This window comes from Bradyrhizobium sp. USDA 241, from assembly GCF_049739505.1.
Classification (GTDB): Bacteria; Pseudomonadota; Alphaproteobacteria; order Rhizobiales; family Xanthobacteraceae; genus Bradyrhizobium; species Bradyrhizobium liaoningense.
The window spans coordinates 1-112,371 of sequence record NZ_JBMGPZ010000001.1; the positions used below are offsets into that span (position 1 = coordinate 1).

Below are 112,371 nucleotides of genomic sequence, written 5' to 3' on the forward strand. Positions count from 1 at the left end.
ACATATGGCGCGTCGGCTTGCCGAAGCCGGACATAAGGTGCGGGCTTTCGATCCCAACGCGCCGGCCGTCGCCAAGCTTGCCCCGGCTGGCGTGGAAGCTGCCGCAAGCCCCAAGGCCGCTGCCGCTGGAGCCGATTTTATTCTGGCGAGCCTCCCTTCTCCAGTGGTCCTGACGGCGGCCGTAACCGGTGAGGACGGGATCCTCGCCGCTGCGAAGAAGGGCGCGACTGTGGTCGATTTCAGTACGGTAGACCCCGCAACCACCAAGGCGGTCGCTGCGATCTGCGACAAAGCCGGGATCAACTATCTCGATGCGCCCGTCAGCGGCGGCGTCGCCGGCGCAGAAAATGGCAAGCTCCTGATCATGATCGGGGGCGACCAGACCGTGCTGGATGCGACGCGCCCTGTGCTTGAGACGCTGGCTGGCAAGATCATTCATTGCGGCCCGGTCGGTTCCGGACAACTTATGAAGTTGAGCCACAACCTGTTGACCGCGATCAACACGGTAGCACTCGGCGAGGTGCTGGCAGCTAGCGTGAAGTCCGGCGCGAAGCTCGACGTGTTGCTCGAGGTTCTCGGCGGAGGTCTCGCCGGCAGCAAGATGCTGGATTGGCTCGGCAAGACGCTCTTTACGCAGGAGCGGCCAGCCTTCTTCGCGCTCGACCTGATGCACAAGGACATCTCGCTCGCACTCGACGAGTTCACGGCTTCACCGATGTATCTCGGGCAGCTCGTTCGCCAGATCTACAATACCGCCCGCGCGGACGGTCTGGGCGGAAAGGATTCCACTAGCGTCTCGGAGGTCTACGAGCGACTGCTCAAGGTCACTCTCCGTCAGCCCGCAGCATGATTTCGAAGAACAGGAACGAACAAATGAGAGCGCAACTCGCCACCACCAGCTACGATTCCGAACTGACGTTGCCCCGCTCCGGGCTGCTTGGCAACTTCATCGGTGGAAAGTGGATCAAGCCGGTCTCGGGCCGCACGATGGCAGTCGAGAATCCCTGCCGACGCGACACCATCGCCATGGTCGGGGCTGCGGACAAGCAAGACGTCGATGCCGCAGTCGCGGCGGCCAAGGCGGCCTTTCCGAACTGGCGCCGCATGGCGGCACGAGCCCGCGGCGCGCTTTTGACTGAACTCGGCAATCGCGTATCGGCGCATGCCGAAGAGATCGCCAAGGTCCTCGCGGCCGAAACGGGTAACGCGCTGCGCACGCAAAGCCGACCTGAGGTCGCGAGCACTGCCGAGGTCCTGCGCTACTACGGCGGCGTGGTATCCGAGCAGAAGGGCGAGACGTTGCCGCTCGGCCCGGGGATATTCAGCTACACTACGCGAGAGCCGCTTGGTGTCGTCGGCGCGATCATCCCCTGGAATTCGCCCCTCGTACTCGCAGCCGTGAAGATCGGCATGGCGCTCGCCACCGGTAACACGCTGGTTCTGAAGCCTGCCGAGGACGCGCCGCTAGCGGTCATCAAGGTCGCGGAACTTGCAGCCGACATGTTCCCGGCCGGCGTCTTCAATGTCGTCACGGGAACGGGCACCGAGGCCGGTGCGCCGCTTTCGAACCATCCCGACGTGTCGAAGATCTCGTTCACAGGCTCGGTCGAGGTGGGAAAGCTCGTGGCGCATGCCGCCGCCGACCGCATTGCGAAGGTCACCCTTGAGCTCGGCGGCAAGAGCCCCTGCGTCGTCTATCCAGATGCGGCGACGCCGGAGCAACTCGATACCTGCGCGACAAACGTCATCAATGCCATGCGCTTCGCGCGCCAAGGGCAGTCCTGCACGGCGGGCTCGCGGCTCTTCATCCACCGGGACGTGTTCGAGCCGGTGGTTGCAAAGGTTGTCGAGAAGCTGAAGGCCATGAAAGTCGGCGACGCGCTCGACGAGGCCTCCGACATCGGCGCGATCATCAACGCCGAGCGCTACGGAGAGGTTTGCGCTTTTATCCGCGAGGCCGTCGATCGTGGCGCGAAGGTGGAGATCGGTCAGGTCCCAGCTCCCGCTAACGACACCGACGGCTTCATGCCGGGCCCCGTCGTGCTGACGGGTGTCGACAATAGCTGGCGTGTTGTGCGCGAGGAGGTCTTCGGGCCTGTCCTGGTTGCGATCCCCTGGACGAACGAAGACGAGATGATCGGCTGGGCGAACGACACCCATTACGGTCTCGCTGCCTACATCTTCACGAACGACATCACCACTGCCCTGCGCGCAGCGGAGCGAATCGATGCTGGCTGGCTCCAGATCAACCGTGCCGGCGGTCAGATCCCAGGCATGTCCTACGGCGGTGCCAAACAGAGCGGCATCGGCGCCGAATATTCTATCGAAGGGGCCCTCGAGAGCTACACCTATCGCAAGAGCGTGACCGTCACGGTGTGAGCCGAGAGACAGGCCAAGAGGTCTCCATCGTTATGCTCTTAACGGAAGACTCCACAGGTCCGGACCCTCTTCTGGCCACGGCGGGCGAGCGGTTCGATCGCCTGATGACGATTGAATCCCGTCCTCTCGCGGGCGGGCTTCCACCGGGTCTCGTCGTTCCGATGTACGAGATCTGCCGTCGTCATCACGGCGAGCCGTTGTCTACGTTGGCAACCAGAGCCCTGATGTCGCGCGTCGCCTACGGCGACCACGTCATCGTGGCGACGGGCGCCGGCGTTCCGCCTAAACTCCCGCAGGGCGAGACCGACGGACCGCCAGGCGCCGCTGTCCTTGCACGGGCTATGGCCCTCGGTCTTGGCGCCCAGGTCACGATCGTCTCGGAAGAGGCTCATTCTAAGCCAGTGGAAGCTTGCGCTGCGCTCGTTGGATCCTTCAGGGCAAGGCCGATCAAGGTGGAGACTATCCCGCCTCATTCCAAGTATGGGCCCAAGGCCGTCGAGGCGCTGCTGGCACGACACCAGCCATCGGCAATCGTCTTCGTCGAGCTCGATGGCCCCAACCCGGATGGTTTTTTCCACGGCGTCCGCGGCGACCGTCGCCCTGCCGGCACGATGGCGCACCTCCATTTGCTCGCAGAGGCCGGACACGCGGCGAAGCGGTTGACGATAGGAATTGGCGACGGCGGTAACGAGGTCGGCTTCGGCGCGGTGCGGACGGCGCTTGCCGCTTTTCATCCAAATGGCTTCGTTGTCACGGCGGTCGAGACGGACGTGATCGTCAGCGCTGCAATATCGAACTGGGGCGCTTACGCCGTTTGCGCCGGACTTGCTGTCGGGCTTGGCAGTCCTGACCTGCTACACGACGAAACTCTCGAAGGGGAGCTGATCAGAGCCTGCGTTAAGGCCGGCGCTCGTGATGGCGCGACGGCAAGCACCGAACCCCTCGTTGATGGTGTCTCTGAGAGCGGTCATCGGGGTTTTGTCAGTCTGCTCCAAAGCATCGTTGCAAGTTCGTCAAGCGAGCTTGGTCCGGATTCGTCGTCGCGTCAGCGATCTCGCGAGGTGACCCAATGACGCCGAGCTACGACCCCGCTGTTGGGCCCGACTTCGTCGGTCTTGTACCGGGCTTGAAGCATCGAGAATGCCTCGCCTGGCGTATTCGCGCGGCAAGACGCTTTCGCCGAACGCTTCTGACAAGAACGCCCATTTCATCGCGCGTCGCTGGTCACCTTGGCTCCCTGGTTGTCCGCATCGCCAAGTCACACTGGTTCTAGGAGAAGATGATGACAGCCGTCGCCTCGGAGTCGAAAACGCAATCCCCGAAGCCCACAGATAGCTTCGGTAATCCCATCGATCCCATTGTCGGCTTTGCGCGTGGTACCATCATCCGATCCAGTGTCGACGAAGCGCGTCGCCTTCGTCAGGGGCAGGTCGTAGCGGCCAATCGTGTCCGCAGGCTCGGCCCGCATTCCATCGGCGTGTTCACAGGAAATCAGCGAGACTTTCCGCTCAAGGCGGAAGATCTCGCGACACTTTGCGAGGAATGGGTTGGCCCGGGCCTCTTCGCCGAAGACCTCCGAGAAGTCGCGATCAATCACCTTGGTGGTGAGGACGGGGATGGCGTCGCTGTATTCAACCGCACCAGCGCGGGAATCATTGCTACCATCGTCGCTCATGCCGGCGACAGCCCCGTGATTTCGATCGTCCCTCCGGGTGGGCGATCGCACGCTTCGGTGATCCGAGGCTGTTCCATCGCTCGGGTGGAACTCGTCGAAATCGGGGGCGATCGCGACTGGCAGGCAGCTCTGACCAAGGCGAAACCCAACCTCGTCGTCGTCACCACCGTAACGAGCGCCCTCGAGCTTCTGGACGACACCGTGACCTCGGCTGTCGTCAAAGCCACTCACGCGGTCGGCGCCATTGCGTTCGTGGACGACGCTTATGGCGCCCGTCTGCGTCCTGTGCTCCATGGCGGTAAGCCGGGCCTCGCCCTCGGCGCCGATCTCGCGATTACCAATTGCGACAAGGCGGGTCTCGCCGGACCGCGCGCAGGCGTCCTTGCCGGCCGCCCCAATCTTGTCACGGCGGCGTCAGCGAAGGGCGCTGAATTTGGGATGGAGGCACGCGCGCCGATCGCCGCTGGCGCCATGCGGTCTCTCCAGGCTTTTCGGCCTGAGGACCTGCGGGAGGAGGCTCGCTCCGGACAGGCGCTCGCTGTCGCACTCGCCGAGAAGCTGGGTCGCGACCTCGTGGTTGTCAGCGATCTCGGACCAATGGTCGACGAGCAAGATGTGCTCGCCGTTGTCCTGCGGCGCGCCGGCCGTTCCGCCGAAGGCCTCGGGCTCGTTCCTTGCGAGGTCTCCTCTGCGCTCGGTATGGTCCTCCTGCGCGACGCTGGAATCCTCACGGTCAACACCCACGGACAGCCTGGGGCGCGTGTGTCGCTGCGCCTGAAGCCGACACTCGACGCGATCGGGAGAGTTGGCGGCCAGGATGCCGTCGTCGCCGCCGTCGATACTGCACTCGATCATCTCGCCTCGCGCATCGACGATGTCTCCGCAATCTCACAGCTCGTTCTCGGAGACCAGACATGAGCAACGCCAACACTGCCTTTGCGGGCATGGATGACCGGCTCGACCGACTGGTCAATCTCGATCTCGGGGGCCGAGGCGTCGAACATCTTTACGAGGCGGCTCGCGCGCGGCAAGGCGGTGCCTTGTGCGGCGCGGCCGCCGAGGCGCTCGCCGCTATCCCGGTGGGGGCGACGGTCGTGGTGACGACGGGCTCCGTCTCGCGGGCCTGGATTTCGCCCACTATCGGCGAGAACGACGGGCCTGCCGGCGCCGCCGCGGTCGTGCGAGCGCTTGCCCTATCCAAGCGAGCGACCTGTGTCGTTGTCGCGGAGGAGACCCTGCTCGACGGCACCGCCAAGATCCTTACCAGCGCCGGCCTGTCGGTGCTCCCCTACGAGCAGGCGCGGATTGCGAGCGGCGACGGAAGCCTCGCGGTCGCCAGCACGCGCTCCTTTCCCGTGACGGACGCCGAGGCGAAGGCCGCCTCCGCCGCCTTGCTCGATGAATTCAAGCCTGCCTTGGTCTTCTCAACGGAGCGGGTCGGCCGTAACGCCGACGGCATCTATTGCTCGATGCGCGGTATCGACTACGGCATGGGGCGGGCCCGGATTGACTACTTGTTCGACGAGGCGCTCGCCCGCGGGATTCCTAGCGTCTGCGTGGGCGACGGGGGCAATGAGATAGGCATGGGGGTCGTCGCCGACGCCGTGCGGCGCCATGTGAAGTTCGGCGACGCGCGGCCGGAAGGCGGTGCCGGCATCGGAGCGGTGACTGGCACCGATGTCCTAGTCACCGCAGCCTGTTCGAACTGGGGTTGCTACGCCATCCTGGGGGCGCTTGCGGCCCGTCTGAAGAGGCCCGACCTCCTCCATGCGCCAAAAATGGAAGAACACCTGCTGCGTCGCGGTGTCGACATCGGCTTGATCAACTCGGTCGGTAACGTCGTCGATGCTGACGTCGATGGGATTCCTCTCCAGACGCATGTCGCGATGACCGACCTGATCTCCGCGGTCGTTCGACCAGCGTTGCGCTGAGAACAGAGAGGCGCCCAGTGTCAACCGAACCGATTGCACCCTTCCTCGATCTGCGTGGCATACGCGTTTCGTACGGATCAAACGAGGTTCTGAAGGGCGTCGATCTCTCGGTTCGTCAAGACGAGGTCGTCGTCATCATTGGCCCGAGCGGCAGCGGCAAGAGCTCGCTCCTGCGAACGGTTAACATGCTTCAGCCGGTCGTCGGCGGTGAGATCGTGCTGGAAGGCCAGGACTTGCTCTCCGGCAAGCAGGACGTGAATAAGGTCCGCCAGCGCGTGGGAATGGTGTTCCAGCACTACAACCTGTTTCCGCATCTCGCCGTTTTGAAGAATCTCACCTTGGTTCCGCGTCGCGTCTTGAAGGAGCCGACTGCGGAATCGGAAGCGCGCGCCCGAGAGTTGCTCGCGAAGGTCGGTTTGGCAGACAAGGAGAGCAGTTATCCCGACCAGCTTTCGGGAGGCCAGCAGCAGCGTGTCGCGATTGCCCGAGCCCTAATGATGCGCCCTCACGTGATGTTGTTCGATGAGGTCACATCGGCGCTCGATCCTCAGCTCGTACGCGAGGTCTTGAACGTCATGAAGGATCTCGCGCGCTCCGGCATGACTATGCTTGTCGTGACGCACGAAATGAGTTTCGCGCGAGAGGTCGGCGACACACTCGTATTTATGGCCGACGGTGTGGTCGTTGAGAAAGGGCATCCGGCCGACGTCCTCGATCGACCAGGTCACGACCGCACGCGCCAATTCCTGTCGCACACTGACGTCTGACCTACTTTTTTCGCCATACCAAGATCAACAGGAAAGCGGAGATTATGAACATGCTGAAATGCCTAGCCGCGATCGCGGCCCTGTCATTTTCGATAGTGGCGTTGCCGGCCATCGCGCAGTCGAAGGTGGACGTGCCGCTGCCCACGGACCTCGCCACGCCAAAGGTTCTGACGATCGGCATCAATTGCCAGTATCCGCCTGCAGGCTATGTCGGGCTCGATGGAAAGCCTGCCGACTTTGAGTATGGGCTCGTCAAGCGCATCGCCGAATTTGCCTTCGGCACCGAAGCCGGTCTCCAGACCCAATGTATGAACGACAGCAACCGTATCCCGTTCTTGCAGTCCAGCAAGGTCGACCTCGTGCTCGCCTCGCTTGCCAGAACTCCGGCGCGCGCCGAGCAAATCGACTTCTCGGATCCGATCTGGTTGAGCAATCTCCAGCTCGTTGTGAAGAAGGAATCTCCCATCAACAACTACGCCGACCTCGCCGGTCGCACGGTCGTGACGCCGACAGGGAGCACCTACCAGACCTGGTTACAGAAGTGTCATCCGAAGGCGAACCTGATCACGGCCCAAAGCCCGGCCGATTCCTCCACGATGCTGATCCAGGGGCGTGCTGACGCCTTCGCCTATATCGACGTCTACGACTACAACTTCGTGCAGAACAACAAAAACTTCAAAGTCGTTGGCGAACTCGCTTCACCTGCGATCCAGGGTATTGGCGTCAAGAAGGGCAATGCGGCCATGCTTGCCTGGATCAACGCAGTGATCGCCAAGATGCGCGAAGAAGATGCCTTCTACAAAGCCTTCGCCGAAGAAGTCAGGGATCCGACGATGGTCGCGAAGTATCGCAATGTCGTCCCGGGACCGAAGGTCAAGCTCGACTATGCCGGCGTCGATCCCATGGAGTGCAAATCTTGAGGGTCCCGGCAGCGCGATAGCGTCCCAATTCGGCTTGGGCGGAGGTGCGGATCGTGCAGAACGATCTCATGAAAGAGGTAACTGAGCTGCTAGCGGGCCTCGGCAACAGCCTCCTCATCAGCGCGATCGGCATCGCGCTCGGAATTGGGATCGGGCTCGTGCTCGGGGCAATACGCTATGCACGGATTCCCATCACCAACATTGCAATCGTTGGATTCGTAAATGCATTCCGCTGCACGCCGCTCCTCGTACAGATATTCCTTCTGTTCTACGCGCTACCCGACATAGGCATCCGTCTGACGCCGTTCGAGACTTCCTGGCTAGCGCTCGCATTGTGGGGCGGTGCTTATCAAACGGAGGTCTTCAGGGCCGCATTCGAAGCTGTGCCGAAAGGCGAAGTGACGGCAGCTCGCGCTCTCGGCTTGCCGGCGTTCCAGACCTTTCTTGACATCACACTCCCGATCGCGTTGCGCGTCGCGATCACCGGAACAACAACCACGGCGATAGAGCTGGCCCCGGTTGTTTGGACAGCGCCCCGCTGGATTTAAGTGGATTCCTGCCGGGTTATGCTGAACGCGGGGCTTTACGGTTTTGTCGTTGCGTCGGGAGGGCGTAGCCCGACCAGAGCGACGACAAAACCGTCGGCGACGGTCATGCGGCCATCACCATAGCTTGCGTGCCGAAGTAAGCCTCGTCGGGCGTGCGCCCGTCAAGGCTCGAGTGAGGGCGTCCCTGATTGTAGAAGGCCAGATACTTGGCAATTGACGCTCGCGCCTCGGACACGCTGTCGTAGGCGCGGAGATATACTTCTTCGTATTTGACCGTGCGCCAGAGCCGCTCGACAAACACGTTGTCGCGCCAGGCGCCCTTGCCGTCCATGCTGATGGCGATCTTCGCGTCCAGCAGCACATCGGTGAACTCGAGGCTGGTGAACTGGCTGCCCTGATCCGTGTTGAAAATCTCGGGCCTGCCGTGCTTCGCCAACGCCTCCTGGACCGCTTCGACGCAGAAGGCCGCCTCCATTGTGATCGAGACGCGATGGGCCAGGACCCGTCGGCTGAACACATCGACGACCGCCGCGAGATAGACGAAGCCACGCCGCATCGGAATGTAGGTGATGTCCATTGCCCACGCATGGTCGGGCCGCTCGATCTTCAATCCGCGCAACAGGTACGGGTAGATCTTGTGACCCGGAGCCGGCTTGCTCGTGTTCGGGCGACGATAGACCGCCTCGATCCCCATGCGCTTCATCAGCGTCGCGATGTGGCGGCGACCGGCGTATACGCCCTCCCGCCGCAGCAACGATCGCAGCATACGCGCTCCCGCGAAGGGATAATCGAGATGCAGCTCATCGAGCCGACGCATCAAGGCAAGGTCCTCGGCCGAAACTGGCCGAGGTTCATAGTAGACCGTGCTGCGAGCCAGCTTCAGGACCTTCGCCTGGCGCACGATAGAAAGATCATGATCGCGGTCGATCATCGCTTTGCGCTCAGCAGGCCCGCCTTGGTGAGCGCGCCGGACAAAAAATCGTTTTCCAACGCCAGCTCGCCGATCTTGGCATGTAACGCCTTCAAATCGACCGGCGTCTCGGCCGATGTCTTGTCATGCCCAAACACGCCGGCGGCGCCTTCCAGGAGCTGGTTTTTCCAGATCGTGATCTGGTTCGGATGAACATCAAACAGTTGCGCCAGCTCCGCCAGTGTCTTGTCGCCTTTGACCGCAGCCAAAGCAACCTTCGCCTTGAATGCCGGAGAATGCGTCCGGCGGCTCTTCTTCGTCATCTTCGCTCCTGATTCGCAGCAAGAATCCTCGCCGCTGTCAGGCAGAAAATCCACTCAAGCTACATAGAGCTGGCCCCGGTTGTTTGGACAGCGCCCCGCTGGATTTAAGTGGATTCCTGCCGGGTTATGCTGAACGCGGGGCTTTACGGTTTTGTCGTTGCGTCGGGAGGGCGTAGCCCGACCAGAGCGACGACAAAACCGTCGGCGACGGTCATGCGGCCATCACCATAGCTTGCGTGCCGAAGTAAGCCTCGTCGGGCGTGCGCCCGTCAAGGCTCGAGTGAGGGCGTCCCTGATTGTAGAAGGCCAGATACTTGGCAATTGACGCTCGCGCCTCGGACACGCTGTCGTAGGCGCGGAGATATACTTCTTCGTATTTGACCGTGCGCCAGAGCCGCTCGACAAACACGTTGTCGCGCCAGGCGCCCTTGCCGTCCATGCTGATGGCGATCTTCGCGTCCAGCAGCACATCGGTGAACTCGAGGCTGGTGAACTGGCTGCCCTGATCCGTGTTGAAAATCTCGGGCCTGCCGTGCTTCGCCAACGCCTCCTGGACCGCTTCGACGCAGAAGGCCGCCTCCATTGTGATCGAGACGCGATGGGCCAGGACCCGTCGGCTGAACACATCGACGACCGCCGCGAGATAGACGAAGCCACGCCGCATCGGAATGTAGGTGATGTCCATTGCCCACGCATGGTCGGGCCGCTCGATCTTCAATCCGCGCAACAGGTACGGGTAGATCTTGTGACCCGGAGCCGGCTTGCTCGTGTTCGGGCGACGATAGACCGCCTCGATCCCCATGCGCTTCATCAGCGTCGCGATGTGGCGGCGACCGGCGTATACGCCCTCCCGCCGCAGCAACGATCGCAGCATACGCGCTCCCGCGAAGGGATAATCGAGATGCAGCTCATCGAGCCGACGCATCAAGGCAAGGTCCTCGGCCGAAACTGGCCGAGGTTCATAGTAGACCGTGCTGCGAGCCAGCTTCAGGACCTTCGCCTGGCGCACGATAGAAAGATCATGATCGCGGTCGATCATCGCTTTGCGCTCAGCAGGCCCGCCTTGGTGAGCGCGCCGGACAAAAAATCGTTTTCCAACGCCAGCTCGCCGATCTTGGCATGTAACGCCTTCAAATCGACCGGCGTCTCGGCCGATGTCTTGTCATGCCCAAACACGCCGGCGGCGCCTTCCAGGAGCTGGTTTTTCCAGATCGTGATCTGGTTCGGATGAACATCAAACAGTTGCGCCAGCTCCGCCAGTGTCTTGTCGCCTTTGACCGCAGCCAAAGCAACCTTCGCCTTGAATGCCGGAGAATGCGTCCGGCGGCTCTTCTTCGTCATCTTCGCTCCTGATTCGCAGCAAGAATCCTCGCCGCTGTCAGGCAGAAAATCCACTCAAGCTACTGTCCGAATTTGCGGGGCCAGCTCTGATCACGCAGTTCAGGTCGTCCTCCTTCATGATCGTCGTCGGCTATCAGGAATTGACCTATGTCGCCAACCGGATCGTGTCAGATACGTTTAAAGTGTTTGAGACCTTCGGCATCGCTTGTCTCATGTACCTGCTGGTGTGCAGCATCCTAAGCGCTTTGTCTCGTACGTTCGAGCGCAGGCTCGCGATTCCGGGGCTGGGAGTAGTTAAATGAACAACTGGGTTTGGCCTGTCACCCTTTACCTTGGTAAGGGCCTTTTGGTTACTTTGTGGATCTCGCTGCTCACCGTCATTTTGGCGACAATGCTTGGTCTCCTGATCGCGGCGCTGTCGCAAAGCACGCTCACGTTCGCGCGCTTTGTCGGACGGCTTTACGTTGAGTTGTTCCGCGGCGTGCCGTCGCTTATGATACTCCTCTTCGTGTTCTTTGCCCTTCCGCAAATTGGTCTCCGCACGGGCCCACTCACGGCCGCAATAATCGGATTGGGGCTCTGGGGCGGGGCGAACATCGGTGAGGTCTTTCGAGGCGCCTTGGATTCAATTCCACATCGCCAAGAGCAGGGCGCCCGAGCGCTTGGCTTGAGCGCAACGGAAGCGCTTGTGTTCGTCATTTTGCCACAAGCATTTCGGCGTGCGTTGCCGCCCTACGTCGGGCAACTCACCGTTCTCGTCCAGGCGAGTGCACTGACGTCCGTTGTCGGCGTGTCGGATCTCTTGGGATCGGCGCGTCAAATGATAGAAAGACTAGCGTATGTCGGAACCGGAGACTCACACGCCATCGAGATCTATCTGGGCGTGCTGAGCATATTCTTTGTGATCTGCTACGCGTTGAGCGGGCTGGCCAGTATGATCGAACGCTGTCTTCGAGACTGAAAACAATTCCTAGTCGATCGAAACCTTCTAGGGAAAGGCAATTGCGCCGTTTGAGCGAACCCGCTCGACTCCATCGAGCGCTTTGCGCGGAGACATGTTCTAGGGTCCAGACTCAATTGAGCCAATATGCGACGAGAGCGGCGAGATGAACAGCGGCCAAAAAATTACGGGCGAGCTTGTCATATCGCGTGGCGATGCGCCGGAAGTCCTTGAGCCTGCAAAAGCAGCGTTCGATGACATTTCGTCCTTTGTAGGCGCGTTTGTTGAAGCGATGGATGACGACACGGTTAGATTTATTGGGGATTACGGGCTTGGCGCCACGACGAATGATTTCGCCGCGAAGCTTGTCGCCATCATACCCTTTGTCGGCGAGGAGCACGCTCATGGGTGGCGCGAGCGCCAGGACATCGGGAGCCGCAGCGATATCGGCATCCTGGCCTGGAGTCAGATGCAGGACGACCGGCCGGCAGAGCGGATCGCTCAGCGCATGGATTTTTGTCGTGCGGCCTCCGCGCGAGCGGCCGATTGCTTGATTGTGCTCCCCCCTTTTCCGCCGGAGGCACACCGGTGAGCTTTAATCGAGGTCGAGTCGAGCGACAGTACGACGCCGTCTTCGCCAGGCTTGGCCAGCGCTTCGAAGATTGCGCACCATCGTCCTCGCTTGGCCCAGCGATTGAAGCGATTGTAGATCGTCGTGTAAGGGCCGTATTCACGTGGACAATCACGCCATCGTGCACCCGATTGCAGCATGTGAATGATGCCGCTGACGATGCGTCGGTCGTCGTCCCGATCCGGCCCCGTCAGTCCCCTCGGCAGATGCGGTTCGATACGCGCCCATTGCCTGTCGTTCAGCCAAAACAAACCAGCGCGCATTCTCTCGCCTCCGAATCAACACGTAGGCAAGAGAATCACGTGGCGCTATTTAGGTACAGACCCTAGTTCAAGCAAAGCCCAAACTGCACCGAGAGCGCGCCCACGCCAGTCAGATCATCGCCTAAAAAGCGGCCGTGCGGACGGCCAGAGTCGAATCCTCTTGGTCTGGACTCGCATCATCATACCGGACGGCAACTCGATCGTGCTGGAGCGCCAGCCGGGCGCCGACAGTGGTGGTTATGCCGGACTCGAGGACGATGTCGACAACCACTGGGGCATGCTATTCAAGGCCGCCGTTCTCTCGACCATGCTCAGCGTCGGAGCGGAGGCGGCACGAGCCAAATGAGAACAACCTCGTTCAAGCGATCCGTAGCGGTGCGTCCATCAGCATCAGCCAGACCGGCCAATTGGTCGTGCAGCGTCAGCTCAACATCCAGCCGACGCTGACCATCCGGCCAGGTTTCCCGGTCCGCGTGATCGGCACGCGCGATTTGGTGCTGGCGCCCTACAGCAATGGAGGAACGCCATGACGAAGCTCAAGCTTGGGCCGCTTGAAGACGACAAGCCAGTCAAGCTCACGACCGAGCTGCCGGCGGCGGTCTTTAGGGATCTCAGAAGCGACGCCGAGATCCTGACGCATAGCGTAGGTCTGATGACGCGGACCGAGCCTGCTAAACTGATTGCGCCGATGATCGAGCGTCGCATGGCGACCGACCGCGCCTTCGCGAAAGCACGGCGAAATACACTCAGCTCGCACCTCGGTCATAGCGTTCACGACGCAGGTCAAGAAACGGACGCAACGATGGATTGCCGTTAGCTTGCCGCCAGTAAGCGCGAAAGCTGAGCACAGGGTTTGCCGGTTCGGGAAGGCAAGGCGTCCAGCCATAAGATGTATTGGCCGAACAATTCGGTCGTCAAATCGGCCGGCGCCTGAACCCTGCCGCTATCGGCGAGAAAGCGGGCAAAGAACTTCAGTGCTTTCCAGCATTGGTGACGCGTGCTAGGTGACGACGATGCATGATGCCCCCGGAACGCCTCGGCATAGGGAGCAACAAATTCGGCTGGAAGATTGGGTTGCCCGAGGTCGAACCGCTGCGCCGGTTCGCCCCACGCATCCCGGAACGGCATCGTCAAGTTAATCGACCGCCGAGCCGAAGGCGGCGATTCTCAGAGGTCGAGATTCGGCGATAGCGCTTGTCATGAAGATCTCGCGCCAAGTCGCAAAGGCTCGCTCGCGCGAAGCACGACGGAAGTCGGCGGTGGCGGCTCCGGCATAGGGGATGTGGAAAAGGTTCGCGACCTGATCGTGAACTGACAGAAAGCGTTGAGCCTGATGGGACGATTTGAAACGCTTCATGATCCGCTCGCGTCGCCGCGTCGGCTGATGAGAATTCTCGGCCCGATTGTTGAGAGCTTTGTGCTGGCGATGTTCGACGTGAAAGCCCATCTTCGCCCTCGCAGCGCCGTACGAACGCAGCTTATCCGTGATCATCACGCGCGGCGGCGTGCCGGCGGATTTCAAGAGCTTCTTCATGAGAAGCTGCGCAGGAGCTATGGCTGATTTTGGGTGACGCGGCCTGATCAGGCGGCGTGGCTTTCAGTGTTCGGAATGACTTCGATTCCGTCGATGAACTTTACACCGGCGATGACTTTCGGCAACTGGTTCGTGCTCTTCAATCGCCGCCAGGTCTTCGATGCGGCGTCGATGAGCTTGAACACCATCAGCTTCGCGGTTTGTTGCGACAGCGATCCCTTGGTCCGCACCGTTCGGTGGCGCACCGTGGCGAAGACGCTCTCGATCGGGTTCGAGCTGCGTAGGTGGATCCAGTGCTCAGCAGGGAAGTCGAAGAAGGCGAGCAGCGCATGGCGATCCTTGATCAGGCACTCCACCGCACGTCCGTATTTGACGTGGTATTTCTCGACGAAGACGTCGATCGCGGTTTCAGCTTCGGCCCGGTGTGGGGCCAGATAGATGTTCCGCAGGTCGTTCTTCATGGGGCCCTGCACGGATTTGGCGACCTTGTCGAGTACGTTGCTCACTTTATGGCACCAGCATCGTTGGTGCCGCGTGCCGGGAAAGGCCTCGTCCAGTGCCTTCCAGAAGCCGAGGGCGCCGTCGCCGATGGCGAGTTGCGGGGCAATCCGTAACCCGCGTTGCCGCAGGTCGATCAGGAGTTCGCGCCAGCTCTGCGCGCTCTCGCGCACGCCGACCTGGAAGCCGATCAGCTCCTTCTTGCCTTCCGGCGTGGTGCCAATCAGCACCAGCATGCATTCGCTGTGATCTTCCATGCGGGCCTGCAGGTACACGCCATCGGCCCAGATGTAGACATAGCGACGCGCCGACAGATCGCGTCTCTGCCAGCGTTCGTACTCGACCTGCCAATCGGCCTTCAGGCCGGCGATCACCGAAGGCGACAGGTTCGGCGCATCCTTGCCGAGCAGCGCCGAGAGCGCCTCCTGGAAGTCGCCGGTCGAGATGCCGCGCAAATAGAGGACCGGGATCAAGGCATCCAGGCTCTTCGTCCGCCGCGCCCATAGCGGCAGGATTGCCGAACTGAAGCGGAGGCGGTCGCCTGGCCCGCTCGCTCCGCGGTCGCGGACCTTGGGACGAGCGACCTCCACCGGACCGATGCCGGTCGCAATCTCGCGCACCGGACCGTGCCCATGTCGGACCAGGCGCGCTCGACCGTCGGGCAGCGTCAGATTGGCCGTGCTGGCCAGAAACGCGCCAACCTCGATCTCGATCGCCCTGGCAAGCAGGTCCCGCGCGCCGGCTCGAACGATATCGGTCAGTGGATCATCAACCGCGGACGGCTGACGGAAAGCAAGAACATTGGTAGTCTCGGTCATGGCGTATCGCTCTCCTCGAGAGGTTCTGGCAGGCTCGTCACCCGCCTCGATACGCCGCCTTCCTCACACCGTCATCACCCAGATTCCGCCATAGCTCGCTGCGCAGCGCGCGAGTCTCTTCGGCGCTGGATCAAGACGTCGAGAACGAAGCCATTCTGGTCGACAGCGCGCCAGAGCCAATGTTGTTCGCCCGCGATCGAGATAACGACCTCGTCCAGATGCCATTTGTCACCGCGGGCGGGGAGCTATGCGGGATTTTGGGTGACGAGGCGATCAGGCGGCGTGGTTTTCCGGCACTTGGATGACCTCGATGCCGTTTTCGAATCTGACACCTGCGACGACCTTCGGCAACTGATTTGTGCCTTTCAGCCGCCGCCAGGTCTTTGATGCGGCGCAGAGCAGCTTGAACACCATCAACTTGGCAGTCGTTGACGATAACGAACCTTTCGTGCGCACCGTTCTGTGCCGGACCGTCGCGAACACGCTTTCGATGGGATTCGTCGTCCGCAAGTGGTCCCAATGCTCGGCGGGGAATTCGTAGAACGCAAGCATTGCGTCGCGATCTTTCGTCAGGCACTCGACCGCCTTGTCGTACTTCGCTCCGTATTTCTCGGCAAAGACATCGATCGCCACTTCGGCCGAAGCTCGGTTGGACGCCAAATAGACCTCGCGCAGGTCCTTCTTCATGCTGGCCTGTACCGACACTGCGACTTTGTTCAAGATATTCGCGGTTTTGTGCACCCAGCACCGCTGATGTCGCGTGGCGGGAAAGACCTCGTCGAGCGCCTTCCAGAAGCCGAGCGCGCCGTCACCGACGGCGATTTCCGGGGCGATCTTCAGCCCTCGGGTTTTCGCCTCGACGAGCAGTTCGTGCCAGCTCTGCGTGCTCTCGCGCACGCCGACCTGGAAGCCGATGAGTTCCTTCTTGCCTTCCGGCGTCGCGCCGATCAGCACCAGCATGCATTCGCTGTGGTCTTCCATGCGAGCCTGCAGGAAGACGCCGTCCGCCCACACGTATACGTACCGGCGCGCCGACAGATCGCGCTTCTGCCAACGCTCGTACTCGAGCTGCCACTCCGTCGTCAGTCTGGAAACCACCGCCGGAGAAAGATTCGGCGCATCCTTGCCCAAGAGCGCCGCCAGCGCCTCCTGGAAGTCGCCCGTCGAGATGCCTCGCAGGTACAGAACCGGCAAAAGTGCATCCAAGCTCTTCGTGCGCCGTGCCCACAACGGCAGGATCGCCGAGGTGAAGCGGATCCGCTCGCCATCGCTGGTCACCGCGCGATCGCGAATCTTTACCCGGGCGACTTCGACGGCGCCGATCCCCGTCTGGATCGTCCGCACTGGACCATGGCCGTGTCGCACGAGGCGGTCGCGGCCATCGGGAAGCTTCAAGCCCTTCATCGCGGCGAGAAACGCCTCGGCTTCCATCTCGACAGCCTGCGCAAGCAGCTGCCGAGCTCCAGATCGCAAAATATTCGTCAGTGGATCGTCGATCTCATCGGGCTGACGCAGTGGGACAATGTTGCTATGCTCGTTCATGGCGTATCGCTCTCCTTGAGGTTCTGGCAGGCTCGACACCCGCCTCGATACGCCGCCTATCTCATTCCGTCATCACCCAGTTTCCCGCATAGCTCCGGGCGGGAGCGCGCTGGCGGATCCGATCGGAGAACAGCTTGCCGAATTTCCGTCCCCACTGGCGCACGGTTTCATAGGTCACGCCAATGCCACGCGCCGCCAGGATTTCCTCGACCATCCGCAAGCTTAAGGGAAACCGGAAATACAACCAAACGGCATAGCTGATCACTTCCGGTGGGAAGCGACGGCGGCGATAAAGAGGGGCCCGGGCGGTCGGCATGCCGGTCGTCTACCCCATCGGCCACCCCTATTCGTTAACTTGACGGTGCCGGTTGGGAGTGAGCCTACAAGCTTTGGCAGGCGACCAACTCAACGAGTTAAGGTATTCTGGGGCAAACTCGGTCGCAGATCACCGCGCAAAGCCGGGACACCGACCAGATCAAGGAGATCACTGATGGCCCACAAGAAACTGGTCAATCAGAGCGGGTTGTTGCTTACAGTGTTACTCATCACGCGTGTTGGCTCGGAGCCCAACCAGTCCGTGACGACGCGCGGCAGCAGCTGGGATAACGTGCTAAACACACATGACACGCTGGCCTTTAGCGGAGCGGACGGCCTGAACGTGGTGGGCTCGAATACGTAACCGCGGTCCACGGCGCTACGACCACCGACTCTCTACGGCCTGAACGCCGCCGGCAGTTTGATGGAAGCTCCCGTCGGCGACTAACGCGTCCCGGAAATCCGACGCTTTGTCGTGCTGAACATCGTCACCTTTCTGTGATCACTTCCAGACAGTGCGTCGCGCCGCCAGTTAAGCCTGTGGTCAGGCATAGGCAAAAGCGAATCCCTTTAAAGCGATCGTCAACGACGACTATCGCAAGGCCCAGAGAAGCCGGAAACGGACCGGCGCTTCCCCACATGATGCTCCGGTCCCTATCCAATTCTGAACCGATGATGTGACGCCGACCATGCTGCCCAGTTCTCAACAGGCCCGAGATGTGGCCTATCAGCTTCACGCCTATACCAACGCGCGGTCGCACCAACGGGCCGGGCCGCTCATAATTGAACGCGGCGAGGGCCCCTACGTCTTCGACACGGCAGGAAAACGCTACCTCGATGCGATGGCCGGTCTCTGGAGTGCGGGTCTTGGCTTCAGCGAAAAGCGGCTTATCGAAGCCGCGCATCGCCAGATGCAAATCCTGCCATTCTATCATACCTTCGCATCACGATCGAATGGGCCTTCCATCGCGCTTGCCGAGAAGCTGGTGAAGATGTCTCCGGTGCCAATGAGTAAGGTGTTCTTCACAAATTCCGGCTCGGAAGCGAACGATACGGTGTTGAAGCTGATCGCCTATCGATCGAATGCAGCGGGCCAGCCTCAGCGCAAGAAGGTCATCAGCCGGTTGCGCGGCTATCACGGCGTCACGATCGGTGCGGCAAGCCTGACCGGATTTCCAGACAACCACCGCTCTTTCGATCTGCCGCTCCCCAACATTATGCACACGGGCTCCCCCCATTTCTACAAAGACAGCCGTGCGGGCGAATCGGAGGAGACCTTTGCAACGCGTCGGGCCGAGGAGCTCGAGTCGCTGATTCAGCGCGAAGGTGCCGATACCATTGCAGCATTCTTCGGTGAGCCTGTCATGGGCGCGGGCGGCGTCATCGTTCCGCCGCCGACTTACTGGGACAAAATTCAAAGGGTGCTAAAAAAGCATAGCATCCTTTTGGTCGCTGATGAGGTGATTTGCGGCTTTGGCCGGACCGGAAAAATGTTCGGTTGCGAAACCTACAACATCGCGCCCGATGTAATCGTGGTGTCGAAGCAGCTCACGTCCAGTTATTTTCCGTTATCTGCGATCATAATGAATGACTACATGTTCGAACCAATCGCGGACGAGAGCAATAAGGTTGGACTGCTGGCTCATGGCTTCACGGGCGGTGGTCACCCGGTCGGAGCCGCCGTAGCGCTCGAAAACCTCAAACTCATCGAGGAGCGGGGTCTGATTGCGAACGTTGGCCGCATCGGGGCCTACATGCAGGAACGGCTGCGCACGCTCGTTGACCATCCACTCGTTGGGGAGGTCCGTGGCGTTGGCCTTATTGCGGCAATCGAGCTGGTGCTGGACAAGAAACGGAAAGTCGCCGCTACTACTCCGGGCGATGTTGGCAGCATTGCGAGCCGGTTGCTGCACGAGCGAGGGATCATCGTGCGGAATGTAGACGATGCATTGTCGATATGCCCACCTCTGATCGTCAACAAGGATCAAATCGACGAGCTCATCGACGGGATCACGGGCATGCTCCACGATCTTAAGGCGACTGTAGTTAATTGTCGCGAGCCTCACTAGCGTTCACTCAACTCCGCTTAGTGCGCCGCGAGTCCGATTGTCTGGACATCCATCAATGAGGGGCAAGGTGCTCGACGTCGCGGTCGACGTCCGCGTCCGGAGCCCGAATTTCGGACGCTACGTTGCCGTCGAATTAAGCGAGCATAACCGGCGGCAACTATGGGTTCCGCGCGGATTCGCGCACGGTTTCGTTGTGTGCTCTCAGAGACCGCGGACTTTTTCTACAAATGCGATGATTTCTATAATCCGGAGAACGAGGTTTCGATCCGCTGGGACGACCCGGTGATCGGTATAAACTGGGGTATCAAAAAGCCGTCGCTCTCGGCCAAGGACGCGGCCGCGCCGCTGCTTGCCGACATCCAAAACTTCCATTGTACGGGCGGATACTGGTGACGGGAACCCGCGGGCAGGTCGGAGGTGCATTGATGCCCGCAGGTAAAGGGGATCGAGGCTGAAGTATTGGAAGGTTGAGGAACACGAACCGGTTCACCCGCATCGGAGGGCTGAAATGTCGCCTCCGTCTACACGGCTTAACAGGTGGAATGCTGATGATGATGTCGCCGGACAGTCGGCGCATTCGCCGCTGCCTTTGGGCGTAGCCGACAGCTGGATGGTGGGCATTTCACGGACTCTTCCTGGCCGAATCGTGTCTCTCGCTGCAGACCGGTGCCGGCGGCGCGGGCCGGATCAGCGGGCGGTCGCGGCCGAACGAGGCCAGCTGGGGTCATCTCCCGCGCGTCGAGCGCGATAGACGCGTCTTGGATTCGCCAGTCGAGGCCGCCGCTACGAGTTCGTTCCACGAGTCCGGCGGGTTTCCGCGGTCCAGCATCTTCCTGAACACGGCGTAGGCGTCGTTCGCGCTCTCGTAGGCGCGCAGCGTCGAGTCGTCGTTCACCCAGGCGAGAACGATGATCTTGGCGTCCGCCGATTGCTGATAGCGGAAGAACAGGCGGAACTGCTGCAGCAATTTCGCGCGGAACCAGTGCTTGTACTCGTCGCCGAGAGTGCCGCCCTGCCGATAGACGTCACGCGTTGGGTCACTCGGAATGTCGTCGAACGCCACCTTCAAGACAGCCGACAGGAGCTTCGCGGCGCGCTTCTTCTTGTATCCCTTCGGATCCTTCTTGCGCGCCTTCTCGACCGCCGCGATCATAGTCTCGAACTGGTCGAGAAATAGCGGATGGGCGTAGACCGTCCAACCGTTAACCCCGAAGGTGTCGTCGCTCACGTATCGTCTTCCGGCAGCGCCGCGTCGAGATCGACCTTAACACCCTTGACCAAGCCCTTGCCGCGCGCGACCAGCGACTTCGGCACCGGCCGGATCCGGGCTGGCTCGCTCCCCATGTCGCGGGCCAGGAACGCGAGGAACGTGCCGATCACCGGATCGCCGTGGTCGGCGCTCAACTGCTTCTTCGCGATCACAACGGTGCCGTCAGCGAGCCCCCGAAACACGACCTGGTCGCGCTTTCCCAGGGCCAGCATTTTGCGGATGGCGGCGGGCACGGTCGTCTGGCCGCGGTCTGTGATGGTCGCGGGGATCTCGAGGATTTCGGCGGTCTTGGCCATAGCGGCTCCTTGCGTCGTCACGACATCCCAATGTAATGCATCTGCATTGTAAGTCAAGTCTGCCTGGGTGCCTCGAGATGGCCGCAAACTGGCGATTCCACCGTCTGGTGGAGTTGGCGCTGAAGCTCAACGAGAATGATGCACAATAGAGCTGGCCCCGCAAATTCGGACAGTAGCTTGAGTGGATTTTCTGCCTGACAGCGGCGAGGATTCTTGCTGCGAATCAGGAGCGAAGATGACGAAGAAGAGCCGCCGGACGCATTCTCCGGCATTCAAGGCGAAGGTTGCTTTGGCTGCGGTCAAAGGCGACAAGACACTGGCGGAGCTGGCGCAACTGTTTGATGTTCATCCGAACCAGATCACGATCTGGAAAAACCAGCTCCTGGAAGGCGCCGCCGGCGTGTTTGGGCATGACAAGACATCGGCCGAGACGCCGGTCGATTTGAAGGCGTTACATGCCAAGATCGGCGAGCTGGCGTTGGAAAACGATTTTTTGTCCGGCGCGCTCACCAAGGCGGGCCTGCTGAGCGCAAAGCGATGATCGACCGCGGTCATGATCTTTCTATCGTGCGCCAGGCGAAGGTCCTGAAGCTGGCTCGCAGCACGGTCTACTATGAACCTCGGCCAGTTTCGGCCGAGGACCTTGCCTTGATGCGTCGGCTCGATGAGCTGCATCTCGATTATCCCTTCGCGGGAGCGCGTATACTGCGATCGTTGCTGCGGCGGGAGGGCGTATACGCCGGTCGCCGCCACATCGCGACGCTGATGAAGCGCATGGGGATCGAGGCGGTCTATCGTCGCCCGAACACGAGCAAGCCGGCTCCGGGTCACAAGATCTACCCGTACCTGTTGCGCGGATTGAAGATCGAGCGGCCCGACCATGCGTGGGCAATGGACATCACCTACATTCCGATGCGGCGTGGCTTCGTCTATCTCGCGGCGGTCGTCGATGTGTTCAGCCGACGGGTCCTGGCCCATCGCGTCTCGATCACAATGGAGGCGGCCTTCTGCGTCGAAGCGGTCCAGGAGGCGTTGGCGAAGCACGGCAGGCCCGAGATTTTCAACACGGATCAGGGCAGCCAGTTCACCAGCCTCGAGTTCACCGATGTGCTGCTGGACGCGAAGATCGCCATCAGCATGGACGGCAAGGGCGCCTGGCGCGACAACGTGTTTGTCGAGCGGCTCTGGCGCACGGTCAAATACGAAGAAGTATATCTCCGCGCCTACGACAGCGTGTCCGAGGCGCGAGCGTCAATTGCCAAGTATCTGGCCTTCTACAATCAGGGACGCCCTCACTCGAGCCTTGACGGGCGCACGCCCGACGAGGCTTACTTCGGCACGCAAGCTATGGTGATGGCCGCATGACCGTCGCCGACGGTTTTGTCGTCGCTCTGGTCGGGCTACGCCCTCCCGACGCAACGACAAAACCGTAAAGCCCCGCGTTCAGCATAACCCGGCAGGAATCCACTTAAATCCAGCGGGGCGCTGTCCAAACAACCGGGGCCAGCTCTTTGAGACCATTCTGGTCGACAGCGCGCCAGAGCCAATGTTGTTCGCCCGCGATCAAGATAACGACCGCGTCCAGATGCCATTTGTCGCCGCGAGCGGGTGCGCGCTGGCGTATCCGATCGGAGAACGGCTTGCCGAAGTGCCGCCCCCACTGGCGCGCGGTTTCATAGGTCTGTTCTCGGCGATGAAATCGCCGTTGAAAACACAGACGCACTTCTCAAGGCCACTGAGTGCCTTAGGATAGGTAAATTTCGCCCCGCTGGACAACTCGATTTCGAATGTGCAGCCTTCGGGAAGTCGCTCCTGTTTTTTGCCGTGTTGAAGCGCCGCTAATATGCGGGAAAGCGTTGACTTTCCCGAGCCATTGAATTCGTAGAAAAGATTGTATCGCTTGAGATCAAGGCTTGGAGTGGTGGCTTTACGCTCCGCCAACACGGCTGCGCCCTTGAGCAGACGAATGTTCTCGATGATCGCCACGGCCGCCTCCGCCTCCCTTATGGCTAGAGAGGATTACTAGCACGCAAGTTGAGGTTGTAAAGAGGGGCAACCCTGCCAAAAGGCGGCATCTCCATTGCACCGCGGCCGGATCAGGTCGATCCATTGGTTCGTCATCCACCCTTCGCGCTTGGTCTCCGCCGACCTGCTGGCGGCTCTTCCTCGGTCGTGGCTTCGCGGAGGTGGTGTAGTACCGGGGCTTTGGAGCAGACGCTGGCAATGCGGCATCTCGTGCTGACCTGGATCGCGTGCTCGACTAGCCACGGTTCGTCTGCGTGACCGACCAAGCCTGGTAGGTGCCTGCCGGGTCTCTCCGAGGATACAATTCGACAGAGTATTAGAAATAATGCAGGACCAGATTCGAAAATCTTGATAGGCGCGTGCTCCTGTTTGCGCAGAAATCGGGGCCGACTAAGTAACACTTGAGACGAACGCGTCATGGCCGCCGATCCGAAAACCGCATCCCTCTACTCGCGAATGCAGAGCTACGGCACCCTGACCGAAGCGCCGCGCGACGTGCCAGACGCGCGCTTCGCGCTGCCGGCGACTGTCCACTGGATGCGCGCGCTCGCGATCCTAACTGTCGACCAAGAGCTCGACTTCGCTGCCGGTCGAAAGTTCTACGCGAATGTTCACGCGCGCGGGATGCCAGATCGCCAGCTCAACACCGTGTGTGAGCAGCTTTTGTTCGTCCTTAACCAGATAGCTGCGCTGCAGGCGCTGACGGCTACGACGAACAAGGCGGACGTGGCGCGAACGGCTATTGTTGCCTGGTACTACGGTGTCTACAGCGCAGCTTCCGCCATGACGGCAGCGATGGACGCTTCCTTCCAGGACAATCACGCGGAGACCGCCAGGAAGTGGCAGGAGCGCTTCCCTGCCAACAACCTGGCGATGCATCCCTTCGCGGATTGCCTGTGAGCGTCATTCCGGCAACTGTCGAGACCGAACTCGCGACAGTGAAGGTAAGGGGGCAGCACTCGTTGGTCAACAAACCCACGACTGCGCAGGAAGCCTGGGGCTGTTGCGCGGAGTATCTTTCCGGGACGGCGGGCTGGGAGCGATCGAACGTCGAGGAGAGGGTGAGGGAAACGGCCCAGTTCAAGGCGCTGGGAGTTTCCGATTTCCGGACGAAGGCGGCGCGTGAACTGCGCGACATCTCGTACGCCCGTCGCGGCATCAGTTTCCTTCACCAGGCGTCGCGCTATCGCGGGAAGGCGAACTACCGGGACGCCATCTACCTCGCCTATGGGACCTCCGTAACGAACCAGTTGTCGGGTTTCGTCGACGACATGCTTATCGTACTGAAAGGGTTCGCCGCCATGGCCGGCGCCTACTGCTCTCTGCGAGTGGGCAAGACCGCTTGGATAGACTTCGCCGACGATCTAGTACCCGGAATCAGAGCTGAGTGATACGGCGGCCTTTGAAACGGCGTTGACGGACCTTTTTCTTGGTCCAGACGAAGGGCTCGGCTCTGTCGTTGTATGCGTTGACGTAGGCATCGATGTGTTCCTGAAGCTGCTTGAGGCTCGTGAAGGAGGTGCCGCTGAGCGACTGCCCCTGCAAGATGGAAAACCATACTTCGACCTGATTGAGCCATGACGCACTTGTCGGCGTGAAATGAAATTGCACGTTGGGGTGGGCCTTGAGCCAGTCCTCGTTCTTTTTATGGGTGTTGAGGTTGTCGAGGATGACGTGAAGCTTGCGGTTCGGAAAAGCCGCGGTGACGCTGTTCATGAAATCGAGAAACTCGACGCGGCGCCGGCGTTTTGAATGGGTCGCGATGATCTTTCCGGTGGCGACTTCGAGCGCCGCAAACAATGTTGTGGTGCCATGCCGCTTGTAATCGTGGCTTTGGCCGGTCAAGGCGCGGCCATTGGGCAACTTCAGATAACCCTGCGCTCGCTCCAAAGCCTGGATCGAGGGCTTCTCGTCCACGCACAGCACAATGGCCTTCGCCGGCGGCGCGACATAGAGGCCGACAACATCGGCGGCTTTGGCCGTAAAGTTCGGGTCGTTGCTCTCGCACCAGGACTTGCGAGCCACCAGGTCAATCTTGTGGCTGCGCAGGAACCGCCAGACATATTGGACATCGACATCGCCCAGCGCCTCGGCCAGCAGGGGGCCGGTCCAGCGCGCAAACCCTTGCGGTGGCGGCTTATCCAGCAGCTTCAGAATCCGCTTGTCGGTCGTCTTCGTATAGATCGGCTGCTTGCCAGGCCGCGGCTTGTCTTGCAGCCCTTCAAGGCCATGGTCGGCATAGCGATGCCGCCAAAGGCTGACAATCCGCGGCTGGACCCCAACTTCCTTGGCGATCGACCGGGTGCTGCGCCCATCCGCCGCCAACAGAACTATCCGCGCCCGCTTCAAATCGCGCTGCAACGTCACCGGTGAGCGACAGCACGCCTCAAGCACCTTGCGATCTTTCCTCGAAAGGTGGACTTCTCTTGCTTCGGGTATCATCCCGACCTTGAATCACGACTCACGTTCCAAGAAAAGTGGGTACTAGATCGCAAGAGGGCGATTTCGATATCCCCGAAGGATATTTGGTGACCGCCGGGGCGGGTTGGCCTGGAAACACGCCCGTGTTCGGCAAGAGGACGCATCAACGACGGCAGCGGATTAAGGCGCCGGGTGCTCTCGGTGTCGGGGTTGCCGGTCGGCAGACCGCGCCAAGCGGCGTCAAATGGAATGAGACTGAGACGCCGCGCCAACTCGCGATGGCCTGATACGAACGCTTGCCGCCAGCTTGCCTGCGGCAAGCAGGCGCGGCGCGGCAATCGGCTGCTTCCTTGAACTCACGACCACGGAAGATACAGCGCGGCGAACAGCACCAGGACGATTAGAATGCACGCCCACGCGATTGCTAGCGCCTTATCCATCGGCCTATTCCCCCGATCTCGGGCGCGCTTCAGGTCCATCATCGAGCGCTCAGCCTGCTACACAAATGTGTACTGCAAGAGGCCAGCTCGGCTCCCACCCAATCCGGTAGTTGAGGCGACCGCGTCAGGTTGCAAACTCCCTCCCGGCGTGGACACGCGTTTCCAACCTGGGGAGAAGGACCTTATGGCTCGTATTCAACATATCGTCACACTCCACAATGACGAATGGACGCTCGTCGTAAATGGCAAGCACTCCGCCCCATACGCTACTCAAAAGGAGGCAATCCGCGCCGCGGTCGATGCCGCCCACGCGGACGGAAAGGCAGGGCACGACGCTCAGGTTCTCGTTCAAAGGGAAAACCACCAATTTAGAATGGAGTGGACATATGGCCACGACCCATACCCACCAGCCGGCTAATCGCGGACCACATGAGATCGGCGCCGACCAATCCTGGCTCCGGGGGCCGACGTGGCCAGCCTTGCTAACTCCGAGGGCGACGGCTGGTGGTAGGGATAGTGCTTTCGGGGGCGTGAGCGCCGAATCACGTCCGCGCTGGCCGTTTTTCTCAGCTTTGATGGCGCGGCCGTCCATACATCGAGGATCAGCCGCGCCCTTTGGCGAGCCCCGGGCTAGCCCCGAAGTAGTCGATTGGCCTGCGGGTAGCTATCGCGCCCGCATAGGTTGAGCATAAACTCCCCTGTGAGCACCATTTGTGAGCACCAAAAGAATGGAGCATTGCCAATGAACATCGATCTCGCGGCGGTGCTTACCAAATTTCAGAACATCTCGCCCGGTGCATTTATCAAGCTCGATATCTCAATTGAAGGCGGATCATTCGGCATTTTTGTAGAGGACGGCCACGGCAATCAGGGCATCGTTACCGTTCCCGCCACGCCCGCCCCACAAGACCAAATCGCGTGGCATCAGCAGGGCGGAATATCACACCGAACACTTATCCACTTTCCGACCGCGCTTCTGAGGCCGGCCCTGTCGAGCGCTGCCGTGCCAGGTTCTGCAGCGGGCGTGCCCTTGGTCTGCGTGGGGAACAAGGCGTTCGTCGCAGGTCAACAAGATCGGCATCACCGTGAATACTTCAACATCGATACGGGCAAAGCCGAAAAGGTGGCTTTAATTGACGCGGTGTTGTTCACGGAATGGGCCGTGGGGCATGTCGTCGACGGAAAATTCGAAGAAATCTACAGATACCCTCTGCCTGGTACTTCTTAAAGAGGAGCGGCAAGCCGCTTGAAGTCCCCCGCCTTTCAATCCGCTGAATCTGCACCAACGGTGCGAGCTGGAAGCACTGCTTCCAATCACAGTCAAAGGAACCTGATATGATCCCTATTGAGGAGTCCTTTATTCGAGCGATAACGTTGCTTGACGGACCAAAACCGACCGAGCAACGGACTGAAATCGTCGCCCACCTGGATACTATTATAGACTATGCTCGCGACGATGCCGAGGAGCGCCTAGCCCATAGTTTCAAAGCGATGGCCCTGAACCACCTCGACAGTATCGGTCGAGATACGTCGACCATTGTTGAGGAAAAAATGGAGCTGGCTCTGATTGCCACCGAAGAATTGATTATAGCTATCGTCGAGCGCAACCGGCGGGGAATAAGATCCGAGCGATGTCCATGCAGGGATTTTGCAACTGGGCAATACGGGCGGTGGTCGCGATTAGGTGCTCATGAGCGACGACAACCTCCAATGACATCCACGCAGCGCCATCGGAGGCAGTAATCTGACGGCGGCGGCGCGTGGAGGCCTTCACGCCGAACTCATAGGGCACGGCGGCCTTGCCCTTGCCGATGCACTCGACCTCCGGAGCATGGAAGATGGGATGGTTGCCGTCCATCCCTGACGGCATCGCAATGTGCCAAAAAGGTGATGATTCACAACCACTGAGCGGAAAGGACGGCAACCGTGACGAAGGATATGATGATCGGCGTGGATCTGGCAAAACATGTTTTCCAACTCCATGGCGCGTCGATGACGGGGCACGTGAAGTTTCGCAAGAAGACCGTGCGCGACGCCATTCCCAAAGTCCGGGAATTGGCCGCTGCCGAGTTCGCGACGCTGCGTCTTCGTCTCTTGAAAATCGCTGCCCGTGTGGTCGAGACCACGAGCCGCATTCGCCTTGCGTTTGCCGCGGCATGTCCCGAAGCCGACCTGATCCGCGGCTTGCCAGGCGCGTTGCTGCCGCTCGGTCCTTGACCGGCGGGGCGTCCGCCCCCCGTTCGCCCAACCTATACCTCAAGCGCGTTGCAAAGTACGGGTCGTCAGGCGGTGAAAAGCCGAAGGCAATCCTGTGCGCCTCGTCAGACAAGATGTGCGGCCGCATCAATCGGGCCAAAATGCCGCACTCTCACGAATAGGACGGGCTAGTGCGGATGTCGGATGAGGAACACGTCTTCCTGCTGACCCAGCATCACATCGTCTCGGACGGCGGTCGATGGGCGTGCTGGTGCATGAACTCAGTCGGCTTTACCGGGCGTTCGAGGCTGGACAGGACGATCCTTTGCCGCCGTTGGCGATCCAGTATCCGGATTATGCCGCCTGGCAACGGCAGTGGCTGTCAGGGAACGGCTGCAGAAGCAGGCGAAGTATTGGCGCAACGCCCTGTCAGGCACGGCCCGTCTTGTCTTGCCGACGGACCGTGCGCGGCCGGCCCAGCAGTCGTTTGCCGGGGCCAGTGTTCCTGTTGTCATCGATGCGGATCTGACGCGGGACTTGAAGCGGCTGAGCCGGCAGCATGGCACGACGTTGTTCCTGACGGTGCTGGCGGGCTGGGCGGCGGTGCTGTCGCGTCTGTCGGGGCAGGACGACCCTCCCCATCCGCTGCCAACAGAACTATCCGGGCCCGCTTTTCACGCTCCGGAAGCTGACTGAAACGGAGAGCGGCTTCGAACAAGAAAGTCTCAGCCAAGGGCGCGCAGAAAAGCTGGCGCCGTCTCGATGGCCATAACCAGTTCTTGGTGTTGCACGCCGGAAAGGATTGACAATCTGTTTTAGAAAGTCGGTCTGACGCTCAATAACCCCGGTGATGACGCAAAGAGCTATCGCTGAAAGTTGGTGACGGCGGGAATCGGGAAGGCGGCATATCGTGGGGGTGCTTGACGCCTCCACTTCTCCACCGAAGGAGCGATATGCCGTGTCCAACGATAACGTCACCAAGCTGATTCAGCCAGGAGTGTTCGACGACCAACTCACCGAAATCTTGCGTAACGGGGCCCGCGCTCTGTTGGCGCAGGCGGTCGAGGCCGAGGTCGCGGACTTTCTCGGCAAGCATGCCGATGTGAAGACCGAGGACGGCCAGCAGCGTGTGGTCCGCCACGGTCACCTGCCGGAGCGCGAGGTGATGACCGGGATCGGTCCAGTCTCCGTCCGCCAGCCGCGTGTGCGCGATCGCGAGGCCGCCGCCGCCGATCCCGACCGTATCCGGTTCTCGCCATCGGTCGTGCCGCCCTACATGCGGCGGTCGAAGTCGATCGAGACGCTGCTGCCGATCCTCTATTTGAAGGGGATCTCGACCGGCGACTTCTCCGAGGCGCTGGCGGCGCTGCTCGGCAAGGATGCTGCCGGGTTGTCGGCATCCGCCGTTGGTCGCCTGAAGGACGAGCTATGCGGGATTTTGGGTGACGAGGCGATCAGGCGGCGTGGTTTTCCGGCACTTGGATGACCTCGATGCCGTTTTCGAATCTGACACCTGCGCTGACCTTCGGCAACTGATTTGTGCCTTTCAGCCGCCGCCAGGTCTTTGATGCGGCGCAGAGCAGCTTGAACACCATCAACTTGGCAGTCGTTGACGATAACGAACCTTTCGTGCGCACCGTTCTGTGCCGGACCGTCGCGAACACGCTTTCGATGGGATTCGTCGTCCGCAAGTGGTCCCAATGCTCGGCGGGGAATTCGTAGAACGCAAGCATTGCGTCGCGATCTTTCGTCAGGCACTCGACCGCCTTGTCGTACTTCGCTCCGTATTTCTCGGCAAAGACATCGATCGCCACTTCGGCCGAAGCTCGGTTGGACGCCAAATAGACCTCGCGCAGATCCTTCTTCATGCTGGCCTGTACCGACACTGCGACTTTGTTCAAGATATTCGCGGTTTTGTGCACCCAGCACCGCTGATGTCGCGTGGCGGGAAAGACCTCGTCGAGCGCCTTCCAGAAGCCGAGCGCGCCGTCACCGACGGCGATTTCCGGGGCGATCTTCAGCCCTCGGGTTTTCGCCTCGACGAGCAGTTCGTGCCAGCTCTGCGTGCTCTCGCGCACGCCGACCTGGAAGCCGATGAGTTCCTTCTTGCCTTCCGGCGTCGCGCCGATCAGCACCAGCATGCATTCGCTGTGGTCTTCCATGCGAGCCTGCAGGAAGACGCCGTCCGCCCACACGTATACGTACCGGCGCGCCGACAGATCGCGCTTCTGCCAACGCTCGTACTCGAGCTGCCACTCCGTCGTCAGTCTGGAAACAGAGCTGGCCCCGGTTGTTTGGACAGCGCCCCGCTGGATTTAAGTGGATTCCTGCCGGGTTATGCTGAACGCGGGGCTTTACGGTTTTGTCGTTGCGTCGGGAGGGCGTAGCCCGACCAGAGCGACGACAAAACCGTCGGCGACGGTCATGCGGCCATCACCATAGCTTGCGTGCCGAAGTAAGCCTCGTCGGGCGTGCGCCCGTCAAGGCTCGAGTGAGGGCGTCCCTGATTGTAGAAGGCCAGATACTTGGCAATTGACGCTCGCGCCTCGGACACGCTGTCGTAGGCGCGAGCTATGCGGGAAACTGGGTGATGACGGAATGAGATAGGCGGCGTATCGAGGCGGGTGTCGAGCCTGCCAGAACCTCAAGGAGAGCGATACGCCATGAACGAGCATAGCAACATTGTCCCACTGCGTCAGCCCGATGAGATCGACGATCCACTGACGAATATTTTGCGATCTGGAGCTCGGCAGCTGCTTGCGCAGGCTGTCGAGATGGAAGCCGAGGCGTTTCTCGCCGCGATGAAGGGCTTGAAGCTTCCCGATGGCCGCGACCGCCTCGTGCGACACGGCCATGGTCCAGTGCGGACGATCCAGACGGGGATCGGCGCCGTCGAAGTCGCCCGGGTAAAGATTCGCGATCGCGCGGTGACCAGCGATGGCGAGCGGATCCGCTTCACCTCGGCGATCCTGCCGTTGTGGGCACGGCGCACGAAGAGCTTGGATGCACTTTTGCCGGTTCTGTACCTGCGAGGCATCTCGACGGGCGACTTCCAGGAGGCGCTGGCGGCGCTCTTGGGCAAGGATGCGCCGAATCTTTCTCCGGCGGTGGTTTCCAGACTGACGACGGAGTGGCAGCTCGAGTACGAGCGTTGGCAGAAGCGCGATCTGTCGGCGCGCCGGTACGTATACGTGTGGGCGGACGGCGTCTTCCTGCAGGCTCGCATGGAAGACCACAGCGAATGCATGCTGGTGCTGATCGGCGCGACGCCGGAAGGCAAGAAGGAACTCATCGGCTTCCAGGTCGGCGTGCGCGAGAGCACGCAGAGCTGGCACGAACTGCTCGTCGAGGCGAAAACCCGAGGGCTGAAGATCGCCCCGGAAATCGCCGTCGGTGACGGCGCGCTCGGCTTCTGGAAGGCGCTCGACGAGGTCTTTCCCGCCACGCGACATCAGCGGTGCTGGGTGCACAAAACCGCGAATATCTTGAACAAAGTCGCAGTGTCGGTACAGGCCAGCATGAAGAAGGATCTGCGCGAGGTCTATTTGGCGTCCAACCGAGCTTCGGCCGAAGTGGCGATCGATGTCTTTGCCGAGAAATACGGAGCGAAGTACGACAAGGCGGTCGAGTGCCTGACGAAAGATCGCGACGCAATGCTTGCGTTCTACGAATTCCCCGCCGAGCATTGGGACCACTTGCGGACGACGAATCCCATCGAAAGCGTGTTCGCGACGGTCCGGCACAGAACGGTGCGCACGAAAGGTTCGTTATCGTCAACGACTGCCAAGTTGATGGTGTTCAAGCTGCTCTGCGCCGCATCAAAGACCTGGCGGCGGCTGAAAGGCACAAATCAGTTGCCGAAGGTCAGCGCAGGTGTCAGATTCGAAAACGGCATCGAGGTCATCCAAGTGCCGGAAAACCACGCCGCCTGATCGCCTCGTCACCCAAAATCCCGCATAGCTCCGTAGGCGCGGAGATATACTTCTTCGTATTTGACCGTGCGCCAGAGCCGCTCGACAAACACGTTGTCGCGCCAGGCGCCCTTGCCGTCCATGCTGATGGCGATCTTCGCGTCCAGCAGCACATCGGTGAACTCGAGGCTGGTGAACTGGCTGCCCTGATCCGTGTTGAAAATCTCGGGCCTGCCGTGCTTCGCCAACGCCTCCTGGACCGCTTCGACGCAGAAGGCCGCCTCCATTGTGATCGAGACGCGATGGGCCAGGACCCGTCGGCTGAACACATCGACGACCGCCGCGAGATAGACGAAGCCACGCCGCATCGGAATGTAGGTGATGTCCATTGCCCACGCATGGTCGGGCCGCTCGATCTTCAATCCGCGCAACAGGTACGGGTAGATCTTGTGACCCGGAGCCGGCTTGCTCGTGTTCGGGCGACGATAGACCGCCTCGATCCCCATGCGCTTCATCAGCGTCGCGATGTGGCGGCGACCGGCGTATACGCCCTCCCGCCGCAGCAACGATCGCAGCATACGCGCTCCCGCGAAGGGATAATCGAGATGCAGCTCATCGAGCCGACGCATCAAGGCAAGGTCCTCGGCCGAAACTGGCCGAGGTTCATAGTAGACCGTGCTGCGAGCCAGCTTCAGGACCTTCGCCTGGCGCACGATAGAAAGATCATGATCGCGGTCGATCATCGCTTTGCGCTCAGCAGGCCCGCCTTGGTGAGCGCGCCGGACAAAAAATCGTTTTCCAACGCCAGCTCGCCGATCTTGGCATGTAACGCCTTCAAATCGACCGGCGTCTCGGCCGATGTCTTGTCATGCCCAAACACGCCGGCGGCGCCTTCCAGGAGCTGGTTTTTCCAGATCGTGATCTGGTTCGGATGAACATCAAACAGTTGCGCCAGCTCCGCCAGTGTCTTGTCGCCTTTGACCGCAGCCAAAGCAACCTTCGCCTTGAATGCCGGAGAATGCGTCCGGCGGCTCTTCTTCGTCATCTTCGCTCCTGATTCGCAGCAAGAATCCTCGCCGCTGTCAGGCAGAAAATCCACTCAAGCTACTGTCCGAATTTGCGGGGCCAGCTCTAACCACCGCCGGAGAAAGATTCGGCGCATCCTTGCCCAAGAGCGCCGCCAGCGCCTCCTGGAAGTCGCCCGTCGAGATGCCTCGCAGGTACAGAACCGGCAAAAGTGCATCCAAGCTCTTCGTGCGCCGTGCCCACAACGGCAGGATCGCCGAGGTGAAGCGGATCCGCTCGCCATCGCTGGTCACCGCGCGATCGCGAATCTTTACCCGGGCGACTTCGACGGCGCCGATCCCCGTCTGGATCGTCCGCACTGGACCATGGCCGTGTCGCACGAGGCGGTCGCGGCCATCGGGAAGCTTCAAGCCCTTCATCGCGGCGAGAAACGCCTCGGCTTCCATCTCGACAGCCTGCGCAAGCAGCTGCCGAGCTCCAGATCGCAAAATATTCGTCAGTGGATCGTCGATCTCATCGGGCTGACGCAGTGGGACAATGTTGCTATGCTCGTTCATGGCGTATCGCTCTCCTTGAGGTTCTGGCAGGCTCGACACCCGCCTCGATACGCCGCCTATCTCATTCCGTCATCACCCAGTTTCCCGCATAGCTCCCTGAAGGACGGCTGGCTCGACGAGTACGCCGCGTGGCAAAAGCGCGATCTTTCGGCCAGGCGCTATGTCTACATCTGGGCCGATGGCATCCATCTCGAAGCTCGCCTCGAGGACGAGAAGCAGTGCATCCTGGTGCTGATCGGCGCGACGCCGGAAGGCCGCAAGGAACTGGTCGGCTTCACCGATGGCGCCCGCGAGAGCGCGCACGATTGGCGCGATCTGCTGCTCGATCTGAAGCGGCGTGGGCTCGACGTGTCGCCGCGGCTCGTCATTGCCGACGGCGCGCTCGGGTTCTGGAAGGCCGCCGGTGAGGTCTGGCCGACAACGCGCGAGCAGCGCTGCTGGGTGCACAAGACCACCAACGTGCTCGCCAAGCTGCCAAAGAGCCAGCAGCCGAAAGCCAAACGCGCGCTGCAGGAGATTTGGATGGCGGAGTCCAAGGCCACCGCCGAGCTGGCATTCGACGCCTTCATCGAGAGCTACACACCCAAATACGAAAAGGCGGCCGACTGCCTCGGCAAGGATCGGGACACGCTGCTGGCTTTCTACGACTTCCCCGCCGAGCACTGGAAACACCTGCGGACGACCAATCCCATTGAAAGCACCTTCGCCACCGTGCGCCACCGCACGATCCGATCGAAGGGTTGCCTGTCCAACAGGACGGCGCTCGCGATGGTCTTCAAACTGGCCGAGGCCGCGCAGAAAAGTTGGCGTCGACTCGATGGTCACAACCAGTTGCCAAAACTCGTGCTCGGTGTGACATTCAACGACGGGATTGAGGTCATCGCCAAGCACGGCTGACCGTGAGCCCAAAACCGCCGCCGCCTGACCGGCCCGGCCGTCACCAAAATTTGGCGATAGCTCTGACGCAAACGCGCCCGATGGACCTACCAAAAATGGTCGGCCGTACTGTTACAGGAATAGGGATATACTGTCGCTCTCAACATATACTGTCGCTCTCAACGGAGTGAGATCTGTGCCTACACGATTAGATGTCATCGAACGGGGTTTAGCCGGAAGTATTTTCCGGTTCAAGGTTGAGCAAGAGAAGCCGTGTGTAAGGCGGAGTGTCTTGACAGATCGGGAGTAGATATAGTCTATATTGAGACTCCCTCATGACATTCAAGACGGGATCGAGGTCATCGCCAAGCCGACCGACCGTCAGCCCACAACCGCCGCCGCCTGACCGGCCCCGGCTGTCACCAAAATTCGGCGATAGCTCGCGACTCGGTCCTGCAGGTAGTACTATTCTGTGTCCCCATCACAGGAATGAGAAGCGACTATGACCTCGGACGTAATCTGTTCTTTCTGTGGAAAGGAGGCGCAGCATGTTCTTGCGATCATCACCGCTCCTGACGGAGCAGCTGCTATTTGTGATGAATGCGTTCAAGTGTGCGTTCAAGTTATCGCAGCTCGTTCACCTGAATGGTTGGAGAAGCATCGACGGTTCGTCGGGGAGCTAGGGAGCAGCGGCGGCTTTCAGCGGGAATAATCGATCAGTTTGAAGACCATCGCAAGCGCAGTCCTGTTCGACAGGCAACCCTTGGATCGGATGGTGCGGTGGCGCACGGTAGCGAAGGTGCTTTCGAAGGGGCGTTTTGGTCGGGAAGCGCTTGCAGTATGGTCACCAACTCTTGGACCGTCATCGCGCCCACCGTGGTTTCGGGCGGTCACACGAGCAAGGCGAGTACTGTCAGCACGACCGGCACTAAGCTGCGCAATTGCGAATGACGACGGATGGGACTGCTCCAGGCCCACCTCATTCATACCGCTCTAGCCGAACAGCCGCATCAGCAACGCCTTGCCGACCGGCGCCGCGCGCACGCTGCGGAAGGCGCGGACATATTCGCCGGCATAGAATGCGCGGACGACATTGATCCGCGTCGCAACCGCGTCCTCGAAACGGACGCCGAAGCCGTCGCGGGTGCGGCGGACAACGGTCGCGCTCACGTTCTGGCCATAGACATTGCACTTGATCGAGGCGCCGATTGCCGGCGGGGCGGGATCGATGAAGCGCGCGCCCGAAATCGAGATGTCGGCCATCCGCACCAGCCGCGGCTCGGCGCCTTCGTGAACCAGGATCGGCTCGTCGCGTTCGAAACGCTCGGCCTTGCGGCGCCGCGGCTGCTCGATGCAGATGAAGCGCACGATCGCGAGCACGACGCAATTGTACAGGCTCCAGGCCAGTGCCAGCCCGCCATAGGCGATGTTTTCGCCGCCAGGTGCAGGATGAAGGCGTAGGCGATCGCCACCAGCGTGAGCGGCCACCCGTCGGGTGCTGCGCCAGGCCTGGGAGCTCGATGACGCCGACAAGGCTGAAAAATTGATCCGCAATCTCGCGGGTCGACTCGACCAGCAATGGCCCGGCGTAGCGGCCAGCATCCTCGAAGGCCTCGACGAAATCCTGACTGTCGTCCGGTTGACGCTGCCGAAGGAGCTTCGTCGATCGCTCGCCTGCACCAACATCGCCGAGAACATGATGGGCACCATTCGCCGCGTCACGCGCAACGTCAAACGCTGGCGGGATGCCGGTATGGCGTTGCGATGGGTCGCGGCCGGCATGATCGAGGCCAACAAGGGCTTCCGACGATTGAAGGCGCATAAGCAATTGTCGGTTCTGCGTGCGGCCCTTCACGCTCACCACGATCGCATGACGATCAAGCCCGTTGCCCACGTCTCGAGGGCCGCGTAACATGCATTCCGGCAACCTCGGCCCGACGTAGTTCAACACCGATCGGGACATCCCCCGGCGACCATTCTTTCCACGGATAATCGCGTGCGCCATTTCTATGCTACCTCCGGCCCGGCTTCTTGAGCTTCTTCACTCGGTGCTTCTGATAATCGAGAACGGCCGCTGCAAGTGGTATCGTGCGCGGCACGCTCACAGGTGTGAGGGAGACGACAAACGCTCTGCCTGTTTGTGAATCGACGCTGAATTGACCCCCGCACGCGCGAAGTCAATCAAGCACTTGGGACGCCGATCGGCGTCCGGATCCCACGCCGATTCACCGTGTCTTCCGTCAGCGTCGAGCCTTGCAACCGCTTTACGAGCGCGCGCGGTTCGTCGCATTTCGAGTAGAAAATGACTGTTGCGAACGTCAAGGTTGTGTGCAACCATAGGGTTGGGCCTCAGAAACCCAAGCGAGATAGCATCAGTGGCCATCAATGGGCCAGCGTATAACGGCCCCGTTCGGTGGGACGGTGCTCCCATGTCGAAGGGGCACCCCAAAAGCACATTGGCCGTTCAGGATTACGGTTTCTGAACCCCGCCCGCACTGACAATTCAGGGGCCGATCAATGAATCAGGCACAGCAGCAGAAGCCCTCTCCTGAAGACAAAGTTTACGTCACCAAGGATAAGGACGCGGGCGCATGCGGATTGCAGCGCGATTTGCAGGATCGGTTGCAGCCGGCGCACGACGAGCCGGTGAGCGAGCCCGTCAGCGATAGTGCTCCCCATCCCGAAGCACCTGCAGGCTCGGGCCGGTGGGTTCGCCGCCTGCTCAAGGTCGGCATTGGTCTTGCGATCGTGGCCGTCTTCGGATGGTTGCCGCTGAAGGCCGTGCTGCAGACCTCGAGCGTCGAGGCCGTGGTCAATGCCAGGATCGTGACGTTGCGCTCGCCGATCGACGGCACCGTGAGCGCGAAGCCGCCGCAAGGCTCGACGCAACTCAGCGTGGTCCATGAGGGCGACGCGATCCTTCATGTCGTCAACGCGCGTGGCGATCGCGTGCGGCTCGACGATCTTCGGCGGCAGATGTCGCGGCAGGAGAACGAGCGCCCGAGCCTTGCCGCTAAGCTGGCAGCCGCCGAGACCGCGCAACAGGACCTCGCCCGCCAGGCGGGCCAGTTCCGCGATGGCCGCATCCTTCAGCTCGAGGCGAGCATCGCCGAAATCCAGTCGGCGATCGAGGCCGCGGCCGCGCGACGGGAAGAGGCGGCGGCCGCTGTGGAGCGGGCCTCGTCCCTGATCAAATCGGGCAGCGTCTCGACGGTCGAGATGGCCCGCCTGACGCGTGAGCAGGCAATCGCCCAGCAGACCGAGATCGGCGCCCGCCGCCGGCTCGACGCAGGGCATCGTCAACTTAATCGACCGCCGAGCCGAAGGAGGCGATTCTCAGAGGTCGAGAATCGGCGATAGCGCTTGTCATGGAGATCTCGCGCCAAGTCGCAAAGGCTCGCTCGCGCGAAGCACGACGGAAGTCGGCGGTGGCGGCTACCGGGATAGGGGATGTGGAAAAGGTTCGCGACCTGATCGTGAACGGACAGAAACCGTTGAGCCTGATGGGACGATCGCTTCATGATCCGCTCGCGTCGCCGCGTCGGCTGATGAGAATTCTCGGCCCGATTGTTGAGAGCTTTGTGCTGGCGATGTTCGACGTGAAAGCCCATCTTCGCCCTCGCAGCGCCGTACGAACGCAGCTTATCCGTGATCATAACGCGCGGCGGCGTGCCGGCGCATTTCAAGAGCTTCTTCATGAGAAGCTGCGCAGCGCGCGAGTCTCTTCGGCGCTGGATCAAGACGTCGAGAACGAAGCCATTCTGGTCGACAGGAGCTATGCGGGATTTTGGGTGACGAGGCGATCAGGCGGCGTGGTTTTCCGGCACTTGGATGACCTCGATGCCGTTTTCGAATCTGACACCTGCGCTGACCTTCGGCAACTGATTTGTGCCTTTCAGCCGCCGCCAGGTCTTTGATGCGGCGCAGAGCAGCTTGAACACCATCAACTTGGCAGTCGTTGACGATAACGAACCTTTCGTGCGCACCGTTCTGTGCCGGACCGTCGCGAACACGCTTTCGATGGGATTCGTCGTCCGCAAGTGGTCCCAATGCTCGGCGGGGAATTCGTAGAACGCAAGCATTGCGTCGCGATCTTTCGTCAGGCACTCGACCGCCTTGTCGTACTTCGCTCCGTATTTCTCGGCAAAGACATCGATCGCCACTTCGGCCGAAGCTCGGTTGGACGCCAAATAGACCTCGCGCAGATCCTTCTTCATGCTGGCCTGTACCGACACTGCGACTTTGTTCAAGATATTCGCGGTTTTGTGCACCCAGCACCGCTGATGTCGCGTGGCGGGAAAGACCTCGTCGAGCGCCTTCCAGAAGCCGAGCGCGCCGTCACCGACGGCGATTTCCGGGGCGATCTTCAGCCCTCGGGTTTTCGCCTCGACGAGCAGTTCGTGCCAGCTCTGCGTGCTCTCGCGCACGCCGACCTGGAAGCCGATGAGTTCCTTCTTGCCTTCCGGCGTCGCGCCGATCAGCACCAGCATGCATTCGCTGTGGTCTTCCATGCGAGCCTGCAGGAAGACGCCGTCCGCCCACACGTATACGTACCGGCGCGCCGACAGATCGCGCTTCTGCCAACGCTCGTACTCGAGCTGCCACTCCGTCGTCAGTCTGGAAACCACCGCCGGAGAAAGATTCGGCGCATCCTTGCCCAAGAGCGCCGCCAGCGCCTCCTGGAAGTCGCCCGTCGAGATGCCTCGCAGGTACAGAACCGGCAAAAGTGCATCCAAGCTCTTCGTGCGCCGTGCCCACAACGGCAGGATCGCCGAGGTGAAGCGGATCCGCTCGCCATCGCTGGTCACCGCGCGATCGCGAATCTTTACCCGGGCGACTTCGACGGCGCCGATCCCCGTCTGGATCGTCCGCACTGGACCATGGCCGTGTCGCACGAGGCGGTCGCGGCCATCGGGAAGCTTCAAGCCCTTCATCGCGGCGAGAAACGCCTCGGCTTCCATCTCGACAGCCTGCGCAAGCAGCTGCCGAGCTCCAGATCGCAAAATATTCGTCAGTGGATCGTCGATCTCATCGGGCTGACGCAGTGGGACAATGTTGCTATGCTCGTTCATGGCGTATCGCTCTCCTTGAGGTTCTGGCAGGCTCGACACCCGCCTCGATACGCCGCCTATCTCATTCCGTCATCACCCAGTTTCCCGCATAGCTCGGTCGACAGCGCGCCAGAGCCAATGTTGTTCGCCCGCGATCGAGATAACGACCTCGTCCAGATGCCATTTGTCACCGCGGGCGGGAGCGCGCTGGCGGATCCGATCGGAGAACGGCTTGCCGAATTTCCGTCCCCACTGGCGCACGGTTTCATAGGTCACGCCAATGCCACGCGCCGCCAGCATTTCCTCGACCATGCGCAAGCTTAAGGGAAACCAGAAATACAACCAAACGGCATAGCTGATCACTTCCGGCGGGAAGCGATGGCGGCGGTAAAGAGGGTCCTTGGCAGTCCGCATGCCGCTCGTCTACCCCCTCCGCCGCTCCAATTCGTTAACTTGACGGTACCCTCGGACCTCATCTGGCTCAAGCCGAAAGGCTGCACCGAATCGAAGCCGAACTCCTTCACAAATTGCGCAGATCGCTTCCTCAACATGGTTCAACGCTCGTCAGCTCGACGTAAGCTGAATGTCTTAGATGCTGCAACGTTCGATGTGGGCCGAGAGGTCGCCATAATTTGCTCAGTCCGACAAGGAGCAGGAAATGGATCCCTTTGATGCAGGGCAGGCTCAGCGCGGTAATGGCAGCACCGAATCTTCCGGCCGCGAGGACCGGGAAGGTGAGGAGGCGCAGTGGGTTGGAGTCTTGACCCACGCGGTGCTCGCCGCTGACGATCCGGCAAATCTCGGGGATTCTGCTCCTGCGGAGGGGGGGCACGACCAGATGCTGGAGGAGTGGGCTGCCGAAGAGGGGCAGAACCCGCTCGAGGATCGACAAGAGGCTGTAAGGCGAGTGAATGCTTGGAATCAGGGCGAGCTGAATCTTGCAATGCTGCGTCTCACCAGCCTGCCTCCACTTCCAGCCGGGCTCCACTCGCTCGACGCGTCCTTCAACCGGCTGACCAGTCTGCCCGAGACTCTCCCTGACGCGCTCAATTCGCTCAATGTTAATGGGAATCAGTTGGTCAGCTTGCCCGCGCTTCCGGCCGAGCTCGCCTTGCTGGACGTGTGGAGCAATCGGCTCACCAGCCTGCCTGAGACCCTCCCGGCCGCGCTCGAGGGCCTCAACGTCGGCAACAACCAATTGACGAGCCTGCCCGAGGCCCTCCCGGCCAGGCTCGAAAGCCTTGACGTTAGTGTAAACCAATTGACGAGCCTGCCCGAGACTCTCCCGGCCAGTCTCGGAAGCCTTGACGTTGGTGTAAACCAATTGACGAGCCTGCCCGAGACTCTCCCGACCAGTCTCGGAAGACTTTACCTTAACGATAACCAGCTAACCAGCCTACCCACGGGCTTGCTAACGCAGTTGGGGGCTGCTGCGGAGGTGGTTGTGTCTGGCAATCCGCTGCCCCAGGAGATGCTGATGAACCTGGACACAATCCAAAGTACCGATGGGTATGCCGGCCCGAGGGTCGTCTTTGATTTGTCTGAGACGCACGAAGATCAGTGGGAGGACGCCGCCGTTGCGCCGTTTCCTCTCGAGACAGTAGCTGCGGAGTCTCTTCCCGAGGCAGTAGCGGACTGGCTCAACGGGGATCCGAAGGAGGGCGATCCCGAGGTGGTGGCCAAGTGGCAGAGCTTTGCAGAAGAACCCGGTGCCCAGCAATACGCAGACTTCCTCAACGGGCTGCGGAATACCGTGAACTCTGGGAACGAAGGATTCCAGCAGGGGGTGGCCAATGATCTGCGGCAGGCAGCGGCCAACCCGCAATTGCGCGCGCAGTACTTCCAGCTTGCTCTTGACGCCAACGAGAGCTGCGCGGATCGCAGAACTTTGACCTGGAACGGCATGCAAACCGCGCGCCTGATCGCCAACGTCGAGAACGGGCTCTATGACAATAACGAGGGGGTAGCGGCCCTCGTTGATCTAGGCCGTGTCATGTTCCGCTTGGAGGCACTGGGGGGGATCGCGCGCGAGAAGGTCCAATCGCTCCGCACAGGCGGCGCCATCAACAACGTCGACGAAATCGAGGTCTACCTTGCCTATCAGGCCACGCTGCGCGAGCGGCTGGGGCTGCAGCACATCGCCCCGGACATGAACTACTTCTACGACTCTCACCTCACCGAGGAAGACATTGACAGGGCTGAGACGTCTGTGCGGAGCAAGGAGGCGACGGGGTTCGCCGACTATTTGGCGACGGACTGGAAACCTTGGGACGATGTGGTGCTCCGCATTGAACCGGAACACCATGCCACGATGGAGGAAAAGCTCGCCGATGCCTTGGAGGAGGAGTTCCCGGGCCGACTGAAGCAAAAGCTCGTTGAAGCGGGACTGATCGGCGCTGAGGCCGATGTCGTTGCGGATGCCGAGCGGGAGTTCGGACCCCAGGTCAGCAAGGACATCGCTCGCGAGATCAAGGGTGCTCTGAGGGACACGGTGCTCAACAAACGCGGCCTCAGTCTGTGAAGCGGCGTCTGCTGCTTGACCACGCGGTCCTTCATCCAGATCGAAGGATCAAGCAACTGCCTGAGCGAGGTATTGGTTCAACCGCAGCGGCGGAAACTGAAAACTGCGACGGCTGATCAGCCATTATGCTGTGAAGCGGCAGTAGTGCTTTGGCAAGACCAAGGCCGTGACCGCCACGGCCCGGAAGATCGCAGTTCTGTTCTACAATGCTGTGCGATACGGAATGGACTATGTCGATCCCGGGGCCTCGTCCTACGAGACGCGCTACCGGACGCGAGTGGTCAACAATTTGCAGCGGCGTGCCAAGGCATTCGGCTTTGTTCTCCAGCCCTTGGAGCCGAAAGTAGATGCTGCTGCCGTTTCTTAGGAATCGTTCTCAAGCGTCAGCTCCCCGATCTTGGCGTGCAGCGTTTTCACGTCCACCGCGGGCTCGCTCGTTCTGTTGCCACCGCGAGGACCAAAGACCTCGGCCGCCGCTTCCTGAAGCTGGGACTTCCACTGCGTGATCTGGTTCGGATGCACGTCGAAATGCTCAGCCAGCTCGGCCAGCGTCATCTCGCCCTTGATCCTTGATCGCCGCTAACGCCACCTTGGCCTTGAATGCGAGTGCGTGTGTGAATGCGGATCGAAATTTGACCCCTCAATCAGTCTATCTCGTGGGCTAACGTCTTGATTTTTCAAGTGCCGGAAAAGTGACCCCGGCGCCGATCGGCGTCGGACCCCCGCGCCGATTCACAGAAGCATGCGAAAACCATCGAGGCTCGCGGCGGAGACGTTGTCCAGCCGCATCAAGAAGCCGGATATACGTCAGTAGTTGTGGCCGTCGATCCTGATCAAGTCGGTCGTTGCAATCGGGCGGGGTCCATATGGGGTCCGGACGCCGATCGGCGTCCCAAGTGCTTGATGGGTCAATGTTCAGCGTCGATTCACAAAGATGTTGGCTGGAGATAGTCCTCGCCGCGAAAGCTGGCCGTACGCCTCACCGATGAGGAGCAGTATTTTGTCTCTGAATCTTCGGTCTATCGGCTGTTGACGGCGAAGCGCGCAGGCACATGCGCCATGCTGTCTTGGCGCGGCAATTGTCGTCATCAGGTTCTCGACAGCTTCCCCATTTAAGTTTAACAAACATACAGGGCTGATCCCCTTGGAAGAACATCCGCTGCCGATGCTCACGGTGCGTGCCTGCCGGCGCTGTAAAGGGCGGTTTGTTGCTGATTGCCCGGCATGTCAGATCGATAGCCCAGGTTCATATTTGAGGAGGACGGATGGATTTTCCCTCGACCAAGTCGGTGCATGAACAATCGGGCAGCACGGGTCCGCAAGAGAGCTCACCCGCGGCTCCGTCTGCAGCCGCGGCGACCTTTGAGCGGCAATTGAGAGAGATCAGCAGTTCAGGTGTGGGTGGTGGAGCAATGCCGGCCGCCGCTGCGCTGCAGCCGGCTCAATCAACGGAGGTTTTGATAGGGAGGCAGTGCAATCAGATCCTTTACTCCGAGGATGCTCGCCTTATCTCGGGGCTTGAGAAGGCCCTTACGAAGGGCGGGGCCGCCAAAGGCACCACCAATAACTATTTACGTGTTCTTCGCGGCTTTGGCCATTGGCTCTCCGCAAATAACAAAAAGGGCATCTCTGCTCGGCTCGACGACAAAAAATCGCTGTCTCAAGATGCGCGCGAGTTCAGCGGAGAGGGTGAGCCCTGGAAACTTCTTACAGCAATAGGTCATCTCCGAAATTCGCAGTCGACCGGCGAAGTCGTGCCGATCACACGCCACGTTGAGGTAAATCCTTATCAGCAGGACGCGGAACTCATCAAAGAGTACCAAAACGAAGTAGCGTCAGAGATGGGCAAGAGGGATGCAACCGCTCTTCGCAATTTCAGCGACTACCTGCGTGACAACAACAAGAAGGGTATTGTTGGTCGGCTTCGCGGCGAGTTGTTAAATGAAGATGTTAAGAGCTATAAGAAAGTCTCCGCTTTTCGTTCGAAAATCGGTGTCGCGCTGGATCGTCTCCGAAAATCGTCGGCCGGCGCTAAGGCGATGGATCTCGAGCGCAATATTGATCCCGAAGACGCGGCCCTGAAGGAGTCGAGGCAGGTCGGCGACGCCGCTGCGCAGCACAGTTCGTCGCAGAAAGCTGGCAGTTGGCCAGAGGAATTGCTTCCTGCGGAAGGCCATGATCAGAATTTGCTTTTGGGGCCGATGGACGAACCCGGCGCGTCGTCCTCGGCGCCGCAGCCGACTCAGTCAACTGGGATTTTGAGAGGGAGGAGGAGACGGCCTCTTTATCCCGAGGATGCTGCCCTTATTTCGGGGCTTGAGAAGGCCCTCATCAAGGGCGGGGCCGCCGAAGGCACCGCCAAGGACCATGTACGTACTCTTCTCAGCTTTGGCCAGAGGCTCTACGCAAATAACAAAAAGAGCATTTTTGCTCGGCTCGACGACGAAGAGTCACTGACCGCTGATGCGCGCAAGTTGTTCGAAAAGCGTCCCGCGACACTCCATAGGGCAATAGACCATCTCAGGACCTCGCGGTCGACGGGCGGAATCGTGCCGATCGCAGGCCGCACTGAGTTGCATCCTTATCCCCAGGACGCGGCACTCATCAAAGAGTACAAAAACGAAGTAGCGACAGATGCCGGCAAGAGGGATGCAACTGCTCTTCGCAATTTCAGCGACTACCTGCGTGACAACAACAGGCCGGGCATTGCTGCTGGGCTCGGCACGTCGTTTGATGGAGATGTCGAGAGCTATAGGAAGGTCGCCGGTGCTGATTCCAGGATTGGTGCCGCACTGGCTCGTCTCCGAAAATCGCAGGCCGGCGCTGAGGCGATGGAGCACGAGCGCCATATTGATCCCGAAGAGGCGGCCCTGAGGGAGTCGAGGCGGGTCGGCGACGCCGCTGCGCAGCACATTGCGTCGCAGAAGGGTGGCAGTTGGCCAGAGGAATTGCTTCCTGCGGAAGGCCATGATCAGGATTTGCTTTTGGGGCTGATGGATGAACCCGGCCCGTCGTCCTCGGCGCCGCAGTCGGCTCAGTCAACTTGGATTGTGATAGGGAAGAGGAAGCAGCCTCTTTATTCCGTGGATGCTCCCCTTATTTCGGGGCTTGAGAGGGCCCTCATCAAGGGCGGGTTCAGCAAATCCGCTGCCGAGCAGCACGGAGGTTCTCTTCGTAGCTTTAGCCGTTGGCTTTTCGCAAAAGAAAAACCGAGCATTCGTGATCGGCTCGACAATAAGTCGCTGACCGATGGCGGTGAGGTGCTCGAGTTCATCGGAGAGGGTAATCCAAAGAGACTCGTTCAGGCAATCGACTATCTCCGGACCTTGCGGTCGACGGGCGAAGTGCCGATCTCACGACGCGCTAAGCTGAATCCTCACCCCCAGAACGTGGCCTTTATCAATCCCGAAGACACGGTACTGATGGAGCCGAGGCGCGTCGACGCCGCCGCTGCGCAGCACAGCGCGTCGCAGGAAACTGGCCGTCGGCCAGAGGAGCTTCCCGCGGAAGGCCGCGATCAGGATTTGCTTTTGGGGCTGATGGACGAACCCCGCTCGTCGTCATCTCTCGAGCCAGCCGCGCGCCATGACCAGGCACCGGATCCCGGAGAGCCCGACCGCCAGCAGTCCCCGGACGAGCCGATGGCTGCGCTTGCCAGGAGCAACCGCCTGCCAAGCGAGGAGGTCCTCATCAACGATGAGCATGACACAGCTGAGTTGAGGCCAGCGAAGAGGCAGAGGACCCTAAACAATCCGCAAGGCGTTGCCGGCGAGCGGCAGCTGAGCGAGATCGCCAATTCAGGCGGCCAGCCGACACCGGCGCCTACCCATCAACAGGGTACGTCGTCATGGGAGACGCAGCCGATGCTGCTGCGAAGCGGCTACGAAGATGTCACGGCGCCGCATTCGGTCGCGACGTACGTCGGGGACGCCGCTGCGCAGCACAGCGCGCGGCAGCGAGCTGTCAGTCGGCCATTGGTCCTCCCGGAAGGTTACGATCAGGATCTGCGCTTAATGGTGGAAGACGGCCCATCGTGGCCCGAGGTTCCTCCTGAGCAGGCGCAGGACATAGTCCAAGCTGGGCAGGAACCTGCCTGGCCGACCGTGGAAGCAGCGCCAACGCACTCTGCCAGGGCTCGCTCAAACACCTACGGCGGTATTGAGGTGTCGTTTAATCCGAATTCGCCCGCATCATTTGAGTTGCGTGACAATGCTTGGAGCCCGGCGCCTGGCTTTCCGCCGCCGTTTGCCGGGCCGGTACCGGGGCATCACCAGGGCGCTCAACAGCTCGGCTCGCCGCAGGGGCTTTCTCCGGTGTCCGCCCACTCGGACGATGACGCTTTGGCGTGGTTGAGCGAGGAGCTTGCGCGGCAGATGCAAGAACCGGCATCACCATCAACTGCCAGGGCTCAGGATCTCTATCGTGGGTTTGAGGCACTGCTTGATCCGGATGCGGCCGAGTTGGATGACAGTGCTCACTTTGCGCCAGCGCCTTCTGCCAGGGCTCGCTCAGACACCTACGGCGGTCTTGAGGTATCGTTTAATCCGAATTCGCCCGCATCATTTGAGTTGCGCGACAATGCTTGGAGCCGGGCGCCTGGCTTTCCGCCGCCGTCTGCCGGGCCGGTACCGGGGCATCACCAGGGCGCTCGACAGCTCGGCTCGCCGCAGGGGCTTTCTCCGGTGTCCGCCCACTCGGACGATGACGCTTTGGCGTGGTTGAGCGAGGAGCTTGCGCGGCAGATGCAAGAACCGGCATCACCATCAACTGCCGGGGCTCAGGATCTCTATCGTGGGTTTGGGGCACTGCTTGATCCGGATGCGGCCGAGTTGGATGACAGTGCTCACTTTGCGCCAGCGCCTTCTGCCAGGGCTCGTTCAGACACCTACGACGGTCTTCCATTGGTTGATCTGACCGCGCCCGCACCGTCCCCATTGCGCGACGATATCGTGCGGCGGTTTCCGATCACCTCCTCCGATGCTCAGATCGGGGCGTTGAATCCGATAGCCTTGTCCCACAACCGCGGGCTGGTGCTCGAGGACACGGAATGGCTGGGCGACGAGCATATCCTCAGGGATTACCAGCTTCAGGAGCTGGATTTGCAGAGGAGCGATTCGGATCTCGCCGCCCGGACGCGGTTCGTAGATCCCCTCGAAGCGCTGCGGCTGCGCCTGGGCGCGGAGAGCGACGTGCTACGCGTATTCCATCGCATCGTCCATGATCGGCGTGATAACGATACAGCCGACTTCCTGTTGCTGCCAGTGAACGATGCCAGTGCTACGGACCGCGGCAGGCATTGGTCGCTGCTGTTCGTTGATCGCAGCAACCGGCAATGGCCTGTCGCCTATCACTACGATTCCTACGGGAGATACAACGAGACGCATGCAAGACAACTCGCAGAAAGGCTGAACCTCGCCCTGCAGCCCGCCGGCATGGCCCAGCAGCAGAACACTTATGATTGCGGCGTCTTTGTCGTGGACGGCACGCGGGAGCTGGTTAGGCAATTGGCGCAAGGACGGGAGCCAGACCAGCTGAACCTCAGCAACGTCGTTGCCAATCGGCAGGCGCTGCAAGCGCGACTCAGGGGTTGATGTCGCCGTGGGCGGACCTCGCGGCGCTTCGCTTTGAGCTTGAATGACGGCTGGAAGAAGTTCACCAGCAGGCGCGCCGCGGCGTAGAGACGTGCCATCACGCGGGCCGTCTCGCCCCCGTCGAAGCGCCCGTATCCGACGAGCCGCCGGACCACCGGCAGCGCGATGCGGTTGTCGGCAAGGGCGAGCGCGCGACGCTGCGCTTCGGAAAGACCGGTCAGCTCGATGACCGGCGCCTCGAGGAGACCGAGCTTTCGCGCGGCCAGGTATCGGCCTTCGCCCGCGATGATCGTGCCATCGCTGTCGACGAGCAGCGGGTACCGTCAAGTTAACGAATTGGAGCGGCCGAGGGGTAGACGACCGGCACGCCGCCGCGCGTGATGATCACGGACAAGCGTTCGCACGGCGCTGCGAGGGCGAAGATGGGCTTTTTCGTCGAACATCGCCAGCACAGAGCTCTCAACAATCGGGCTGAGAATTCTCATCAGCCGACGCGGCAACGCGGCGGATCATGAAGCGTTTCAAATCGTCCCGTCAGGCTCAACGGTTTCTGTCACTTCACGTTCCAGGCATCGTAAGTGGATCCGTAATCAGAGCTGGCCCCGCAAATTCGGACAGTAGCTTGAGTGGATTTTCTGCCTGACAGCGGCGAGGATTCTTGCTGCGAATCAGGAGCGAAGATGACGAAGAAGAGCCGCCGGACGCATTCTCCGGCATTCAAGGCGAAGGTTGCTTTGGCTGCGGTCAAAGGCGACAAGACACTGGCGGAGCTGGCGCAACTGTTTGATGTTCATCCGAACCAGATCACGATCTGGAAAAACCAGCTCCTGGAAGGCGCCGCCGGCGTGTTTGGGCATGACAAGACATCGGCCGAGACGCCGGTCGATTTGAAGGCGTTACATGCCAAGATCGGCGAGCTGGCGTTGGAAAACGATTTTGTGTCCGGCGCGCTCACCAAGGCGGGCCTGCTGAGCGCAAAGCGATGATCGACCGCGATCATGATCTTTCTATCGTGCGCCAGGCGAAGGTCCTGAAGCTGGCTCGCAGCACGGTCTACTATGAACCTCGGCCAGTTTCGGCCGAGGACCTTGCCTTGATGCGTCGGCTCGATGAGCTGCATCTCGATTATCCCTTCGCGGGAGCGCGTATGCTGCGATCGTTGCTGCGGCGGGAGGGCGTATACGCCGGTCGCCGCCACATCGCGACGCTGATGAAGCGCATGGGGATCGAGGCGGTCTATCGTCGCCCGAACACGAGCAAGCCGGCTCCGGGTCACAAGATCTACCCGTACCTGTTGCGCGGATTGAAGATCGAGCGGCCCGACCATGCGTGGGCAATGGACATCACCTACATTCCGATGCGGCGTGGCTTCGTCTATCTCGCGGCGGTCGTCGATGTGTTCAGCCGACGGGTCCTGGCCCATCGCGTCTCGATCACAATGGAGGCGGCCTTCTGCGTCGAAGCGGTCCAGGAGGCGTTGGCGAAGCACGGCAGGCCCGAGATTTTCAACACGGATCAGGGCAGCCAGTTCACCAGCCTCGAGTTCACCGATGTGCTGCTGGACGCGAAGATCGCCATCAGCATGGACGGCAAGGGCGCCTGGCGCGACAACGTGTTTGTCGAGCGGCTCTGGCGCACGGTCAAATACGAAGAAGTATATCTCCGCGCCTACGACAGCGTGTCCGAGGCGCGAGCGTCAATTGCCAAGTATCTGGCCTTCTACAATCAGGGACGCCCTCACTCGAGCCTTGACGGGCGCACGCCCGACGAGGCTTACTTCGGCACGCAAGCTATGGTGATGGCCGCATGACCGTCGCCGACGGTTTTGTCGTCGCTCTGGTCGGGCTACGCCCTCCCGACGCAACGACAAAACCGTAAAGCCCCGCGTTCAGCATAACCCGGCAGGAATCCACTTAAATCCAGCGGGGCGCTGTCCAAACAACCGGGGCCAGCTCTCAGATCGGCCACCGAAACCCCGGCCTCGTGCTCCTTCAAGATCCCGATGATCTGCTTCTGTATTCGGTCTGCTTCTGTCAATCCCTTAAGAGCGCGTGCCGCGGGTACCTTGCTTCTGTTCGTGGTCGGCAAAGCCGCCACACGATGGGATTCGGTTGAATGGTCGGTTCAAGCTCTTCGGCGTAGTCACCCGACCTGGAGGGCGGATGCCACGACAGATCAAACGAACTCGACCATCCCCACGCCCCGCGACGGGCATCTCTTGGGATGGCGATGGCGTTCTTACGCCACCGCCGTCCATCGGAATTCGGTTCCATCAACCCACATTCGGTGAGGGATGACAGCCATCTTTCTGGCCAGCGCGACCTTCGCACGCTTGCTTCCTTGCCGGTGGGCAACACGCACCGCCCAGGCCTTCATTGGAGACCATCGGGTTGATGGCCTGAGAACGACGTTGGCAGCTTCGAACAGGGCTGTGCGCGTCTCTCCATCTCCGACTTTTGTGATCCGTCCCACCCGATCAACCTCGCCAGATTGGTATCGTCGGGGCGTTAACCCGAGATAGGCGCCGACGGATTGCGAATGCAGGAATCGCCTGGGATCGTCCACAGTGGAGCGGAAGGTCAACGCAGAGACTGGGCCGATCCCCGGCATCGTCATCAAGAACCGACAAGCCGGGTCACTGCGCACGGTCTTCAGAACCAGGCGATGTAGTTGGGCGTACTCCCGCATCAGCGCTTCGCGTCCGGCAAGCAGCGGATTCATGATCGCCTCGAGCAAGGCGTCATCGCCGACCAACTCACGAACTCTCGTCGCGAACAGAGTCCGCGAGACGATTCCGACTTTGAGACCGAGCGGACGCAGAAGTCCGCGGATGACTTGCTCTGCGGCAGCGATGGAGCGAACGATATGCTTGCGAGCCGCGGCCAGCGTCCGCGCCCTTTGGCTGCCGATGCTCTTGACGTGAACAGGCTTGAACCATCCCGTTCTCACCACCTGCGCGATCCCACGGGCCGTCATTCCGATCGGTCTTCACCGGCATGGCGCGAAAGCGCCGCCTTTACTTGGCGGGCTTTCAAACTGATGGCCGGCAGCCCCAGTTCGATTACATTTGCGGTCAGCCATTCTGACGTCGGTCCTGCCTCAAGGCCCACCCGTTCAACTTGATCAGCCCATGGTTCGAGATACTGCACAATCGATGGCGCATCCGCCAACGTCGTTCCCTCCCGGATAAGCTTTCCGGTCTCGTCCACCGCACATACCGCAACGGAATTCAGCGAAACGTCGAGGCCAACGTAGATCATGGCTTCTTCTCCTTGAATGGAATTGGTCCATGATCGTCAGTCGAAACGTGCTGCGCGGCAAATAGGCCAGGCGATCGGGACCGAATACCCCATCTCTTCCGTAAACCGCTTGCGCTTCATGCTCTGGTCCTCGTCTTGGGCCAGAACGAACTTCAAACTGGATTAAGCCCGAGGGGCAAGGTCACTTGCGATCGAATCCCCGACCTCAAAACTGTAATTGCTGCGCTAGCCTATTTGGTCCGCTCACCGCCTCGTGTTTTGTCGTGCCCCTCTGCATCAACTTCCTGCTTCGCGTCTCGGCGCCGGCTACTGGCCAGCTCCGAAAGCTCGTTCTTCAGCGCATGCCGGCGAGTTTCGACAGCAGGCATGTCGTTGACGAATTGCCGAACTTGGCGAGCTAACGCGTGATCCGCTGCCACTCCGCAGCGATGCAGCTCGGCAGCATAGTCGAGATATCGCCGCCGGATCGCCTCCTGGCGTGACTTAATCTGTTCGTCCCAAGCGTGTTTGGCAGTCCTGCCGGCCCTCACCTCAGAAAGCTCCTCCTCACGGGCGAGCCTATCGACATCCGGCGTGATCTTTCGCTTGCGTAAAGCGAGCACTGCCCCGCGATCGGCCTTTCGAACCCGTCCGCGGGTTCGCCGCGGCGTTGCCTCCGCCGCGATTCCGCGAAGCCGGAGTTCGCCAGCAAACCGGTCCCGCCAGGCCTGAAGATCTGCCTTGCGGGGGTTCAGGCGCTTGCCGTCATGGCCCGGGGACCGAACGGTCAAGTGCACGTGGGGATGCTTGTCATTCAGGTGCTGGACGAAAACGTAGTCGTGATTGTAGCCGAACGTCTCAATGGCAAAAGCCTGACCGCGACGGCATCGGTGCCAGCTGGCATCGACAGAATGATGTTGATCGACAGCGAGCTATCGCGGCGACGTTTGCCGTCGAGATCGGCGTCATCCTCCCATCGCTGCTGCAGGTCTTTCAATCCTGATCGTCCCGTCATCGAATCGCCCTGCTCTGTCTCCGCACCGAGTTCGCCGTTTCGCGTGATGTATGCCAGGTGCGCCTTGAGATGCGCCACGCCCTTGGTGCGACCGGTGATCTTGACCATCACCTCTGGTGCTCGGCGCACGATGCGTTCGAGCTTTGCAAGCATCGCCGGCGTAAGGCGGCCAGGAGCGGCCGGATCGGGGATATCCCACTCGGCCCGTCGTGGGCGCCGATTGGGCGTTTCCCAGACATACGAGATCGGCGGAAGTTCGGAGGCTACGTCGGTCAGCCGCGGCGAGGAGCGCCGACTCATCGCCGTCCATCCCAATAGTCCGCGTTGCCGTGCAGTGCATTTCGTAGCTGCGCGAGCTCTGTGTCGATCACCAATTTGGCCTCTTGAATTACGGACAGATCCGGCTCAACCGCCCTACCCTGCCGCACGCTGGTGTTTGCAGCGCGCGCAATCTGGTTAATGTTGCCGCCGATGCGGTTGAGCTCGCGAACGATAGCGCGAAGCGCAGCATGCTCGTCCGGGGAATGTTGCACTGGCGACCCCAATCGCGAGCGCACCAGCGCGACGATCCAGCCAGTTCGGGTCATGCCACGCTGATGTGAAACTTCCGCGAGCTGCCGCATCTCGCTCTCGCGAAATCGCACCGTCACCTTCTCCGGCCGTCCGGCCGGCAACGCCAAGATGCGCGGCGCTGGCGCAGCCAGTGCATCGGCAATGAGACGCCGCAGCAGCGCGGATTTGCCGCCTTGGGTGGCGGCAAGCATCGAGAACTGCGCCGCGACTTCGCAGAGATCAAAGCCGTCAACAAGGAGAGACGGAAAGTGCCTTCCGTCGGTCCGATAAACCCCAACTTCAAAGGGCTCCACTCCTGCCGCTACGCCGACGACTTCCTCATCGGCGTGATCGGGAGCAAGCGGGAAGCGTGTGAGATCATGGCTGGCGTCGGACGGTTCTTGACGGACGCCTTGAAGCTCGCCGTGTCGCCCGAAAACAGTGGAGTTCACGCCGCTTCAAAGGGAGTGCCCTTCCTCAGCTATCGCATCTCGACATACACATCCTTGTACTAGACCCTATGTTCGCCCTCTGAGGTGACGGGCGGCCCGCCCCGCGGCAAGCTCCTATCGAGGGTTGCGCCGGATGGTCCGGCGCCGAGCCTCAAGCATGGGGAGCGGGCCTGATGAACGGTAGCATTTTCGTGGGGCTGGATGTGCACAAGGCGACGATTTCGGTTGCGGTGGCCGAAGGGATGCGGATTCCGATTTATTCCGGCCGGGTATTCCGACTTGAAGCCGGCCATCGTTCCGATTTGAAGCCGGCCACGATTCCGAAATGAAACCGGCCGGCATTCCGATTTGAAGTCGGCCGGGTTTTTGGAAGTCGGCGTTTTCGTTTGGATCAGTCCCTCAGGCATCAAGTCCCGCGTTGATCAACGTGGGGAAGCGGATGCCGGCCAAGAGAGAACTGACCATGCGACAGATACGACAGATGCTGCGGCTTGCCCGTGATGGGGTGAGCGCCCGGGAGATTGGGCGCACGCTCGGCGTGGCGCGCAGCACCATCCAGGACAACCTCAAGCGTGCCTCGACTGCCGGGCTGGCGTGGCCTTTGGCGGGCGATCTGACCGACGCCGTTCTTGAACAACGTCTGTTTGCCCATGCCGGCGTCAGGCGCGGCTTTCGCCGGCGCCGGGAGCCGGATTGGGCCTCGCTGGCCTGTGAGCTGAAGCGGCCTGGCGTCAATCTGATGGTGCTGTGGGAGGAGTACCGGGCGGTCCACCCGGAAGGTTATGGCTACAGCCGGTTCTGCGATTTATTCCGAGAATTCGACCGGCGGCTGTCTCCGACGATGCGGCAGGACCATCCGGCCGGCGACAAGGTCTTTGTCGATTACTCCGGCAAGAAGATCATGATCGTTGATCGCGAAACCGGGGTTGTACGCGATGCGGAGATCTTCGTCGCCGTGCTTGGCGCCTCGAATTACACCTACGCCGAGGCGACCTGGACGCAGACACTTCCGGACTGGATCGAGGCCCATGTCCGGATGTTCCGGTTCTTTGGCGGGGTGCCGCGCCTCGTCGTCCCTGACAATCTGAAGTCCGGCGTGCACCGGGCTTCGTTCTACGACCCTGAAATCAATCGCAGCTACGGGATGATGGCGTCCCATTACGGCGTTGGCGTCCTTCCGGCACGGCCAAGAAAGCCGCGGGATAAGGCAAAAGTGGAGGCCGGGGTTCGGTTTGCCCAGACCTATATCCTCGGGCGGCTTCGTCGCCAGACCTTCTTCTCGTTGGCCGAGGCGAACGCAGCCATTGCCGCTGCGCTGGAGCGGATCAACGCGCACATCATGCGCCGGCTCGGTGTCAGTCGCCGTCAATTGTTCGAGACGGTCGAGATGTCGGTCCTGGCGTCGTTGCCGGACGCCGATTATCAGTTTGCGGAATGGCGCGTGGCCCGCGTCTCGCTCGATTATCATGTCGAGATCGACGGCTTCTTCTACTCAGTTCCACACGGCCTGATCCGGGAGCAGGTCGACGTCCGCGCCACCACCCGGACCATCGAGCTGTTCCATCGGGGTTCGCGTGTTGCGGCTCACCAGCGCCGCTACGGCGGCCGCCGGCACGGCACCGATCCCGACCACATGCCCAGCGCGCATCGGCGTTACGCCGAGTGGACTCCCGAGCGGTTCCGTCGCTGGGGACGATCGATCGGGCTAAACACTGAGGGTCTCGTCCTCGCCATTCTGGCCAATCGGCCTCATCCCGAACAAGGATTCCGGACCTGTCTGGGTGTGCTTCGGCTGTTCAAGGATCTCGATCCGGAACGCGCCGAGTTGATCGCGGCCCGCGCGGTTGCGGTCCGCGCGCTGACCTACAAGAGCATCGCCTCGATCATCGCCAACAAGCTCGACCGCAGCGCTCGCCCCACCGATGACGTCGTCGTCGACCATCCCAATCTGCGCGGCCCCGGCTACTTCCATTGAAAGGAAAATCCAGCATGCTGACCCATCCCACGCTCGACCTGCTGCAAAATCTCGGTCTCCACGGCATGGCCAAAGGCTTCAAGGAGCTTGATGCCCAGCCCGAAGCACGCAGCCTCGAACATGCCGAATGGCTGGCCCTGCTCCTGGAACAGGAGAAAACGCAGCGACAGCAAAAGCGGTTTGAGAGCAGAGCTCGCGCCGCCAAGCTACGTCATGCCGCTTGCGTCGAGGATGTCGACTACCGTGCCATCCGCGGGCTCGACCGCACGCTCTTTCTAAAACTCGCCGCCGGCGACTGGATCCGAGCGAGGCATAATCTCCTCGTCACTGGGCCATGCGGCGTCGGCAAGAGTTGGCTTGCTTGCGCCCTCGGCCACAAGGCCTGCCGGGACGACTTCGCCGTTGCCTACCATCGCGTCCCGCGTCTGTTCGCCGCTCTCGCACTGGGACGCGCCGACGGACGCTATACCAGGATGCTGCGGGCGATCGCACGACTTGATCTGCTGATCCTGGACGACTGGGGACCAGAACCTCTCGACGCCGACCAGCGCCGTGATTTGCTCGAAATCGTCGAGGATCGATACGAAGCCCGTTCGATCATCGTCACCAGCCAGCTGCCCGTCGATCGCTGGTACGAAATCATCGGAAACCCCACCATCGCCGACGCGATCCTCGATCGCCTCGTCCACAATGCCTACCGCATCGAACTCAAAGGAGAGAGCCTCAGGAAGCAGAAGCAACCCGCTCAAGATCAACCGGTCTCTTGACCTTCCCAGCCCTCGACGACATCATGAAATTGACCCATGCGAACGACGCCACGGGTGGCCGGCTTCAGATCGGAATACCCGGCCGGCTTCGAATTGGAATGCATGGCCGGCTTCGTTGGAATCCACAAAGGGATGCGCGGCGGGGACAAGCGGATCGAAGAGCTGGCGCCACAATGGTCGATGACGCCATTCGTTGAGGCCGTACAGGCCATGCGCGGCGTCGCCTTCATCGTTGCCGTGACGGTGGTTGCCGAGGTCGGCGACTTCTCCCGCTTCGACAATCCCCGCCAGTTGATGGCCTTTCTTGGCCTCGTGCCGTCGGAGCATTCGAGCGGCGCCACCATCCGACGTGGCGGTATCACCAAGGCCGGCAACGCTCTGGCCAGGCGGGCTCTGATCGAGGGGGCATGGACCTATCGGATGCAAGCCCGCGTCAGTCGCAAGCTCCATGACCGTAACGAGCGCCTGCCACAAGCTATCCGCGATATCGCCTGGAAGGCCCAGGTCAGGCTGTGCGCCCGCTATCGCCGCTTGTCGGCGGCCGGCAAACCCAAGGTGATCGTCACCACCGCCATTGCACGCGAGATGGTCGGCTTCCTTTGGGCGATCACTCGTCAAGTACAACTCGGGCCGGCCGCCTGAAGAGCGCTGCTCGACCATATCGGTGCCCAGGGCAGGAGGCAGGGCGCGGTGGGGAATCCTCGCGGCCTGTTATGAGCCGGCATTGTCGACGCCATCAGGGTAACATTCGCAGATGCGGCAATACGAGGGGTCAAATTTCGATCCGCATTCACACACGCACTCGCATTCAAGGCCAAGGTGGCGTTAGCGGCGATCAAGGATCAAGGGCGAGATGACGCTGGCCCAGCTGGCTGAGCATTTCGACGTGCATCCGAACCAGATCACGCAGTGGAAGTCCCAGCTTCAGGAAGCGGCGGCCGAGGTATTTGGTCCTGGCGGTGGCAACAGAACGAGCGAGCCCGCGGTGGACGTGAAAACGCTGCACGCCAAGATCGGGGAGCTGACGCTTGAGAACGATTCCTAAGAAACGGCAGCAGCATCTACTTTCGGCTCCAAGGGCTGGAGAACAAAGCCGAATGCCTTGGCACGCCGCTGCAAATTGTTGACCACTCGCGTCCGGTAGCGCGTCTCGTAGGACGAGGCCCCGGGATCGACATAGTCCATTCCGTATCGCACAGCATTGTAGAACAGAACTGCGATCTTCCGGGCCGTGGCGGTCACGGCCTTGGTCTTGCCAAAGCACTACTGCCGCTTCACAGCATAATGGCTGATCAGCCGTCGCAGTTTTCAGTTTCCGCCGCTGCGGTTGAACCAATACCTCGCTCAGGCAGTTGCTTGATCCTTCGATCTGGATGAAGGACCGCGTGGTCAAGCAGCAGACGCCGCTTCACAGACTGAGGCCGCGTTTGTTGAGCACCGTGTCCCTCAGAGCACCCTTGATCTCGCGAGCGATGTCCTTGCTGACCTGGGGTCCGAACTCCCGCTCGGCATCCGCAACGACATCGGCCTCAGCGCCGATCAGTCCCGCTTCAACGAGCTTTTGCTTCAGTCGGCCCGGGAACTCCTCCTCCAAGGCATCGGCGAGCTTTTCCTCCATCGTGGCATGGTGTTCCGGTTCAATGCGGAGCACCACATCGTCCCAAGGTTTCCAGTCCGTCGCCAAATAGTCGGCGAACCCCGTCGCCTCCTTGCTCCGCACAGACGTCTCAGCCCTGTCAATGTCTTCCTCGGTGAGGTGAGAGTCGTAGAAGTAGTTCATGTCCGGGGCGATGTGCTGCAGCCCCAGCCGCTCGCGCAGCGTGGCCTGATAGGCAAGGTAGACCTCGATTTCGTCGACGTTGTTGATGGTGCCGCCTGCGCGTTTCGCGGGATCGTGAGCGCGGATTTCAGGGGATCGTGAGCAGAGATTTCAGACGATCGTGAGCAACGATTTCGCGGGATCGTGAGCAAGGCTTTCGGAGCCTTGCAGCGCTTCGGCCGACAACTCAACCGGCTTAGGGATGACCTCGTGGTTAACGAGGAAGTCCAATGCCTACCCAGAGATTGTCGATGCGCCGGATCAAGGAAGTCCTTCGGTTAAAACATTTTCAAGGCCTGCCAGAGCGGGCCATCGCGCGGAGCGTGGGCGTCAGCAACGGCGTTGTGCACAGCTACCTGAGCCGCGCCCGCTCTGCTGGGTTGAGCTGGCCGCTTCCGGAGGGAATGACCGATGAAGACCTGGAGCTTTTGCTTTTCCCGGCCCCACGACCAGCGTCTCAGAGCCCGCAGCGGCCGGTGCCTGACTGGAGCTACATCGATAAAGAGCTCCGCCGGCGCAACGTAACCCGTCGCCTGCTCTGGGAGGAGTATCGCGCCGTTAATCCCGACGGTTTCGGGTACACGTGGTTCTGCACTACCTACGAGGCCTGGAAGGGGCGGGTCCGACCTTCGATGCGGCAGATTCATCTGGGCGGCGAGAAGGTGTTCGTGGATTTCGCCGGCGACACCATCGACATCGTCGATCCCCTGACCGGGGAAGTGCAGCCGATGAAGCTGTTCGTCGCGGCGATGGGCGCTTCGAACTACACCTACGCCGAGGCCTGCCCCAGCGAGAGCTTGGCCGACTGGATCCGGGCCCACGTCAACTTGTTCACGTTTTTGAGCGGAACGCCGACGTTCGTGGTCTGCGACAACCTCAAAGCCGCCGTCAGCAACCCCGACCGCTACGATCCCGGCCTCAATCGCACTTATGCCGAGATGGCGAGCCATTACGGCACGGCCATTCTCGCCGCACGGCCGCGGCGCCCAAAAGACAAGGCGAAGGTCGAGGTCGCGGTGCAAATCGCCCAGCGCTGGATTCTGGCCCGGCTGCGCAATCAGCGCTTCTTTTCCCGGGCCGAGCTCAACGCCGCCATCAAGACACTCGTCGACGAACTCAATGCTCGTCAAATGCGTGGCTTCGGCTCAAGCCGCGCCGAACTGTTTGCCGAACTCGACAAACCCAAGCTAACCCCGCTGCCAGATCAGCCTTATGCCTTCGCACGCTGGAAGCGCTGCCGCCTCGCTCCCGATTATCATGTCGAGGTCGACGGCCATTGGTACTCCGCGCCGTATCGTCTGATTGGCGAGCTGGTCGATGCCCGTATCGACGATCGGACGGTCGAGATCTTCCACAAGGGCCAGCGGATCGCCAGCCATGCCCGCGCGCCCAACCGACGCGGACACACCACCATCGCCGACCACATGCCCAGCGCCCATCGCCGCTACGGCAAATGGACCCCCGCCGCGGTGATCGCCGCCGGCGAGCGGATCGGTCCTTCGACAGCAGCGTTTTTCCAGGCCGTGATCGACGCCCGCCCCCATCCAGAACAAGGCTTTCGAACCTGCCTTGGCATTCTGGCGCTCGTCAAAAGCTACGGCGCCGAACGCCTCGACGCAGCCTGCCGGAGGGGCATCCTCATCAAGGCGCGCTCCGTCGCCTCGATTAGATCGATCCTCCAGAACGGCCTCGATCGCACGTTCTTCGACGAATCTTTCGAGCACCAGCCCCTGCGCCACGGCAACATCCGCGGACGCGACTACTTCCACTGAAGCAAGGAGAGACCCGGCATGCTTAACCACCCAACCCACGAACGGCTGATCGAGCTTGGCCTGACCGGAATGGCCAAGGCCTTCGAGGAGCAGCGCCGATCGCCCGATCTCGAAGCCCTGCCGTTCGAAGATCGCATCGGCCTGTTGGTCGACCGCGAAGCCGCCGAACGCGACACCAGGCGGCTCACCACGCGCCTCAAGATCGCCGCACTGCGCCAGACTGCTTGCGTCGAGGACGTCGATCTGCGCACCCCGCGGGGCATCGACCGCGCCGTTTTCGCCAAACTCGTCGAAGGTCGCTGGATCGATCGCCACGAGAATTTGCTCGTCACCGGGGCAACCGGCCTGGGCAAAAGTTGGTTAGCCTGCGCGCTCGGCCACAAGGCCTGCCGCGACAACCGATCAGTCCTCTATCATCGCGTTCCAAGGCTGTTCGAGGCGCTCGCGCTCGCGCGCGGAGACGGACGTTACGCCCGGCTCCTCAAAAGCCTCGGCCGCGCTCAGCTTCTGATTTTGGATGATTGGGGACTATCGGTGCTCACCGCCGCGGAACGCCGCGATCTGCTCGAAATCCTCGAGGACCGCCATGGCCGCGCATCCACCATCGTCACAAGTCAGCTCCCCGTGGACACCTGGCATGGAGCCATTGGGGACCCCACGGTCGCCGACGCCATTCTCGATCGCCTCGTCCACAACGCCCACCGCCTCCAGCTCACCGGAGAAAGCATGCGAAAACGCAGCGCCAAAACCATCACCCTTGACGGCCAACCAGAACACTGACTCTATCTCCCATCGGCCGTAGCGGGCTGCTCACGATCGTCTGAATTCAGTGCTCACGATCGCGCGAAATCGATGCTCACGATCCGTGAAATCCGGAGCTATGCGGGAAACTGGGTGATGACGGAATGAGATAGGCGGCGTATCGAGGCGGGTGTCGAGCCTGACGGCGCACGAAGAGCTTGGATGCACTTTTGCCGGTTCTGTACCTGCGAGGCATCTCGACGGGCGACTTCCAGGAGGCGCTGGCGGCGCTCTTGGGCAAGGATGCGCCGAATCTTTCTCCGGCGGTGGTTTCCAGACTGACGACGGAGTGGCAGCTCGAGTACGAGCGTTGGCAGAAGCGCGATCTGTCGGCGCGCCGGTACGTATACGTGTGGGCGGACGGCGTCTTCCTGCAGGCTCGCATGGAAGACCACAGCGAATGCATGCTGGTGCTGATCGGCGCGACGCCGGAAGGCAAGAAGGAACTCATCGGCTTCCAGGTCGGCGTGCGCGAGAGCACGCAGAGCTGGCACGAACTGCTCGTCGAGGCGAAAACCCGAGGGCTGAAGATCGCCCCGGAAATCGCCGTCGGTGACGGCGCGCTCGGCTTCTGGAAGGCGCTCGACGAGGTCTTTCCCGCCACGCGACATCAGCGGTGCTGGGTGCACAAAACCGCGAATATCTTGAACAAAGTCGCAGTGTCGGTACAGGCCAGCATGAAGAAGGACCTGCGCGAGGTCTATTTGGCGTCCAACCGAGCTTCGGCCGAAGTGGCGATCGATGTCTTTGCCGAGAAATACGGAGCGAAGTACGACAAGGCGGTCGAGTGCCTGACGAAAGATCGCGACGCAATGCTTGCGTTCTACGAATTCCCCGCCGAGCATTGGGACCACTTGCGGACGACGAATCCCATCGAAAGCGTGTTCGCGACGGTCCGGCACAGAACGGTGCGCACGAAAGGTTCGTTATCGTCAACGACTGCCAAGTTGATGGTGTTCAAGCTGCTCTGCGCCGCATCAAAGACCTGGCGGCGGCTGAAGAGCTATGGCTGATTTTGGGTGACGCGGCCTGATCAGGCGGCGTGGCTTTCAGTGTTCGGAATGACTTCGATTCCGTCGATGAACTTTACACCGGCGATGACTTTCGGCAACTGGTTCGTGCTCTTCAATCGCCGCCAGGTCTTCGATGCGGCGTCGATGAGCTTGAACACCATCAGCTTCGCAGTTTGTTGCGACAGCGATCCCTTGGTCCGCACCGTTCGGTGGCGCACCGTGGCGAAGACGCTCTCGATCGGGTTCGAGCTGCGTAGGTGGATCCAGTGCTCAGCAGGGAAGTCGAAGAAGGCGAGCAGCGCATGGCGATCCTTGATCAGGCACTCCACCGCACGTCCGTATTTGACGTGGTATTTCTCGACGAAGACGTCGATCGCGGTTTCAGCTTCGGCCCGGTGTGGGGCCAGATAGATGTTCCGCAGGTCGTTCTTCATGGGGCCCTGCACGGATTTGGCGACCTTGTCGAGTACGTTGCTCACTTTATGGCACCAGCATCGTTGGTGCCGCGTGCCGGGAAAGGCCTCGTCCAGTGCCTTCCAGAAGCCGAGGGCGCCGTCGCCGATGGCGAGTTGCGGGGCAATCAGAGCTGGCCCCGGTTGTTTGGACAGCGCCCCGCTGGATTTAAGTGGATTCCTGCCGGGTTATGCTGAACGCGGGGCTTTACGGTTTTGTCGTTGCGTCGGGAGGGCGTAGCCCGACCAGAGCGACGACAAAACCGTCGGCGACGGTCATGCGGCCATCACCATAGCTTGCGTGCCGAAGTAAGCCTCGTCGGGCGTGCGCCCGTCAAGGCTCGAGTGAGGGCGTCCCTGATTGTAGAAGGCCAGATACTTGGCAATTGACGCTCGCGCCTCGGACACGCTGTCGTAGGCGCGGAGATATACTTCTTCGTATTTGACCGTGCGCCAGAGCCGCTCGACAAACACGTTGTCGCGCCAGGCGCCCTTGCCGTCCATGCTGATGGCGATCTTCGCGTCCAGCAGCACATCGGTGAACTCGAGGCTGGTGAACTGGCTGCCCTGATCCGTGTTGAAAATCTCGGGCCTGCCGTGCTTCGCCAACGCCTCCTGGACCGCTTCGACGCAGAAGGCCGCCTCCATTGTGATCGAGACGCGATGGGCCAGGACCCGTCGGCTGAACACATCGACGACCGCCGCGAGATAGACGAAGCCACGCCGCATCGGAATGTAGGTGATGTCCATTGCCCACGCATGGTCGGGCCGCTCGATCTTCAATCCGCGCAACAGGTACGGGTAGATCTTGTGACCCGGAGCCGGCTTGCTCGTGTTCGGGCGACGATAGACCGCCTCGATCCCCATGCGCTTCATCAGCGTCGCGATGTGGCGGCGACCGGCGTATACGCCCTCCCGCCGCAGCAACGATCGCAGCATACGCGCTCCCGCGAAGGGATAATCGAGATGCAGCTCATCGAGCCGACGCATCAAGGCAAGGTCCTCGGCCGAAACTGGCCGAGGTTCATAGTAGACCGTGCTGCGAGCCAGCTTCAGGACCTTCGCCTGGCGCACGATAGAAAGATCATGATCGCGGTCGATCATCGCTTTGCGCTCAGCAGGCCCGCCTTGGTGAGCGCGCCGGACAAAAAATCGTTTTCCAACGCCAGCTCGCCGATCTTGGCATGTAACGCCTTCAAATCGACCGGCGTCTCGGCCGATGTCTTGTCATGCCCAAACACGCCGGCGGCGCCTTCCAGGAGCTGGTTTTTCCAGATCGTGATCTGGTTCGGATGAACATCAAACAGTTGCGCCAGCTCCGCCAGTGTCTTGTCGCCTTTGACCGCAGCCAAAGCAACCTTCGCCTTGAATGCCGGAGAATGCGTCCGGCGGCTCTTCTTCGTCATCTTCGCTCCTGATTCGCAGCAAGAATCCTCGCCGCTGTCAGGCAGAAAATCCACTCAAGCTACTGTCCGAATTTGCGGGGCCAGCTCTATCCGTAACCCGCGTTGCCGCAGGTCGATCAGGAGTTCGCGCCAGCTCTGCGCGCTCTCGCGCACGCCGACCTGGAAGCCGATCAGCTCCTTCTTGCCTTCCGGCGTGGTGCCAATCAGCACCAGCATGCATTCGCTGTGATCTTCCATGCGGGCCTGCAGGTACACGCCATCGGCCCAGATGTAGACATAGCGACGCGCCGACAGATCGCGTCTCTGCCAGCGTTCGTACTCGACCTGCCAATCGGCCTTCAGGCCGGCGATCACCGAAGGCGACAGGTTCGGCGCATCCTTGCCGAGCAGCGCCGAGAGCGCCTCCTGGAAGTCGCCGGTCGAGATGCCGCGCAAATAGAGGACCGGGATCAAGGCATCCAGGCTCTTCGTCCGCCGCGCCCATAGCGGCAGGATTGCCGAACTGAAGCGGAGGCGGTCGCCTGGCCCGCTCGCTCCGCGGTCGCGGACCTTGGGACGAGCGACCTCCACCGGACCGATGCCGGTCGCAATCTCGCGCACCGGACCGTGCCCATGTCGGACCAGGCGCGCTCGACCGTCGGGCAGCGTCAGATTGGCCGTGCTGGCCAGAAACGCGCCAACCTCGATCTCGATCGCCCTGGCAAGCAGGTCCCGCGCGCCGGCACGAACGATATCGGTCAGTGGATCATCAACCGCGGACGGCTGACGGAAAGCAAGAACATTGGTAGTCTCGGTCATGGCGTATCGCTCTCCTCGAGAGGTTCTGGCAGGCTCGTCACCCGCCTCGATACGCCGCCTTCCTCACACCGTCATCACCCAGATTCCGCCATAGCTCGCGGCTGAAAGGCACAAATCAGTTGCCGAAGGTCGTCGCAGGTGTCAGATTCGAAAACGGCATCGAGGTCATCCAAGTGCCGGAAAACCACGCCGCCTGATCGCCTCGTCACCCAAAATCCCGCATAGCTCATGTCTATCTCGCGGCGGTCGTCGATGTGTTCAGCCGACGGGTCCTGGCCCATCGCGTCTCGATCACAATGGAGGCGGCCTTCTGCGTCGAAGCGGTCCAGGAGGCGTTGGCGAAGCACGGCAGGCCCGAGATTTTCAACACGGATCAGGGCAGCCAGTTCACCAGCCTCGAGTTCACCGATGTGCTGCTGGACGCGAAGATCGCCATCAGCATGGACGGCAAGGGCGCCTGGCGCGACAACGTGTTTGTCGAGCGGCTCTGGCGCACGGTCAAATACGAAGAAGTATATCTCCGCGCCTACGACAGCGTGTCCGAGGCGCGAGCGTCAATTGCCAAGTATCTGGCCTTCTACAATCAGGGACGCCCTCACTCGAGCCTTGACGGGCGCACGCCCGACGAGGCTTACTTCGGCACGCAAGCTATGGTGATGGCCGCATGACCGTCGCCGACGGTTTTGTCGTCGCTCTGGTCGGGCTACGCCCTCCCGACGCAACGACAAAACCGTAAAGCCCCGCGTTCAGCATAACCCGGCAGGAATCCACTTAAATCCAGCGGGGCGCTGTCCAAACAACCGGGGCCAGCTCTACCTTTGCTCCCGAGGGGCCCAAAAATCCCCCCTGGTGCCACCAAGGAGTATCGCTGAGAAGGACTGGAAGCGCCTACCAGCACCAGTGGGTTGTCGCGCCCCCGCGTGCATGCCATATTAAAGTGATCGGCCTGCAACTGTTCGAGCTGGCTCCGACTCATAGGAGTAACCGCCGTGCCTAGGACCGAAGTGGTAGCGGCAATCCAAGCATTCACGGACTACGTCCGTAGGCCAAGCCATACACCGGCAGAAGACACGTACGCGCCACAGCGAACCGAAGAGCAGTTGGCCGATTGGCGATCCCGGGTTGAAGTTATCTGCTCAAAAATGGACGCGGTGGCGGATTGCCCCCTTTCGACCTTATCCGAATTCGAGGCGCTCAGACGCGAGATGGGGACAGATTTTCCCGCAACGCCACCCGCTTTACTCAGCCGTGTAGCGGACGCATTTTTACGCTGTGGGTCGGCGGATGCCGGCCCCTTAATCAGGACGGGGCCGGATGATGCCTAGCGCATTCTCGCTGCACAAGATCGACGAAGCTATACGCGACCTCGAAGAAAAAGTTGCTCACGGTGCAGAAATCAGCCGCGAGGAACTCGCGAGCGGCATTCTGCGGATTACGAAGCGTCTTCGAGATGAACTCGAAGCCGCGCTCAAGGTAATCGATAGCCTCAAGGATCACACCGGGCTCACGGTGGCAGCCGCGCCCAAATAGATGACCGGTTATCTGCGAATCCCAAAAGCCCAGCCTTGCGAACGCCGTCGTGCTGTTCTTCATGCGGTCGCGTGTTCGGAGGCGGCGGTCATCAGCCGCAGCAGCAGGGCGGTCGGCCGACGCAGCGACATTCGATCGCAAGGCAAAGCCCCCAAACGCTCATGGCGGGATCCTTTCAGGTTTTCCGCAGTATCAAAAAGGTGCCGTCGCTGTGCGCCTCGATTGCCCACTCGCCGCCGTAAACCTCGCGCATCCCTTGGGCGATCAACAGTGCGCTCTCGAGCGGACAGAGGCCTTTGCATGCCTCGGCGAGGTCGGCTGCGATAGCCTCGAGCTCGCGATCAGGTCGTTTGCGCGTCATTGATCGGGGGCCTTTCGGGGTTGTTCCGGTCCTCACGCGCATCGCCGCGAGCGCTGTCGTCTCTCGCTGCCGTTGCAGTCGGAAAAGTGGATTCTCGGTGCCTTCTGCGTCGACGCCAAATGCTCGAACAGGTTTATCGAAGCAGGAACGATATCCTGCATGTACTGCAACTTGAGCTACCAGCCTAGGGGGTAATGGGCAAACTGGCGTCGAAGCTCATTCAGTCTTTCAAGATTGCGGAGATCCTATCCAACAAATTTTGGAACCGGGGCATCGAGCAGTTCTGCACGCTGGATCCGCTGCAGCAAATTGTTGAAATCGGCCATTCTTTGCCGGCGGCGCTCTGGCGTCGGATTTGCCAGCCAGGCCCGGTTTTGCTTTTGCGATTCCGGATAAAGCGCGCCGCAGCCGTCGGTTCCGGAGAGAGCGAGCACCATGGCTGCCTGGACCGCGTTCTTCAGCGCGAGGATCACCCACTTACATGCCCGTCGATGTTGGTGTCGCCTGTACCGTCTCTAGTTTCTCGGCGGCCAGCTCGATTTAGCCCTTTGCGCAGGCGTAGCGCGGTCGCACCGTCTCGATCACACGATACTGGGCGGCCATGACATCGAGACGGCGGGAGCGATCCTCGCCGATCTGGACCATCCGGCCGCAGCCGCAGGGACACTCGAGGTTCTCGGGTTCGATCACCTGCTCGATGCGCGGCAGGTGCGCGGGAAAGGCACGGGCAGCGCGCCTGGTCCGGCGGCTGGACGGCGCCGTGCCGGCGCGGCGCGCACGATCGTCCTGGCGTTCCTGGACTTCGGCGATGGCAATCTCGATGTCCTCGAGAACCAGTTGCATCTGATCGGGATTGAACTTCTCCGAGCGTTTACCGAAACGTGCGCGCTCGTACTCCTTCACGAGCAGTTCGAGGCGTTCGACGCTCTCTTTGGACGCAGCCAGTTCACTCTCGACATGAAGGCGCGCCGAGCATTCATCGTCTGCGCGACGACGCTCGGCTTCAATCATCGCTTCCTGCGCGCGGAAGAGCGCGCGCAAATCGGCGGGCAGCGCTGCAAGACGGGCGGGATCAATGGGGGACGGCGGCACATCCGCAAGCTATCATCCCAAAGCCCCGCGCGAAACAGGTTGTCGGGTCTGAGTCAGTTCGCCGCAGCTGGCGTCGCGACAATCCGTTCGCCCACTCGCTTCCAGTTCAGCCCTTCAAACGAGGGGATTGAGGAATGTCCCTGATAGTGAGTCTGACGAATCATTTCCGGAGGTGGTCGAGGTTCGGGACCCCCACCATCCTTTGTGGGGGCGCTCATATCGAGTGATTAGGAAGATCGGTCAGCGAGGCCGAGGCATTCCCGCTTCGTATGAAGTTGAGTATCGCGCAGGAAGCAGTCTTCTGATTCAAGCAACCGCAATCGAATATTATGAGCAAGAGGCAAATCAGATTAAGCTGAGTATGGAGGCTCTACTCGAGCTTTTATCGACAGCGGATTGTCCCGACGCACATGAGCATGGATCCAGCCGATCTTTGGTCGACGCTGACGCCCGCGCTCCGACGCCAGATCGTCGAAGACGTCGCCGCAATTTTGGCGGAGATCCCTCATGAAGTCCGAGCTGGTCACACCAAGCCACTTGGCGCGCAAAGCCGTAGTCTACATCCGGCAGTCGACGCCCCATCAGGTCGTAAGCAATCAGGAGAGCCTGCGCCTTCAATACGCGCTTCGCCAGCGCGCCCGCGAACTCGGATGGCGTGAGGCGGCCATCGACGTGATTGATGCCGATCTCGGGTTGAGCGGCGCGTCTATAGCACAGCGTAACGGCTTCAAGGAACTCGTTGGCCGTGTTGGCCTGAGTGAAGTGGGACTCATCCTGTCGATCGACGTGACCCGCTTGGCGCGTAATTGTACCGACTGGTATCCGCTCCTGGATATCTGTGGTCTACGTGGCTGCCTGATCGCCGACGCGATGGTGTCTATGATCCGGGCACTCCCAACGGACGGTTGCTTCTCGGGCTGAAGGGTTCGATCTCCGAGCTTGAGCTACATACGATCCGCAGCCGGCTGACCGCCGGCCTGCTGGCCAAAGCCGAACGCGGCGAACTTGCGGTTATGCTGCCAATCGGGCTGATGCGGGACCCGAGCGGTGTGGTCGTTAAGGATCCCGACATGGCCGTGCAAGGGCGGCTCGGTCTCGTCTTCCAGTTATTCCTGCAGCTGCGCAGCGTTGCCAAGGTCATGCGAGCGTTGAACGAGCGTGACCTGGAACTGCCGCGTCGTGATCGATATGGCGATTTGTGCTGGACGCGCGCGACGCTGGCTGCCGTCGCGGCGATCTTGAAGAACCCCGCATACGCGGGCGCCTTTGTCTATGGACGAACCCGCTTCCGGCCGCCGAAGCGGGAGGGGGCCCTGCCACAAAAGGCTCCGCGGCCGATGGAGGAGTGGCGGATCGTCGTTAAAGATCGATATCCAGCCTATATCGACTGGCCAATTTATGAAAAAATCCGATCCGTCATCAGAGATAACCGAGCCGAATACATGCGCATCAAAACCCGCGGCGCGCCTCGCAATGGCGAGCTCCTGCTCCACGGCATTGCCTGGTGCGCACGATGTGGCCATAAGATGTACGTCCGCTACAAGGGCGGCGGCGAATATGTATGCAATCACCTGCGTACCCAGGAAGGTCAGCCAACCTGCCAACACATCCGCGCCGCCCATATCGATGCAGCCGTTGGCGACGCATTCCTAACCGCACTAGCGCCGGCCGAACTCGATGCCTTGTCGCGCTCCCGCCGGGTGCAGCAGCAGACGAACAATGCGCTACGCTCCAGTGCAGAACGAGAGCTCGAGCGCAAGCGATACACGGCGGCGCTCGCCGAACGGCAGTTCAACCGAGCTGATCCAGATAATCGGTTGGTCGCCTCGGAACTCGAGCGTCGATGGGAAGCGGCGCTAAACGACGTGCGCGCCGCCGAAGAGGCGCTTGCCCGACAGACGCCGCCCAAAGCCATCACACAAGTGGCCATAAGCAAGGAGCTCAACGACAAGGTCATCAGCCTCACCGGCCGCCTCCCGCAGATATGGGGTGACGAGACTATCTCGGATGCGCATCGCAAGGCGTTGTTGCGATGTCTCATCGAAAAGGTCGTTCTCGACCGCGGTGAGCGCGACTTGGCCCTGGCTAGGATCGTCTGGCGGGGAGGCGCCGTGACGGAGCTCGAAGTGAAGATGAGCGTCAACTCCGTCACCAGATTGACGCGAGGCACAGAGATGCGGGAACGCCTTCTGACGCTCGCTCGCGACGGCGTCCCAGACGACAAGATCGCCACAATCCTTACTCGGGAAGGTCACCGCTCTCCCCGTTGCGCCGATAAGGTGCTGCCTATCACCGTTGGGCGGCTCCGTCGTGCCGCCGCCATCAAGGTAACTGCCCAGCGCAGCCGATGGGAGCATGACGACTCATACCTCAGCCCGCCCGAACTGGCCCGAAGGCTCGAGATTCCAGTAAACTGGCTCTATGTTCAGATCCGAACCAAGCGTTTGCTAATTGATCGCCAGCCCAGCGGCGCCTATCTCTTCCCGAATACACCATCCGTTCTTCACGCCATCGGAGACCTTCGAAACCACGTCATCGCGCAACTTGATCTAAGAATCTGTCAGCCTAACAAGGAGGGGCATCAACATGGGTGATCGAACAGCGCTTCGAACTGCACGCGCGTCAGATGCATGACGCCGTCGCTGATCTGCGGCCACTCGAAACGACCATCGCGGCCAAGGCGCTTGTAGACCAAAACGAGGCCCGTGCCGTCCCATAGCAAAATCTTCAGCCGGTCGGCGCGCTTCGAACGAAAAACCACGATCAGGCCCGAATGCGGATCGAGCCCAAGCGTGTTTTGCACAAGACCGGCCAGCGCGTCGTGCCCGCACCGGAAGTCAACAGGACGCACAGCAAGCACAATCCGCAGTCCCTGCGCCGGAATGATCATGCGCCGCGCTCGATCGCAGTCACGATCTCCGCGATCCGCACCGCCGACACGTCCGCATCCAGGCGGACCGAAACCTTGCCAATCGTACCCCGCGGGTCACTTCAAATTCCTCCGGGTGTGGTCAGTCAAATTCCTCCACCCGCGAGGCAGGACAAGGGACTGTTAGTTTGAGTTTGTTTCCCGGGCAAGAGCTTCAGCGGCTTCTTTGAGCCGATAGCTGCGTCCGTCGAACTCAAGCAGATGGCAATGATGCATAAGGCGATCGAGGATCGTCGTGCTCATAGTGTTGTCCCCAAGGTATGCCCCCCAATCCTGCACGACGCGATTGGAGGTGACGATGACGCTGCGGCGCAGTTTGTAACGCTGATGGATCAGGGTCTGCAGCAAAGTGCCGGCGTCGTCGGGGATGGCGCGTGCGAGGAATAGATCGTCCAGCACGAGGAGATCGCAGTCGATGATGGTTCGCAGCCGGACCTCGCGTTGTGCCGGAGAGTTCAGGGCGTAGCGGTGGAAGAAGTCGTCGGTCTCAAGATACTGGACCTTGTGGCTTTGCAGGATCGCCTGATAGGCAATCGCCTTGGCGATGTGCGACTTCCCGGTGCCAGGTTTGCCAACAAGCAGAGCGTTCTCGCCAGCGGCAATGAACGCCAGGGTGTGGAGCTGGAAGCAGGTCTGACGTGGCAGTTTGGGATTGAAGGACCAGTCGAACTCGGCGAGCGTCAGCTTTTCGTCGAGCCCGGATTGCTGGTATCGCCGCTCGATAAGACGGGACTGACGACGGTCCAGTTCATCCTGCAGGATAAGGGAGAAGGTCTCGAGGAAGGGCTGGTTGGCGCCCTGCGCCTGGAGCACGCGCGTCTGCAGCGTGTCGCGGACACCCGACAGGCGCAGCTGTCGTAGGCAACGCTCAATTTCCGGCATGGTCATCATGTGGCTAGGTCTCCAGTTTAAGGTGAGAAGGTGCAGCGGGAGCGCTCGTGGCGCCGGAGTTGGCCGGGGTTGCGCAGGCGACACGAGCGCGGATTGCCGTGGCGTGATCGTCGTGAGCCTCGGCCTGCCGACCATTGTCGTCGGCGTCGCGCCGCACAGCGCGGCTGAAGAGGTCGCCGTATTCCGCGGGGGTACGGATCAGCGGATGATCCTGGGTGAGCGGCGATGCCGGCTGTGGCGTCACTCCAACCTGCTCGATCGCCTGTTCGAACAACCGCTCGACGGTCGCACGCACGTGCTTGTAGCGGTAGATGCGGTTGTCGATGGCGTGCGCGCAGGCCTGCTCGACCAGCCGCGCCGGATACTTCCGGCCCAGCCCGACAATGCCCCACATCGCGCGCTGTCCGGGGCGCCCTTCGGTGTCGAACACCTGCTGGCACAAGGCCCTGGTCTGCGGTCCGATGCGCTCGGCGCTCGCCAGCAGCACGGCGGTTTGCCGCGACGGGTTGAACGGCCGTTCGCTGGTCGGCAGGACGACAGAACCGGGGTGCGCCATCCGGGAATGAACACGCAGCAGCGCACGGGTGTGGCGATCACGGATCTCGATCGTGGTGGTGTAGATGCGCACGACGACCTGGCTGCCGATCGGCGCGGGCCGCGCGGCGTAATAGCTGTTGTCGACGCGTACGGTGGTGTCGTCGCAGACAGTCCGGACGACTTCGGTGAAGATGCGGAAGGGAGCGACAGGCAGCGGCCGCAGGTGCGGCTTCTCTTCCTGGAACATCGCCTCGACCTGACGGCGCGTGCTGCCGTGGATGCGTTTGGAAGCCCAGTTCTCCTCCCAGTGCCTCAAGAACTCGTTTTGCGCCTCCAGCGTCTCGAAGCGCCGTCCGGCCAGCGCAGTGCCCTGGGTATGTTGAATCGCATTCTCGACGCATCCTTTCCGATTTGGATCGGCCACGCGCGCGGGATCGGCGACCACGGCGTAATGAGCCAGCATCGCGCTGTAAATCGGGTTGAGCTGGGGCTCGTACAAATCCGGCTTGAGGACGCCTTCCTTCAGGTTGTCGAGCACGACATAGCTGGGGACCCCGCCAAAATACCGGAACGCCTCTTCGTGGAGCTGCGCCCAGACTTGTTGGCTGGACTTCCAGACTACCCGCCGGAAGCTGCGCCGCGAGTAGCGTAGCGTCATCACGAACAGGCGGGGACGACGGTACCGCCCGCTCTTCGGATCAACCGTCGGCGCGCCCTCGCCATAGTCGACCTGAGCTTCCTCGCCGGGGAGGAACTCAAGACGATCAAACTGCTCAGGATCAGCGTGCCGCAACCGGCGCACAAACCACTTGACACTCTGGTAGCTGGACGGAAAGCCAAATTGATCAACCAGGTCCTGGTAAATCGCCTGCGCGTTCCGCTTCAGCCGGACCTGTTCTTCGATCCACGTCCGATGCGCTTCGCAAGCCGAACGGGCCAGGCTGCTGGTGACCGTCGCTTCCGATGTCCCAAAAGCCGGTGGTCGGGGTGGAGGAATTTGGCCGTCCGCGCTCACCGAGCCGGTGGTCACTTCCCCGGGGGAATTTGCCTCCGCACCGGCCCGCAGCGCCTGATAACGCCGGATCGTCTTGCGATCGACACCCGTCAGCCGGTGAATCTCGCGCTGGCTGGTGTTGCGATCAAGTAATGTAAGTACGGTGCTTTGCAGATGTCGCTTCAAGACGTTCAACTCCCCGGCCCCTTGCTGGCTAAAGGGGTCGAACATAAACGTCCTGCCTGACCGGCTACTGCTGTTCAGCGGCGCTGACGGCGATCATCAGGTGGGGGAGTTTCAAGTGACCATACCCGGGGGATTTTGACCGACCCACGGGGATCGTAATCTCGACGGGCCCCTCGCTCTTGCCTGACGCCACTGGATCGCTCAGCTCGATCGACACGAAATCCGCCGCGTCGTCCGTGACCAATGCGAGCCGGCCAGCACGCGCCAATCTGCGCCACGTCGTCAACTGCTGGGCCTTCACACCATAACGCCGTGCGACATCACATACCCGGGCGTCGGGCTTCATGCTCTCGAAAACAGCGCGCCCCTTGATCTCCGCAGACCATAACCGGCCTCCAGAACGCGTCCGGCGCGTAAGCTTCCCCACAAAGCCATCAGCTTCGGCTTCCTCCCCCGATTGTTCCATCGCCTTCAGTCTCCTCTCGGCTCTCTGACAAGCCAAGGATCGCAGAGCGAAAGCCGAAGCGAAACCAGTCAATCAAATGGGAGAAAAGCTCCGCTTACGGACCTCGACGTTAAGCTGCGCGTTTCGCGGGATCGTGAGCGCGGATTTCAGGGGATCGTGAGCAGAGATTTCAGACGATCGTGAGCAACGATTTCGCGGGATCGTGAGCAAGGCTTTCGGAGCCTTGCAGCGCTTCGGCCGACAACTCAACCGGCTTAGGGATGACCTCGTGGTTAACGAGGAAGTCCAATGCCTACCCAGAGATTGTCGATGCGCCGGATCAAGGAAGTCCTTCGGTTAAAACATTTTCAAGGCCTGCCAGAGCGGGCCATCGCGCGGAGCGTGGGCGTCAGCAACGGCGTTGTGCACAGCTACCTGAGCCGCGCCCGCTCTGCTGGGTTGAGCTGGCCGCTTCCGGAGGGAATGACCGATGAAGACCTGGAGCTTTTGCTTTTCCCGGCCCCACGACCAGCGTCTCAGAGCCCGCAGCGGCCGGTGCCCGACTGGAGCTACATCGATAAAGAGCTCCGCCGGCGCAACGTAACCGGTCGCCTGCTCTGGGAGGAGTATCGCGCCGTTAATCCCGACGGTTTCGGGTACACGTGGTTCTGCACTACCTACGAGGCCTGGAAGGGGCGGGTCCGACCTTCGATGCGGCAGATTCATCTGGGCGGCGAGAAGGTGTTCGTGGATTTCGCCGGCGACACCATCGACATCGTCGATCCCCTGACCGGGGAAGTGCAGCCGATGAAGCTGTTCGTCGCGGCGATGGGCGCTTCGAACTACACCTACGCCGAGGCCTGCCCCAGCGAGAGCTTGGCCGACTGGATCCGGGCCCACGTCAACTTGTTCACGTTTTTGAGCGGAACGCCGACGTTCGTGGTCTGCGACAACCTCAAAGCCGCCGTCAGCAACCCCGACCGCTACGATCCCGGCCTCAATCGCACTTATGCCGAGATGGCGAGCCATTACGGCACGGCCATTCTCGCCGCACGGCCGCGGCGCCCAAAAGACAAGGCGAAGGTCGAGGTCGCGGTGCAAATCGCCCAGCGCTGGATTCTGGCCCGGCTGCGCAATCAGCGCTTCTTTTCCCGGGCCGAGCTCAACGCCGCCATCAAGACACTCGTCGACGAACTCAATGCTCGTCAAATGCGTGGCTTCGGCTCAAGCCGCGCCGAACTGTTTGCCGAACTCGACAAACCCAAGCTAACCCCGCTGCCAGATCAGCCTTATGCCTTCGCACGCTGGAAGCGCTGCCGCCTCGCTCCCGATTATCATGTCGAGGTCGACGGCCATTGGTACTCCGCGCCGTATCGTCTGATTGGCGAGCTGGTCGATGCCCGTATCGACGATCGGACGGTCGAGATCTTCCACAAGGGCCAGCGGATCGCCAGCCATGCCCGCGCGCCCAACCGACGCGGACACACCACCATCGCCGACCACATGCCCAGCGCCCATCGCCGCTACGGCAAATGGACCCCCGCCGCGGTGATCGCCGCCGGCGAGCGGATCGGTCCTTCGACAGCAGCGTTTTTCCAGGCCGTGATCGACGCCCGCCCCCATCCAGAACAAGGCTTTCGAACCTGCCTTGGCATTCTGGCGCTCGTCAAAAGCTACGGCGCCGAACGCCTCGACGCAGCCTGCCGGAGGGGCATCCTCATCAAGGCGCGCTCCGTCGCCTCGATTAGATCGATCCTCCAGAACGGCCTCGATCGCACGTTCTTCGACGAATCTTTCGAGCACCAGCCCCTGCGCCACGGCAACATCCGCGGACGCGACTACTTCCACTGAAGCAAGGAGAGACCCGGCATGCTTAACCACCCAACCCACGAACGGCTGATCGAGCTTGGCCTGACCGGAATGGCCAAGGCCTTCGAGGAGCAGCGCCGATCGCCCGATCTCGAAGCCCTGCCGTTCGAAGATCGCATCGGCCTGTTGGTCGACCGCGAGCCGCCGAACGCGACACCAGGCGGCTCACCACGCGCCTCAAGATCGCCGCACTGCGCCAGACTGCTTGCGTCGAGGACGTCGATCTGCGCCCCCCGCGGGGCATCGACCGCGCCGTTTTCGCCAAACTCGTCGAAGGTCGCTGGATCGATCGCCACGAGAATTTGCTCGTCACCGGGGCAACCGGCCTGGGCAAAAGTTGGTTAGCCTGCGCGCTCGGCCACAAGGCCTGCCGCGACAACCGATCAGTCCTCTATCATCGCGTTCCAAGGCTGTTCGAGGCGCTCGCGCTCGCGCGCGGAGACGGACGTTACGCCCGGCTCCTCAAAAGCCTCGGCCGCGCTCAGCTTCTGATTTTGGATGATTGGGGACTATCGGTGCTCACCGCCGCGGAACGCCGCGATCTGCTCGAAATCCTCGAGGACCGCCATGGCCGCGCATCCACCATCGTCACAAGTCAGCTCCCCGTGGACACCTGGCATGGAGCCATTGGGGACCCCACGGTCGCCGACGCCATTCTCGATCGCCTCGTCCACAACGCCCACCGCCTCCAGCTCACCGGAGAAAGCATGCGAAAACGCAGCGCCAAAACCATCACCCTTGACGGCCAACCAGAACACTGACTCTATCTCCCATCGGCCGTAGCGGGCTGCTCACGATCGTCTGAATTCAGTGCTCACGATCGCGCGAAATCGATGCTCACGATCCGTGAAATCCGCAGTTAAGCCCGACGACATCCTCGTCCTGCAGAACGCAGGCCCGCACGCGGCGAGCATGCCGGAAGCTGGCTACCTTCCCATTCCGAAGAAGCTCGCCCAGGCCGGTGTCAAGGATATGGTGCGCATCTCCGATGCGCGCATGTCAGGCACCGCCTTCGGGTCCATCGTACTGCATGTTGCGCCGGAGGCTGCGGTCGGCGGCCCGCTCGCCGCGGTGCGCAACGGAGACCGCATCCGCCTCTCCATCGAGAACAAAGCGGATCGACCTTCTAGTCGAGCCGGACGAGATTGCACAACGCCTGGCAGGGTTCACCCCACCGCCGGCTCCACGCCGGGGCTACAAGGCGCTCTATCGCCGAACTGTCACGCAAGCACCCGAAGGCTGCGACTTCGACTTCCTGACGGCCGACCACTCTCCTGTCGACCCTGGCGAGCATAGTTCGGGGTGATGAGACAGATGGCCTGTTGGTATCCGCTCTCCGAAGAGGGGACAGCATACCCATTTTGACGCTCTCACAAGAAACAAACGAGTTGGGGATGGAAATGACAGAGATCAATCAGGGTGCAACGATCAAAAAAGTCTTCATCCGGCTTATGCCGGTTCTCTTCATCTCGTACATCCTGGCTTACATCGACCGCATCAACATCGGCTTTGCCGCGCTCAAGATGAATCCCGACCTCGGGATTTCGTCCTACATTTATGGCTTTGGCGCGGACGTGTTCTTCTTCGGCTATTTCATTTTCGAGATTCCTAGCAACCTCATGCTGGAGAAAGTCGGGGCTCGCAGGTGGATTGCACGCATCATGATTTCATGGGGCGTGCTGTCGGCCGGTATGGCTTTCGTGCAAGGCCCCACGAGCTTTATTGTGGCCCGGTTCTTCTTGGGCGTCGCTGAGGCTGGGTTCTTCCCGGGCGTGATCCTCTACCTGACGTATTGGTTTCCTCAGCAATATAGGGCCCGGATCATCGCGGCCTTTATGGTCGCGATCCCCGTCTCGCTTGCACTCGGCGCGCCGCTCTCGACGGCTGTCCTCCAAATGGACGGCATTGCAGGGCTGAAGGGGTGGCAATGGCTTTTCATCATTGAGGGAGTGCCGGCGATCCTGTTCGGCCTCGTGTTCCTGGCTGTCATGCCCGACCGGCCGCGTGATGCCAAATGGCTGGGCACTGAGGAGCGTGCTTGGCTGCAGGAGACCATTGAACGCGAACATAAAGCCGTAGCCGCGGTCCACGGGACAAAGGCTCTCCAGGCTTTCGCAGATCCCCGTTTGCTCGCGTTGGCATTCATCTATTTTGCGAATACCACCGCGAATCTCGGTCTCGCGTTCTTCCTTCCGCAGATTCTCAAGAAACTCGGCCTTTCAGACATGCAAACCGGCTTGTTGACGGCCATTCCCTATATTTTTGGGACCGTGGGCATCATCATATTTGGGTACGTGTCGGATAAGTATAAAGAGCGCCGGTACACGCTGTTCGCGGCGCTCGCTCTCACCGGCTTCGGCCTGGTCGGCTCCGGGCTCTTGACCGGTTCGTTCCTCGCCGTCGCTGTCATGGCTCTGGCTGCAATCGGCATCTACGGGACGAAGGCGCCGTTCTGGCCGCTGCCTTCCATGTTCCTCACCGGCAGCGCCGCAGCGGGCGGCATCGCGCTGATCAACTCGATCGGAAACCTCGGCGGGTTTGTAGGCCCTTACATGGTCGGTTGGATTCGGGAAACCACGCACAGCTACCAATCCGGTCTCTATTTCCTCGGCCTTCTTGCGCTCATCGCGGCCGCGTTGACGCTGCTCGTCGTCAATGCACGCTTCACGCAAGCGCGCAAAACCGCGCCGGGAGCAAGTCCCGCAGGCATTCGGGGCGCATAGCACACCTACGTTGAAATCTATCACGGCCAAAACAAGCGTCGTGCAGGTGTTCCCTGTCCGACATCTCATTCTGGTGGAGAAGATCACATGACGATACGACACATTCCGTTCATCGGACTCGGAGATATGGGCCACTGGATGGCGCTCCACCTTGCGAACAAGCGTGCGTCCGACGCCGAAAACATAGTGGCATTCGATATTGATCCTGAGCGCGTCAAAGGGCTTGTGGCGCCGGGGCTCGTCGCCACCACGGATCCCAAGAAGATTGCGGGTGCCGAGGTGTTGTTCCTCTGCCTGCCGGACGGAGATGTGGTCGAGAACGCCTTGTTTGGAGCGAATAACGTTGCGGCGACGCTGGCTGACGGGGCCGTCGTGGTGGACCTCAGCACTATCGCGCATGCCAAGGCGCTCGAGCAGCAGCATCTGGTCGACGCATCGCGCTCAGACGGTTGGCGAGCACGCAGCCGGCCGAGCCGGCGCCGACAACGATGTAGTCGTAAACCGTCATCTCATGACCCCATGAGTTCGAAGATCGGTCCTCGCGACATGATCCGCGACGCGCAACGCCTGGGCGGCGATCGTCAGCGACGGGTTCACCGCCGCCGAAGTCGGCAGGAACGACGCATCGACAACGAACAGATTGGGGTGATCAAAGGAGCGGCAGAACGGATCGAGCGGTGATGTCGCGGGATCGAGGCCGATGCGTACTGTCCCGCACTGATGCGAGGGCGTGCGCCGGTCGAACGCCTTTGACAGTACGATCGGATAACCTGCGGCCCGCAGCCGTTCCTTCAACGTCGCCACCAGCGCCAAATGGGTCGTCCAGTTCGAGCGCTGCCAGTCGAGCCGGATATTCGCACCATCGACCGTCACACGGCTCTCGGCGCCCGGCAGATCCTCGCTCATCACGTACCAGTCGACCGCATGCCGGCTCATCAGCCCAAGCGCCAATTCCGGCGCGAGCGGCATGTTGGCCTTCAAAATCGGCGCGGTGACACGTCCTAGCAACTGGATGTTGCCCAGCGGCGGTCCGCCGTGCCCATCATCGAGATAGAAATTGTTGGTGCCGATCGTCTTCTGGTAGATCGAATTGTTGACGACGCGCGGATCGATCGCCAGCACAGCCGAGGAATTGTGGTTCATGAAATAACGGCCGACTGCATCGGCGCGGTTCGCGATGCCGGCCTGTGACGAGCGCAGAAGCAGTGCGGCCGAATTGACGGCGCCCGCCGCGAGCACCACGATGCCGGCGCCGATCATGGTCCGCTCACCGGCCTGAATGACCTCAACGCCGGCAATGCGTTTGCCGTCCGGCTCGACGACCAGCCGCTTGACCTGCGCACCTTCGCGCAGCGCGACATTGTCATGGGCGAGAGCACAGGCAAGCCCGCAGGATTCGGCATCCATCTTGCCGTGCCCGGCGTCGGGGAATGCATCCCACGGAGTCTTGGCACGTTTGAGCCATGTCTCGATGTCGATGCCAAGCGGCAGTGTAAACGGCTTGAGCCCGATCTTCTTGAGCCGCTGCCGTACCGCCGCAATCGCCGGCTCATCCGGCACGGGGCCGAACGGATAGGGCGCGGAGTGAAAAGGCTCCGAGGAATCGTCTCCGAGCGCGCCGCGCACGTTGTAGAGCTGTTCCGCCCGGGTATACCATGGCTCCAGTTCGCCATAGCTGAACGGCCAGCCCGGCGTCGTTCCATCGCGGTGCGCGATGGGCGCGAAGTCTTGAGCGCGGTAGCGGATCAGGACCGCCCCGTAGAGCTTGGTATTGCCGCCGACGCAGTAGTAGTTGCCGGGATTGAAGGCCTTCCCCGCCCCATCGACCCAGGACTCCTGCGGCCGGAACACCCCGCGCTGAAAGATCGCCCTTGCGTCCCGCGCAGCCTCGCTATCGCGCAGACGCTGGCCGCGCTCGAGGATCACGATCTTTGCGCCCGTAGGCGCCAGACCCGCGGCAAAGTTCGCACCGCCCATTCCAGACCCGATGACGAGGACATCGGTTGTCTCCGTGATCTTCATGCAGGCCTCGCACCACTCGATCAGATACGGCGCGTGGTCGTTGGGTCGAACAGCACCGCCTTGTCGAGGTTGAACGCAAGAGTGTGCGGTTGTCCGAGCCGGACGTCAGCATCAGCGCGCATGCGCAAGATCTTCGTTCGTGCCATATGCGCCTCGGGTCGTCAGATCGATGGGAGCCTCGCGCCCCGTTCGGGCAGCCTCGCGCGTCGACAGGGCGGCGCTCAGCGACTTGATCCCGTCTTCGCCCGTAGCCGACGGCGCGCCACGGGCGGCAACCGCGTCGCCGAACAGGCGCACCGCCCGTAGATAGAGATTCTCGTGCGCGGTCGAGAGCTGCCTTTCGTCGTCCCTGGTCCGCAGCAAGACCTCGCCCTTGGGCACCTGGGTCATGCAGTCGGTCCCGATCAGCGATCCCTCTTCGCCATGCACCTCGAAGCCGGTCACCGCGTATCTTGTCGTGAAGGCATCGTGGAACTGGGCAATCAGCCCGTTCTCGAAGCGGACCACTCCCATGACGCCGTCTTCGAGGCCTGCCTGGCCCATACCACCCCGCGACGTCATCGCGGTCACGGCGACAGGATTTTCGTCGAGCGCGAAACGCAAGGTGTCGACATCATGAACGGTGATATCGAGCACGACGCCGCCGCCCGCTTCCGGCCTCTCAATCCGCCAGCCCTGCAGGTGCGGCGGAAGATAGACCGCATGAAAAACGCGGGCGAATAGAGGCTTGCCGATGTGGCCCGCCTTGATCGCGGCATGAATTGCGCGATGGGTGGCCGCGTTGCGCAAATGATGGTTTGTCCCCATCTGCACTCCTGCCGCCTTGCAGGCCGCAACCATTCGCCTCGCGTCCGGCAAGTTCAGCGCGAGCGGCTTTTCGCACAGCACATGCTTGCCGGCCGCGGCCGCGGCCAGCGTTTGCGAACAATGATGCTCATTTGTTGTCGAGATGTAGACCGCATCGATACCGCTTCCGAGCAACGCGTCGAGGCTGGTTGTTGCTATCGCGATCCCGTTCTCGCTGGCAAATCGCTGCGCCCGCTCCGGATCGCTGCTCATCACAGCCCCGACCTCGCCAGCCGCTCCGCGGATGGCCTCGATCATCCACTCGCGCGCGATTGTACTTGCACCGATCAATCCCCAACGCAGGCCACTCAAGATGCTATCTCCGTTTGAATTCCGCTCCCCAACTCTCCCGAACGACCAACCGCGCTTCGCTCACGTAACTCTCGAGATGACGCTCGCCCTCGTTGATCTGCTCAGCCCCCGCGGCCAAGCCGAGAATCTGATCAAGCTGCATAAGACGCAGCTCGCCTCCGACCGCACCAGCTGTCGTTCGGCGCTCGCCGACCAGGTCCGTCTCGTGCTCCATACGCCCGCTTATTGGCCGATGCTGACCGTGCGCGACGCCATTCCCAAAGCCCGGGAATTGGCCACTGCCGAGTTCGCGACGCTGCGTTGAGCCAGCGTGCGTCCCGAACGCAGCGATACCCGCGACACACATTTTCTTGTTGCAGTTCATCGCGAAATTCCTCCTGGTGGCCCAGACAAATGGTGCCATGGCATGTCGTAGTTTTAGGAGGAACGCTCCCCTTGACCCTGAAGTCGCAGCCAATTTGATAGTCTCGTTACGGAGGCTAATCACCTACCGCATCTAATAGGGCGCTCGCGCCGGCCGAGCGCCTTCATGGCGATGAGGCTGGACACGCGAGCAGGACGAGATCTTCTGGCATTTGTTAGGGAATCGAACGTCAGAGGAGATCATCGCGGCGACGCTGAGCAAGACTTGTCAGGATCTCAGACGGCGCGGCTATGTGCTGGGTTTGCCCGCGAAATGGTTCAAATCCGCAAAGAGAGCGACCGATCAGCCGGTGCTGGAGGCTGGAAGGGGAGGCGACGCTGTCTAGCGGAGAGATTTCCAAGGGCCGACCGCCCTGTTGAACCGATCCAGTTTTCGCGTGCCAATGATGCGATGACCGTTGGGTCTCGCGTAATAGTAGCGTACTCGGCTGGTCCAAAGCTGAAAGGGCGGAGCGGCCTCATGGTCGCTCTTGGTGTGACCAGGACAAAAGGGTGCGCGTCCTCTTGGACGGCAACATGAGACCGATCACTCTCCACGTGTGCTTATTGGAAATGGAGAAGGCGCAAGACTTCTAGTCGCGCCGTGCAGCAAAATGATGTCCGCCCGCGTATGCGAGTAAGTACAAAACAGCCCAACGCCGCCCGCTTGAATTGCATGGGGGCGACGTTGGTTTTAGCTCCAGGAGGGATGACAAAATCCTGACCTGGATAAGTATGGAGGAAAGCTTACGTCTTCGCTATCCGTATGACTCCGGATACCACCAAGGAGTAGTGGAGACAGTGCGGCGCGGTCTAGGATCGGCTGACGGCAGAACGCGGAGCTGTCCAGCAGGGTGGTAAGCAAAGTGAAATGGACCCGCGGAGCGAGACAGGTTGAACCGGCTTGTTAGTTGGAAACCGATCGCTCCTGATCCCGTTCTACACGCAGCCAGAGATTCTGTCTGCTGCTGTTGCTGTGTCTGCTGCTGGGATGGACGCCCCTCGACGGCATCGATTTGCGAAAGTGAAGGGTGTTGAACCGTCACAAAGAGGAAGCACCGTGAACGAAGTTAGCACGATTGGACTAGACTTCGCGAAACATGTTTTTCAGGCGCATGGCGCAGACGCAGACGCAGACGGCGATGTTGTTTTCCGCAAACAGCGTCGTGACAAAGTGCTGGCTTTCTTTGCCCAGCAGCCTGCGTGCCTGGTCGCGATGGAAGCCTGCGCCAGCGCCCATCACTGGGCTCGGTATCAACCCATAAGTCATCCGTATTGTCGGGATAAACTACTTGGGTCCAGACTCAATTGAGCCAATATGCGACGAGAGCGGCGAGATGAACAGCGGCCAAAAAATTACGGGCGAGCTTGTCATATCGCGTGGCGATGCGCCGGAAGTCCTTGAGCCTGCAAAAGCAGCGTTCGATGACATTTCGTCCTTTGTAGGCGCGTTTGTTGAAGCGATGGATGACGACACGGTTAGATTTATTGGGGATTACGGGCTTGGCGCCACGACGAATGATTTCGCCGCGAAGCTTGTCGCCATCATACCCTTTGTCGGCGAGGAGCACGCTCATGGGTGGCGCGAGCGCCAGGACATCGGGAGCCGCAGCGATATCGGCATCCTGGCCTGGAGTCAGATGCAGGACGACCGGCCGGCAGAGCGGATCGCTCAGCGCATGGATTTTTGTCGTGCGGCCTCCGCGCGAGCGGCCGATTGCTTGATTGTGCTCCCCCCTTTTCCGCCGGAGGCACACCGGTGAGCTTTAATCGAGGTCGAGTCGAGCGACAGTACGACGCCGTCTTCGCCAGGCTTGGCCAGCGCTTCGAAGATTGCGCACCATCGTCCTCGCTTGGCCCAGCGATTGAAGCGATTGTAGATCGTCGTGTAAGGGCCGTATTCACGTGGACAATCACGCCATCGTGCACCCGATTGCAGCATGTGAATGATGCCGCTGACGATGCGTCGGTCGTCGTCCCGATCCGGCCCCGTCAGTCCCCTCGGCAGATGCGGTTCGATACGCGCCCATTGCCTGTCGTTCAGCCAAAACAAACCAGCGCGCATTCTCTCGCCCCCGAATCAACACGTAGGCAAGAGAATCACGTGGCGCTATTTAGGTACAGACCCTAGTAAAACCGTATGCGCGCGCTTGAGGTTCACGGCATGACGGTTCTGCCGCGCGATGTGCTCAGCAGGGTCAATGTTCGGCGTCGATTCACAATTCGGCGTCTGCATCGACCCGACACCACAGTCATGAACGTCGTCTCGCGATGACACACGAACGCAACGTTTCCGGCGAGACGCAAAGTCAGGCACGATTGCTTCTCATGAACGCCAGATGACGCATTTGTTGCGCACGTGACGGCGGTGCGACGCACCGATACTTGCGTCATTTGATTCGAATTGAATCCTTTAAGGTTAGCGGCGCAATCAGTGTATGAGCCAGAAATTTCCATGATTGCCGCCGCTCTTGGATGTACGAGTCAGGCCGGGGTAATTACGGATAGGGCGGGGCATGAACCACATCAGTCACATCGGACACGCGCGAGCCGGATGGTTCGGACATCGCAAGCTGACCTCGCGCGCATGCATTGCGGACAGCAAAAAACACCTTCGGACCTTCCTCGCAGAGGCGCTGGAAGACCTCGGCTTCATCACCAGTGAGTGCAGCCAGGCTTTGGAACTCGAAACCGTTCTGGACGCGGAACGGCCCGATCTTCTGGTGCTCAGCGTGTCCGTTGACAGCATCGAAGTCAGTAAAATTCCCGAGACTTTGGTGAGAAAGGACTACGGCGGCAAGGTCCTCGTCATCGGCCAACCAGACTCGATCATCGTCAAGGCGGTCCGGCAGATCGGCGATGAATACGGCATCGTCATACTGCCGGCACTGTCGACGCCGTTCTGCGCGGGAACCCTACGTGACAGTCTTGCGTCGCTGCTGCTGCTCGAACCCAGAAGCGCTGAAGACCGGGTGGCTCGAGCTGTGGCATCAGCAGAAAAATCATCTCCGCACGCTGGTTCCGAGCGACGCCGAAGCGCTGATCCGGATGCGCCATCCCGCCTGGGGCGTGGTGCCGCCGGCCTACTTCATGCCGGATGAGCGCGATCCGCATTTTCATGCGCTGTCCGAATTCGTGACCGCGCGCGCGATCGAGGACTGGCGCTATCTCCTTGAGCAGATCGGACCGGTCGATCTCTCGATCAACCTGCCGATGTCGTTTCTTGCCGATGACGACGCGGTGCGCGAGCTCTGCTACCGGATGCCGGATCATGCGGCGTTCGCCGGCCTGCTGATCGAGATCGACAGCACCGAAATGGTCGATAATCTCGACCTGGCGATCGATGTCGCGAGGCGCGTGCGGCTGCACAATATCGGCATCTCGATCGACAATGTCGGCGCCAACTGGCCGTCCTTGCTCGGACTGCCGAACTTCCCGTTCGTTCAGCTCAAGGTCGACCATCAATTCGTCACCGGCTGCGCGGACCAACGCCTGAAGCAGACGGTGTGCCGGCGGGTCATTGAGCTCGCTCACGACAGCGGCGCGCAGGTCGTAGCCCAAGGCGTCGAGACGCGCGCGGATTTCCTCGCCGCACATGAGATGGATTTCGATCAGGTCCAGGGTTACTTGTTCGGCAAGGCAAGGAAGAATTGCTGAAAGCACTCGGCAATCCGTATACGACCTGCTTTCACTGGCTGGTGCAGTCCGTGCTTGAATTGATGAAGCCCAACAAGAAGGAAACTCTCAAATTCGTGCACGAAAACAATAGCGACGAGAAAGAAGCCAAAGCCTCGTTCGAATTTATCGCCCAGGACGCAAATCCGAACAAGGTGCCGATGAGATTGCTCTTCGGCGGCAAGCGTGAGCAGATGCCGTTGCAGTCAGCGGATATCCTTGCCCATGAGGCCTATAAGCGGTTCAAGGATCCGGACAAGCCAGAACGAAAGCCATGGCAGATCCTGAGGCCCAAAATCGTGGTGGTTCATCTCGGGAAAGACAACATGGCCAAGCTGGTCCAGTCGCTCGAAGAGATCGTGAAGAATACAAGCGATCAAGCCAGCAGCGCGGCGCGGAAGAACAAGGCGTCCTGAAATGCGTTCGATGCGATCAATGCGCCTATTAATCCCTTGCCGTTGCTAATGAGAAAAACCCCTACCGGGGTTTGCCGCGGCAGGGGTTCGAACACTGCTTCTTTCGACGATCGGCAGACTAGCTGCGAAACGCCTCCATGCGACGCGACCCGTTGCGGCCACGTCCCGGTCGCCGCGCCGGACGCTTCGCCGCCTTGGCCAGTCCTTCCTTGACGCCAAGGACTTCCGCGATAACGGTCTCGGCCTCGGTGAGCAGGAGCTTGCTCTGCTCCCCGCCGGTCAGACCCCGCCATTTGAGCCGCGTCTTGTAGGGCTTTGCCGGCTTGAAGCTCTCGGTCGGCTCGAAGGTCTCGACCCTGAACACGATGGCTCGGTTGACGGCAACACTGTCTTCGGTGAACAGGTGCAGTTCGTGCTCGGCCGCAAACTCCTGCGGCGTCTGCTCGGTGAGCACGATATCCCCATTGAGCATGACGATCCCGCCCTTGTAGTCCTTCTCAGGCTTGAACTCGGGACTGACTGACGGATCGAACGGCTCGACGAACGCAACCTGTTCGACGGGGACCAGCTTCTTTCCGATGGCGATGACTTTCATGGGTATCTCCTCTCTGATGGTTGATCGGAGATAGAGGCTAGCGAGATCGGACCTTCATTAAGACCGGAAGGATTGGGAATCGCAGCGGAAAGGTTTGGAATGATCCGCAATGAACCGTTGGATAGGTCGCTTTAACCCAAGAGCAACGACGAACATCGGTTTCGTCCAATTACAGAAGGATGCCAAGCGCTAATGGCGCTTCGGCAGTTTCAACACCGCCTCGCCAAGCTCTTGCAAGAGATCTTCTCCGTGCAGCATGCGGCTCATCGCGTCTTTGAGGAATTCGTCAAAATCACTGTTGTTGATTGACGACTGACTGGCCGCGATGATGAAATTGTAGGGCGTCACATACCGCACGCGAAGCTGCGTTCGGCCACGCACATCTTCAAGCTTCCCCTCAATCTCTGCTGCACCATCATCATATTGGGAGCGGGTGATGACGTGCTTGCCATCGACCAAGCCGTATTCTTCCCAGTAGTATCCGAAGTGTCCTTCGCCACTCGATTCTTCGGCAATGCGGTCGGCCGTCTGTGAATAGATGCCGATCGGCTCCATCGGATCGAGCTCGACGTACACGAAATCGCAGTAATAGGGGCCCGGCTTCACGGCGGCGATCCGTCGGATCAAAAGCTCGCTTTCGTCCATCTGGTAGAGCCTGTCGCGAACATGCTCGAACGAACGTATGGGCAGATTGCTCGGTCCGCGAAACCACCAGACGGGCTGAGCGTCAGAATACTCGAGCGGCGGCTCCAGCAGCCTGAGAACACGTGTTCTGACCAGTTCTGGTTCATCGAACCATTGTACGCCTCGCACGCCGGGGAAGGCTTGCGCAAAGCGCTCGGAGAACCATACGGTGCTATGCTTTCCTCGCAGCGAGGGAGGCTGTTCATCCGGCTTACTGAAGCGTGCACGCGCCGCATCGTAGATGATTTCCGCGAAGAGAAGTTGATCGCCGGCCACAAGAGGACCTACTGTGCCTCGGGCTCCCCGACGCACGGACAGCCAGTGATGCAGGTCGCGATACGCGGAGGCAGCTCCTCGCTGGCGATACAGCTCGTGGGTTAAGAAGTCCAAGCCTTCTTGAGTGTCGTATTCCGCGCCTGGGTCTGCATTGCGATCATCCGAGTGCGCGGCCATGGCCGCATGGCGCATGATATCTTTCGGCGCGGGGTCGTCGCCGGCGTAAGGTGGGATTCCGCCCTCCCCCTTGGCATTGACGGCCAAGAAGGCGTTACGCTTCTTCTGAGCAAGCCGTAACCCTTCGATCGCGAGGCGATCCTTGATTTCACGCGTGCCCGCCCCTGGCAGGCCTTTCGACTCCTTGCCATCCAGAAGGCTCCGATAGGCATTTTCCTTGAAGAAGCCTCGCGCGCCGTCCTTGTGAATGTCTCCCTTGACCTCGCTAGGCGTCGGCACGACGATGCTGCAAAGCGGCTTGGCCGGATCTGCCTCGGTCAAGATGGTGGCCAGCTCGGCTTCGAGACGGATCTTGTGCTCAAGCAGCTTTTCGAGCCAGCCGCGCCGCGCGAGCGCATCCATCGGATTGTTGGGGAACAACACGACGAGATCAACATCGCTGCCCGCGCCAAACTGCGCCCCGCCTTTGTAGACGAGGCTCCCAAATAAAAACACTCCGGCAGAACCTGTCTCTTCGACGACGCTCTCGCTCCAGGCGACAAGGCGCTTCTTAAGGTCCGCAACAAGAATTGTGTTTGTCATGACGTATGGGGCACGAGTTATGAAGCCGATGGAATGAGAACGCGCAGCATTAGCGCTAGGCAGCAGGAGCGTCAAATACCCCTAGCAGAAGCAATTGCGGTTTCACACAAGGCCCCGTGCGGCCGATCCATTTCGGACACGCGATTTGGTCTGGCATTGCTTTGAACGAATCTCTGGGGTGACGCCTGGCTCGATGCGACGAACGACAAGGATTCGGAATCGGCAGGACTGAGTGCGAATGATTGCTCATCGCTCACTCCATCGTCCAGACCATCTGCGGCTACCATCGTGTGCGCGTGCCACACCACCGGCGCTCGATAGACGCGCATGCAAACGCATGCCGACGACGTGTTTAGGGTCGAAAAATCCGGAAGGTTTCGCAGTTACAGCATTTTGAAATTGACTCGCGGGCTACCAAAAAAAGACAATGGGTCATTATTTCGGTGCTGTTTGCCAGCAATCAGCATCGAAAAAACGGGACGAAACCAAATAATGGTAACGGCCTTTGAAGTCGAAGAAGAACCTGCCCCGCGAAGAACACCACACCAACCGAAGAGGAGAAGCGATGACAGCGCATTCAGTACCGCAGACAGAGCCACAGAGCCCAGCCAGCGACATACTCGAAGGTGCTGAAGCTATCGCGGAATTCCTGTTTGGCGGGAACGAAGATGATCGGGACCGCAACAAGCGAAAGATCTACTATCTCGCCGAGAACTCGAGGCTTCCGCTCTTTCTCTTTGGCACCATGTTGTGCGCGCGCAAATCGGTGCTTCTCGCATTTATCTCCCGGCAGGAAGAGCGCGGGTTGCTTGTCGGCTGACCTGTCGCTCATTAGTTCCCGTCCACGATCCCGTCGAGCATGGGACGTATGTGCGCACTTGGCAGGACAGCGAAGCGGTCGTCACGCGCGTTCGTCACAATTCCCTCGAACCTGAGGTGACGATCCTTCAACTGGTCGTGAACGATCGAGAAGACGGGGGAGCCGCTGAGGCCGTCAGGATTTATGCTGAGCCGCGTCGATTGCTCGTGCTTCACAAATATCAACCGGTTTTCTGTGTCCATGGGTGCGCTGTCCGACCTCTGAAGGTCCTGCCGTATCCAGCGCATGGTGAATTCTGAAAGCTGCGTCTCATCCTGAAGGTCGAGCTCGATCCTGTGGGACTCGGTCGGATATCCAATCACGAACGAATAATCGGCCACGACCTCATTCGCGTCCGCCAATGGACGTTGGTGATATCCAGGTGGGCCGACCTATGGCCATCGGGCACCTTGGCGTAATCGAAGAAGACCAGATCGCTGAGCGAGCGATACTCCTCTTCCTCGATGCGCGGCAAGTGCAAGGACGAGGGTGCGACCGCGAGCCGCTTGCCGTCGCGCTCGATCACAACGCGGAAGGAAGCAGCGGAAGGCGCTCCACGGCTTGGGTTGACTTGATGGGCAGTTGTGAGCGGCAAACTCCCAGCCGCGGTACCTTGCCATGAGTGCCGTACCAAAGACCTGAAGCTCGAAGACCGCATCTCCCGTGGAGAACAGGGCGGGTCGAACGAAACGTTGCATCACGTCCGGCGCCTTCCTGAACGGAACATACGCCCCATTGACGCCAACACTCATTTGGTCTGTGCGGTGGTCCAGGATGGAGTCTTCATGCTCGTTTATGCTGCCTTGTCTTCCTTTTCGGCGCCGCACATGACGATCAGGACCGCGTCATCCGGCAAGGATCGCTGGTAATGAAAACCGCAAGTTCTTGGCGAGGGCCGAGCTGGAAAGCCGAGGCCCAAGGCTCACACGGAAGCAGGGACTTGTATCACCAATATCAATATGGCAAGGCGCCGATTGTCCGAACTGCGTTATCGTAGCCAGACGAATCAGATCGAATTTCAGGACAGCATGGATAAAGGACCACGGATAGGCGACGCTGTTTTGGGCGGGCGTTATTCGTTGCTCGCTCAGGTAAAGGCGTCGATCGGTGGCGGCACTGTGTTCCTTGGAGCAGCAGGGCGATGCCGCTATTGCGGCGAAACAGATCCCGCCCGTTTCCGAATGGTGGCCCACACCTTCCCCGAAGCTCTCGGCAACAAGTGGGTTATCTCTCGGGATGAATGCGATGGCTGCAATAAGATATTCTCGAAGTATGACGACGCTATCGCGAAAGCTGACAGCCCATGCCTGACGCTGGGTGGCGTGAAAGGAAAGTCCAACAAGGTCCGGCAAACAGGACGCTCGGGAGGCGATTCCGTGATATCGCGACGCGGCGGAGCCGATGGACAGGGAATAAATGTATTCTCCAACAATGCGGATCCTGCTCAGCACGTTTCCGTAACTGCAGAAGGCGTGTTCCGCATGACCGTGCCGGTCGCGGGGGTGCCCTTTCGACCACGTCAGGCTTACAAGGCCCTCGCAAAGATGGGTCTCGCGCTGCTGCCCGACGATGAGCTAAATCACTACGCCAAGCTTCGTGCCTGGCTCCTCGATGCGGACGACAATGTCGATTTTCCCAATCTTGGCGTCGGCCTGTCATTCGCTTCCGTCGGCAACGCACCGCCGCTTGTCGTCGGAGCGCTGCTCCGTCGGACAAATCCGACCGACGTCGTTCCGCACATACTTTTCATTTTCAGCGCTGGCTCTATCTGTCTGCAAATAGACCGTAAACGGTACGAGAGGCCCACGGAGCCACGGACTTGGTGCGGACGGCCTACGCACCGCGCTTGAAGCGTATAGGCATCCAGAACTGCCGGAGGGCCTCGACGGTTGCTGGAATGTTGCGCCAGGCGTTTTGGATGATGGGCTGCGTTCCCAGCGTGCGCCGGGCCGGGGGTAGCAAGGGTCGACCGGCGTCGTCGATGCAATGGACCAAGATCGGCCGCAGCATAAGGTGTTCGGTTCCATTCGGGGGGAGAAGCCGCGACCAGACGAGAAGCCGAAGCTTCATGACGGCGTAGAAGCCCATGCACCAGGGCTGCGGGTCGACTTCGCCGTCCGGTGATCGCACGAACAGCGGCTCGAAGCTCTCCGGTCTCGTCGACAGCGTCTCGCTGATAGCGTTGTGGCGCATCAGCGTGGCGGCGATTGCCGAGAACTCCTCGGTGTCGTGATTGAAGGCGTCGGGATCTACGCCGAGGAGCGGGCACACCCATTCCTCGGACGCCATCGAGACCGGCCCGGCGACGACCGCGGCCACCGCGCCATCGAGCATGGAGAGCGACGTCGCCCGCGGATGCCGAAGCGTCGGCGACCTGGCGCGCTTGCTGATCCATTGCCCGAGCCGTTCGAACGACATGGCATAGTCCGCCATCGTCGTCTTGCGTGCTTTTCGCGTTCCCCGCCCTTGCTTCGGCTTCGTCATGCCACGGCCCGCTTTTCGGCTTCGCGTGCGGCCTTCCAGTTCCAGGCCAGAAGTTCGTGAAGCTGGTTGGTCTTCGTGGCGCCGCTCACCATGCGATCGAGAACGTCGACGAGATACGCCTCGGGGTCGAGGCCATTCAATTGTCAATCGGCGTTTGACTGGGACCCCCTATCGGCCTCCAAAAGGGACCCCTTTGATCGGCGTGCTCTGCTGGTAGCGCTCGGGTCGTCGGAGCTGGTCGGGGTTGCGGAGACGGCGCGAGCGCGGGTTGTTTGAACATCGTCGCGGCTTTTGAATCGCCAGCTGTCGTTGCCGGTCTCGACGATGTCGCAGTGATGGGTCAATCGGTCGAGTAGCGCGGTGGTCATTTTGGCATCGCCGAACACGCTCGGCCATTCGCCGAACGCAAGATTTGTGGTGACAATGACTGAGGTGCGCTCGTAGAGCCGACTGATGAGATGGAACAAGAGCTGACCGCCGGATTGCGCGAACGGCAGATAGCCCAGCTCGTCGAGGACGATGAAGTCCATGCGGGTCAGATGCTCGGCGAGCCGTCCCTGCCGACCGTTGCGGGTTTCGGTCTCGAGCCGGTTGACGAGGTCGACGACGTTGTAGAAGCGTCCTCTAGCGCCATTGCGGATGCAACTTCTGGCGACGGCAATGGCCAGGTGTGTTTTGCCTGTACCGGTGCCGCCAACCAGCACGACGTTGCGTTGTTGGGCGATGAAGCCGCCGTCAGCGAGATCATTGACGAGAGTCTGATTGATCGGCGTGCCGTCGAACTGGAAGTCGGCGATGTCCTTGGCGAGCGGCAGCTTGGCAATGGTGAGCTGGTATTTGATCGACCTGGCTTGCTTCTCGTTGATCTCGGCGTTGAGCAGGTCGCCGACAATGCGCTGAGGTTCGTGCTGGCGCTTAACGGCAGTTGCCATGATCTCGTCGAAGGCAGCCTTCATGCCGTAGAGCTTGAGTTCGCCCATGAGGTCGAAGATTTGGGTTCGTTCCATCAGATGGTCCTCCGGAGGTTGTCGTAGCGGGCACAATCGGCGATCGGTGCATGACGGAGCGTCAGTGCGGCCGGCGTCATGATGTTGGCCGGTGGGGCGGGTTCACGTTGACGGGCCAGGATATTGAGAACGACATCGGCGGAATGAACGCCATGAGCGACCGCCTCGGCGCAGGCGGCTTCCACCGCGGGCAATCCGTCTGTCAGCACCGCATTGAGGATGTCGACCATCTGTCGATTGCCATCGTCGGCACCGGCGAGTTTGCGCCGTACACGCTCAATCGCTGCGGGCAGCACCCAGTCCTTGAAGGGAGCGCCATTACGCAAGGCACCGGGCTTGCGCACCAGCACGGGCACATAGTGCCAAGGGTCGTAGACCGTCTCGCCGCGACCGAATGATCGCGGGTGCTCGGCAACGATACGTCCATCCTGACGGATCACGATGCGATCGGCATAGGCTTGAACCTCGACCGGTCGTCCGACTGCGCTGGCTGCGACCGAGTACTTGTTGTTGTCGAAGCGCACCAGGCAGGTCTTCGAGACCGATGCCGTCACCGCATGGAAGCCGTCGAAGCGGCCGGCATAGGGAACGAGTTTGGGGCGTTCGGCTTCGAACACGTCCCAGATCGTCTGATCGGTCAGCTCCGGATGGCGATGAGCCTTGGCGTAGGCGATGCATTTGTCGAGCAGCCAGGCGTTTAACTCGTCGAGGGTTTTGAACCGCAGCCGCGGCGTGAAGAAGCGTTCCCGGACCAGCCCGACCTGGTTCTCGACTTGCCCCTTCTCCCAGCCCGACGCTGGCGTACAGGCGACCGGATCGACCAGATAGTGGCTGCACATCTGCAGGAAGCGGCGATTGTAGAGACGGCCTTTACCGACAAAGATCGTCTCCACCGCGGTCTTCATGTTGTCGTAGATGCCGCGGGTGCAGGTGCCTTTGAACAAGGCGAATGCCCGGTCGTGGGCGTCGAACACCATCTCCTGCGTCTCCCGCGGATAGGCCCGCACGAACAGCATGCGGCTGTGACAGAGCCGGACATGAGCAGCCTTCACCATCACCGTGGTGCCGCTCAGCAGGACGACCTCGTGGCTCCAGTCGAACTGGTAAGCTTCGCCGGGTGCAAAGCTCAGCGGCACATAAGCCGACGCTGTCGAGGTGCCGCGTTCCTTGCTCCACCGTCGTGCGTATCGACGAACCGCATCATAGCCGCCGGCATAACCCAGGCCGCGAAGCTCCTCGAATAGCCGGATCAGCGTCAGCCGTTCCCGCGCCGCCTTGCTCTCATTCCCTGCCAGCAACCGATCAAGCTCGGCACTCCAGGCACCCATCTTCGGGAGCGGCTGCGTCTCGCGCTCGTACCGGAACTCCGTCGCTTGAGAACGAATGACCTTGCGAACCACCTTCCGCGATACGCCAAGTTCTCGGCAGATCGCCTTGATCGGACGACCATCAACAAAGTAGGCGCGACGGATCTTACCAATCGTCTCCACCACCAGCATCCCAACCTCGGCTTCCATGACTCGATGGAAGCCACTGTGGACCCTTATCCCGGGGTCCCGATTGGATGCCGATCACCCCGAAAACGGGGTCCTTATTCCATGCCGAAACACACTCGCCCATATTGCCTTCCGCTCTTTGGACAGCGTCGGCTCCCGAGATAACACTGTTTCGCGGCTCAATGGCTGGCCTGCATGCTCCCCTACCGACGCTTCGCCGACACCCTCGCGGACGCCTGCGCACGGCTCGGGGCCGATGTGGTTCGCTACACCTTCATCGCAATGGACTTCCACCATCTATTCCTTGCCGGTCTCCCGGCGCACCCAAAGTAGTGCTAGTACTCGCAGCGCTCTCGTTGTTGGGTCTCGGTATCTTCGGTCCGGGAATCGCAAATGGCCTGGTGTCTGGCGGACCGCAACTCGGGAGGAATGAGTGCGGAAGGATAGGTGCTGCAGCCGGCACCCTGGACTGCAGCGGCTCGCGGGGACTAGAGCGTTTCACGTTTTGATCGAAGCGTATCCAGCGTTGGCGAAGTAGTTTTTGCATTCGTCAGGTTTGATGGTGTGGATAAGGTCGCCGAGGTGGCGGCTGATGTCGTCGATGGTGCGTTTTTGGGCGGCGCGCATCCAATGCTTGATCTTGGCGAAGGTCTGCTCGATCGGATTGAGATCGGGCGAGTAAGGCGGCAGATACCAGATCCTGGCACCGGCGGCCTTGATGATGCGGCGCAGCGCGACCGACTTGTGGCTGCCGAGATTGTCCATGATGACGATGTCGCCAGGCTTCAGCGACGGCAGCAGGATTTGCTCTACATAGGCGCGGAAGCACTCTCCGTTGATCGGCCCGTCGAACAGGCATGGAGCGGCAAGGCGGTCATGGCGTAGCGCACCGAGGAAGGTCATCGTGCGCCAGTGGCCGTGGGGTGCGAAGCCGCGAAGGCGGGCTCCTTTCGGCGCCCATCCACGCAATGGCGCCATGTTGGTCTTGATCCAGGTCTCGTCGATGAAGACCAGGCGCTGCGGATCAAGACCGGTCTGCCACGATCGCCAGCGCCGCCGCCGGCGGGCCACATCAGAGCGGCCCTGCTCAAGAGCGAACAGCGTTTTTTTTGAACCGCAGTCCCTCGCGGCGCATGAACAGCCATACCGCATTGTGCGAGACATCGACCCCTCGCATCGCCAACTCGTCCTTCAGGGCGTGCAGCGTCAGGTGCGGGGTCTGCCTGATCCGCTCCTTGATGAAGTCGCCATGCGGCTCCAGCACGGACTTGCGGTGACCGCCCATCTTGCCCGGTTTGACCGAGCCCGTCGCCCGGTAACGCTGCGACCACTTCACCACCGAGGAGACGGCAACCCCAAACCGCGCCGCCGCAACCCGGCAACTCTCGCCCTTTGAAACCGCAGCAACTACTCGCTTGCGCAGATCATTGGAAAGAGGTCTGACCATCGGATGCTGGCCTCCTATCCAACCAGCATCTTGAATCATATTCGCCTCAGAACCGGAATCCCTTTCGATTCAATAAATTCGTGAAACGCTCTAAAGCAGGCTCGCGGTCGTGCATCCGGCCGCGCGGAACGGCTGAAGCCGATGGGCAGGAACGCCAAGCGCGACAAGGTCGGACGCCAGACGCGCCAGGTCGGAGCGATCCAGCAAGGCATCATGAACCGTCGTGCGGATGTCGCACGCGACGCCGCTTTCGAGCAGACGCACGAGGCTGGCCTTGGCCTGAATGCCGCTCCCAATGACGCCAGTGATCCGCGCGTAATCATCGAACGCAGCCTTGACGTCGAAGCCAATCCAGTCGACGAGCGGCAGTACGGCGGACAGCCGTGTGGGATAGGGCCCTGCGGTGTGCAATCCGACGCGGAAGCCGAACTCGCGTCGCACAGCACGCATCGCGTCCGGCAGCGCCGCTTGGAGGGTGGGTTCGCCGCCAGAGAACACCACGCCGTCGAGCAGGCCGCGACGGCTGTCGAGAAAAGACAGCACGTCCGGCCACGCGATTTCCGACTCTCCCCTCGGCGGAATCAGATGCGGGTTGTGGCAATAGCCGCACGACCAAGGGCAGCCCTGGCAGAACACCGTTGCCACGAGCTCGCCCGGCCAGTCGCAGGTGGACAGCCGGGCGAGCCCGCCAATCCGCAATTCAGCCGAGCGCGACGCGCGCTTCAGCGAAGAACCTGCGCTCATTGTGCTCGCCTTTCTTGCCGCGATTGAACGACGACACCGGCCGGTGATAACCCATCACGCGGGTCCAGACCTCACAGGGCTGGCGCTCGTCGTCGCTGAGCGTCACCGCGGAATCGGTGTTGGTCGTATTGGCAATGGATTCGTTCATCTGTGGTCTCCTTTCAGTGCGCGGCGGCATGCCGCTTGGCTGCGAGCCGTTCGGCGTCGCATTTCGGGCAGAAGGCATGCTCGCCTTCGAGATAGCCGTGCGTCGGACAGATCGAGAATGTCGCGCGTGACGGTGACGTAGGGTAGGCGGAAATTTGAGAGCGCCCGCCGCACGAGCTTCTTGCACGCTGCGCCCGAGGACAAGCGTGAGCCCATGTAGAGATGGAGCACCGTACCGCCAGTGTATTTGCGTTGCAGCTCGTCTTGGCGCTCAAGGGCCTCGAACGGATCGTCGGTGAGGCCGACCGGAAGCTGGCTCGAATTGGTGTAATAGGGGAGATCGTCGGTGCCGGCCTGCAAGATTCCGGGGTAGCGCTTGCGGTCTTCCTTCGCGAAGCGGTAGGTCGTGCCCTCCGCGGGCGTGGCTTCGAGGTTGAACAGGATGCCGGTTTCGGTCTGGAACGCGGCGATGCGCGCGCGCACATGGTCGAGCAGCCGTACCGCAAAGGCATGGCCCCAGGGTGTGCTGATGTTCTCGCAATCGGCGGTGAGGTTGCGGATCATCTCGTTGACGCCATTGACGCCGAGCGTCGAGAAATGGTTGCGCAGCGTGCCCAGATAGCGCTTGCTATAGGGAAACAGTCCGTCGTCCATGTAGCGTTGCACGACCTTGCGCTTGATGTCCAGGCTGTTGCGACCGATTTCCAGCAGCGCGTCGAGGCGATGGAATAGGCCCGCTTCGTCGCCGCGATGCAGATAGCCGAGGCGAGCGCAATTAATGGTAACCACACCAATAGAGCCGGTCTGCTCAGCGCTGCCGAACAGGCCGTTACCGCGCTTGAGCAGCTCGGTGAGATCGAGCTGTAGTCGGCAGCACATCGAGCGGATCATGTTCGGCTTGAGCTCGGAATTGATGAAGTTCTGGAAGTAGGGCAGGCCGTATTTCGCCGTCATCTCGAACAGGCGATCAGCGTTATCGCTCTCCCAGGGGAAATCCGCAGCGATGTTGTAGGTCGGGATTGGAAAGGTGAATACACGGCCCTTGGCGTCACCTTTCGTCATCACCTCCATATAGGCGCGGTTGATCATGTCCATTTCGGACTGCAGGTCGCCATAGGTGAAATCCATCTCCTCTCCGCCGATCACCGGCACCTGATCGCGCAGGTCCTCCGGGCAGGTCCAGTCGAAGGTGAGATTGGTGAAAGGCGTCTGCGTACCCCAGCGCGAGGGGACATTGAGGTTGTAGATGAGCTCCTGGATCGATTGCAGTACGTCGCCGTAGCTCAAGCCGTCCCTCCGGATGAACGGCGCCATATAGGTGTCGAACGAACTGAAGGCTTGCGCGCCCGCCCACTCGTTCTGCAACGTGCCGAGGAAATTGACGATCTGCCCGACCGCACTCGACAGATGCTTCGGCGGGCCGGCCTCGACCTTGCCGGGCACGCCGTTCAGTCCCTCGGTCAAGAGCGTGCGCAGCGACCAGCCGGCGCAATAACCGGCGAGCATGTCGAGGTCATGGATATGGATGTCGCCTTCACGATGGGCGCGGCCGATCTCCGACGGGTAGATGTGCGACAGCCAGTAGTTGGCGACGACCTTGCCCGAGAGGTTCAGGATAAGGCCGCCCAGCGAATAGCCCTGGTTGGCGTTGGCATTCACGCGCCAGTCGGTACGTTCGAGATACTCGTTGATGGAAGCGGCGACATCAACCATCGCCTTGTGGTCCTGGCGCGCCTGTCCGCGTTTCTCGCGATAGACGATATAGGCGCGCGCAGTGGCGAAATAGTCGGCCGCGATCAGCACCTGCTCGACAATATCCTGTACCTCTTCAATTTGCGGCGTTGCACCGGCGAAGCGGTGCGCGATGACCTTGATAGTCTCTCCCGTGAGCCGGCCGGCCGCCTCGTCGTCGAACTCGCCGGTCGCCCGTCCCGCGCGGGCGATCGCAGAACGGATCTTGCCGGCATCGAACACAACCGTGCCGCCATCGCGTTTGACGATCGAGCGCGGCAATGCGGCTTGCAACGAATTGCTTTGACCCAGACCAGACATCGGCATCCCATATGGGTTGGGGCAAGGCCGAGGTAGGCGCATGCGGAAAACGAGCCGCCCTCAGCGGCCGATTGCCGGCAAAGCGACCACCGGGACACCCCGCCCGAGGACTCTGTTGTTGTCGCGGCAGGTCTCCTGGCTCGCGGGTTATTGCTGCTGTCTGGCCTTCCCGACGCGGAGATTTTGCGCCAGTGACTCTGTCGACAGCGGCTCGCCGCTTACAGTTGCGGGGGCAGCGCCGGCTTTGGCTTTCGGCCGTACCGGCTTCCCTCTTAGCTCTCTATCTTGCGATTCGAGAGACCGTGACAGCTACATCTAGCTGCCATATTTGATTGTGTGTCAACAGGTAGTTTATTGCAGCGGAAGTATAGAGCCAGTCATGGGTTCTCGTCTTCGTTGCGCCACGCGTCGATTGTCTCGGGCTGCCTGGCCAGCGCCGCGATTTTTGTGGCCGGATGGAGCGCCGGCCACGGCGAAACGATCCGGACCCGGATTGAGGAAGCCGTCCGTCCTTGGTCCAGCGGCGGCGCTCGCGCGATGTAATCCCAAGGATTTCTTCAACGACACGCGGACGCAGCCGTTCCTGTCGAAAGGCATCGAGCGCAGCATCGACCGCAAGAAGATCGGAAAGCTCGTCGATGGCCTGCGGCGCGATGGTCGTGCAGATCGCTTCGCCCTGGGTCGACGTCTTGAACCGGCGGCGCCGAAGCAAACCGGCCACACGCCACCGCGCCTCGATCGCTCTTCGCCGCGATCCGAGGGTCAGCTCTGCCGTGGGCCCGAACGTCAATGAGACGCCGTTTGAAGAATGCAAAACTGCGAGATAGCGGCAATACGGATTGGAATCGCTCGACGTCATTGTAACACAGGCTTCCGGAGACGTTCACAGTCTCCCGCGGCACATTGCTGCGGTCAACTCACAGCGTATGGCGCAGGCGCTGCGGTTTTCGTCAACCTGCAGGGCACGTCCGGCGGAGGGGAATGCCCGCTGCGCAGGCAGGTCGTTCGCAGATCCGGCAGCCGTCTCCGATCGGAGTCACCGCAGCGGGGTTACTGAGGTCCAGGCCGTCCGAATAGACCAATCGACCGGCGTGCTGGAGGTCGCACCCGAGTGCGATAGCAAAGGTCTTTCGCGGAGGTTCAGCCGAGCGCCGCGGTCCGCAAAAGAGCATTTCCTGCTCGCATGGATAGCGAGGCCTTCGCCCTGGGGAAGCCAGACCTCCTCACTCCGCCGGCCGTTCGGGTTGCCGGTTCTTGCGCTTCGGCCGCCATGGGCGCGCGGACCATTCCAGCCGCAGGATATTGGTTGTCAAGCGGGTACCTGGTGAGCACCCGCTCAACGTGCGTCGCTCAGGTGAGATGCGGAGCCTTTTCGGCCTCGTCACCGCCCCAGCCGGCGTCCGCGATCGATGTGTCGATCAGCTCGCCGCGCAACAGCGCGATCGGCGATTTGTAGTACAGCGCGACGTTGTGGAGGGGATCCGTCAGTACTTTGAAGACCCATACAAGCGCGGTCTGGCCGTCACGGGTGACGAAGACCTGGATCATCCGAAAGAGGCCGCCGCCAATACCGATGACGAGCCATACCGTGCCGACTTGCCGGATGAAGTCAAGCCGCCCGGCAGGCGGATCGAACATGCCAAACAGCGGGAAGACGTACAGTGCGAACGGCGCCAGGGCCCAGATTATCAAGAGCACAATCTTGCGCGTCTGGTTGTAGCCGACCTTAACCGCCTCCTTGTACTCGTTGCTGACTTTGTTCACGTCATCGTAGCCGTTCGGCTCGAAGAAGAAATGTCCGGTCTGCCGCGTCAGCATCGCAAGCCAGCCGACGAGGCCGGCCACTGCCGGGTCCTTGAACAAGAGCCCATAGCAACCGAGGAAGATGAAAGCGCTGATCAAATGCAGCGTCTGGTTAATTCTGCTCTGGTGATAGTAACGGTAGTCATCCCACCGCAGGCTTCTCAGCATGTCTGACAAATGGCTCATGATCAATCCTCGGTCATTTGACGGCGTTGAAGCCATAGGCCGAGTCCGTGACAGATGCGTGAATTATGGTGTCGCATTGCAGCTTAATGAAGTGGCAAGGCCGAGCGCCAGGCGCACGCGAAAAGTCGGATGTTCGCTTTTCGGTTCGATATTGGTGACCGGGGCAACCCAGATCGACCACGATCTCCCTTTATCCGAATTAGCTGCTGATGGCCACGGGACAAGCGCTGGGGCATCCTCAACGCTCCCGCCACCGGTAAAGCCTTGGTCTAATTGATTACCAACGGCGTTCGCGACAACGGTTGACACTGCCACCTTCGATCCGAGCCGACTGCGGCCATTCAATCCGCTCGGCCGCGACGCCCATGCTTATGACAGGTTCACAAAGGGCCGCACGAAGGGGAGCAATTGGAGAAAACAATCAGCAAGACCTCATTGCGGGTACCGACGAACTGAAATGGACCCCGATTTTGGGACCACGTGCTTAGTTGGAAGGGGCTGCTCCGTTTGATAGACGGAGCGCATGATGACGACGAAGACGAGACGCAAGATCGACGCGGCACTGAAGGCAAAGATCGCGCTGGAAGCCGTGCGGGAGCAGGCGACGGTGGCCGATCTGGCCCAGCGCTACGAGGTTCACCCGAACCAGATCTATGCCTGGAAGAAGCAACTGCTGGACCAGGCGGCCCGCGCCTTTGACGCGGGTGTCGGGCGGGAGAGCGAGGACGCTCGCGAACGCGAGATCGAGAAGCTGCACGCCAAGATTGGACAACTGACAGTCGAGCGCGATTTTTTAGCGCGGAGGTCCGGAAGATGAGCACGCCGGACCGTCGAGGAATGCTCGATCGCGCCGACCAGGCGCTGTCGATCCGCCGGCAATGCATGTTGCTTGGTATGGCGCGCTCTGGGGTCTACCGGCCGCCACGGCCGGCCACGACAACGACCTTGGCGCCTCGACGAGCTGTTCACCGCCTGTGCCGTTCCTGGGCTCGCGGCGAATGACCGCGATGCTGAAGTCGGCGCGACGCCGGAAGGCAAGAAGGAACTCATCGGCTTCCAGGTCGGCGTGCGCGAGAGCGCGCAGAGCTGGCACGAACTGCTCGTCGAGGCGAAAACCCGTGGGCTGAAGATCGCCCCGGAAATCGCCGTCGGTGACGGCGCGCTCGGCTTCTGGAAGGCGCTCGACGAGGTCTTTCCCGCCACGCGACATCAGCGCTGCTGGGTGCACAAAACCGCGAATATCTTGAACAAAGTCGCAGTGTCGGTGCAGGCCAGCATGAAGAAGGATCTGCGCGAGGTCTATTTGGTGCCCAACCGAGCTTCGGCCGAAGTGGCGATCGAGGTCTTTGCTGAGAAATACGGAGCGAAGTACGACAAGGCGGTCGAGTGCCTGACGAAAGATCGCGACGCAATGCTTGCGTTCTACGACTTTCCCGCCGAGCATTGGGACCACTTGCGGACGACGAATCCCATCGAAAGCGTGTTCGCGACGGTCGGCACAGAACGGTGCGCACGAAAGGTTCGTTATCGTCAACGACTGCCAAGTTGATGGTGTTCAAGCTGCTCTGCGCCGCATCCAAGACCTGGCGGCGGCTGAAAGGCACAAATCAGTTGCCGAAGCTCATCGCAGGTGTCAGTTTCGAAAACGGCATCCAGGTCATCCAACTGCCGGCAAACCACGCCGCCTGATCGCCTCGTCACCCAAAATCCCGCATAGCTCTCAGCATGAACGTGTCCGGCGCAACGCCAAAAAATACCTCACTCAGCACGCGGCAAGCCCAGGCGTTCCGCGCACCTCCACTCGTGCACCCAGGAACTCAACCGTAACAATGGCGGCTTCCGGCGATCCAGAGCGCTCCCCAGCCGCCGGTAGCGACGATTCCGATACCAAAGGCACGAATGATTGTGTGTCCGCCGAAGCCGGCAGCATCAATTGACCTAATCGCGCCCGGCGCCGCCAGTCATGCACCTGCTGGGGCCGGCAGCCATGGCGACGTGCGATATCTGTTACAATCGCGCCTGGCTCCAGGCTTTCAGCGACAATCTGGGCCTTCAAATCATCCGGCCACTGCTTTCGGCCTACTCCAGCATACACTTCGATACGCGGAGACAGCGATCGTCTTATGTCGTCCGAATGGTCGTCCATTGTGAGCACCCTTGCAGAAGATGACTCTTCTAGCGGCGCTCACAAGACTGCGCACAAACAATCTGAAGGGCCTCAGCACCACGCTTACGGTGAACCGAAGGCGGGCTGACGCGGAAATACTCCTGCATGTCGGTTTCGGCCGGGGGCTTGCGATGCAGCCGGGTATAGAGGTGGATAAAAGCGAGATACTGCCCCTGCGTGGGTGTGAAGGGAGAGCTGGCCCCGGTTGTTTGGACAGCGCCCCGCTGGATTTAAGTGGATTCCTGCCGGGTTATGCTGAACGCGGGGCTTTACGGTTTTGTCGTTGCGTCGGGAGGGCGTAGCCCGACCAGAGCGACGACAAAACCGTCGGCGACGGTCATGCGGCCATCACCATAGCTTGCGTGCCGAAGTAAGCCTCGTCGGGCGTGCGCCCGTCAAGGCTCGAGTGAGGGCGTCCCTGATTGTAGAAGGCCAGATACTTGGCAATTGACGCTCGCGCCTCGGACACGCTGTCGTAGGCGCGGAGATATACTTCTTCGTATTTGACCGTGCGCCAGAGCCGCTCGACAAACACGTTGTCGCGCCAGGCGCCCTTGCCGTCCATGCTGATGGCGATCTTCGCGTCCAGCAGCACATCGGTGAACTCGAGGCTGGTGAACTGGCTGCCCTGATCCGTGTTGAAAATCTCGGGCCTGCCGTGCTTCGCCAACGCCTCCTGGACCGCTTCGACGCAGAAGGCCGCCTCCATTGTGATCGAGACGCGATGGGCCAGGACCCGTCGGCTGAACACATCGACGACCGCCGCGAGATAGACGAAGCCACGCCGCATCGGAATGTAGGTGATGTCCATTGCCCACGCATGGTCGGGCCGCTCGATCTTCAATCCGCGCAACAGGTACGGGTAGATCTTGTGACCCGGAGCCGGCTTGCTCGTGTTCGGGCGACGATAAACCGCCTCGATCCCCATGCGCTTCATCAGCGTCGCGATGTGGCGGCGACCGGCGTATACGCCCTCCCGCCGCAGCAACGATCGCAGCATACGCGCTCCCGCGAAGGGATAATCGAGATGCAGCTCATCGAGCCGACGCATCAAGGCAAGGTCCTCGGCCGAAACTGGCCGAGGTTCATAGTAGACCGTGCTGCGAGCCAGCTTCAGGACCTTCGCCTGGCGCACGATAGAAAGATCATGACCGCGGTCGATCATCGCTTTGCGCTCAGCAGGCCCGCCTTGGTGAGCGCGCCGGACAAAAAATCGTTTTCCAACGCCAGCTCGCCGATCTTGGCATGTAACGCCTTCAAATCGACCGGCGTCTCGGCCGATGTCTTGTCATGCCCAAACACGCCGGCGGCGCCTTCCAGGAGCTGGTTTTTCCAGATCGTGATCTGGTTCGGATGAACATCAAACAGTTGCGCCAGCTCCGCCAGTGTCTTGTCGCCTTTGACCGCAGCCAAAGCAACCTTCGCCTTGAATGCCGGAGAATGCGTCCGGCGGCTCTTCTTCGTCATCTTCGCTCCTGATTCGCAGCAAGAATCCTCGCCGCTGTCAGGCAGAAAATCCACTCAAGCTACTGTCCGAATTTGCGGGGCCAGCTCTCGACCGCTTTCCGCAAGCGCGCGATGTCCTGAGCTCCACCACTCGGCAAGCTGGGCGTAAATCAACCGCTCCAGGTGACCGTAGAAGCGCCCGATCAGCATGCTGAGCTTGCCGGCTACGCGTTTCTCGGGGCAGCGCACCACATCCAAGAGGATGAGAATTTTCGCCGCCTCCTCCTTGGCGAAACCCTCGAGCACTTCGGCTTCCCGCGGCATCGCGTTCAGTTCGAGTGACGCCGACCAAAACCCTTTCGCGCTGGCATGGATGATCGGCAGCCCCTCGGCGATGAAGGCGAGCCGATCGGCCGCCGACATCTGACAAATTCGGCTAGCCTGTCTCTGCCCTATCTGCAATTTCTTCGCCATCGTCGTGGTCCTCGCCCCTCCAGCTGCATGTACACATCGGGCCCGGTAGCGCGAGCTTCTCCCTCGAGCGTCAAACGAGGGGCCGTCTGATTGGCCATCAGCCGGCCAGCGGTTCGTCGCGCTCGAAGGGCTCATCATCACCATCGACGGCGGTCGCGTCGATGCCCAAGCCGACGGGAAAGCCGTCTGCCAACAGTATGTCCTTGCTGAGCAGCCCGGCGTCCTCGAGCAGGTCGATGTCAGGCAGATCGCGCAAGGATTCGAAGCCGAAGTGCGACAGGAAGGTTTTCGTGGTCACGTTGGTATACGGCGCGCCAGGGGTTGGGCTTCGCGGCCCGGCCGCGATGAAGCCGAGCGCGCGAAGGTGACCGATCACATCCCGACTGATCTCCTTGCCGAACACCCGGCCGAGCTCGCCGCGGGTGATCGGCTGGAAATAGGCGATGCACATCAGGACGAGCGCCTCGGACTGCGACAGCGGTTTTGGCGCGGTGGCGCCGAGCCCGGTGGCGGCGCGGATCGCATCGGCAAAACCCGTTCTGGTGCGATGTTGAAGGCCGCCGGCAACCGACACCAGGTCGTAAGGCCGGCCGCGCAGTTCGTCGCGGATATCGTCGATGATGAGATCGATTTTGCAATCGCGGCCGACGACGCGCGCCAGCACCTCGCGCGTCACCGGCTCGGGCGAGGCGAAGATCACCGCCTCGACGCGGCCCATCCATTCGCGCCAGCGCAGCTCCGGCGGCAGCTCGGCCAGCTCGATGTCGAGATCCTCTTTTGGCCGCGCGCGCCGCCCCAAATCACCCTCCCAAAATGTCAGAGCCCATACAGTCGGAAGGTGGGGCGGCCGGTCAGCTCGCGCACCGCGCCGAGCGAGACCAGCCGCTCGAATAGCCGCCGTGTGCTGCGGTCACTCGCGGTCCTGCCGGCGCCGGCCGCCTGGGCGTCCTCCATCAGCAGGATCGCCACCATCATGTCGGCATCCTTGGCCCGCAACTTCGGCGCGGAGGCAAGTAGCCGATGGGCGCGCCGCACGAGGTCGGCGTAGAGATCGACGGCAGCAGCAGCGGCGCGCGCATAGGCCAGCGCGCAAGTCCTCGCCCAGGTCTCGTCGGGGCCGCCGGCCTTGCCGGCCGCGCGCAGCTCGGCGCGGCGCAGCTGGCCGGCGAGCAGCGGCACCGCCATCGGCCATTTCAAGCGATGGGCGAGCACAATGTCTGCGAGCCACAAGGCGAGCGGTTCGCTGTCGGGGACGACGCGCAGGCTTATCGCCGCGATCTCGGCAGCGGCCGCGACGGCGCTTCTCTGTCCTGCCGCCAATTTCGCCGCGGCGGTGACGACGTCCTCAAGCGCTTCATTGAAGCGCAGCTCGAACAGCGAGGACAAGGTAAGCATCCAGTCCGTCGGCGCCATGGCGGCCTGCTCGCCGAGATACCGCCAGGCCTTGAGGATGCATCCGCCCGGCCCCGGGTCGTCGGTCTCGCGGCGCAGATACCAGGCGTCACGCAACGCCGCTTCGTCCTCGGTGCGGCCACCCTGGCGAGCGAGGACGGCGGCGTTGGCGAGCGCCAGGCGTTGGCGCCAGAGCTGACCGAGGGGATGCTCGCTGCGGGCGATCGGGTGGACCGCAGCAAGCGCGCCGCCGGCAAAAAACATCGCATCGTCAACCGGTTGGGCGGACGAGCCCTGCCGCGCCCAGCTAGGCACAGGCGGGACGGTCGGCGGGGGCTCGGGGATGATTCGCGCGCGAGAGAGCATGGCTAAGGGTAACAAATGACGGCGCTTGTGACCATTTATTTCGATAAAACCGCCGTGCCTGTCGGCGGATAACAACGACCGATAATGTTGCATTATCGGTCGTTTTTGCCTTTATAGAGAGCATGCTCGTTTCACCGCCCAGAGCCCGGAAAATCATGCTCCGGAGGGTCCCCGCGCCGCCTGAGAGCCGCTCCTCGGGTCGATCTTTCCGCGGTCGAAGCGTCAGGCCGCCAGGCGGCCCAACCTTGACCGCTACGAGGACGCCATTTAGAACACAGCTAGCCTGTCTAGCTAGGAACGCACAAAATGGAATGGCCGCTGCAGGACGCCAAGAACCAGTTTTCCAAGGTGGTGCAGAAGGCCCGCCTCGAAGGCCCACAGATCGTCACCCTGCGCGGGATGCGCGCCGCGGTGGTGCTGTCGGCCGCCGATTACGATGCATTACGGTCCGGCCGGCCGACCCTGGTCGATGACTTGCTGGCCGGGCCAAGCTGGGATGACGAATTGGCCGAAGAAGCGATGCGGCGCACCAAGACCCCCAGCCGCGACGCGGCTTTCTGATGTATCTCGTTGACACCAATGTCGTCTCCGAGGCTCGGCGCGGCTCTCCAGAGGCAACCGGCTGGCTGCGCTCGGTGGATCCGGCGAGTGTCCACCTGAGCACCCTCACCCTCGGCGAGATCATGCGCGGCATCGCGCTGAAGCAGAAGTCGGACCCGAAGGCGGCCGGCCATCTGACCGAATGGTTGCGCAAGTTGCGCCACGACCACGCCGATCGGATCCTGGCGGTGACCGACCAGATCTCCGTCGAGTGGGGTCGCATCGCCGCGATCCGGCCGCGCGGCGATATCGACGGGCTGATCGCCGCAACCGCGATCGTCCACGACCTCATCCTCGTCACCCGCAATGTAGGGGATTTCGAGGATACGGGTGCAACGGTAATCAATCCCTGGGAGGACTCGGCATGAGCAGCCCACCAGCAACCGGTTCGGAACCGCTGGCGGCCGCGGAGATCGACACAGATCCTGCCGCCGCATCAGTCCCCTCCCCTCTTCCGGCACCCAAAACCGGCCTGCCGGCGCATCTCGAACGGCTTGCCGATCGCGCCCGCGACTACGTCGACGCGGCGAACTCGGCCAACACGCGCCGGGCCTATGCCTCCGATTGGAAGCACTTTTCCGGGTGGTGCCGGCGTCAGGGTCTCGAGGTGCTTCCGCCCTCCCCGCAGACGGTCGGGCTTTACATCACTGCCTGCGCCTCCGGCGCCGCGACGGCCGATCGCCAGGCGAATTCCGTCGCCACGATCGAGCGCCGGCTCTCGGCCCTGACCTGGAACTATGCCCAGCGCGGCACGCCACTCGACCGCGCGGACCGGCATATCGCAACGGTCCTCGCGGGCATCCGCAACACCCATGGCGCCCCGCCCCGGCAGAAGGAAGCGGTGCTGCCGGAAGATGTCATCGCCATGCTCGAGACGCTTAACCGCGGCACCCTGCGCGGCTTGCGCGACCGGGCCATGCTGCTGCTCGGTTTCGCCGGCGGCCTGCGCCGCTCCGAGATCGTCGGCCTCGACGTCCATCGCGACGACACCGAGGACGGCCAAGGCTGGGTCGAGATCCTCGACAAGGGCATGATCGTCACTCTGCGCGGCAAAACCGGCTGGCGCGAGATCGAGATCGGCCGGGGCTCGTCCGACGCCACCTGCCCGCTCGTTGCCTTGCAGATCTGGCTGAAGCTCGCGCGGATCGGCCATGGACCGATATTCCGCCGGGTGACCGGCCAAGGCAAGGACGTCGGACCGGATCGCCTGAACGATCAACAGGTCGCCCGGCTGGTCAAACGCGCCGCGCTGGCCGCCGGAGTGCGCGCCGACCTGACCGAAGGCGAACGGGTCGAGAAATTCGCCGGACATTCGCTGCGCGCCGGCCTCGCCTCCTCGGCTGAGGTCGACGAGCGCTACGTGCAGAAACAGCTCGGCCACGCCAGCGCCGAGCAGACCCGCCGCTATCAGCGGCGGCGCGACCGCTTCCGGGTAAATCTCACCAAGGCCGCGGGCCTTTGACCGCCGAATACCGGCCTCGCTCGCATCACCGCGCACGGTCCGCGTTCCTCCAGACGGATAGACCGGCCTGACTGGCGACGTGCGGTAATTACCATGGATATCCCAATATGGCCATGATAGATATCCTCAAGGAGATATCTCATGCCCCTCTTCATTCGTGACGATCAGGTCGACGACCTCGCCAGCCGGCTCCAGGCCATGACAGGCTCGCGGACCAAAACAGAAGCCGTGCGTCTCGCGCTCGAGCACGAGATCAAGCGCCAAACTGAAAATATGCTCCCGAGCCAACGAATCGGCAATGCTCTCGCAATCGTCGCTGGCATTCGGACCAACGCTGCGGAGCGCGGCCTCGCTGGCACGGACGATTTCGACATGAAGGCCTTCACCGACGAGATGTGGGGCGGCTGATGTTCCTCGATGCCTCGGCCATTGTCGCGATTCTCGGCGGCGAGCCGGATGGACCCGAACTCGCCGGCCGCTTGAACGGCTCGAAAACGGGCTTCTTCGTTTCACCCCTCGTATTGTTCGAGTCGGCCGCGTCGCTTGCCGCGAAGCTCGCCCGCGAAACCGGCTTACCGCGCGACGCCGCCCTCCTCGCCAAGGCCGAAACCGCGGTGCGGGAATTCGTCATCGCGCTCGGCGCCCAGGAAATTTCCGTCTCGTCGGATATCGGTCGCAAGGCCCTCGAAGCGGCGCAGACCTACAGCCGCCTAGTCGACCACCCCGCGCAGCTCAATTTCGGGGACTGCTTCGCCTATGCCTGCGCCAAGGCTTACCGCATCCCGCTCCTCTATAAGGGCAACGACTTCGCTCAGACCGATCTCCGATAGCGACGGGCCTCTTTGCGGAAAGAGGCGGGCTGGCGCACCGCCCCGCTCACGAATTCAGGCTTGGTCGACGCGCCAACTCAGGCAAAGCGCGCACCTTGTTCATCACCTCCCCATCGCCGTTCGGAGTTCGTCCAGGGCGTCATCCAGTCCGACGCGGCCGGTAGCCGAGTCGTCTGCGATGACGGAGTCCTTCCTGGCGCCGTTTCGGGTCATTTCGGCCGCCTGGCCAATGAGGCGCGCAATTCGGCACTGGCATGGTAGCCGCCGGACTGCGTGGGTTTGCCCTGCTCGGCGGGACCACCCGCGGGCGGCGGGGTTGGCTTCGATCCGTCCAGCTTGGCGCGCAGCAAGGCCATAATCATCGGCCAAACGGAGAATTTGCCCGCCTTGGCGCGGTCGGTCAGGCTTCGCAGATAGCCGCCGGCGCTGTTGATCTGGTCGGCTTTCTGGTAGATCGCGGCCAGCGTAATCGCGGCCTGTTGGTCACTCAGCACTTCCCTGGCCTCGCGCCAGGCGCTCGGGCTGATCCCCAGCATCGGCCGGGCAAGCTCCGCCGCAGCCACCAAATCCTTCCAGTGCCGGATTTCGCCCTCTTTGATCAGCCAGCGTATGTTGGGGCAGGCATCCAGAACAATCCCCAAGGGGAGCTCACGCTTCGGCAAGCTCCGCAGGTTGTGGTTAGCCGCGGCGTCGCGGCCCGCTTCATGTTTGGTCGCCAAGCCTCGTTCAGATTCAGATGAAAGATCTGGATTTGAATTCTGTATGTGGCAACCAGAATGGGACTCATTGGCGTCCAGATTCTGTGTTTTGGCGAACGTTTCCAACAGCTCACGAATCTCACACCAGAGTTCTTCCATTTCGCCGCCGAGGCTCTCCAAAAGCTGCCGTGGGGCAGTCCGCGGAATCCGCCCGGCGATCTCCTGGTAGGCGTGCTGAAACCGCTTCCAATTTCCCGGGACGCCCTCGTCAAGCCCGGCTTCGATCATCTTGACGATGTCCCGGCGCAGGATGGTGAGCCGCTCCTTGGCAACGCGGAACGCCTTCTTCTCGGCCTGCACTGCGCCGGCGAGCGTCTTGTACTCCTCGGCGCGGGCCACGATCGGAGCCAGGTCAAAGCCGTAAGCCTGCTCGATCTCTCCGCCCTGCCCCTTGCGGGCGTAGCGTTTGCCGTTGGGGCTGTCTCTGCGAATGATCAGGCCGCAGTCGACCAGGACGGAAAGATGCCGGCGCAGCGTCGTCGGCGGCATCCCGTTGGCCCGCGCCATCAACTGCTCGTTGGAAGGCCAGACGATCAACTCGCCGTCGGCCTCGAGCGCGGTCTCGGGATGGAACGACAACAGTGCGTGCAGGATCGTCAGCGCACGGTCGGTCGCGCCGAGAACCTGGCGCACTTCCTTGATGTGCTGAAAAACGTGCCATTTGTGAACAATGGCTGTCTCTGGTTTTGCCTTTGCGGCCAGCTGGCTTGAAATCATGCCAAGCGTCATCGGCCGCCGCCCAAAGGGCGTCGTTGATAAGGGTGTCTGCATTGTTCTTCACCTATCGCTAGGCAAAAGAAGTCCGCCCTCCAAAACGAGCGCATGACTGCGGCCGGTTGGGCTTGACACCGATTCGCGGAAGTGGGATTCTGTCAGTCGCCAAACGTAACAGAGAAGGGCTTCCGGAACCTCGTTTCGGGGGCCTTTTTCTTTTGCTGGGTTAGTCTCCCGTCTCCTGTGGAATCGATCCTCTGCGGAACGCCTCATAGAGTTGATCGAGGTTCTCCGAGAGATACTCGCCGAACGCACGGGCGTCAGACGTCTTGGCCTTGAGTGCCAGTGTGAACTTCTTCCCTTCGGCGGAAATCTCCGCCGAGAGGGCGCTGTCCCGGGGTGTCCAGTTTCGCCTGCTCGGCTGGTTCTGCTTGCGTGTCGGCTTCGACCTCAATTTGCGGACCAGAAAGTCGAACCGCGCATCGCTCGACAGCCGGGAGAAGGCCTCGTCCCGAATGGTCTGGAGCGCGCGCTCCTGGATTGCCGGACTATCGAGCAGCAGCTTCAACTCATACCAGCGATCGCGGCCGACGTTCTTCGCTTGGCCGATGGCCTCCAAGATGGGGGAGGGCAGGCCTGCGACCGACAGCATCTTTGAGAGAGTCGTTCGGTCGATCGAGAGCGCGCTCAGAATGATTGCATTGTCGTCGTCGTAACGGAGACGCACAACGTCAGCGGCGAAGAGCGCGCGATCGATAAACGGGACGTCCGCACGCGCGGCGTTCTCCTGACCGAGCGCAAGCACATGCTCTCGATCCTCGATGTCCTTGACGACGGCGCGTACCTTCCGGCCGAGCGCCTGAGCGACTTTCCAGCGGCGATGTCCGAAGACCACCATGTACCGGCCGGCCGACTTCGGATTCGGCCTGACCAGAATAGGGGAGTCCTGGCCGCGCTCGCGGATCCGCTCCAGCAGCTGGTTGAACTCGGCCTCATCGTCAGCACGACGATCGCGGACGAACGAGGCGTCGATCAAGTCGGGCTCAAGCTCGACGACCGTTTCCCCCTCTACGAGCTTGTCGGCCCTAGCCGCAAGCTCGTCGAGCGACTTAAGGAGCGAGCGAGACGCGCCCTTGGCCGCATAGTCGGACACTGGACGGGACGGCCGTTTGTGATCGGCGGCGACGTCGTCAACCGCGGGCCGCTGATCGTCAAGAATGTTGGCGAAGGGGTTTTTACGAGCCATGACCAAACCTCCCATTTCGCCTTAGGCTCTTGAAGTCGCAGAGATTTTCGGCGGTTTTGACTGCGGTCAACACTACAGACGCCCCCACGCCCGGTGGATGAGCGCCTGAATCTCGAAATTCACCGCGTCCAGTGCCTCAATGGCACGATCGTAGGTGTCCCGATTGAAGCTGCCGCGTTCGACCTCATACAAGGTCTGCTTCGTCAGTCCTGCGTCCGAGATGGCAGTCGACTTCAGCATGGGGTTCTTGAGGATCTCCTCAGCGAGCATCGACTGCATGAAGCCCAGCATTTGGGTTTGCGGAATATCCGTCGGCTCGAATCGGGTGATCAAATATCGAAGCCAGTCGATTTTGACGGGCGCGCCCTTCTCCCGGATTGCCCTAACGAAGTTTCCGAGCATCAGCAGGAACTGGCTCATGGACATAAGGTCCAGCATCTGCGGATGGACGGTAATCAGAACAGAGCTGGAAGCGGTCAGCGCTGTCAGCGTCAGGAAGCCCAGTTGCGGCGGGCAATCAACTACGACGACATCGAATCGATCGTCTACTTCCTCAAGCGCGCGGCCGAGGCGTTCATAGAACCGCTTCCCCTCGTTCGAGCCCTGCATCGAGAGCGGCGTGTCGTACTCGTATTCCTGAAGCTCGAGGTTTGCCGGGATGATCTCAAGCAAAGGGAAATTGGTCCGCAGAATGACGTCGGCAACCGGCCGACGCTTTTCGTCGTACCTGATCGCGTCGTACAGCGACGGATTCCGATCGAGCTCCGGCTGAAAGCCGTGAAGCGCCGAGAGCGAGGCCTGCGGATCAAGGTCAATTGCGAGCACACGATGCCCGGTCAGGGCGAGATGCTGGCTCAGATGGGCGGCCGTCGTGGTCTTCCCAGAGCCCCCCTTGAAATTAACGACAGCGATAACCTGGAGCTTCTCCCCGGGCTTGCGGGAGGGGACGTATTTCTTCGCGTCTGACCGTCCGTTTTTGTCGAGATAGTGCCGCAGCTCCATCATCTGTTCCGCAGTATAGAAGCGCCTTCCACTACCTGCGATAGTGGGCTCCGGACCTTTCTTTTCGAGATGTAGTCTTTTGAGGTTGTTCGGGCTGACGCCGAGATAGTGGGCGACTTCCGACATCGGGAACAGACGGAGCGTCTTCTTCGCGTCCGGAGGAAATTTCTCCAGGCGAAGCTGATCGAGCTTCCTTGAGATCTCGTCGCCCTGTGCGAGGATTTTCTCGTCAAACTCGAATGTCGGGAGCAGGCCCATCCTAATCCACCCTACCTAGAAAATGGCGCCACAAACAGCAAAACGTGCCGGTCAGGCGCCAGTATGGGAGATTCGGCCCGTGTGGCAAGTCCTTTAAGGTTAACAACATCTTAACGGCTATTCTCAGCCGCGCGGAACGAGCAAGTGATTCGTTCCGATTCGTCTAATCTTATCGAGGGCTTACAAAGCGCTCGTGGAGCGAGGCCGCATCGTTTTCTGCCCCGTTAATTCTACAGTCAAA

The 112,371-nt window shown here is 61.1% G+C and carries 96 protein-coding genes, 35 pseudogenes and 1 riboswitch; of the genes and pseudogenes, 64 read left to right on the forward strand and 67 right to left on the reverse strand.

What is annotated here, in order from left to right; all coding sequences use genetic code 11:
• The 8 genes from ABIF91_RS00005 to ABIF91_RS00040 all read left to right on the forward strand — a co-directional run.
• On the forward strand, positions 1 to 850 hold an 850-nt coding region (locus tag ABIF91_RS00005; protein WP_424578647.1), incomplete at its 5' end, for an NAD(P)-dependent oxidoreductase.
• A 23-nt stretch (positions 851 to 873) separates the two neighbouring features.
• Complete coding sequence (locus tag ABIF91_RS00010; RefSeq protein WP_245285563.1) at positions 874 to 2,379, forward strand: aldehyde dehydrogenase family protein; 1,506 nt, start codon at positions 874 to 876, stop codon at positions 2,377 to 2,379.
• 104 nt (positions 2,380 to 2,483) lie between these two features.
• Positions 2,484 to 3,452, forward strand: a complete 969-nt coding sequence (locus ABIF91_RS00015) for a glutamate cyclase domain-containing protein (protein WP_157783820.1) — start codon at positions 2,484 to 2,486, stop codon at positions 3,450 to 3,452.
• A 206-nt stretch (positions 3,453 to 3,658) separates the two neighbouring features.
• Positions 3,659 to 4,972 (forward strand): hypothetical protein, encoded by a 1,314-nt coding sequence (locus ABIF91_RS00020; RefSeq protein WP_028181942.1) that lies wholly within the window; start codon positions 3,659 to 3,661, stop codon positions 4,970 to 4,972.
• Complete coding sequence (locus tag ABIF91_RS00025) at positions 4,969 to 5,985, forward strand: glutamate cyclase domain-containing protein (RefSeq protein ID WP_028181943.1); 1,017 nt, start codon at positions 4,969 to 4,971, stop codon at positions 5,983 to 5,985. Before ABIF91_RS00020 ends, ABIF91_RS00025 begins: the two co-directional genes overlap by 4 nt.
• A gap of 17 nt (positions 5,986 to 6,002) precedes the next feature.
• Complete coding sequence (locus tag ABIF91_RS00030; RefSeq protein ID WP_028181944.1) at positions 6,003 to 6,752, forward strand: amino acid ABC transporter ATP-binding protein; 750 nt, start codon at positions 6,003 to 6,005, stop codon at positions 6,750 to 6,752.
• A 44-nt stretch (positions 6,753 to 6,796) separates the two neighbouring features.
• Entirely contained in the window at positions 6,797 to 7,672 is an 876-nt protein-coding gene (locus tag ABIF91_RS00035; protein WP_028181945.1) for a transporter substrate-binding domain-containing protein, read from the forward strand.
• Between the two features lie 53 nt (positions 7,673 to 7,725).
• A complete protein-coding gene (locus ABIF91_RS00040; RefSeq protein WP_424578648.1) occupies positions 7,726 to 8,220 on the forward strand; it encodes an ABC transporter permease subunit in 495 nt (164 codons plus the stop codon).
• Positions 8,221 to 8,323: 103 nt separating this feature from the next.
• Here ABIF91_RS00040 and ABIF91_RS00045 read toward each other — a convergent pair.
• Positions 8,324 to 9,453, reverse strand: a protein-coding gene (locus ABIF91_RS00045; protein WP_129557670.1) for an IS3-like element ISRj2 family transposase whose coding sequence is annotated in 2 segments (ribosomal slippage) — positions 8,324 to 9,201 and positions 9,201 to 9,453 — 1,131 coding nt in all. Because the reading frame shifts where the segments join, the coding sequence is not laid out codon by codon here.
• Positions 9,454 to 9,664: 211 nt separating this feature from the next.
• Positions 9,665 to 10,794 (reverse strand): IS3-like element ISRj2 family transposase gene (locus ABIF91_RS00050; RefSeq protein ID WP_129557670.1). Its coding sequence is split into 2 segments (ribosomal slippage): positions 9,665 to 10,542 and positions 10,542 to 10,794, totalling 1,131 coding nucleotides; the frame shifts between segments, so codons are not numbered across the junction.
• 116 nt (positions 10,795 to 10,910) lie between these two features.
• On the opposite strand from ABIF91_RS00050, the gene ABIF91_RS00055 reads away from it, so the two are divergent.
• Positions 10,911 to 11,096: a hypothetical protein gene (locus ABIF91_RS00055; protein ID WP_424578649.1), complete on the forward strand. Its 186-nt coding sequence runs from the start codon at positions 10,911 to 10,913 to the stop codon at positions 11,094 to 11,096.
• Positions 11,093 to 11,755 (forward strand): amino acid ABC transporter permease, encoded by a 663-nt coding sequence (locus ABIF91_RS00060; RefSeq protein ID WP_424578650.1) that lies wholly within the window; start codon positions 11,093 to 11,095, stop codon positions 11,753 to 11,755. Before ABIF91_RS00055 ends, ABIF91_RS00060 begins: the two co-directional genes overlap by 4 nt.
• A gap of 112 nt (positions 11,756 to 11,867) precedes the next feature.
• On the opposite strand, the gene ABIF91_RS00065 is transcribed toward ABIF91_RS00060, so the two are convergent.
• Positions 11,868 to 12,628, reverse strand: a protein-coding gene (locus tag ABIF91_RS00065; protein WP_110115998.1) for an IS5 family transposase whose coding sequence is annotated in 2 segments (ribosomal slippage) — positions 11,868 to 12,289 and positions 12,289 to 12,628 — 762 coding nt in all. Because the reading frame shifts where the segments join, the coding sequence is not laid out codon by codon here.
• Between the two features lie 127 nt (positions 12,629 to 12,755).
• Between ABIF91_RS00065 and ABIF91_RS00070 the strand changes: the two are divergent.
• Positions 12,756 to 13,158, forward strand: a pseudogene (locus tag ABIF91_RS00070) (TrbI/VirB10 family protein); the annotation flags it as partial.
• Positions 13,155 to 13,445 (forward strand): DUF2274 domain-containing protein, encoded by a 291-nt coding sequence (locus ABIF91_RS00075; RefSeq protein WP_284278564.1) that lies wholly within the window; start codon positions 13,155 to 13,157, stop codon positions 13,443 to 13,445. The pseudogene ABIF91_RS00070 and the gene ABIF91_RS00075, both read left to right, overlap by 4 nt.
• Here ABIF91_RS00075 and ABIF91_RS00080 read toward each other — a convergent pair.
• The 6 genes and pseudogenes from ABIF91_RS00080 to ABIF91_RS00105 form a co-directional block, all read right to left on the reverse strand.
• Positions 13,442 to 13,756 carry a hypothetical protein gene (locus tag ABIF91_RS00080; RefSeq protein WP_011084497.1) on the reverse strand — a complete coding sequence of 105 codons (315 nt, stop codon included), beginning with the start codon at positions 13,754 to 13,756 and terminating at the stop codon, positions 13,442 to 13,444. The two genes, ABIF91_RS00075 and ABIF91_RS00080, sit on opposite strands and share 4 nt — an antisense overlap.
• Positions 13,757 to 13,763: 7 nt before the next feature.
• Positions 13,764 to 14,174 (reverse strand): annotated as a pseudogene (locus tag ABIF91_RS00085) (DDE-type integrase/transposase/recombinase); the annotation flags it as partial.
• A 35-nt stretch (positions 14,175 to 14,209) separates the two neighbouring features.
• A complete protein-coding gene (locus ABIF91_RS00090; RefSeq protein ID WP_038952271.1) occupies positions 14,210 to 15,478 on the reverse strand; it encodes an IS256 family transposase in 1,269 nt (422 codons plus the stop codon).
• Between the two features lie 89 nt (positions 15,479 to 15,567).
• Positions 15,568 to 15,720 (reverse strand): annotated as a pseudogene (locus tag ABIF91_RS00095) (DDE-type integrase/transposase/recombinase); the annotation flags it as partial.
• A gap of 31 nt (positions 15,721 to 15,751) precedes the next feature.
• Entirely contained in the window at positions 15,752 to 17,020 is a 1,269-nt protein-coding gene (locus ABIF91_RS00100) for an IS256 family transposase (protein ID WP_424578651.1), read from the reverse strand.
• Positions 17,021 to 17,114: 94 nt separating this feature from the next.
• Positions 17,115 to 17,336, reverse strand: a pseudogene (locus tag ABIF91_RS00105) (IS6 family transposase); the annotation flags it as partial.
• Between the two features lie 174 nt (positions 17,337 to 17,510).
• Here ABIF91_RS00105 and ABIF91_RS00110 point away from each other — a divergent pair.
• From ABIF91_RS00110 to ABIF91_RS00125, 4 genes are all read left to right on the forward strand, one after another.
• Positions 17,511 to 17,699, forward strand: coding sequence for a hypothetical protein (locus ABIF91_RS00110; RefSeq protein ID WP_014498007.1), 189 nt, complete (start codon positions 17,511 to 17,513; stop codon positions 17,697 to 17,699).
• Positions 17,700 to 18,024: 325 nt separating this feature from the next.
• The gene (locus tag ABIF91_RS00115; RefSeq protein ID WP_035681626.1) at positions 18,025 to 19,404 is read left to right on the forward strand and encodes an aspartate aminotransferase family protein; all 1,380 of its coding nucleotides are present in this window, start codon (positions 18,025 to 18,027) and stop codon (positions 19,402 to 19,404) included.
• A 55-nt stretch (positions 19,405 to 19,459) separates the two neighbouring features.
• Positions 19,460 to 19,690 carry a dTDP-4-dehydrorhamnose 3,5-epimerase family protein gene (locus ABIF91_RS00120; protein WP_249163985.1) on the forward strand — a complete coding sequence of 77 codons (231 nt, stop codon included), beginning with the start codon at positions 19,460 to 19,462 and terminating at the stop codon, positions 19,688 to 19,690.
• Positions 19,600 to 19,797, forward strand: a complete 198-nt coding sequence (locus ABIF91_RS00125) for a dTDP-4-dehydrorhamnose 3,5-epimerase family protein (protein ID WP_018648901.1) — start codon at positions 19,600 to 19,602, stop codon at positions 19,795 to 19,797. The genes ABIF91_RS00120 and ABIF91_RS00125 overlap by 91 nt, the downstream gene beginning before the upstream one ends.
• Before the next feature lie 331 nt (positions 19,798 to 20,128).
• Here the strand turns inward: ABIF91_RS00125 and ABIF91_RS00130 are convergent, their stop codons facing one another.
• Together ABIF91_RS00130 and ABIF91_RS00135 are read right to left on the reverse strand one after the other, a co-directional pair.
• The gene (locus ABIF91_RS00130) at positions 20,129 to 20,632 is read right to left on the reverse strand and encodes a type II toxin-antitoxin system YhaV family toxin (protein ID WP_011084500.1); all 504 of its coding nucleotides are present in this window, start codon (positions 20,630 to 20,632) and stop codon (positions 20,129 to 20,131) included.
• Complete coding sequence (locus tag ABIF91_RS00135) at positions 20,629 to 20,970, reverse strand: type II toxin-antitoxin system PrlF family antitoxin (protein ID WP_014498004.1); 342 nt, start codon at positions 20,968 to 20,970, stop codon at positions 20,629 to 20,631. The genes ABIF91_RS00130 and ABIF91_RS00135 overlap by 4 nt, the downstream gene beginning before the upstream one ends.
• 235 nt (positions 20,971 to 21,205) lie before the next feature.
• Here ABIF91_RS00135 and ABIF91_RS00140 point away from each other — a divergent pair.
• Positions 21,206 to 22,335, forward strand: a protein-coding gene (locus ABIF91_RS00140; protein ID WP_424578685.1) for an IS3-like element ISRj2 family transposase whose coding sequence is annotated in 2 segments (ribosomal slippage) — positions 21,206 to 21,458 and positions 21,458 to 22,335 — 1,131 coding nt in all. Because the reading frame shifts where the segments join, the coding sequence is not laid out codon by codon here.
• A 151-nt stretch (positions 22,336 to 22,486) separates the two neighbouring features.
• Here ABIF91_RS00140 and ABIF91_RS00145 read toward each other — a convergent pair.
• Positions 22,487 to 22,651, reverse strand: a pseudogene (locus ABIF91_RS00145) (IS6 family transposase); the annotation flags it as partial.
• A gap of 62 nt (positions 22,652 to 22,713) precedes the next feature.
• Positions 22,714 to 22,956, reverse strand: a pseudogene (locus ABIF91_RS00150) (AAA family ATPase); the annotation flags it as partial.
• Positions 22,957 to 23,412: 456 nt separating this feature from the next.
• Between ABIF91_RS00150 and ABIF91_RS00155 the strand changes: the two are divergent.
• Positions 23,413 to 23,895, forward strand: a complete 483-nt coding sequence (locus tag ABIF91_RS00155; RefSeq protein ID WP_284280418.1) for a hypothetical protein — start codon at positions 23,413 to 23,415, stop codon at positions 23,893 to 23,895.
• Positions 23,892 to 24,386 (forward strand): hypothetical protein, encoded by a 495-nt coding sequence (locus ABIF91_RS00160; RefSeq protein ID WP_424578652.1) that lies wholly within the window; start codon positions 23,892 to 23,894, stop codon positions 24,384 to 24,386. Before ABIF91_RS00155 ends, ABIF91_RS00160 begins: the two co-directional genes overlap by 4 nt.
• Here the strand turns inward: ABIF91_RS00160 and ABIF91_RS00165 are convergent.
• Positions 24,373 to 25,437 carry an IS630-like element ISRj1 family transposase gene (locus ABIF91_RS00165; protein ID WP_026192128.1) on the reverse strand — a complete coding sequence of 355 codons (1,065 nt, stop codon included), beginning with the start codon at positions 25,435 to 25,437 and terminating at the stop codon, positions 24,373 to 24,375. The genes ABIF91_RS00160 and ABIF91_RS00165 overlap by 14 nt on opposite strands.
• A gap of 603 nt (positions 25,438 to 26,040) precedes the next feature.
• Here ABIF91_RS00165 and ABIF91_RS00170 point away from each other — a divergent pair.
• Positions 26,041 to 26,274, forward strand: a complete 234-nt coding sequence (locus ABIF91_RS00170; protein WP_284280420.1) for a DUF2188 domain-containing protein — start codon at positions 26,041 to 26,043, stop codon at positions 26,272 to 26,274.
• 324 nt (positions 26,275 to 26,598) lie between these two features.
• Positions 26,599 to 27,084: a hypothetical protein gene (locus ABIF91_RS00175; protein WP_424578653.1), complete on the forward strand. Its 486-nt coding sequence runs from the start codon at positions 26,599 to 26,601 to the stop codon at positions 27,082 to 27,084.
• A gap of 363 nt (positions 27,085 to 27,447) precedes the next feature.
• Here the strand turns inward: ABIF91_RS00175 and ABIF91_RS00180 are convergent, their stop codons facing one another.
• Positions 27,448 to 27,714, reverse strand: coding sequence for a hypothetical protein (locus ABIF91_RS00180; protein ID WP_424578691.1), 267 nt, complete (start codon positions 27,712 to 27,714; stop codon positions 27,448 to 27,450).
• A 164-nt stretch (positions 27,715 to 27,878) separates the two neighbouring features.
• Between ABIF91_RS00180 and ABIF91_RS00185 the strand changes: the two are divergent.
• From ABIF91_RS00185 to ABIF91_RS00195, 3 genes and pseudogenes are all read left to right on the forward strand, one after another.
• Positions 27,879 to 28,073 (forward strand): annotated as a pseudogene (locus ABIF91_RS00185) (transposase); the annotation flags it as partial.
• 354 nt (positions 28,074 to 28,427) lie between these two features.
• Positions 28,428 to 28,748 carry a condensation domain-containing protein gene (locus tag ABIF91_RS00190; protein ID WP_284280424.1) on the forward strand — a complete coding sequence of 107 codons (321 nt, stop codon included), beginning with the start codon at positions 28,428 to 28,430 and terminating at the stop codon, positions 28,746 to 28,748.
• A 262-nt stretch (positions 28,749 to 29,010) separates the two neighbouring features.
• A pseudogene (locus ABIF91_RS00195) lies at positions 29,011 to 29,475 on the forward strand (transposase); the annotation flags it as partial.
• 31 nt (positions 29,476 to 29,506) lie between these two features.
• Here ABIF91_RS00195 and ABIF91_RS00200 read toward each other — a convergent pair.
• Positions 29,507 to 30,328: pseudogene (locus ABIF91_RS00200) on the reverse strand (IS256 family transposase); the annotation flags it as partial.
• A 146-nt stretch (positions 30,329 to 30,474) separates the two neighbouring features.
• Positions 30,475 to 30,621: pseudogene (locus ABIF91_RS00205) on the reverse strand (integrase core domain-containing protein); the annotation flags it as partial.
• A 94-nt stretch (positions 30,622 to 30,715) separates the two neighbouring features.
• Here ABIF91_RS00205 and ABIF91_RS00210 point away from each other — a divergent pair.
• Complete coding sequence (locus tag ABIF91_RS00210) at positions 30,716 to 31,984, forward strand: IS256 family transposase (protein WP_014497957.1); 1,269 nt, start codon at positions 30,716 to 30,718, stop codon at positions 31,982 to 31,984.
• A 17-nt stretch (positions 31,985 to 32,001) separates the two neighbouring features.
• Here the strand turns inward: ABIF91_RS00210 and ABIF91_RS00215 are convergent.
• Positions 32,002 to 33,008 (reverse strand): annotated as a pseudogene (locus ABIF91_RS00215) (IS3 family transposase); the annotation flags it as partial.
• Between the two features lie 88 nt (positions 33,009 to 33,096).
• Positions 33,097 to 33,546, reverse strand: a pseudogene (locus ABIF91_RS00220) (transposase); the annotation flags it as partial.
• Positions 33,547 to 33,642: 96 nt separating this feature from the next.
• Between ABIF91_RS00220 and ABIF91_RS00225 the strand changes: the two are divergent.
• A pseudogene (locus ABIF91_RS00225) lies at positions 33,643 to 34,471 on the forward strand (IS256 family transposase); the annotation flags it as partial.
• 453 nt (positions 34,472 to 34,924) lie between these two features.
• Positions 34,925 to 35,134: a ClpX C4-type zinc finger protein gene (locus ABIF91_RS00230; RefSeq protein WP_424578654.1), complete on the forward strand. Its 210-nt coding sequence runs from the start codon at positions 34,925 to 34,927 to the stop codon at positions 35,132 to 35,134.
• 281 nt (positions 35,135 to 35,415) lie between these two features.
• Here ABIF91_RS00230 and ABIF91_RS00235 read toward each other — a convergent pair whose 3' ends face one another.
• Positions 35,416 to 35,910 (reverse strand): PilZ domain-containing protein, encoded by a 495-nt coding sequence (locus tag ABIF91_RS00235; protein WP_028154654.1) that lies wholly within the window; start codon positions 35,908 to 35,910, stop codon positions 35,416 to 35,418.
• Here ABIF91_RS00235 and ABIF91_RS00240 point away from each other — a divergent pair.
• Both ABIF91_RS00240 and ABIF91_RS00245 read left to right on the forward strand, forming a co-directional pair.
• A pseudogene (locus tag ABIF91_RS00240) lies at positions 35,903 to 36,334 on the forward strand (transposase); the annotation flags it as partial. The gene ABIF91_RS00235 and the pseudogene ABIF91_RS00240 sit on opposite strands and share 8 nt — an antisense overlap.
• A 605-nt stretch (positions 36,335 to 36,939) precedes the next feature.
• Complete coding sequence (locus ABIF91_RS00245; protein WP_284283110.1) at positions 36,940 to 37,782, forward strand: hypothetical protein; 843 nt, start codon at positions 36,940 to 36,942, stop codon at positions 37,780 to 37,782.
• Here ABIF91_RS00245 and ABIF91_RS00250 read toward each other — a convergent pair.
• From ABIF91_RS00250 to ABIF91_RS00260, 3 genes and pseudogenes are all read right to left on the reverse strand, one after another.
• Positions 37,727 to 38,192 (reverse strand): annotated as a pseudogene (locus tag ABIF91_RS00250) (IS6 family transposase); the annotation flags it as partial. The gene ABIF91_RS00245 and the pseudogene ABIF91_RS00250 sit on opposite strands and share 56 nt — an antisense overlap.
• A gap of 33 nt (positions 38,193 to 38,225) precedes the next feature.
• On the reverse strand, positions 38,226 to 39,494 hold the full coding sequence (locus ABIF91_RS00255; protein WP_014497957.1) for an IS256 family transposase: 1,269 nt from the start codon (positions 39,492 to 39,494) through the stop codon (positions 38,226 to 38,228).
• 90 nt (positions 39,495 to 39,584) lie between these two features.
• A pseudogene (locus ABIF91_RS00260) lies at positions 39,585 to 39,887 on the reverse strand (IS6 family transposase); the annotation flags it as partial.
• A gap of 244 nt (positions 39,888 to 40,131) precedes the next feature.
• Between ABIF91_RS00260 and ABIF91_RS00265 the strand changes: the two are divergent.
• Positions 40,132 to 41,994: an NEL-type E3 ubiquitin ligase domain-containing protein gene (locus ABIF91_RS00265; protein WP_284279265.1), complete on the forward strand. Its 1,863-nt coding sequence runs from the start codon at positions 40,132 to 40,134 to the stop codon at positions 41,992 to 41,994.
• Positions 41,995 to 42,145: 151 nt separating this feature from the next.
• Positions 42,146 to 42,361, forward strand: a pseudogene (locus ABIF91_RS00270) (IS110 family transposase); the annotation flags it as partial.
• A gap of 2 nt (positions 42,362 to 42,363) precedes the next feature.
• On the opposite strand, the pseudogene ABIF91_RS00275 reads toward ABIF91_RS00270, so the two are convergent.
• Positions 42,364 to 42,583 (reverse strand): annotated as a pseudogene (locus ABIF91_RS00275) (transposase); the annotation flags it as partial.
• A gap of 676 nt (positions 42,584 to 43,259) precedes the next feature.
• On the opposite strand from ABIF91_RS00275, the gene ABIF91_RS00280 reads away from it, so the two are divergent.
• The 3 genes and pseudogenes from ABIF91_RS00280 (at position 43,260) to ABIF91_RS00290 (ending at position 49,395) form a co-directional block, all read left to right on the forward strand.
• Positions 43,260 to 47,585, forward strand: a complete 4,326-nt coding sequence (locus ABIF91_RS00280) for a Ulp1 family isopeptidase (protein ID WP_424578655.1) — start codon at positions 43,260 to 43,262, stop codon at positions 47,583 to 47,585.
• A 356-nt stretch (positions 47,586 to 47,941) separates the two neighbouring features.
• Positions 47,942 to 48,147: pseudogene (locus ABIF91_RS00285) on the forward strand (DDE-type integrase/transposase/recombinase); the annotation flags it as partial.
• Positions 48,148 to 48,265: 118 nt separating this feature from the next.
• Positions 48,266 to 49,395 (forward strand): IS3-like element ISRj2 family transposase gene (locus ABIF91_RS00290; RefSeq protein WP_424578686.1). Its coding sequence is split into 2 segments (ribosomal slippage): positions 48,266 to 48,524 and positions 48,524 to 49,395, totalling 1,131 coding nucleotides; the frame shifts between segments, so codons are not numbered across the junction.
• A 428-nt stretch (positions 49,396 to 49,823) separates the two neighbouring features.
• On the opposite strand, the pseudogene ABIF91_RS00295 reads toward ABIF91_RS00290, so the two are convergent.
• The 4 genes and pseudogenes from ABIF91_RS00295 to ABIF91_RS00310 form a co-directional block, all read right to left on the reverse strand.
• Positions 49,824 to 50,845 (reverse strand): annotated as a pseudogene (locus tag ABIF91_RS00295) (IS110 family transposase).
• A 230-nt stretch (positions 50,846 to 51,075) separates the two neighbouring features.
• Positions 51,076 to 51,687, reverse strand: a complete 612-nt coding sequence (locus tag ABIF91_RS00300) for a relaxase/mobilization nuclease domain-containing protein (protein WP_424578687.1) — start codon at positions 51,685 to 51,687, stop codon at positions 51,076 to 51,078.
• Positions 51,639 to 52,139 carry a hypothetical protein gene (locus tag ABIF91_RS00305; protein WP_424578656.1) on the reverse strand — a complete coding sequence of 167 codons (501 nt, stop codon included), beginning with the start codon at positions 52,137 to 52,139 and terminating at the stop codon, positions 51,639 to 51,641. The genes ABIF91_RS00300 and ABIF91_RS00305 overlap by 49 nt, the downstream gene beginning before the upstream one ends.
• Positions 52,136 to 52,843 (reverse strand): MobC family plasmid mobilization relaxosome protein, encoded by a 708-nt coding sequence (locus ABIF91_RS00310; RefSeq protein WP_424578657.1) that lies wholly within the window; start codon positions 52,841 to 52,843, stop codon positions 52,136 to 52,138. Before ABIF91_RS00310 ends, ABIF91_RS00305 begins: the two co-directional genes overlap by 4 nt.
• Before the next feature lie 173 nt (positions 52,844 to 53,016).
• On the opposite strand from ABIF91_RS00310, the gene ABIF91_RS00315 reads away from it, so the two are divergent.
• The 5 genes and pseudogenes from ABIF91_RS00315 to ABIF91_RS00335 form a co-directional block, all read left to right on the forward strand.
• A complete protein-coding gene (locus ABIF91_RS00315; RefSeq protein WP_424578658.1) occupies positions 53,017 to 53,172 on the forward strand; it encodes a hypothetical protein in 156 nt (51 codons plus the stop codon).
• A gap of 110 nt (positions 53,173 to 53,282) precedes the next feature.
• Entirely contained in the window at positions 53,283 to 54,818 is a 1,536-nt protein-coding gene (gene istA, locus ABIF91_RS00320) for an IS21 family transposase (protein WP_424578659.1), read from the forward strand.
• A 14-nt stretch (positions 54,819 to 54,832) separates the two neighbouring features.
• On the forward strand, positions 54,833 to 55,585 hold the full coding sequence (gene istB, locus ABIF91_RS00325; RefSeq protein ID WP_038943657.1) for an IS21-like element helper ATPase IstB: 753 nt from the start codon (positions 54,833 to 54,835) through the stop codon (positions 55,583 to 55,585).
• 147 nt (positions 55,586 to 55,732) lie between these two features.
• Positions 55,733 to 56,227, forward strand: a pseudogene (locus ABIF91_RS00330) (transposase); the annotation flags it as partial.
• 120 nt (positions 56,228 to 56,347) lie between these two features.
• A pseudogene (locus ABIF91_RS00335) lies at positions 56,348 to 56,624 on the forward strand (transposase); the annotation flags it as partial.
• A gap of 2 nt (positions 56,625 to 56,626) precedes the next feature.
• Here ABIF91_RS00335 and ABIF91_RS00340 read toward each other — a convergent pair.
• Positions 56,627 to 56,842 (reverse strand): annotated as a pseudogene (locus tag ABIF91_RS00340) (IS110 family transposase); the annotation flags it as partial.
• Positions 56,843 to 56,993: 151 nt separating this feature from the next.
• Positions 56,994 to 57,491 (reverse strand): NEL-type E3 ubiquitin ligase domain-containing protein, encoded by a 498-nt coding sequence (locus tag ABIF91_RS00345; RefSeq protein ID WP_424578688.1) that lies wholly within the window; start codon positions 57,489 to 57,491, stop codon positions 56,994 to 56,996.
• Positions 57,492 to 57,634: 143 nt separating this feature from the next.
• Between ABIF91_RS00345 and istA (ABIF91_RS00350) the strand changes: the two genes are divergently transcribed.
• The 3 genes and pseudogenes from istA (ABIF91_RS00350) to ABIF91_RS00360 all read left to right on the forward strand — a co-directional run.
• Complete coding sequence (gene istA, locus ABIF91_RS00350; protein ID WP_060907903.1) at positions 57,635 to 59,176, forward strand: IS21-like element ISFK1 family transposase; 1,542 nt, start codon at positions 57,635 to 57,637, stop codon at positions 59,174 to 59,176.
• A gap of 18 nt (positions 59,177 to 59,194) precedes the next feature.
• Entirely contained in the window at positions 59,195 to 59,956 is a 762-nt protein-coding gene (gene istB, locus ABIF91_RS00355; protein ID WP_011090937.1) for an IS21-like element ISFK1 family helper ATPase IstB, read from the forward strand.
• Positions 59,957 to 60,120: 164 nt separating this feature from the next.
• Positions 60,121 to 60,978, forward strand: a pseudogene (locus tag ABIF91_RS00360) (IS256 family transposase); the annotation flags it as partial.
• A 32-nt stretch (positions 60,979 to 61,010) separates the two neighbouring features.
• Here ABIF91_RS00360 and ABIF91_RS00365 read toward each other — a convergent pair.
• The 3 genes and pseudogenes from ABIF91_RS00365 to ABIF91_RS00375 all read right to left on the reverse strand — a co-directional run.
• Positions 61,011 to 61,571, reverse strand: a pseudogene (locus ABIF91_RS00365) (transposase); the annotation flags it as partial.
• Between the two features lie 147 nt (positions 61,572 to 61,718).
• Positions 61,719 to 62,848, reverse strand: a protein-coding gene (locus ABIF91_RS00370) for an IS3-like element ISRj2 family transposase (protein WP_129557670.1) whose coding sequence is annotated in 2 segments (ribosomal slippage) — positions 61,719 to 62,596 and positions 62,596 to 62,848 — 1,131 coding nt in all. Because the reading frame shifts where the segments join, the coding sequence is not laid out codon by codon here.
• A 69-nt stretch (positions 62,849 to 62,917) separates the two neighbouring features.
• Positions 62,918 to 63,646: pseudogene (locus tag ABIF91_RS00375) on the reverse strand (transposase); the annotation flags it as partial.
• Positions 63,647 to 63,876: 230 nt separating this feature from the next.
• On the opposite strand from ABIF91_RS00375, the pseudogene ABIF91_RS00380 reads away from it, so the two are divergent.
• A pseudogene (locus ABIF91_RS00380) lies at positions 63,877 to 64,314 on the forward strand (transposase); the annotation flags it as partial.
• Positions 64,315 to 64,945: 631 nt separating this feature from the next.
• Here the strand turns inward: ABIF91_RS00380 and ABIF91_RS00385 are convergent.
• From ABIF91_RS00385 to ABIF91_RS00400, 4 genes and pseudogenes are all read right to left on the reverse strand, one after another.
• A complete protein-coding gene (locus ABIF91_RS00385; protein ID WP_284282704.1) occupies positions 64,946 to 65,239 on the reverse strand; it encodes a hypothetical protein in 294 nt (97 codons plus the stop codon).
• A 112-nt stretch (positions 65,240 to 65,351) separates the two neighbouring features.
• Positions 65,352 to 65,537 (reverse strand): hypothetical protein, encoded by a 186-nt coding sequence (locus tag ABIF91_RS00390; RefSeq protein WP_028154395.1) that lies wholly within the window; start codon positions 65,535 to 65,537, stop codon positions 65,352 to 65,354.
• 245 nt (positions 65,538 to 65,782) lie between these two features.
• Positions 65,783 to 66,010 (reverse strand): hypothetical protein, encoded by a 228-nt coding sequence (locus ABIF91_RS00395; RefSeq protein WP_035696668.1) that lies wholly within the window; start codon positions 66,008 to 66,010, stop codon positions 65,783 to 65,785.
• Between the two features lie 70 nt (positions 66,011 to 66,080).
• Positions 66,081 to 66,578 (reverse strand): annotated as a pseudogene (locus tag ABIF91_RS00400) (IS66 family transposase zinc-finger binding domain-containing protein); the annotation flags it as partial.
• A 558-nt stretch (positions 66,579 to 67,136) separates the two neighbouring features.
• Here ABIF91_RS00400 and ABIF91_RS00405 point away from each other — a divergent pair.
• Both ABIF91_RS00405 and ABIF91_RS00410 read left to right on the forward strand, forming a co-directional pair.
• Positions 67,137 to 67,550, forward strand: coding sequence for a recombinase family protein (locus tag ABIF91_RS00405; protein ID WP_424578660.1), 414 nt, complete (start codon positions 67,137 to 67,139; stop codon positions 67,548 to 67,550).
• Positions 67,535 to 69,223: a recombinase family protein gene (locus ABIF91_RS00410; RefSeq protein ID WP_424578661.1), complete on the forward strand. Its 1,689-nt coding sequence runs from the start codon at positions 67,535 to 67,537 to the stop codon at positions 69,221 to 69,223. The genes ABIF91_RS00405 and ABIF91_RS00410 overlap by 16 nt, the downstream gene beginning before the upstream one ends.
• Here the strand turns inward: ABIF91_RS00410 and tnpB are convergent.
• From tnpB to ABIF91_RS00430, 4 genes are all read right to left on the reverse strand, one after another.
• Positions 69,211 to 69,519, reverse strand: coding sequence for an IS66 family insertion sequence element accessory protein TnpB (gene tnpB / locus ABIF91_RS00415; RefSeq protein ID WP_060907863.1), 309 nt, complete (start codon positions 69,517 to 69,519; stop codon positions 69,211 to 69,213). The genes ABIF91_RS00410 and tnpB overlap by 13 nt on opposite strands.
• A gap of 162 nt (positions 69,520 to 69,681) precedes the next feature.
• Complete coding sequence (istB, locus tag ABIF91_RS00420; protein WP_038952109.1) at positions 69,682 to 70,449, reverse strand: IS21-like element IS1631 family helper ATPase IstB; 768 nt, start codon at positions 70,447 to 70,449, stop codon at positions 69,682 to 69,684.
• Positions 70,450 to 70,453: 4 nt separating this feature from the next.
• Positions 70,454 to 72,211: an IS21-like element IS1631 family transposase gene (gene istA / locus ABIF91_RS00425; RefSeq protein ID WP_424578662.1), complete on the reverse strand. Its 1,758-nt coding sequence runs from the start codon at positions 72,209 to 72,211 to the stop codon at positions 70,454 to 70,456.
• A 19-nt stretch (positions 72,212 to 72,230) separates the two neighbouring features.
• Complete coding sequence (locus ABIF91_RS00430; RefSeq protein WP_424578663.1) at positions 72,231 to 72,632, reverse strand: transposase; 402 nt, start codon at positions 72,630 to 72,632, stop codon at positions 72,231 to 72,233.
• A gap of 288 nt (positions 72,633 to 72,920) precedes the next feature.
• Between ABIF91_RS00430 and istA (ABIF91_RS00435) the strand changes: the two genes are divergently transcribed.
• From istA (ABIF91_RS00435) to ABIF91_RS00455, 5 genes and pseudogenes are all read left to right on the forward strand, one after another.
• Complete coding sequence (gene istA / locus ABIF91_RS00435) at positions 72,921 to 74,462, forward strand: IS21-like element ISFK1 family transposase (RefSeq protein ID WP_424578664.1); 1,542 nt, start codon at positions 72,921 to 72,923, stop codon at positions 74,460 to 74,462.
• Between the two features lie 18 nt (positions 74,463 to 74,480).
• A pseudogene (gene istB, locus ABIF91_RS00440) lies at positions 74,481 to 75,241 on the forward strand (IS21-like element ISFK1 family helper ATPase IstB).
• A 97-nt stretch (positions 75,242 to 75,338) separates the two neighbouring features.
• Positions 75,339 to 75,786: pseudogene (locus ABIF91_RS00445) on the forward strand (dihydroxy-acid dehydratase); the annotation flags it as partial.
• Between the two features lie 94 nt (positions 75,787 to 75,880).
• Positions 75,881 to 77,203, forward strand: a complete 1,323-nt coding sequence (locus tag ABIF91_RS00450) for an MFS transporter (protein WP_424578665.1) — start codon at positions 75,881 to 75,883, stop codon at positions 77,201 to 77,203.
• 87 nt (positions 77,204 to 77,290) lie between these two features.
• Positions 77,291 to 77,614, forward strand: a pseudogene (locus ABIF91_RS00455) (NAD(P)-binding domain-containing protein); the annotation flags it as partial.
• Positions 77,615 to 77,707: 93 nt separating this feature from the next.
• Here the strand turns inward: ABIF91_RS00455 and ABIF91_RS00460 are convergent.
• Both ABIF91_RS00460 and ABIF91_RS00465 read right to left on the reverse strand, forming a co-directional pair.
• Entirely contained in the window at positions 77,708 to 79,225 is a 1,518-nt protein-coding gene (locus ABIF91_RS00460) for a GMC oxidoreductase (protein WP_028154243.1), read from the reverse strand.
• 111 nt (positions 79,226 to 79,336) lie between these two features.
• Entirely contained in the window at positions 79,337 to 80,374 is a 1,038-nt protein-coding gene (locus ABIF91_RS00465) for a Gfo/Idh/MocA family protein (protein WP_256461586.1), read from the reverse strand.
• Positions 80,375 to 80,477: 103 nt separating this feature from the next.
• Between ABIF91_RS00465 and ABIF91_RS00470 the strand changes: the two are divergent.
• Together ABIF91_RS00470 and ABIF91_RS00475 are read left to right on the forward strand one after the other, a co-directional pair.
• A pseudogene (locus tag ABIF91_RS00470) lies at positions 80,478 to 80,684 on the forward strand (transposase); the annotation flags it as partial.
• A 1,161-nt stretch (positions 80,685 to 81,845) separates the two neighbouring features.
• Positions 81,846 to 82,037: pseudogene (locus tag ABIF91_RS00475) on the forward strand (IS110 family transposase); the annotation flags it as partial.
• Between the two features lie 52 nt (positions 82,038 to 82,089).
• On the opposite strand, the gene ABIF91_RS00480 reads toward ABIF91_RS00475, so the two are convergent.
• Positions 82,090 to 82,850, reverse strand: a protein-coding gene (locus ABIF91_RS00480; RefSeq protein ID WP_110115998.1) for an IS5 family transposase whose coding sequence is annotated in 2 segments (ribosomal slippage) — positions 82,090 to 82,511 and positions 82,511 to 82,850 — 762 coding nt in all. Because the reading frame shifts where the segments join, the coding sequence is not laid out codon by codon here.
• Between the two features lie 451 nt (positions 82,851 to 83,301).
• Between ABIF91_RS00480 and ABIF91_RS00485 the strand changes: the two genes are divergently transcribed.
• Genes ABIF91_RS00485 through ABIF91_RS00495 form a run of 3 tightly spaced genes read left to right on the forward strand, consistent with a single transcriptional unit; the run spans position 83,302 to position 84,876 of the window.
• Positions 83,302 to 83,886: a response regulator gene (locus ABIF91_RS00485; RefSeq protein ID WP_249163566.1), complete on the forward strand. Its 585-nt coding sequence runs from the start codon at positions 83,302 to 83,304 to the stop codon at positions 83,884 to 83,886.
• The gene (locus tag ABIF91_RS00490; RefSeq protein ID WP_375049784.1) at positions 83,768 to 84,442 is read left to right on the forward strand and encodes an EAL domain-containing protein; all 675 of its coding nucleotides are present in this window, start codon (positions 83,768 to 83,770) and stop codon (positions 84,440 to 84,442) included. The genes ABIF91_RS00485 and ABIF91_RS00490 overlap by 119 nt, the downstream gene beginning before the upstream one ends.
• Complete coding sequence (locus ABIF91_RS00495) at positions 84,436 to 84,876, forward strand: hypothetical protein (RefSeq protein WP_035696980.1); 441 nt, start codon at positions 84,436 to 84,438, stop codon at positions 84,874 to 84,876. The genes ABIF91_RS00490 and ABIF91_RS00495 overlap by 7 nt, the downstream gene beginning before the upstream one ends.
• A 118-nt stretch (positions 84,877 to 84,994) precedes the next feature.
• Here the strand turns inward: ABIF91_RS00495 and ABIF91_RS00500 are convergent, their stop codons facing one another.
• The gene (locus ABIF91_RS00500) at positions 84,995 to 85,471 is read right to left on the reverse strand and encodes a hypothetical protein (protein WP_035696982.1); all 477 of its coding nucleotides are present in this window, start codon (positions 85,469 to 85,471) and stop codon (positions 84,995 to 84,997) included.
• Between the two features lie 189 nt (positions 85,472 to 85,660).
• Complete coding sequence (locus tag ABIF91_RS00505; RefSeq protein ID WP_284278578.1) at positions 85,661 to 87,190, reverse strand: nucleotidyltransferase domain-containing protein; 1,530 nt, start codon at positions 87,188 to 87,190, stop codon at positions 85,661 to 85,663.
• Between the two features lie 505 nt (positions 87,191 to 87,695).
• On the opposite strand from ABIF91_RS00505, the gene ABIF91_RS00510 reads away from it, so the two are divergent.
• Positions 87,696 to 88,010, forward strand: a complete 315-nt coding sequence (locus ABIF91_RS00510; RefSeq protein ID WP_157783835.1) for a hypothetical protein — start codon at positions 87,696 to 87,698, stop codon at positions 88,008 to 88,010.
• 11 nt (positions 88,011 to 88,021) lie between these two features.
• Here the strand turns inward: ABIF91_RS00510 and ABIF91_RS00515 are convergent, their stop codons facing one another.
• Positions 88,022 to 88,390, reverse strand: coding sequence for a hypothetical protein (locus ABIF91_RS00515; protein ID WP_157783836.1), 369 nt, complete (start codon positions 88,388 to 88,390; stop codon positions 88,022 to 88,024).
• Positions 88,369 to 88,575, reverse strand: coding sequence for a hypothetical protein (locus ABIF91_RS00520; protein WP_424578666.1), 207 nt, complete (start codon positions 88,573 to 88,575; stop codon positions 88,369 to 88,371). The genes ABIF91_RS00515 and ABIF91_RS00520 overlap by 22 nt, the downstream gene beginning before the upstream one ends.
• Before the next feature lie 448 nt (positions 88,576 to 89,023).
• On the opposite strand from ABIF91_RS00520, the gene ABIF91_RS00525 reads away from it, so the two are divergent.
• Complete coding sequence (locus ABIF91_RS00525) at positions 89,024 to 89,899, forward strand: hypothetical protein (RefSeq protein WP_284278573.1); 876 nt, start codon at positions 89,024 to 89,026, stop codon at positions 89,897 to 89,899.
• Here the strand turns inward: ABIF91_RS00525 and ABIF91_RS00530 are convergent.
• From ABIF91_RS00530 to ABIF91_RS00580, 11 genes and pseudogenes are all read right to left on the reverse strand, one after another.
• Complete coding sequence (locus ABIF91_RS00530; protein ID WP_063712394.1) at positions 89,883 to 90,533, reverse strand: UPF0149 family protein; 651 nt, start codon at positions 90,531 to 90,533, stop codon at positions 89,883 to 89,885. The two genes, ABIF91_RS00525 and ABIF91_RS00530, sit on opposite strands and share 17 nt — an antisense overlap.
• A complete protein-coding gene (locus tag ABIF91_RS00535) occupies positions 90,530 to 90,673 on the reverse strand; it encodes a transposase domain-containing protein (RefSeq protein WP_424578667.1) in 144 nt (47 codons plus the stop codon). Before ABIF91_RS00535 ends, ABIF91_RS00530 begins: the two co-directional genes overlap by 4 nt.
• A 3-nt stretch (positions 90,674 to 90,676) precedes the next feature.
• A complete protein-coding gene (istB, locus tag ABIF91_RS00540; RefSeq protein ID WP_038952122.1) occupies positions 90,677 to 91,540 on the reverse strand; it encodes an IS21-like element helper ATPase IstB in 864 nt (287 codons plus the stop codon).
• Positions 91,449 to 93,039, reverse strand: a pseudogene (istA, locus tag ABIF91_RS00545) (IS21 family transposase). The gene istB (ABIF91_RS00540) and the pseudogene istA (ABIF91_RS00545) overlap by 92 nt, the downstream one beginning before the upstream one ends.
• A 495-nt stretch (positions 93,040 to 93,534) precedes the next feature.
• A protein-coding gene (locus tag ABIF91_RS00550) for an IS630 family transposase (protein ID WP_085966688.1) occupies positions 93,535 to 94,483 on the reverse strand; the annotation gives its coding sequence in 2 pieces (ribosomal slippage) (positions 93,535 to 94,146 and positions 94,148 to 94,483; 948 coding nt in all).
• A 90-nt stretch (positions 94,484 to 94,573) separates the two neighbouring features.
• Positions 94,574 to 95,227 (reverse strand): anaerobic ribonucleoside-triphosphate reductase activating protein, encoded by a 654-nt coding sequence (locus tag ABIF91_RS00555; protein ID WP_284282666.1) that lies wholly within the window; start codon positions 95,225 to 95,227, stop codon positions 94,574 to 94,576.
• The gene (gene nrdD / locus ABIF91_RS00560; RefSeq protein ID WP_284282665.1) at positions 95,184 to 95,375 is read right to left on the reverse strand and encodes an anaerobic ribonucleoside-triphosphate reductase; all 192 of its coding nucleotides are present in this window, start codon (positions 95,373 to 95,375) and stop codon (positions 95,184 to 95,186) included. Before nrdD ends, ABIF91_RS00555 begins: the two co-directional genes overlap by 44 nt.
• Positions 95,372 to 97,426 carry a ribonucleoside triphosphate reductase gene (locus ABIF91_RS00565; RefSeq protein WP_424578668.1) on the reverse strand — a complete coding sequence of 685 codons (2,055 nt, stop codon included), beginning with the start codon at positions 97,424 to 97,426 and terminating at the stop codon, positions 95,372 to 95,374. The genes nrdD and ABIF91_RS00565 overlap by 4 nt, the downstream gene beginning before the upstream one ends.
• 108 nt (positions 97,427 to 97,534) lie before the next feature.
• Positions 97,535 to 97,746: riboswitch (cobalamin riboswitch) on the reverse strand.
• Positions 97,707 to 98,285 (reverse strand): hypothetical protein, encoded by a 579-nt coding sequence (locus ABIF91_RS00570; protein WP_157783851.1) that lies wholly within the window; start codon positions 98,283 to 98,285, stop codon positions 97,707 to 97,709. (Overlaps the previous riboswitch by 40 nt.)
• A gap of 91 nt (positions 98,286 to 98,376) precedes the next feature.
• A complete protein-coding gene (locus ABIF91_RS00575; RefSeq protein ID WP_424578669.1) occupies positions 98,377 to 98,598 on the reverse strand; it encodes a short-chain fatty acyl-CoA regulator family protein in 222 nt (73 codons plus the stop codon).
• A 178-nt stretch (positions 98,599 to 98,776) separates the two neighbouring features.
• A complete protein-coding gene (locus ABIF91_RS00580; RefSeq protein ID WP_284282667.1) occupies positions 98,777 to 99,415 on the reverse strand; it encodes a hypothetical protein in 639 nt (212 codons plus the stop codon).
• A 523-nt stretch (positions 99,416 to 99,938) separates the two neighbouring features.
• Here ABIF91_RS00580 and ABIF91_RS00585 point away from each other — a divergent pair.
• Positions 99,939 to 100,232, forward strand: a complete 294-nt coding sequence (locus tag ABIF91_RS00585) for a transposase (protein WP_130584335.1) — start codon at positions 99,939 to 99,941, stop codon at positions 100,230 to 100,232.
• Positions 100,233 to 100,430: 198 nt separating this feature from the next.
• Positions 100,431 to 101,104 (forward strand): annotated as a pseudogene (locus tag ABIF91_RS00590) (IS256 family transposase); the annotation flags it as partial.
• A gap of 73 nt (positions 101,105 to 101,177) precedes the next feature.
• On the opposite strand, the gene tnpA reads toward ABIF91_RS00590, so the two are convergent.
• From tnpA to ABIF91_RS00615, 5 genes are all read right to left on the reverse strand, one after another.
• Positions 101,178 to 101,561 carry an IS66-like element accessory protein TnpA gene (gene tnpA, locus ABIF91_RS00595; RefSeq protein WP_424578670.1) on the reverse strand — a complete coding sequence of 128 codons (384 nt, stop codon included), beginning with the start codon at positions 101,559 to 101,561 and terminating at the stop codon, positions 101,178 to 101,180.
• Between the two features lie 358 nt (positions 101,562 to 101,919).
• A protein-coding gene (locus tag ABIF91_RS00600; protein WP_086023025.1) for an IS3-like element ISRj2 family transposase occupies positions 101,920 to 103,049 on the reverse strand; the annotation gives its coding sequence in 2 pieces (ribosomal slippage) (positions 101,920 to 102,797 and positions 102,797 to 103,049; 1,131 coding nt in all).
• A 54-nt stretch (positions 103,050 to 103,103) separates the two neighbouring features.
• Positions 103,104 to 103,502 (reverse strand): hypothetical protein, encoded by a 399-nt coding sequence (locus ABIF91_RS00605; RefSeq protein ID WP_424578671.1) that lies wholly within the window; start codon positions 103,500 to 103,502, stop codon positions 103,104 to 103,106.
• Between the two features lie 97 nt (positions 103,503 to 103,599).
• Positions 103,600 to 104,301, reverse strand: coding sequence for an SMC-Scp complex subunit ScpB (gene scpB / locus ABIF91_RS00610; RefSeq protein ID WP_424578672.1), 702 nt, complete (start codon positions 104,299 to 104,301; stop codon positions 103,600 to 103,602).
• A gap of 17 nt (positions 104,302 to 104,318) precedes the next feature.
• Positions 104,319 to 105,260, reverse strand: coding sequence for a DUF1403 family protein (locus ABIF91_RS00615; protein ID WP_028182290.1), 942 nt, complete (start codon positions 105,258 to 105,260; stop codon positions 104,319 to 104,321).
• Positions 105,261 to 105,566: 306 nt separating this feature from the next.
• Here ABIF91_RS00615 and ABIF91_RS00620 point away from each other — a divergent pair, with 306 nt between their 5' ends.
• The 5 genes from ABIF91_RS00620 to ABIF91_RS00640 all read left to right on the forward strand — a co-directional run bounded on the left by ABIF91_RS00620 (position 105,567) and on the right by ABIF91_RS00640 (position 108,152).
• The gene (locus ABIF91_RS00620; RefSeq protein ID WP_060907880.1) at positions 105,567 to 105,821 is read left to right on the forward strand and encodes a type II toxin-antitoxin system Phd/YefM family antitoxin; all 255 of its coding nucleotides are present in this window, start codon (positions 105,567 to 105,569) and stop codon (positions 105,819 to 105,821) included.
• The gene (locus ABIF91_RS00625) at positions 105,821 to 106,228 is read left to right on the forward strand and encodes a type II toxin-antitoxin system VapC family toxin (RefSeq protein ID WP_284281415.1); all 408 of its coding nucleotides are present in this window, start codon (positions 105,821 to 105,823) and stop codon (positions 106,226 to 106,228) included. Before ABIF91_RS00620 ends, ABIF91_RS00625 begins: the two co-directional genes overlap by 1 nt.
• A complete protein-coding gene (locus tag ABIF91_RS00630) occupies positions 106,225 to 107,322 on the forward strand; it encodes a tyrosine-type recombinase/integrase (protein WP_284281417.1) in 1,098 nt (365 codons plus the stop codon). The genes ABIF91_RS00625 and ABIF91_RS00630 overlap by 4 nt, the downstream gene beginning before the upstream one ends.
• A gap of 141 nt (positions 107,323 to 107,463) precedes the next feature.
• Positions 107,464 to 107,730 (forward strand): type II toxin-antitoxin system VapB family antitoxin, encoded by a 267-nt coding sequence (locus ABIF91_RS00635; protein ID WP_035679268.1) that lies wholly within the window; start codon positions 107,464 to 107,466, stop codon positions 107,728 to 107,730.
• The gene (locus ABIF91_RS00640) at positions 107,730 to 108,152 is read left to right on the forward strand and encodes a type II toxin-antitoxin system VapC family toxin (protein WP_035679271.1); all 423 of its coding nucleotides are present in this window, start codon (positions 107,730 to 107,732) and stop codon (positions 108,150 to 108,152) included. The genes ABIF91_RS00635 and ABIF91_RS00640 overlap by 1 nt, the downstream gene beginning before the upstream one ends.
• 209 nt (positions 108,153 to 108,361) lie before the next feature.
• Here the strand turns inward: ABIF91_RS00640 and repC are convergent, their stop codons facing one another.
• The 3 genes from repC to repA all read right to left on the reverse strand — a co-directional run bounded on the left by repC (position 108,362) and on the right by repA (position 112,130).
• The gene (gene repC / locus ABIF91_RS00645; RefSeq protein WP_284281421.1) at positions 108,362 to 109,681 is read right to left on the reverse strand and encodes a plasmid replication protein RepC; all 1,320 of its coding nucleotides are present in this window, start codon (positions 109,679 to 109,681) and stop codon (positions 108,362 to 108,364) included.
• Positions 109,682 to 109,850: 169 nt separating this feature from the next.
• The gene (repB, locus tag ABIF91_RS00650) at positions 109,851 to 110,870 is read right to left on the reverse strand and encodes a plasmid partitioning protein RepB (protein ID WP_035679260.1); all 1,020 of its coding nucleotides are present in this window, start codon (positions 110,868 to 110,870) and stop codon (positions 109,851 to 109,853) included.
• A gap of 72 nt (positions 110,871 to 110,942) precedes the next feature.
• Positions 110,943 to 112,130, reverse strand: a complete 1,188-nt coding sequence (gene repA / locus ABIF91_RS00655; RefSeq protein ID WP_035679254.1) for a plasmid partitioning protein RepA — start codon at positions 112,128 to 112,130, stop codon at positions 110,943 to 110,945.
• Positions 112,131 to 112,371 lie beyond the last annotated feature (241 nt).

Coding starts and splice junctions, on each gene's coding strand:
- ABIF91_RS00430 (WP_424578663.1), bottom strand. CDS start 72,632: ATGGAACAATCGGGGGAGGAAGCCGAAGCTGATGGCTTTGTGGGGAAG.
- ABIF91_RS00305 (WP_424578656.1), bottom strand. CDS start 52,139: ATGAGTCGGCGCTCCTCGCCGCGGCTGACCGACGTAGCCTCCGAACTT.
- ABIF91_RS00180 (WP_424578691.1), bottom strand. CDS start 27,714: ATGGACGGCAACCATCCCATCTTCCATGCTCCGGAGGTCGAGTGCATC.
- ABIF91_RS00025 (WP_028181943.1), top strand. CDS start 4,969: ATGAGCAACGCCAACACTGCCTTTGCGGGCATGGATGACCGGCTCGAC.
- istB (WP_011090937.1), top strand. CDS start 59,195: ATGCTTAACCACCCAACCCACGAACGGCTGATCGAGCTTGGCCTGACC.
- ABIF91_RS00615 (WP_028182290.1), bottom strand. CDS start 105,260: ATGCTCTCTCGCGCGCGAATCATCCCCGAGCCCCCGCCGACCGTCCCG.
- ABIF91_RS00080 (WP_011084497.1), bottom strand. CDS start 13,756: ATGCCGTTCCGGGATGCGTGGGGCGAACCGGCGCAGCGGTTCGACCTC.
- ABIF91_RS00390 (WP_028154395.1), bottom strand. CDS start 65,537: ATGACGCGCAAACGACCTGATCGCGAGCTCGAGGCTATCGCAGCCGAC.
- repB (WP_035679260.1), bottom strand. CDS start 110,870: ATGGCTCGTAAAAACCCCTTCGCCAACATTCTTGACGATCAGCGGCCC.
- istA (WP_424578664.1), top strand. CDS start 72,921: ATGCCTACCCAGAGATTGTCGATGCGCCGGATCAAGGAAGTCCTTCGG.
- ABIF91_RS00460 (WP_028154243.1), bottom strand. CDS start 79,225: ATGAAGATCACGGAGACAACCGATGTCCTCGTCATCGGGTCTGGAATG.
- istA (WP_424578662.1), bottom strand. CDS start 72,211: ATGTTCGACCCCTTTAGCCAGCAAGGGGCCGGGGAGTTGAACGTCTTG.
- ABIF91_RS00015 (WP_157783820.1), top strand. CDS start 2,484: ATGACGATTGAATCCCGTCCTCTCGCGGGCGGGCTTCCACCGGGTCTC.
- ABIF91_RS00075 (WP_284278564.1), top strand. CDS start 13,155: ATGACGAAGCTCAAGCTTGGGCCGCTTGAAGACGACAAGCCAGTCAAG.
- ABIF91_RS00605 (WP_424578671.1), bottom strand. CDS start 103,502: ATGGCGAAGAAATTGCAGATAGGGCAGAGACAGGCTAGCCGAATTTGT.
- ABIF91_RS00405 (WP_424578660.1), top strand. CDS start 67,137: ATGAAGTCCGAGCTGGTCACACCAAGCCACTTGGCGCGCAAAGCCGTA.
- tnpB (WP_060907863.1), bottom strand. CDS start 69,519: ATGATCATTCCGGCGCAGGGACTGCGGATTGTGCTTGCTGTGCGTCCT.
- ABIF91_RS00255 (WP_014497957.1), bottom strand. CDS start 39,494: ATGAACGAGCATAGCAACATTGTCCCACTGCGTCAGCCCGATGAGATC.
- ABIF91_RS00315 (WP_424578658.1), top strand. CDS start 53,017: ATGAACGGTAGCATTTTCGTGGGGCTGGATGTGCACAAGGCGACGATT.
- ABIF91_RS00505 (WP_284278578.1), bottom strand. CDS start 87,190: ATGACAAACACAATTCTTGTTGCGGACCTTAAGAAGCGCCTTGTCGCC.
- repA (WP_035679254.1), bottom strand. CDS start 112,130: ATGGGCCTGCTCCCGACATTCGAGTTTGACGAGAAAATCCTCGCACAG.
- ABIF91_RS00135 (WP_014498004.1), bottom strand. CDS start 20,970: ATGGCCAAGACCGCCGAAATCCTCGAGATCCCCGCGACCATCACAGAC.
- ABIF91_RS00010 (WP_245285563.1), top strand. CDS start 874: ATGAGAGCGCAACTCGCCACCACCAGCTACGATTCCGAACTGACGTTG.
- ABIF91_RS00210 (WP_014497957.1), top strand. CDS start 30,716: ATGAACGAGCATAGCAACATTGTCCCACTGCGTCAGCCCGATGAGATC.
- ABIF91_RS00575 (WP_424578669.1), bottom strand. CDS start 98,598: ATGCTCTTTTGCGGACCGCGGCGCTCGGCTGAACCTCCGCGAAAGACC.
- ABIF91_RS00585 (WP_130584335.1), top strand. CDS start 99,939: ATGATGACGACGAAGACGAGACGCAAGATCGACGCGGCACTGAAGGCA.
- istA (WP_060907903.1), top strand. CDS start 57,635: ATGCCTACCCAGAGATTGTCGATGCGCCGGATCAAGGAAGTCCTTCGG.
- istB (WP_038952122.1), bottom strand. CDS start 91,540: ATGGAACGAACCCAAATCTTCGACCTCATGGGCGAACTCAAGCTCTAC.
- ABIF91_RS00100 (WP_424578651.1), bottom strand. CDS start 17,020: ATGAACGAGCATAGCAACATTGTCCCACTGCGTCAGCCCGATGAGATC.
- ABIF91_RS00385 (WP_284282704.1), bottom strand. CDS start 65,239: ATGAAGAACAGCACGACGGCGTTCGCAAGGCTGGGCTTTTGGGATTCG.
- ABIF91_RS00110 (WP_014498007.1), top strand. CDS start 17,511: ATGGCCCACAAGAAACTGGTCAATCAGAGCGGGTTGTTGCTTACAGTG.
- ABIF91_RS00090 (WP_038952271.1), bottom strand. CDS start 15,478: ATGACCGAGACTACCAATGTTCTTGCTTTCCGTCAGCCGTCCGCGGTT.
- ABIF91_RS00035 (WP_028181945.1), top strand. CDS start 6,797: ATGAACATGCTGAAATGCCTAGCCGCGATCGCGGCCCTGTCATTTTCG.
- ABIF91_RS00115 (WP_035681626.1), top strand. CDS start 18,025: ATGCTGCCCAGTTCTCAACAGGCCCGAGATGTGGCCTATCAGCTTCAC.
- ABIF91_RS00265 (WP_284279265.1), top strand. CDS start 40,132: ATGGATCCCTTTGATGCAGGGCAGGCTCAGCGCGGTAATGGCAGCACC.
- ABIF91_RS00060 (WP_424578650.1), top strand. CDS start 11,093: ATGAACAACTGGGTTTGGCCTGTCACCCTTTACCTTGGTAAGGGCCTT.
- ABIF91_RS00120 (WP_249163985.1), top strand. CDS start 19,460: ATGAGGGGCAAGGTGCTCGACGTCGCGGTCGACGTCCGCGTCCGGAGC.
- ABIF91_RS00280 (WP_424578655.1), top strand. CDS start 43,260: ATGGATTTTCCCTCGACCAAGTCGGTGCATGAACAATCGGGCAGCACG.
- ABIF91_RS00020 (WP_028181942.1), top strand. CDS start 3,659: ATGATGACAGCCGTCGCCTCGGAGTCGAAAACGCAATCCCCGAAGCCC.
- istB (WP_038952109.1), bottom strand. CDS start 70,449: ATGATGACCATGCCGGAAATTGAGCGTTGCCTACGACAGCTGCGCCTG.
- ABIF91_RS00500 (WP_035696982.1), bottom strand. CDS start 85,471: ATGAAAGTCATCGCCATCGGAAAGAAGCTGGTCCCCGTCGAACAGGTT.
- ABIF91_RS00485 (WP_249163566.1), top strand. CDS start 83,302: ATGAACCACATCAGTCACATCGGACACGCGCGAGCCGGATGGTTCGGA.
- ABIF91_RS00570 (WP_157783851.1), bottom strand. CDS start 98,285: ATGACGTCGAGCGATTCCAATCCGTATTGCCGCTATCTCGCAGTTTTG.
- ABIF91_RS00170 (WP_284280420.1), top strand. CDS start 26,041: ATGGCTCGTATTCAACATATCGTCACACTCCACAATGACGAATGGACG.
- ABIF91_RS00625 (WP_284281415.1), top strand. CDS start 105,821: ATGTATCTCGTTGACACCAATGTCGTCTCCGAGGCTCGGCGCGGCTCT.
- ABIF91_RS00165 (WP_026192128.1), bottom strand. CDS start 25,437: ATGATACCCGAAGCAAGAGAAGTCCACCTTTCGAGGAAAGATCGCAAG.
- ABIF91_RS00245 (WP_284283110.1), top strand. CDS start 36,940: ATGAATCAGGCACAGCAGCAGAAGCCCTCTCCTGAAGACAAAGTTTAC.
- ABIF91_RS00580 (WP_284282667.1), bottom strand. CDS start 99,415: ATGAGCCATTTGTCAGACATGCTGAGAAGCCTGCGGTGGGATGACTAC.
- nrdD (WP_284282665.1), bottom strand. CDS start 95,375: ATGAACGAATCCATTGCCAATACGACCAACACCGATTCCGCGGTGACG.
- ABIF91_RS00155 (WP_284280418.1), top strand. CDS start 23,413: ATGGCCGCCGATCCGAAAACCGCATCCCTCTACTCGCGAATGCAGAGC.
- ABIF91_RS00630 (WP_284281417.1), top strand. CDS start 106,225: ATGAGCAGCCCACCAGCAACCGGTTCGGAACCGCTGGCGGCCGCGGAG.
- ABIF91_RS00620 (WP_060907880.1), top strand. CDS start 105,567: ATGGAATGGCCGCTGCAGGACGCCAAGAACCAGTTTTCCAAGGTGGTG.
- tnpA (WP_424578670.1), bottom strand. CDS start 101,561: ATGGACGACCATTCGGACGACATAAGACGATCGCTGTCTCCGCGTATC.
- ABIF91_RS00055 (WP_424578649.1), top strand. CDS start 10,911: ATGATCGTCGTCGGCTATCAGGAATTGACCTATGTCGCCAACCGGATC.
- istB (WP_038943657.1), top strand. CDS start 54,833: ATGCTGACCCATCCCACGCTCGACCTGCTGCAAAATCTCGGTCTCCAC.
- ABIF91_RS00635 (WP_035679268.1), top strand. CDS start 107,464: ATGCCCCTCTTCATTCGTGACGATCAGGTCGACGACCTCGCCAGCCGG.
- ABIF91_RS00230 (WP_424578654.1), top strand. CDS start 34,925: ATGACCTCGGACGTAATCTGTTCTTTCTGTGGAAAGGAGGCGCAGCAT.
- ABIF91_RS00640 (WP_035679271.1), top strand. CDS start 107,730: ATGTTCCTCGATGCCTCGGCCATTGTCGCGATTCTCGGCGGCGAGCCG.
- ABIF91_RS00450 (WP_424578665.1), top strand. CDS start 75,881: ATGACAGAGATCAATCAGGGTGCAACGATCAAAAAAGTCTTCATCCGG.
- istA (WP_424578659.1), top strand. CDS start 53,283: ATGCCGGCCAAGAGAGAACTGACCATGCGACAGATACGACAGATGCTG.
- ABIF91_RS00555 (WP_284282666.1), bottom strand. CDS start 95,227: ATGAGCGCAGGTTCTTCGCTGAAGCGCGCGTCGCGCTCGGCTGAATTG.
- ABIF91_RS00175 (WP_424578653.1), top strand. CDS start 26,599: ATGAACATCGATCTCGCGGCGGTGCTTACCAAATTTCAGAACATCTCG.
- ABIF91_RS00530 (WP_063712394.1), bottom strand. CDS start 90,533: ATGACGAAGCCGAAGCAAGGGCGGGGAACGCGAAAAGCACGCAAGACG.
- repC (WP_284281421.1), bottom strand. CDS start 109,681: ATGCAGACACCCTTATCAACGACGCCCTTTGGGCGGCGGCCGATGACG.
- ABIF91_RS00565 (WP_424578668.1), bottom strand. CDS start 97,426: ATGTCTGGTCTGGGTCAAAGCAATTCGTTGCAAGCCGCATTGCCGCGC.